Source organism: Variovorax sp. S12S4 (assembly GCF_023195515.1).
GTDB lineage: Bacteria > Pseudomonadota > Gammaproteobacteria > Burkholderiales > Burkholderiaceae_C > Variovorax.
The window spans coordinates 1,267,944-1,378,914 of sequence record NZ_JALPKR020000002.1; the positions used below are offsets into that span (position 1 = coordinate 1,267,944).

The window sequence follows — 110,971 nt, forward strand, 5'->3', positions numbered from 1 at the left end:
AAACTGGCTTACACGCCCGCGGCTGCCGCCGCGCCCGAGACGATCTCGGAGAGTTCCTTGGTGATGCCGGCCTGACGGGTCTTGTTGTAGACCAGCTTGAGCTCGCTGATCACATTGCCGGCGTTGTCGGTTGCAGCCTTCATCGCAACCATGCGGGCCGAGTGCTCGGACGCCATGTTCTCGGCCACGGCCTGGTAGACCAGCGACTCCACATAGCGCACCAGCAGCTCATCGATCACGCTTTCAGGATCGGGCTCGTAGATGTAGTCCCACGAGTGCTGGCCCTCTCCGACCTGCAGCGATTCGGCCGCGAGCGGAAGCAGGGGCTCGACGATCGGCTCTTGCTTGATGGTGTTGATGAACTTCGTGTAGCACAGGTACACCGCGGACAGCTTGCCTTCGGCATAGGCGTCGAGCAGCGTCTTGACCGGGCCGATGAGCTTGTCCAGGTGAGGCGTGTCGCCCAGATGGGTGACGTGCGCGACCACGCGGGCGCCGATGCGGTTCAGAAAGCCCAGGCCCTTGCTGCCGATGGCCACCGACTCGATGGCCGTGCCGGCCGCCTGCGCTTCGCGCAGCTTGGTGGTCACGGCGCGCAGCAGGTTGGTGTTCAAGCCGCCGCACAGACCCTTGTCGCTCGTCACGATGATGAAGCCGATGGCCTTGGCCTCGTTCGTCTTCATGAACGCGTGAACGTATTCGGGGTTTGCACGGCCCAGGTTGGCCGCGATGTTGCGAATCTTCTCGCTGTAGGGGCGCGCGGCGCGCATGCGCTCCTGCGCCTTGCGCATCTTGGAGACCGAGACCATTTCCATGGCCTTGGTGATCTTCTTGGTGTTTTCCACCGATTTGATCTTGCCGCGGATTTCCTTACCAGCTGCCATGGGGGCTCCTTGTCAGGTCGATCAGGCGAACGACTTCTTGAACGCGGTGATCGCGCTCGTCAGCTCGGCCTCGGCGTCCTTGTCGAGCGCCTTGGCTTGCTCGATCTTGTCGAGCAGGGGGCCGTGGCTGGTCTTCAGGAACTGGTGCAGGCCGTGCTCGAAGGACAGAACCTTCTTGATGTCCAGGTCGTCCATGAAACCCTTGTTCACGGCAAACAGCGTGGCACCCATCAGCGAGATCGGCAGCGGGCTGTACTGGGCCTGCTTCAGCAGTTCGGTCACGCGGGCACCGCGGTCGAGCTGCTTGCGGGTGGCTTCGTCCAGGTCGGAGGCGAACTGCGCGAACGCGGCCAGCTCGCGGTACTGCGCGAGGTCGGTACGGATACCGCCCGACAGGCCCTTGATGATCTTGGTCTGGGCCGCCGAACCCACGCGCGACACCGAGATACCGGCGTTGATGGCGGGGCGGATACCTGCGTTGAACAGGTTGGTTTCCAGGAAGATCTGGCCGTCGGTGATCGAGATCACGTTGGTCGGCACGAAAGCGGACACGTCGCCGGCTTGCGTTTCGATGATCGGCAGCGCGGTGAGCGAGCCGGTCTTGCCCTTGACTTCACCCTTGGTGAAGGCTTCCACGTAGTCGGCGTTGACGCGCGCGGCGCGCTCGAGCAGACGGCTGTGGAGATAGAACACGTCGCCGGGGTAGGCTTCGCGGCCTGGCGGGCGGCGCAGCAGCAGCGACACCTGGCGGTATGCAACGGCTTGCTTGGAGAGGTCGTCATAGACGATCAGCGCGTCCTGACCGCGATCGCGGAAGTACTCGCCCATGGTGCAGCCCGAGTAGGCCGACACGTATTGCATGGCTGCCGATTCGGAGGCCGATGCGGCCACCACGATCGTGTAGTCCATGGCGCCGACTTGCTCGAGCGCGCGCACCACGTTCTTGATCGACGAAGCCTTCTGGCCGATCGCGACGTAGATGCAGGTCACGCCCTGGCCCTTCTGGGCAATGATGGCGTCGATGGCCACGGCCGTCTTGCCGGTCTGGCGGTCGCCGATGATCAGCTCGCGCTGGCCGCGGCCGATCGGCACCATCGAGTCGATGGACTTCAGGCCGGTTTGCAGGGGCTGGTCGACCGACTTGCGGGCGATCACGCCCGGAGCGACCTTTTCGATCACGTCGGTCATCTTGGCGTTGATCGGACCCTTGCCGTCGATCGGCTGGCCCAGTGCGTTCACCACGCGGCCGATGAGCTCGGGGCCGACCGGCACTTCCAGGATGCGGCCGGTGCACTTGACCGTGTCGCCTTCGGAGATGTGTTCGTATTCGCCCAAGATCACGGCGCCGACCGAGTCGCGCTCGAGGTTCAGCGCCAGGCCGAACGACGGCGTGCCGTCAGCGCTCGGCGGGAATTCGAGCATTTCGCCTTGCATCGCGTCGGACAGGCCGTGCACGCGCACGATGCCGTCGGTCACCGACACCACGGTGCCTTCATTGCGGATGTTGGCACTGACGCCGAGACCCTCGATGCGGCTCTTGATCAGTTCGGAAATTTCTGCGGGATTGAGTTGCATGACTCTTTCCTTCTTTCTGTAAATGGGGCCAACTGGCTGCCGGCCGCCGTCAGGCGGTCAGCGCCGCTTTCATTTGTTCGAGGCGCGCCCTGACCGAGGTGTCGAGCACTTCGTCGCCAACCACGGCACGGATGCCGCCGATGAGCGAGGGGTCGAGTTCGACCCGCGTCGTGAGCTTGCGCGCAAAGCGCCGCTCCAGCGCCGCGCCAACCTCTTGCAGCGCCGCGTCGTCGATCGGAAAAGCGCTGTAGATCACGGCATCGGCAGCCCCGCTGCGCGCATTGCACAAGGCACGGAACTGGATTGCCACTTCGGGCAATGCAGCCAACCGGCCGTTGTCGATGACGGCGCGCAGAAAGTTCTTGCCCGCATCGGGCAAGGGCTGCTTCGAAAGCCCGGCGATCAGCTCGAACACCTGCTCGGGCGGCACCTTCGGGTTGGCCGCGAACTCCAGGAGCTGCGGGTTGCCGGCGACGGACGCCAGCTGGTCGAGCCAGCCTGCCGTGCCTTCGAGGTCGCCGGAGCACGCCTTGAACAGCGCCTCGGCGTAGGGACGGGCAATGGTCGCGAGTTCGGCCATGTCGTCCTCAGAGTTCGGTCTTCAGGCGGCTGAGCAAGTCGGCATGAACGCCGGCGTTGACTTCCTTGCGGAGAATCTGCTCGGCACCCTTGACGGCCAGTGCGGCCACCTGCTCGCGCAGCGCCTCACGCGCACGCACGGACTGCTGGTTGGCCTCTTCGCGCGCGGCGGCCACGATCTTGTTGGCCTCCTCGGTTGCGCGGCTCTTGGCCTCTTCGATGATCTGCTGGGCACGGCGCTCGGCATCGGCCAGGCGATTGGTGGTCTCGTTACGAGACGCCACCAGTTCCTGCTCGACACGCTGGTTGGCGGAGGCCAGTTCGGCCTTGGCCTTCTCGGCGGCCGCCAGGCCCGCAGCGATCTTTTGTGCTCGTTCGTCCAAGGCCTTCGCGATCGGCGGCCACACGAATTTCATCGTGAACAGCACAAGCAGCAGGAAGACGATGGCCTGAACGAACAGGGTCGCGTTGATACTCACGGCAACACCTTTCTGGAGTGGCGTTGAACGGAAATTACTTCGGCAGAGCGGCGATGAACGGGTTGGCGAAAGCGAACAGCAGGGCAATTGCCACGCCGATCAGGAACGCAGCGTCGATCAGACCGGCCAAGATGAACATCTTGGTTTGCAGTTCGTTCATGAGTTCAGGTTGACGAGCCGACGACTCGAGGAACTTGCCGCCCATCAGTGCAATACCGATGGAAGCACCGATCGCGCCGAGACCGACGATCAAACCACAAGCCAGAGCGACGAGACCGAGAACGTTTTCCATGATGACTCCTTAATACAGATTGAAAGCAAACGAAAAGAAAAAAGCAAACTCAATGCGCTTCATGAGCCTGGCCGAGATAGATCAGGGTCAGCATCATGAAAATGAATGCCTGAAGCGTGATCACCAGGATGTGGAAGATCGCCCAGACGGTACCGGCAATGACGTGCCCGATGGGCAGCATCACTCCCGAGAACGAAGCCGCCATCGCACCACCCATGAGCGCGATCAGCATGAAAACGAGCTCACCCGCATACATGTTGCCGAACAACCGCATGCCGTGCGAGACGGTCTTGGCCAGGTATTCGATGACTTGCATCAGCAGGTTGATCGGCCAGAGCACCGGGTGCGCACCGAAAGGCGCAGTGATGAGCTCGTGACCCCAGCCGCCCAGGCCCTTGATCTTGATGCTGTAGAACAGGCACAGCAGCAGCACCGAGGTCGACAGGCCCAGCGTGGTGGACAGGTCGGCCGTGGGAACGACGCGCATGTAGGCGTGGTGCGGATCGTGTCCGGCTGCCTCGAAGACCTTGGCCCACAGCGAGGGCAGCAGGTCGACCGGCAGCATGTCCATGGCGTTCAAGAGGAAGATCCAGACGAACACGGTGAGCGCCAGAGGCGCAATGAACTTGCGGCTTTTTGCGTTGTGGATGTTCGACTTGGCCTGGTTGTCGACCATTTCAACGAGCATTTCGACCGCAGCCTGGAACCGGCCGGGTACGCCCGGCGTGGCCTTGCGAGCAGCCAGCCACAGCACGAAGCAGCCCAGCGCACCGACGATCAGCGCATAGAGCACCGAGTCGAGGTTGATGACATTGAAGTCGACGATGGCCTTCTGGACCACGGGATTGAGGCTCCAGTCAACTTGCCAGTGCTGGAGGTGGTGAACGATGTATTCACTCGCGGTCGGGGCGTGTCCTTCGGCGGCCATCTTTCAGCGTCTCTTTTTAAACAGTCAAATCCGGTTCAACAATCCGGGCCGCACCAGCAGGGCCACCCAGTACATTTTCATGGCGACCACCACGCCGGCCAACAAGGCCAGCCAACTGATGCCCTCGATCAGCCACGGTGCCGCCGCCAGCAAGGCAACGGTCAACGCGATCTTGATCAACTCCCACACAAAAAACCGCAGCATGACAGCAGATTGCGACACGGCACCCCGTGCCCGCCGCACACCCCGCACGAACAACGCCGCCGGGATCGCTACCGCCATGGCTCCGTAAAACGCCGACACCGCGGCACCCGGCCGCTGAGTCCACATCCATGCCACTCCGGCCACAAGAATTCCCATGGCCACCTGGGCCCCAATCACCCACCAGGGCGACATTTCGGGATTTTTCTCGCGAAGCCGCTGGGCCTCTTCGGCGGTCAGCGGCTTGAAGTCGGAGACTTCAGCATCGATCTCGGAGACAGGAGCGCTGGTTGTCATTGGAATGCCGCTCGCGTTGTCAGCCGTGAATTTAACAAAGCCATTGATTATAAGTAGAAACCCAGCCTGCCCGGCCACCTGAACTGTCACGTTTGCAAAACGAGGCCTCGTTGGCTGACTGGAACCCGACCTGGCGCACACAACCATAATTCCCGCATGCACCCTCTTACTGCCGCTCTCCCCACCACGCTCTGCTACCTCGACGGCGAGTTCACCGCCCTTCGGGATGCGAAGATCAGCGTTCTCGACCGTGGCTTCATTTTCGGCGACGGCATCTATGAAGTCGTCCCTGTCTACGGCGGCCAGCCTTTCTGCTTCGAAGAACACATGGCGCGGCTCGATCGGTCGCTGGCCGAGCTTCAGATTGCCAATCCGCTCACGCTCGCCCAATGGCGCGACATCGTGATGCGACTGGCCGAACCCGGCGGCGATGCGCCCCAGGCCGTGTACTTTCAGATTACCCGCGGTGTGGCGCCGCGCGATCATGCCATGACCAAGGGCGTGCGCCCGACGGTGTTCGTGATGGTGAATCCGCTGCCGCCGGTGTCCGACGCCGTGCGCGCCAAGGGCGTGGCCTGCGTGACCGCGGCCGACTTTCGCTGGGAGAAGGCGCACATCAAGAGCACCAGCCTGCTGGGCGCGGTGCTGGCGCGGCAGATCAGCGTGGAAGCCGGTGCGGCCGAAACCGTCATGTTCAGGGGCGAATGGCTGAGCGAAGCCTCTTCCAGCAACGTGTGGATCGTCAAGGATGGCCAACTCATCGGTCCGCCCAAGGACAACCTGGTGCTGACCGGCATCCGCTACGGCCTGCTGGAGCGCCTGTGCGCCGAGCGCGGCATTCCATTTGCCCTGCGCCGCGTTTCGCGCGACGAAGTGTTCGGCGCCGATGAGTTGCTGCTCTCGTCGGCCAGCAAGGAAGTGCTGCCGGTGGTGACGCTCGACGGCCAGGCCATTGGGAATGGCCGCCCCGGCCCCATCTACCAAGCCTTGTACGCGGCTTACCAAGAGGCCAAGCAGCGCAACGCAGAGAAGCCACAGAAACAAGGAGTGACCCCCGCATGACCGACAGCACCACCGACACGAGCACTCCGATTCCCGATCCGCGCAAGGAGTCGCTGATCGAGTACCCCTCGCAGTTCCCCATCAAGGTCATGGGCGTCAAGGCCGACGGCTTCGTGCATGCCATCACGCAGATCGCCGAACGCTTCGATCCGACCTTCGACGCCACCACGGTCGAGCTGCGCGACAGCAAGGCGGGCAACTACCTGGGCGTGACGATCACCGTGACCGCCACCAGCCGCGAGCAGCTCGACGACCTGTATCGCGCGCTGTCGACGCATCCGTCGGTCAAGGTCGTCCTCTGACACCAAGGCGCTGATGACGGTCGCAGAACACGCACCCGCCACCGCCATTGCCGCGCAATGGCTGGGTCGCGTCGGCTATGCCGAGACCTTCGAGGCAATGAAGCGGTTCACGCTCGAACGCGAGGCTGAAACGCCCGATGCGCTATGGATGTGCGAGCACGCGCCCGTGTTCACGCAAGGCATCGCAGGCAAGCAGGACCACATCCTGAACCCAGGCGACATTCCGGTGGTGCAGACCGACAGGGGCGGGCAGGTCACCTTCCACGGCCCGGGCCAGGTGGTGGGCTACCCGCTCATCGACCTGCGCCGCGCGGGCTACTTCGTGAAGGAATACGTCTACCGCATCGAGGAATCGGTGCTGCGCACGCTGGCGCATTTCGGCGTGACCGGACACCGCGTGGCGGGCGCGCCGGGCATCTACGTGCGGCTGGACGACCCGTTCTCCCATGCCGCGCTGACCGGCCCGCTGCCCGCGGCCGACCCGTTTCGGGGCCTGGGCAAGATCGCGGCGCTGGGCATCAAGGTGAGCCGCCACGCCACCTACCACGGCGTGGCGCTCAACGTTGAAATGGACCTCGAACCCTTCTCGCGAATCAACCCTTGCGGCTACGCAGGGTTGCAAACGGTCGATCTTTCTACAATCGGGGTCCAAACCACATGGGAAGACGCTGCCCGGGTCCTGAGCCAGAAGCTCACCACCTATCTGGCGCCCTAGCAATCCAATGAGCACCACCGAAGTCGTCCGCGACGCGCAAAGCGCCGAAAACTACAACCCGCTGGCCAAGCAGAAGGCCGCGGCCAAGCTCTCGCGCATCCCCGTCAAGGTGGTGCATCAGGGCGAAGTGCTCAAGAAGCCCGAGTGGATTCGCGTGAAGGCCGGCAGCCCCACCACCCGGTTCTACGAAATCAAGCAGATCCTGCGCGAAAGCAACCTGCACACGGTCTGCGAAGAAGCCTCGTGCCCGAACATCGGCGAATGCTTCGGCAACGGCACGGCCACCTTCATGATCATGGGCGACAAGTGCACGCGCCGCTGCCCGTTCTGCGACGTGGGCCACGGCCGCCCAGATCCGCTCGACAAGGACGAGCCGCTCAACCTTGCCAAGACCATCGCCAAGCTGCGCCTGAAGTACGTGGTGATCACCAGCGTCGACCGCGACGACCTGCGCGACGGCGGCAGCCAGCATTTCGTCGATTGCATCAAGAACATCCGCGAGCTCTCGCCGATGACGCAGATCGAGATCCTGGTGCCCGACTTCCGCGGCCGCGACGACCGCGCGCTCGAGATCCTGAAGGCCGCGCCGCCGGACGTGATGAACCACAACCTCGAGACCGCGCCGCGCCTTTATAAAGAAGCGCGCCCCGGCAGCGACTACCAGTTCAGCCTGAACCTTCTCAAGAAGTTCAAGGCGCTGCACCCTAACGTGCCGACCAAGAGCGGCATCATGGTGGGCCTGGGCGAAACCGACGAAGAGATCCTGCAGGTGATGCGCGACATGCGCGCCCACGGCATCGACATGCTGACCATCGGCCAGTACCTGTCGCCGTCGGGCTCGCACCTGCCGGTGCGCCGCTACGTGCACCCGGACACCTTCAAGATGTTCGAGGAAGAGGCCTACAAGATGGGCTTCAGCCATGCGGCGGTTGGCGCGATGGTGCGCTCCAGCTACCACGCGGACCAGCAGGCCCACGCCGCCGGGGTTTAACAATTGATGCGGCCGCGGCGGCAAGCAGTCCGTCGCGTGCAGCTCACCCGGTCCGGCGCTTCTTCGCTATCCTGCCGTCTGGCCAAGACGAAGGATCGATTTTGCAAACGCACCCCGCCATCCAAGCCGCGATGGAACGCGATTTCGGCGCCATTGCCGACCTGGTTCGCCTCCATGCGCAACACACGCCCGACCGCCCCGCCCTTGCGGACGCCCATCGCACACTGAACTACGGCGCGCTCGATGCACTGATGGACCGCATCGCGGCCAGCCTGCAGCAGGGCGGCTTGAAGCCCGGCGACGCCATCGCGGTCTGCGCGGCTTCGTCGGTGAACTACGCGGCGGTCTTTCTCGGGGCGTTGCGTGCGGGTGTGGCGGTCGCGCCGCTCGCGCCCGGCTCCACGCCGGCCAGCCTGGCCCGAATGATCGAAGACGCGGACGCGCGCATTCTTTTCACCGACGCCGCGGCGGCCGAGGTTGTCGGCCCGGCCAAGGATGGCGGCATTCCGCGCGTGGCGCTCGACGGCTCCGCCGCCGGCCAAAGCCTGGAGAGCTGGCTGGCACCCATGGGCGCACGGCCCACCGGCGTCGAGACGCAGCCTTCCTGGCCCTTCAACATCATCTATTCCTCGGGCACCACCGGCGAGCCCAAGGGCATCGTGCAGGGCCACGGCATGCGCTGGGCCCATGTGCAGCGCGGTGCCAAGTACGAGTACGGCGCCGACACGGTCACGCTGCTGTCGACTCCGCTGTATTCGAACACCACGCTGGTGGTGTTCTTTCCCACCATCGCCTTTGGTGGCTGCGTGGTGCTGATGCCGAAGTTCGACGCGCTCGGCTATCTGCAGCTGGCCGAGCAGCGCCGCGTGACGCACACCATGCTGGTGCCGGTGCAATATCAGCGGCTGATGGCGCATCCGCGCTTCGACGCGCACGATCTCTCGTCGTTCCGCTTCAAGTTCAGCACCAGCGCGCCCTTCAACGCCGCGCTCAAGGCCGACGTGCTCGAGCGCTGGCCGGGCGGGCTGATCGAGTTCTACGGCATGACCGAGGGCGGCGGCACCTGCATCCTGGAAGCGCACCTCAACCCCGACAAGCTTCACACCGTGGGCCGCCCGGCCGAGGGAAGCGACGTCCGGCTGATCGACGAAGACGGCCATGAAATCCCGCGCGGCAACACCGAGCTGGCCGGCGAGGTGGTGGGGCATTCGGCCGGCATGATGACCGGCTACCACCGCCAGCCCGCCAAGACACGCGAAGCCGAATGGTTCGACGACACCGGCAAGCGCTTCATCCGCACGGGCGACGTGGGCCGCTTCGATGCCGATGGCTTCCTGACGCTGTTCGATCGCAAGAAGGACATGATCATCAGCGGCGGTTTCAACATCTACCCGAGCGATCTCGAAACCGTGGTGCGCGGCCATGCGGCGGTGGCCGACGTGGCCGTGGTGGGCGTGCCTTCCGAGCAGTGGGGCGAGACGCCGGTGGCCTTCGTGGTGCGCCGCGAGGGTAACGACACCACTGAGGCCGCGCTGCTGCAATGGACCAACGACCAGCTCGGCAAGACGCAGCGCCTGGCGCGCCTGCATTTCATCGACGAGCTTCCGCGCAGCGCGATCGGCAAGGTGCTCAAGCGCGAGTTGCGTGACCTCGTCGGCCGCTGAAGCCAAGGCAACGCCGCCGGGCGAACAGGGCGGCGGCAACGGCCTGCTGTGGGTGCTGGTCGCCGTGGCGGTGGCGTTCGCCTTCCTGCGCCCGCGCGCGCCGATGGACTGGCTGCGGCTGGTCGACTGGGAGACCGTGGGCGCGCTTGCGGGGCTGCTGGCCATTACGCAGGGGGTGGAAAAAAGCGGCATGCTGCAGGCCACCGCGCAGCGCCTGCTCGCGCGCACGCACAACCAGCGCAGCCTTGCGCTGCTGCTGACCGCGAGCGCGGCCTTTCTCTCGGCGCTGGTGACCAACGACGTGAGCCTGTTCCTGCTGGTGCCGCTCACGCGGGTGCTCGCCAACCAGGCGCACCTGCCGCTCGCGCGGCTCGTGGTGCTGGAGGCGCTGGCGGTGAATGCGGGCTCGGCGCTCACGCCCATCGGCAATCCGCAGAACCTTTATCTCTGGCACCGTTCGGGCGAGAGCTTCTTCGCCTTCATGGCCATGATGGGGCCGACGGTGGCGGTGATGCTGTTCTGGCTCTTCGTGGCCGTGTGGCTGCTGGTGCCGCGCACGCCCATAGCGCTCAAGCCCGAGGCCGAGGCCACGCCGGTGCAGCCGCGCCTGCTGGCATTGGCGGGCGTGCTGTTCGTCGGCTTCGTCGTCGCGCTCGACCGGCACTGGCTGCTGGCGGGCCTGGGCATGGTGTTCGGCGTGTTCCTGCTCGCGTATCCGCGCGTGCTGCGCGGCATCGACTGGGCGCTGCTTGCGATCATCGCGCTGATGTTCGTGGACCTGCGCCAGCTGGCCGAGCTGCCCGCCGTGGTGGCCCTGCTGAATCATTGGCCGATTACCGAAGGATGGCGCGCCTACCTTGCCGCCATTGCCGCGTCGCAGCTCATCAGCAACGTGCCGGCCGCCATCCTGCTCGACGGCCATGTGCGCGATCTGCCGGCACTCGCCGCCGGGGTGAGCGTGGGCGGCTTCGGGTGCGTGCTGGGTTCGCTGGCGAACCTGATCGCGCTGCGGCTCGCCCGTGTGCCGCACGGCCTGCGCGAGTTTCACCGCATCAGCATTCCGTTCCTGCTGGTGTGCGCGGCTTCGGCGCTGCTGCTGCGGCTGGGGTGACAGCCGCCACGGTGCGGAAGACAATTCGACGGCCCATGCAAACGCCAACAGTACGCCCCCACGCAGAACCGGGCAGCCTTTCGCTGCGCGACTACGGAGACTCGCGCGGCAGCCACGCGCATGACCATTTCCAGGTGCTGATCGGCCTGGCGGGCGTGCTCGAACTCGAAGTGGAAGGCCGCGGAGCCCGCGTCGGCGCCGGCGAGTCGCACGTGGTGGTGCCCGGTGACCGGCACGACTTTGAATCCCGCGGCGGCAGCCAGTGCCTCATTCTCGATACCCACCAGCCACAGTGGGCGCGCTGCGCAGGGCGCCCACCGGTGGATGCGTCGCGGCTGCATGCCTTGGCAAAGTACCTCGCGCAATGCGCGCAGCATCCGTACGCGTCCGCCTTGGCCCTGCAGCACGGCCCTGCGCTGCTGCTGGAAGCTTGGGGAGCGGCAGCGCCGGCCCACGGTCGCGGCCGCGCCATCGACTGGACCGCGCTCGCGGCCTGGGCCCGTGCTCGCTGGCATGAGCCGCTGGGCGTCGCCGATCTCGCACGCGTGGCGTGCCTGAGTCCGAGCCAGTTCGCGCAGCGCTGCCGCGACGAGCAAGGCATGAGCGCGATGCACTGGCTGCGCGCGATGCGGCTCGCGCATGCGCGCGAGCTGCGGCTGGCCGGCGTGGGCGTGGCCGAAACGGCGCGCCGCACGGGCTACCGTTCGCCCTCCGCGCTCACCGCGGCATTGCGCAGGCTTGGCAGCTTCTAAGCCGCACCGAAGATCGTCGCCGCGCGACGATGCACCGGCGCTGCGCGACGACCGGGCCGCTTAAGCTCGGAGCGATGTCTCCCACGCTCCTCGCCCTGATCGCCATCGCGCTATGGGCCACGCTCGCTTCGCTGGGCACGGCGCTTTCGCACCTGCCGCCCTTCCTGCTCACAGGCCTTGCTCTGATCATCGGCAGCATTCCGAGCTGGCCGCTGGTGCTGCGCGACCGCAACGCCTGGCGCGTGCCGCCGCGCACGCTGGCGCTGGGCATCTATGGCCTGTTCGGCTTTCACTTCCTGCTGTTCATCGCGTTGCGGCATGCCCCGCCGGTCGAAGCCAATCTGGTGAACTACCTGTGGCCGCTCTTCATGGTGGTGCTCGCGCCGGTGCTGCTGCCAGGCATGTCGCTGCGGCCGCTGCATGTGGTGGCCGCCTTGCTGGGCTTCGCGGGCGCCGCCATTGCGATTCTCGGCGCCCGCGAAGGCGCCGCTTCCACCTCGGGCGCCGCGGGGCAGTACTGGGGCTTTCCGCCGGCGCTGGGCTCGGCTTTCATCTGGGCCAGCTATTCGCTGTGGACCAAGCGCGTGGCGGCCTTCCCCACCTCGGCCATCGGCCTGTTCGGCCTGGTCTCGGGCGTGCTGTCGCTGGCTTGCCATGCGCTGCTCGAAGCCTCGATCGTGCTCTCCGCCAAGGACTGGCTGCTGGTCGCGCTGTGCGGCCTGGGCCCGCTCGGTGCGGCCTTCTTCGTCTGGGACATGGCGCTCAAGCGCGGGGATGCGCGGCAGATCGGCATCCTGAGCTACATCACGCCGCTGGGCTCCACCGCGCTGCTGCTGGCGGTGACGGGACGCCCGCTCACCTGGAGCATCGCGCTGGCCGCGGCGCTGATCATCTCGGCCGCGGTGATGGGCACACGCGCGCGTGAATACGTCCGCGTCCGACGGATTGGCGCCGTTTTTATGGCTAGAGTGGAAGCTCCGGAAAAAAGGAGCCCACCCATGGACAACAAGAACAACAACGAAAATTTCGAGATCACCCCCAAGCTGGTGTTCGACCTGAACCTGGCGCTGTACCTCGACCTGGTGGCCGCGCTCCAAGGCGCGGGCGCCATCACCTACCGGCAGATGGCGGCCCGGGTGCTCAACATCAGCATGGACGCCCGCGCAGACGGCGAGACCGGTCTCTCGACGGTGCTCGAAGGCATTGCCAAGGGCTTTGCCGGGCACGGCGATGGCCTGTCGATCGAAACACTGAAGGCCGCCCGGGGCCTGCGCGAAGACGAGGCGATGGGCGACATTCCGATGCGGCCCAGCGAGCCCTGAGTCCTGCTCAGTCTTCCGCCACCTGCAGCACCAGCTTGCCGAAGTTCTCCCCGGCAAACAGCTTGTTGAGCGACTCGGGGAAGGTGTCGAGCCCCTTCACGATGTCTTCCTTGCTCTTCATGCGGCCGTCCTTCAGGTAGCCGGCGAGTTCCGCCACGGCAATGTGGAACCGGTCGGCATAGTCGAACACCACAATGCCTTCCATGCGCGCGCGGTTCACCAGCAGGCTCAGGTAGTTCCTGGGGCCGGCGCCCGGCATGCTGTTGGCATTGTTGTACTGGCTGATGGCGCCGCAGATGATCACGCGGGCCTTGCGCGCGAGCCGCGCCAGCACCGCGTCGAGGATTTCTCCGCCCACGTTGTCGAAATAGATGTCGACGCCCTTCGGGCAATGCGTCTTGAGGCCTTCGCGCACCGCACCCGCGCCGGCCTTGTAGTCGATGCAGGCGTCGAAGCCCAGCTCTTTCACCACCCAGTCGCACTTGGCGGCACCGCCGGCAATGCCGACCACGCGGCAACCCTTGATCTTGGCCAACTGGCCCACCGTCTGCCCCACGGCGCCGGCCGCGCCGGAGACCACCACGGTTTCGCCCGGCTTGGGCTGGCCCACGTCCATCAGGCCGAAGTAGCCGGTCATCCCCGGCATGCCGAGCACGTTGAGCCATTGGGTGATGGTGCCGACATTCAGGTCGATCTTCACAAGGCCGTTGCGCTTGATCTGGTCCTGCGGAATCAGGATGTATTCCTGCACGCCGAGCGTGCCGTAGACCGCATCGCCCACCGCGAATTGCGGGTTCTTCGAGGCGACCACGCGGCCGACGCCCCCGGCGCGCATCACTTCGTCGATGGCCACGGGTGCGATGTAGCTCTTGGCGTCGTTGAGCCAGCCGCGCATGGCCGGGTCGAGGGACAGCGACAGCGTCTTGACCAGCACGCCGCCTTCGGCCGGCTCACCGACGGGTTCGGTCGTGAACTTCCAGTTCTCGCGCGTGGCCGCGCCTTCGGGGCGCTTGGCAAGACGAACCTGATGGTTGGTAAGTGGGCTGCTCATGGTGTCTCCTGGATTGACGGGGGCGCTGGCACGGAGGCGCATCGTAGCTCCGCACTTCGCGCCACTTGGTAGCGCAGGCGACACCAGAAGTGCCGTTGGCGAACTAGAGCCGGACGACGATCTGCAGACCCGGATGCGCGTTGCGCACGGTCAATGTGCCGCCATGCGCCTCGGCAATCAGCCGGCACAGGTACATGCCCAGCCCCACGCCGCCGGTGGCCCGCGCCCGCGCGCCGTCGGTGCGGTAGAAGGGCTCGGTGAGCCGCTCGACCTGCGCTTCGTCGACGCCGGGGCCGTAGTCCCGCACCTCGAGCTCAACACCCTGCACCTTGCCGTCCACCACGGCCCGCAGCGACACGCACGGCGGCCGCGGCGCACCGGAGCTGTAGCGCAAGGCGTTGTCCAGCAGGTTGCGCACCAGCAGGCGTATGCGCATGCGGTCGATGCCATGCGGCGGCAGGCCTTCCGCCAGGTCGAGATGCACGTTCTGCGCGCCGGCCATTTCGGCCACGATTTCGCGCACCAGCACGGCCAGGTCGACCGGCTCGCGCTGCAGCGCCACATGCGGACTTGCGAGGCGCTCGCTTTCGAGCAGGTCGCTGATCAGGTCGCGCATCTCGTTCAGGTCGCGAAGAAGCGCCTCGCGCTCGGCCGCTCCTTCGGGCGTGGCCGGCAGCAGCTCGGCATTGAGCCGGGCGCGCGTGAGCGGCGATCGCAGTTCATGGCTGAGCGCGAGCAACAGGCCGCGCTTGGCGTCGAGCATGGCCTGGATGTCGTCGGCCATGGTGTTGATGCGCTCCGCAAGGTCGCCAAGGTCGTCGTTCCGGCGCACGGGAATGGGCTGCGTGAACTCGCCGCGGCCAAAGCGCTGCGCGCCCTCGCGGATATCGATCAGCGGCCGCAGCAGGCGGCTCACATAGGCATAGCCCAACACCACAAGCAGCAGCAGCGCGCCGAGCGTGGCCCAGGCCACGGCACGCGGCGCGAGCTTCCAGAGCTTGGGCGCCCAGCCGAAGATCACGCGGTGGCCGTCGGCCGTGGGACGGATGAACCACTTGTCGTTCCACGGCTCCTCGTCGCGGTCATGCATCCAGCCGCCGCGGCCGTTGCTGCCGCCGGGGTTGGAGTCCCAGTTGACCGTGGGCCCCACGATGCGGATGGTGATGGGCAGCCGGGCCACCAGCGCCTCCGCGCGCGCAATGTCGGGCGGCGTGCCGATCTCGGCGACGAGCCGGTCGGCATAGTCCACCAGCATCGGCTTGGCGGCCTCGGCCCATCCGGTGGAGAAGGATCTCTTCATGCCCCCCATGAACACCACGGCCATGACCAGCGCCAGCAGCACGAACATCATCACGAGACGGATGCGCAGCGAGCGGCGCCAGCGGCGCTTGCCCTGCACCTTCTCGTGCCACTGCTCGTGCCATTGCCTGCGCAGCTCGGCGCGGCGGCAAGTCATTTCGCGCCAGGCGTTGCGCAAGCCTCCCTTGCGAGCCCTCATGCGGGCTCGCTGCGCGCCACGGCTAGCGCATAGCCGGCGTTGCGAAGCGTCTTGATGCAGTCCAGCGGCTCGAGCTTCTTGCGCAGGCGGCTCACCACGATGTCGACCGCGCGCGTGTACAGCTCGGCTTCGTGGCCGCGAAGCCGGTTCAGGATGTCGTCGCGGCTGAACACCTTGCCGGGCTCGGCCGCGAGCAGCGCGAGCAGTTCGAATTCGGTGCCGGTCAGCTCGACGCGCTCGCCATGGCGCAGCACCTGGCGCCGGTCGAGGTCGATCGACAGGCCGTCGAACACGCGGTGCTGCGTGCCGTTGCCGTTAGGCGCAGCAGGCGTCGTGCTGCGCTGGCGCCGCAGGATGGTCTGCACGCGCGCCACCAGTTCGCGCGGCTCGAAGGGCTTGGGCACGTAGTCGTCGGCGCCGAGCTCCAGGCCGACCACCCGGTCCATCACCTCGCCGCGCGCGGTGAGCATCACGATGGGAATGTCGTTTTCCTTGCGGATCTCGCGGCACAGTGCAAAGCCGTCCATCTCGGGGAGCATCACATCGAGGATCGCCGCGTCGTAGTGGCCGGCTCGCAGCATGGCCAAGCCTTCGCTCGGCCGGGCGGCACTTTCGAGCGTGCAGCCGAAGCGTGCGAAGTAGGTGGTCAGCGGCGCGGCGAGGTGTTCGTCGTCGTCGATCAGCAGGATGCGCGGCATGGCGGGATTGTGCCTCCTGGCGAACAATTGGCTGACGATCAGGCCGGCGGGCATCGCACCGCCGCTGTCGTCGTTTCTGTTTTCATTGCCAACGGTGGTGCGCGCCATCGTGCGTGCCTCACCACGGGTCGGCCCGCCCGATGCGGCCCAGGTGCGTGGCGCCAAAGTCGGAGCCGTACTTGAGCCCGTAGCCGAGCGCCCGGTCCAGGCCGATGTGCGTGCACCAGATCAGGCCGCCGGCCACGGCCCAGGGCATTGCGGCCAGCACGCCGAGCACCAGCAATGCCACCGCGCCGGCGTACGAATGGGCCGCGTTGTAGAGCGCCGCGCCCACGCGCGGGCCCGCAAGGTAGCCGAGCACCGCGAGGTCGGGCGCGAGCAGCAACAGTGCGAACATGCCCCAGCCCACGCCGAACTGCGCATAGGCCGCCACCGCCGCGGCCAGCACGACCGCGCCTTCGAGCCGCAGCAGGGTGCGCACACCGCCCGAGACCGCTTGTTCGCGAGACACCGTGGAACCGGCTTCGCCGGTCCACAGAGGCCGCCCCTGGAAAGGGGCTGGCGAGGCGACACGAAGTGCGCGAAGCCCGGGGATGAATCGAGTTCAGCCACGATGGCCCCAGCGGCGGCCGCCGCGATCCATGAAGTCGCGCACCTTCTGCTGCTGCGCGGCGTTCAGGCTGTCGAAGAAATCAGCGGCGGCGGCAATGATTTCCGGGCTGCCGTTGCGCACGGCCGTGGTCTTCTCGTCGACGAGCCGCGCGGCACCGGCCTGGTCGAGCTTGTTGCCCGCAAACAGCGCCTTGAACTGCGAACGCGGATCGCCCGCGCCGCCTGCCCCGCGCATGGCTTGGCGCTGCGCCTGCAGCTTCTCCGCCAGCACGGTGAGCTTCTGCTTTTGCGTAGCGTCGAGTTCCAGCTTGCTGCCGACACGCTCGACCATCTTGGTGCGGAACTCGGTGCTGTCGCCGCTGCCCCAGCCGTGCCGATGGCCGCCGCAGCCGGCAATGCTGCCGGCCACAACTGCAAGGCCGGCAAAACCGAAGAGAGTGCGTTTGATCCAGTGTTTCATGATGTTCCTTGCGGGCCCCAGGGGATGCCCTGCGGGCGGGGTCTTAAAGCTTGTTGCTGTTGCCGGCGGCTGCGGCACGGGCGTCGACCGGGTTCTGCAGCGTGGAGATGACCTTGCTGTTCACGCGCGAGCCCGAGGTCACGTTCTGGTCGGGCGCGGCGGCGGTGCGCATGGCTTCGAAGACAACGCCGGCGCGGTCCCTCGACGTGGCCATGGTCTCGGCGCCGCGCGAGCCGCGCACCACGTTCTGGTCGGGTGCCGAAGCCGTGCGCATGGCTTCGGCGTTGACTTCGGCGCGGCTCTTGGCCGAGGCGAGCGGCTGGACGCCTTCGTAGGTTTCAGCCTTGGCGCCGGCGGCGGCGAGCAAAGCGAAGGAGCCGACGGTCACGATTTGGGTGAGGGAGAGAGCTTTCATGTTCAGGCCTTTCTGTTGTGGAAGAGGAGACCTGATGGTGCTTGCCGCGGCGCGACAAGTCCTTTCACTGCCGTTTCGGCGTGTTTCGTTTTATTTCTCTTCAGGCCCCTGCCTTTGAGCGAATTGAAGCCGGAAGAACTAGTTTCCAGCGAGAACCGACGCCGGATCGTCCGACTCGAGCACGCTCTTGGCCCACGCTTCGAGCTTGCCGGTGTCGGCACGCAGCACTTCCTGCTTGACGGCGAGGATGCGCGAGGGATGCATCGAGAAGCTGCGCAAGCCAAGGCCGAGCAGCAGCCGCGTGAAGGCCACGTCGCCGGCCATTTCGCCGCACACGGCCACGCCCTTGCCCTGGCGGCGGCATTCGGCAATGGTGTCGGCCACGAGCTTCAGCACCGCGGGGTGTGCAGGATCGTAGAGATGGGCCACGGCCTCGTCGGCGCGGTCGATGGCCAGCGTGTACTGGATCAGGTCGTTGGTGCCGATCGACAGGAAGTCGAAGTACTTGAGAAAGGTCTTGAGCGTGAGCGCGGCGGCAGGAATCTCGATCATCGCGCCGAGCTTGACCTTGCCGTACACGGCGCCGCGGCTGTCGAGCTCGGTGCGCGCGAACTCGATCAGCGACAGCGTCTGGCGGATCTCGCTGGCATGGGCGAGCATGGGAATCAGCAGGTGGATTTCGCCGTGCGCCGCCGCACGAAGAATGGCGCGCAACTGCGTGAGGAACATCGCCGGATCGGCCAGGCTCCACCGAATGGCGCGCAAGCCCAGCGCAGGGTTCAGGTGCTCCTGCTTGATGCCCGCCTTGCCGTCGAGCGGCTTGTCGGCGCCCACGTCGATGGTGCGAATGGTGACCGGCATACCCTGCATGCCTTCCACTGCGCGCTTATAGGCTTGGTATTGCTCTTCTTCGTCGGGCAGCCGGGTCTGGCGCTGCGACTCGCGGCCCATGAACAGGAACTCGCTGCGAAACAGTCCGACGCCGACCGCGCCAGCCTTCATGGCGCCGGCCGTGTCCTCGGGCATCTCGATGTTGGCGAGCAGCTCGACGCGCTGGCCGTCGAGGGTGACCGCGGGCTTGTGACGCAGGCGCGCGAGCCGGCCGCGCTCGAGGTCGCCCTGGCGCTGCTTGAAGCCGTACTCCGCAAGAATGATGGGCGAAGGGTCGACGATCACCACGCCCGCATCGCCGTCGATGATCACCCAGTCGTCCTGGCGCACCAGCTGGCTTGCGGTGCGCGCGCCCACCACGGCCGGAATGTCCATGCTGCGCGCGACGATGGCGGTGTGCGAGGTGCGCCCGCCCACGTCGGTCACGAAGCCTGCGAACACGCTCTTCTTGAACTGGAGCATGTCGGCCGGTGACAGGTCGTGCGCAATCAGCACCAGCGGCGCGTCGATGCCGTCGGCCGCGGTGGGATCGTCGTCGTCCTCGGCGGCGGGGCGCTTGCGGCGCGGCGGGCTTGGCGCGAGCACCGCGGCCGTGCCCTTCATGCGGTGCAGCAGCCGCTCGACCACCTGCTCGAGGTCGGCCTTGCGCTCGCGCAGGTACTCGTCCTCCATCTCGTCGAACTGGCGCGCGATGATTTCGAGCTGCGTGGTCAGCGCCCACTCGGCGTTGTAGAGGCGATCGGTAATCCAGTGCTTCACGCCACCGGTGAGCGCCTCGTCCTGCAGCAGCATCTGGTGCACTTCGAGTAGCGCCGCAAGCTCGTGCGGCGCGTCGTTGGGGCCCATCTGCGCGACGCTGGTCTGCAGCTTGGCGAGCTCGTCGGCCACGGCGTTGCGCGCCGTGCGGACACGATCGATCTCGGTCTCGATCTCTTCGGGCTTGATGAAGTAGTGGGCCACGTCGATGCGGCTCGACACCACCAGCACCGCGCGGCCGATGGCAATGCCACGGGCGACGGGAAGGCCGTGGACTGCGAAGGTCATGGGAGCTGGCCGAAGGTTACCGGCCGCCGCCGGGCCGCCTCAAGGCGGCCGAGCCCCTCAGGGGCAGCGGCGACGCGCAGTGTGGAGCGTGGGGGCCACATCGGCCGCCGCCGGGCCGCCCCAAGGCGGCCGAGCCCCCTCGGGGGGCAGCGACGACACGCAGTGCGGAGCGTGGGGGCCACATTCATTCGCCTTCGCCGAACTTGTCGTTCATCAGCTGGACGATGGCGTCCATCGCCTCCTCTTCCTGCTGGCCGTTGGTCTCGAGCTCGACGGTCGAGCCCAGCCCGGCGGCGAGCATCATGACGCCCATGATGCTCTTGGCATTGATGCGGCGGTCGCCGCGCGAGAGCCACACCTCGCAGGGAAAGCTGCCTGCGAGTTTGGTGAGCTTGGCGGATGCGCGTGCATGCAAGCCCAGCTTATTGCTGATGGTCACGGATTTCTTGATCACTGTGCTTTCTCTTCGCCTGGTTCTGGGGTGCGGCCACGGCCACCTGCATGACGCCGGCGGTGCCGCCCGCGATGGCGCGCTGCACCAGCGTTTCGAGCGGCTCGTGGCGATAGGTTACCGCCCGCAGCAGCATCGGCAGGTTGACGCCCGCCACCAGCCGCGAGCGGACACCGTCCACCAGCTTCTGGGCCACGTTGCAAGGGGTTGCGCCGAATACGTCGGCCAGCACCAGCACCTGCGAGCGAGGCGCGCTGAGCTGCTGTTCGAGCGTGATGCGGGCCGCGGCCAGCGTTTCTTCGGGCGACACGTTGGGCAGCACGTCGAGCGCAACCACGGCCTGCTCGCAATCAGGGAACACATGCAGCGCGCACCGCCGCAGCGCCTGCGCGAACGGTGAGTGGGCAATGATGAGAATGCTGTTCATGCGGGTCCGGGAACTACGCGCCGATTATGCGGGGGCGCCCAAAGGAAGTAGGTATACGACATAACGCAGCAGGCCAGGAAAACGGCCAAGGCCGCGCGGAAGGAGCCGACGATGTCGAGCCCGGCGCGGGCAAACAGGTCGATCAGCAAGCCGATGCCCCACTGCACGACGAATACACCTGCGAAAACCACCAGGTTGTAGGCCGACAGCGCACGCCCCGCGAGGGCGGGAGGCAAGGCAAGGGCCACGGCGGGCTGGGCCAGCGTGACCACCGTGGAAATGCACAGGAAGCAGATCCAGGCGACGGTGCCCGCGGCGGGGCCAGCTATCAAAACAAGAGCAAGTGCGAGCATCGCGAGCGGCATGCCCCAAGTCAAAAGCCGGGTCGCCGGAATGCCGCGATGCACGAGCCTTGGATTGGTCACGCCCCAGAGCCAGTAGGTGGCGAGTAGCGCGATGCTGATCCAGAACAGGGCGCCGGCCGCCTCTTGCGGCGTGTAGCCGGCCACGCGGGTGAGCCAGGGCACCACCCACAGCGTCTGCATGGCGACGAACCCGCCGTAGTTGAAGAAACCGACTGGCGCGAGCTTGCGGAAAAACGGGTCGTGCCACACGGCGGCGTATCCGCCTTGCGCCGATTCACTGCCTTTGGCCCCCTCTTCGCGGGCATCGGCGGCGCTCTCGCCCTGCCAGGCAGGCGCAGCCCAGGCAATCAGCGCCATCGACGCCACGATGCCCGCCGCCAGCAGCCAGAACAGCGGCCGCCATCCCAGCAGCGGCATCAGCCATTGCACCGGAAGCGTGGCGCCGACGAGGCCGAAGGAGCCCACCATCAGCATCCACGAGTTGCTGCGCAGCTGCATTGGCGGGGTCAGCCAGCGGCGGTAGCCGGTGAGCGGCGCCATCAGGCAGGCGCTCACGCCGACACCGGTCAGCACGCGTGCGGCGAGCAGCAGCGGGAAATTGGTCGCCGCGGAAAACAGCAGGCAGCCGATGACCGCGACGGCCAGGAAGCAGACGATCACGCGCTTCGGGCCGTGCCGGTCGAGCCAGGTGCCCATGGGAAGCTGCGTGAAGGCAAAACCCAGGAAGTAGCCGCCGGCCAGCAGGCCGAGATCGCGCGATTCGAGTTCGAACTCGGCGGTGAGCGTCGGCGAAAGCGTGGCGGTGATGGCACGCACCAGCGTCGAAAAGAAGTAGGCGACGGCAAAGGCCAGGAAAACGGTGGCAATCCGCCGCCGTCCGGCGAGCAGGCCGCCGTTCAGAGAGCTCGCTGCGTTCACGGAAGACGCAGGCCGTCGAAGAAGGTGGCCGCCGCGTCGGGCGCGGTGGGCCGCCCGAGCACCGTGGCCTGGTAGAGCGAAACACGGCCGTCCTTTTGCGATTGGGCAAACCAGAGAACCTGGACCCGTGCGGCGCCCTGTTGCGGGGGCTGGGCGTCGAGCCTTACCGGTGCGGGCGACGCGGTGGCGCGTTTCAGCGTTGCCGGCGCTTCCGTCACCTGCGCATTGCCCAACTGGCTCCGGGTGGCCGCGCGCCATGCAGTGAGCCAGGTCTCGGCCTGCTCGGGACTGCCGGCGGATGCATGGGCAATGGCAAAGGTTGCGCCGCCCGCTTCACAGCCCGCCATGTCGACCTGCACGGACTCGGCGCCAAGGGGCAAGGCGCGATGGGCGCGATCTGGCTTGCAGGGCAGCAGCGCGACCAGGCCGGCGTCGGCAATCGGCGTCTCGCGCCAGTTGAAGGTCGGGCTGCAGGCAGCAAGCGCAACGGCGGCGGTGGCTGCGAACAGCGCAGGCCAGGGGCGGGGAACGGGCGACGGCATCGGAAAGCGATTATCGAGCCGCTCGAGGCAGGCTCCAGCGCGATCGGCCCGGCGGAACTAAAATCGCGCCGCCCTCCTCTTTCAGTTGCCATGAAAAAATACATCGCCGCCGCAGCAGTCGTCCTTGCACTGGCCGCCGGCGTGGGCGTGTACTTCGGCTCCGGCGCCACGGCGGCACCGGCATCGACCTTCGTGCTGCTCGACGGCAGCAAGAAGAGCACCGACGACCTGAAGGGCAAGGTCACCCTGGTCAACTTCTGGGCCACGAGCTGCGTGACCTGCGTGGCAGAAATGCCGAAGGTCATCGCGACCTACGACAAGTACAAGTCAAAGGGTTATGACACACTGGCCGTGGCCATGAGCTACGACCCGCCGAGCTACGTCGTCAACTTTGCCGAAACGCGCAAGCTGCCGTTCAAGGTGGCCATCGACAACACCGGCAGCGTGGCGCAGGCCTGGGGCGACGTGAAGCTCACGCCCACCACCTACCTGGTCAACAAGAAGGGTGAAATCGTGAAGCGCTACGTGGGCGAGCCCGATTTCGCCGAGCTCCACAAGCTGATCGAGAAATTGCTCGCGGAGGCTTGAAGCTCACTGGTTGCGGAAGCTGTCGTGGCAGGCCTTGCAGCTGCCGGCGGTGGTGCCGAACTGGGCCTTGAGCGCGTCGATATTGCCGGCCTTGGCGGCGACCGCCAGTTTGCCGGTTTCGGCAACCATCTTGTCCTGGTGTTCCTTGAACTTGGCGGTTTCCTTCCAGACCTCGGGCTTGCTCTTGCCGCCCTCGGTGCCGGCGCCAAATGCGGCCCAAGGCAGCTTGGCCATTTCGGCCACGATGTCGGCATTGGCCGCTGCGGCCGCCGCGTCGAACGGAACACGCCCATTGGCCATGGCGCCGATGCGGCTGAAATGCTGGCCCATCACGAACAACGCGCTCTGGCGGTACTTGATGGCGTCCTCAGGCTTGGCGAACTGGGCCGAGGCCGGCAGGGAAATCGCGGCGCAGACAGCGGCCAGCGCAAACGAAGCAAGTCGAATCATCGGGGGTCCTTGTAGTTGGTTCGGCACCGCCGACAGCGGCGCCGCGCCGAGTGTAGGGGCAGGCCTTGCGGCCTGCATAGCAACAACCCGATGCATGCGGCGGCCCAGACTTTGCTAATCTGCGCCTTCCGCAGTTTTTGCGCACTTTTCCTCTTCGATGACCGACTCCTCCGTGGCCGCCATGCGTGCCGCAGCGCCCGACACCCCTGTGCGGGCGCGCATCTGGGATCTGCCGACGCGTGTTTTTCACTGGGTGTTGAGCGTTGCAGTCATCGGCCTGATCGCTACCGGGCTGGGCGGCGTCATGGAGTGGCACTTCCGCCTTGGCTACGCGGTGCTTGCCCTGCTGCTGTTTCGCTTGCTGTGGGGCTTCGTGGGCGGACGCTGGTCGCGTTTTGCCTCGTTTTTCTACGGGCCCGGCTCCGTCGTCGCCTATCTGCGCGGGCGGGCTGATCCGGACCACGTGATCGGCCACACGCCGCTTGGCGCCCTGTCGGTATTTGCCGTTCTCGCAGTGCTGGCCCTTCAGGTTGCCACCGGGCTGGTGGCGGACGATGAGATTTCCGCGGCGGGCCCGCTCACGCGCTTTGTGTCAGGCGAGGTGGTAAGCCTTGCAACCGGCTGGCACAAGGGGCAGGGGAAAACGATCGTGATCGCGCTGGTCAGCCTCCATGTGCTGGCGGTGCTGTTCTATGTGCTGGTCAAGCGGCATCGACTGGTGCGGCCCATGGTTTCGGGCGACAAGCTGATCAGGCCGGCCGGCAGCCAGGTCGCGCCCAGCCGGGACGACGCCGCCTCCCGCGGACTCGCGCTGGTTCTGTTCGCGGTGTGCGCGGGCGTGGCGTATTGGGTTGCGTCGCTGCGCGTATGAGCTTTTCGGTTTCACGCCCTCTGCCGCTGGCCGACACGCCGGCCGTCGTGCTCCTCGCGCCCGACGAAGCCCATGAGCTCGATGCGGCACGCGCGATCTTTCGCGACTACGCGGCGTCGCTGGGCATCGACCTGTGCTTCCAGAATTTCGAAGAAGAAGTTGCCACGCTTCCGGGCGACTACGCGGAGCCGCGCGGTGCCCTGCTGCTGGCCCTGGTCGACGCGGCCCACATCAAGGAAGCGGCGGGACAACAGGCGCCCACCCTGATGCGTCCCAACGGAACGCTGGCGCACGTGGCCGGCTGCTGTGCCCTGCGCCCGCTCGACAATGCCGACTACGCAAATGCCGCCGAAATGAAGCGCCTGTTCGTGCGACCCGGCTTTCGGGGACTGGGTGTCGGCCGCCAGTTGGCCGAAGCCATCCTCGATGCGGCACGCGGCGCGGGTTATGCCTGCGTGCTGCTCGACACTTTGGACGACATGGAATCGGCCCGGGCGCTCTATGAAGATCTGGGCTTCGAGGAAGTGCCGCCCTACTATCACAACCCGATTGCGGGCGCGCACTACCTCAAGGTCGATCTCTAGCTACTCAGCCGCGAGCTTGCGCCAGCAGCGTCTCGGCGTTGCTGACCTCGAACTTGCCCGGTGCTTCGACATTGAGCGTGGCCACTTTGCCGTCTTTCACAAGCATCGAATAACGGTTGCTGCGCAGGCCCATGCCGCGGGCGGTCAGGTCGAGCGTGAGGCCGATCGCCTTGGCGAAATCGGCGCTGCCGTCGGCCAGCATGCGCACCTTGGTGCCGGTCTTCTGGTCGCGCGCCCAGGCGCCCATCACGAATGCGTCGTTCACGCTCACGCACCAGATCTCGTCCACGCCGGCGGCCTTGAAGTCGTCGAAGTGCTGCACATAGCCCGGCACGTGCTTGGCCGAGCAGGTGGGCGTGAAGGCGCCCGGCAGCGCGAACAGCGCAATGGTCTTGCCAGCCGTGGCCTTGCTCACGTCCACCGGGTTCGGGCCGATGCTGCAGCCTTCGCCCTCGACCTCGGAATATTCCTGCAGGGTTGCCGAAGGAAGGGTGTCGCCGACTTTGATCATCTAGATGCTCCTGAAAAAGAAAAACGGCCCACATTGTGGGCCGTTTCGAGTTGGGTTGCCTTTTGCGAGGCTTCCCGATGCAGTTCAACCAGCGATCAGACCAGCACGGCCTTTTCGACCAGACGGGTCACGACCCAGTTCTTGGTCTTCGAGATCGGACGGCTTTCCGTGATCTCGATGGTGTCGCCCAGCTTGTACTCGCCCTTTTCGTCATGGGCGTGGTACTTGCTCGTCTTGGCCACGATCTTGCCGTAGAGCTCGTGCTTCACACGGCGCTCGACCAGCACGGTCACGGTCTTGGCACGCTTGTCGCTGACCACCTTGCCGATCAAGGTGCGCTTGAGGGATTTTTTAGCTTCCGTCATGTTCACTCCTTACTTGGCGGCTTGGGTTTCTTGCTGCTTCTGAGCAAGAATGGTCTTGGCGCGCGCGATGTCGCGGCGCGTCACGCGCAGCGTCGAGGTGTTCGACAGCTGTTGCGTGGCTTTCTGCATGCGCAGACCGAAATGGGCCTTCTGCAGGTCCTTGATTTCAGCTTGCAGGCCTGCGACGTCCTTCGTGCGCAGCGTTGCAGCCTTGGTCACCTTGGCCGGAGCCGCGGTTTCTTTTTTCTTACGTGTTGCCATGGATGTTCTCCTCTCAGGCGCCGAGCTGGCGAGCGACGAACGTCGTACGCAGCGGAAGCTTGGCGGCGGCCAGGCGGAACGCTTCGCGGGCGAGTTCTTCGGGCACGCCGACGATCTCGAACACGATCTTGCCAGGCTGGATTTCAGCGACGTAGTACTCGGGGTTGCCCTTACCGTTACCCATCCGCACTTCGGCGGGCTTGGTAGAGATCGGCTTGTCCGGGAACACGCGGATCCAGATACGGCCACCGCGCTTCACGTGACGCGAAATCGCGCGACGAGCGGCTTCGATCTGGCGCGCCGTGAGGCGGCCGCGGTCGGTGCATTTGAGACCGAAGTCACCGAACGCAACCGAGTTACCCGTGGTTGCGATGCCGGTGTTGCGGCCCTTTGTTCCTTGCGGAACTTTCTGCGTGCAGGTTGCAGCATTTTTAATACTCCGTAGTTCTAAGACCGATCACTCGGTCTTGGCACCGTCAGCTGCTGCAGCTGGCGCGGCTTTGCGGACGCGCTTAACGGCGGGTTTCGAGTCTGCACCCGGAGCAGCGGGAGCTGCGCCAGTAGCTTCTGCGGGCTTGTCGCTGCCGTCGGCCGGTGCGGTGTTGCCACCGATCGGGCCACGGGCACCGGCGCGAGGGCCGGGACCACGACGATCGCCACCCGGACGGTCGCCACCAGGGCGGCCATCGCGGCGCGGACCACGCGGGCGACGCTCTTCGTCGGGACGCGGCGTTTCGACGGCCGGCAGGTCGTTACGACCCAGCGTGTCGCCCTTGTAGACCCAGACCTTGACGCCGATGACGCCGTAGGTGGTCTTGGCTTCCGAGGTGCCGTAGTCGATGTCGGCGCGCAGCGTGTGGAGGGGCACGCGACCTTCGCGATACCACTCGGTACGAGCGATTTCGATACCGTTCAGGCGGCCAGCCGACATGATCTTGATGCCTTGGGCACCCAGACGCATGGCGTTTTGCATGGCGCGCTTCATGGCGCGGCGGAACATGATCCGCTTTTCGAGCTGCTGCGTGATGCTGTCGGCGATCAGCTGGGCATCGATTTCGGGCTTGCGCACTTCTTCGATGTTCACTGCCACCGGCACGCCGAGCTGCTTGCCCAGTTCGCGCTTGAGGTTCTCGATGTCTTCGCCCTTCTTGCCGATCACGACGCCCGGACGAGCCGAGTAGATCGTGATGCGTGCGTTCTTGGCGGGACGCTCGATCATGACGCGCGACACCGAAGCGTTCTTCAGCTTCTTCTTCAGGTATTCGCGGACCTTGATGTCTTCGGCCAGCATGCCCGCGAAATCGCGGTCGCTTGCGTACCAGCGGCTGGACCAGTTACGGGTAACCGCAAGGCGGAAGCCGGTCGGATGGATTTTCTGTCCCATATTTCTTCCAGGCGTTCTTAGTTGCCAACCGTCACGTACACATGGCACGTGGGCTTGCTGATGCGGTTACCGCGACCCTTGGCTCGCGCGGTGAAGCGCTTGAGCGTTGCGCCCTGTTCGACGTAGATGGTCTTGACCTTCAGTTCGTCGATATCGGCGCCATCGTTGTGCTCGGCGTTGGCAATTGCCGACTCGAGCACCTTCTTGATGATCACAGCGGCTTTTTTCTGCGTGAATTGCAGAACGTTGAGCGCTTGATCAACCTTCTTGCCGCGGATCAGGTCAGCGACCAGACGGCCCTTGTCGACCGAGAGGCGGACACCGCGGAGGACTGCACGTGTTTCAGACATGGTCGTTCCTTACTTCTTCTGGACTTTCTTGTCCGCGGGGTGCCCCTTGAACGTGCGCGTGAGCGCAAATTCGCCGAGCTTGTGGCCGACCATTTGATCGGTAATGTAGACAGGCACGTGCTGCTTGCCGTTGTGCACGGCAATGGTCAGGCCGATGAACTCGGGCAGAACCATCGAGCGGCGCGACCAGGTCTTGATCGGCTTCTTGTCCTTCGTCGTCACTGCCTTGTCGGCCTTGGCCACGAGGTGATGGTCAACAAACGGACCCTTTTTGAGAGAGCGAGTCATTTGCTATCCCTTACTTCTTGCGGCGCGACACGATGAAGACCTGCGTGCGCTTGTTGTTACGGGTACGGTAGCCCTTGGTCAGGTTGCCCCATGGGTCGACAGGATGGCGGCCTTCGCCGGTCTTGCCTTCGCCACCACCGTGCGGGTGGTCGACCGGGTTCATCACCACGCCGCGAACGGTCGGACGAATACCCATGTGACGCTTCACACCGGCCTTGCCGAGTTGGCGCAGGCTGTGCTCTTCGTTTGCGACTTCACCGATGGTGGCGCGGCATTCGATGTGGATGCGGCGCACCTCACCCGAACGCATGCGGACCTGGGCGTAGACGCCTTCGCGAGCCAGCAGCGTGGCCGACGTACCGGCCGAGCGCGCGATCTGCGCACCCTTGCCGGGTTGCAGTTCGATGCAGTGGATCGTCGAGCCGACCGGAATGTTGCGGATCGGCAGCGTGTTGCCTGCGCGGATCGGGGCTTCCGAACCGCTCAGCAGCGTTGCACCGGCTTCAAGACCGCGCGGGGCGATGATGTAGCGGCGCTCGCCGTCGGCGTAGCAGACCAGGGCAATGTGGGCGGTGCGGTTCGGGTCGTACTCGATGCGTTCGACCTTGGCCGGAATGCCGTCCTTGTTGCGCACGAAGTCGACAACGCGGTAGTGGTGCTTGGCACCGCCGCCACGATGACGGATCGTGATGTGGCCGTTGTTGTTGCGGCCGGCCTTCTGGAACTGGGGCTCCAGCAGAGGCGCATGAGGAGCACCCTTGAACAGGTGGTCCCGCGAAATCTTCACCGCGCCGCGTTGGCCCGGCGAAGTGGGTTTCATCTTGATGACGGCCATGATTAAGCGCCTTCCCCGACGAGGTTGAGCTCTTGACCGGGCTTCAGGGTCACATAGGCCTTGCGAACGTTGTCGCGGCGGCCGATGGACTTGCCAAAGCGCTTGGTCTTGCCCTTGGTGTTGAGCACCGACACGCCCTGGACTTCGACCTTGAACATCAGTTCGACAGCGGCCTTGATCTCGGGCTTGGTGGCGTCTTGCAGCACCTTGAAAGTGACAGCGTTCGATTTCTCGCCGACCATCGTGGCCTTTTCGGACACGATCGGGGCGACCAGCACCGCCATCAGGCGGCCTTCTTCGAACGTACGTTCAGCGGCGGTAGGGTTCACGCGGCTCATGCGAACATCTCCTTGAGCTTGTCGACGGCACCCTTGGTGACCAGCACCTTCTTGTAGTGAACGAGCGACACCGGATCGGCGTAGCGGGGTTCGACCACGAGAACGTTCACCAGATTGCGCGAGGCAAGGTACAGGTTTTCGTCGACTTCTTCGGCGATCACGAGCACGGACTCGAGATTCATTGCCTTGAAACGGGCTGCCAGCGGCTTTGTCTTGGGCGAATCCACGGTCAGCGAATCCACCACGGCCAGACGGCCTTCGCGAGCGAGCTGCGAGAAGATGGCGGCCATGCCGGCGCGGTACATCTTCTTGTTGATCTTCTGCGAGAAGTTTTCGTCAGGCATGTTCGGGAAAATCCGGCCACCCCCGCGCCACAGCGGCGAGGACGTCATACCGGCACGGGCGCGGCCCGTTCCCTTTTGCTTGAAAGGCTTCTTGGTCGAGTGCTTGACCTGCTCGCGGTCCTTCTGGGCGCGCGTGCCTTGGCGGGCGTTGGCCTGGAATGCAACGACGATCTGGTGAACCAGGTCTTCGTTGTAGTCACGGCCGAACACGGTCTCGGGGGCATCGTACTTCGACGCGGCCTGGCCTTGTTCGTTCAGGAGTTCGAGTTGCATTACTTCGCTCCTTCAGCCGCTTGCGGCTTGGCCTTGATGGCGGGACGCACGGTGACGAAGCCACCCTTTGCGCCCGGGATCGCGCCCTTGATGAGCAGCAGTTGACGCGCTTCGTCGATGCGGAACACATCGAGGTTCTGCGTCGTCTTGGTGACGTCGCCGAGGTGGCCCGTCATGCGCTTGCCGGGGAACACGCGACCGGGGTCTTGTGCCATGCCGATCGAGCCGGGAACGTTGTGCGAACGGCTGTTACCGTGCGACGCGCGTTGCGAGCTCATGTTGTGGCGCTTGATGGTACCGGCGTAGCCCTTACCGATCGAGGTGCCTTGCACGTCGACCTTCTGGCCCACGGAGAACACGCTGCTCGCGGCGATGACGCCACCAGCCTTGTGCTGACCCGCGGTATCGGCGGTCACGCGGAATTCGCGGATGATTTCACCAGCTTCGACACCCGCCTTCGCGAGGTGGCCGGCTTGGGGCTTGGTCACGCGCGAAGCCTTGCGCGAACCGAACGTCACTTGCAGCGCGACGTAGCCGTCGGTCTCTTGCGACTTGATCTGGGTCACACGGTTGTTGGACACATCCACCACCGTGACAGGAACTGCGTCCCCGTCATCGGTGAAGAGACGCATCATCCCCACCTTGCGGCCCAGCAACCCGAGGGAGTTGCTCAGACTCATTTGTTTTCTCCAAAAATGGATCCTCTTCCGCCGCTGTCACTTCAATTGGCAACAGCGTTTAGCCGATCGCCCGAAGGCTTCCCGGCTTGCGGAAGAAGGTTGATAAATCTCCGCACTCACGGCATCCATACGGACGCAACAAGGGCAGAGCCAGCGATTATAGCCCGCGATGCGGGCGCTGTGCAAGCAGCGTTGCACGGCGGTCCAATGGGGCTTTTTGCCCCGGTTCAGGCCGCTTTTTGCTTATTTGACAGGCATCGTGATGATGCTGTCGCCGTCCGACGTGGATTTCATTTCACCGGTGGACTTGAGAGCTGGCGCCACCGTGCCGGTCTGGACGGGGATCGAGACGGCGCTCGACGCGCCGTCCTGCGTGATGAACACATTGAGGTAGGCCAGGCCCTCGGCCTCGCTCACCACGGCGATCGTGGCCGTGGACCGCTTGCCCGCAGGCAACGCGAGCGTGCTGCTCCCCGAAGAGTGAGACCGCGGTCGGCAACCAGGCGGACCGCGGCGCCGTCGGCCGCAGTCACACCGTCGAAGTTAAGAACGACGGGGGTAGCGCGGCCCAGTTGCGGCGTGGCCTCCAGGCGGTATTGGAGCTTGACGCCGGAACTGCCGGGCTTCTGTGGCGCCGAGGTCATGGGGGCATGGCGATGCGCCCCTGGGTGCTTGGCATTGCGCGCCGCACGCTCGCCGTCTGCCGCGGCAGGCGTCGACAACGCCGCCAGAGCGAGGCATGCCGCTGCCATCACGGGGATCGAACGAGAGTTCATAGCGGCCTTTCTTACTGCTGAATGGAAACGTCAAAGCACGGATCGCCAGTGCCGAGGTTCGTCACGGCCAAAACGTGCTCGCCGGCCGTGAGGCCGGCCGTATTGCCGGTTCGGGCGACCAGTCCGCCCCTGAAGATGTCGAAATCCGGGATGGATCCGGGCGGACCGTTCACGAGGATCTGATAGCTGCCGCTGGCAGGCGCCGTAAAACGGACATAGGAGTAGTTGCCCAGCTTGTTGTTGTCCTCCGTACCGGCATCATCGGAAACGCACGCCTGGGTTACGCCGCCGCCCACGACGGCACTCCGGTACATCGGAATCGTGACCGGAATTCCGCCGTTGTTCGTTTCGGCGGTACCGAATGGGTCGCTGGGCGCTGCGCTGATGCCCTGCCCGGTGAGCAGGGCAGCCAGTGCTGCAGCGCTGCCCGGAGCAACTGTATTGAAGGCGGCGGCGAACGGATGAATCGAGGTGACCGCAACGCTGCCCCTGAACTGAACGCTGGTCAACGCGTCATGTATGGGCTTGAAGCCGACCTGCTGGTTGAGATTCCAGAAAATCGACTGGATTGATGGCTCGCGGTACCAGCCCGGCGTGGTCGCGGCGCCTGCACCCAGATCGATGTTGGTCCTGAACTGTGTCGACGACTGCTGCGCTCCGCCGGAGTCGACGTAGTTTCGCCGCTCGAGCGCGATGCCCGACCACGCATTGCCCCACCCTTCGGAGAAGGCCAGCCTGCGATCGAGCTGCTGACTCTGCGAATGGGAGCCGCCCATCGAATCATCGCGGCTGAACGCCGATTGGTAGTAGTGGCCCCATTCATGCGCGATCACCGAATGGTCGTATTCATCGGTGTCGACATCTTCTTTACCCAGCACATAGATTTCACGGCCGCTGGTTCTGCTGATGAAGGAGGTGGTACCTATGCGCCCTGTTGCGGGATCAAGAACGCCAATCGAGGGCGCATTGTTGGCGCTCCAGAACACGCGCAATGCCGGAAAAGCCGCCGCAGGCGCGACCGACACCACCTTCTGCATCGAGGTGTAGACGGTGTCCAGGATGGCAAAAGGCGCCGCCACCCGGTCTTCGGTGTAGCTCGAACCGCCCCAGCCCGAGGGCGCATGAAGGTCGCGCACCAGCGCCACGCTGCCCGATGAAAATGTCGGGCTCTGCATGGAATACAGCGCATTGGACCGGGTGTTGTCCCGTACCGTCACGTCCCAGCTCGGGCCCGGGCCGCTGCGTGACAACTGCGCCTTGACGCGCACCGCAACCGCCGTGTTCGCGGGAACAGACACGGAATAGTTACCGTTGTCGTCGGTGGTTGCCGTGGCCAGTTGCGCGGAAGTATCCCCGTTGAGCACTTCCACCACGGCGCCGCGCACGGGCCTCGGTGCGGAGCTGGCATAAACCAGGGTGCCGTTCGGGTTCGGCACGGATTCATAAGTGGCCTTGCCGCTCAGCGTGACCGAGCCCGCCGACGGGGGACTGATAGGCAAGAACGGAATCCCGCCGCCCCCTCCACCGCCTCCGCCACCACCGCAGCCGACCAGCAACGCTGCCGCTGCGATACATGCCATCACACCCGACGCCAAAGAGTTGCCGTGTCTCATGCTGTACTGCCTTCGTCTCAGATCGGCCGACGTGTCGGCCGAGGAAGGCCGCCGCCTTGGCGAGGATGCCACATCTGCGCGACAAAAAACAAAGCCCGACTGCATTTCTGCAGCCGGGCTTTGTCACAAGATGCGGCACGGGGCCGCATTGCTTATTGCAGCTTGATTTCGACGTCCACGCCGGCCGGCAGGTCGAGCTTCATCAGCGCGTCCACGGTCTTGTCGGTGGGGTCGACGATGTCCATCAGGCGCTGGTGCGTGCGGATCTCGAGCTGGTCGCGCGACGTCTTGTTGACGTGCGGCGAACGCAGGATGTCGAAACGCTTCATGCGGGTCGGCAGGGGCACGGGACCCTTGACGATCGCGCCGGTGCGCTTGGCGGTATCGACGATTTCGGCTGCCGACTGGTCGATCAGCTTGTAATCGAATGCCTTCAGGCGGATGCGGATTTTTTGCTTGGTAGCCATGGTGATTCCTTTGCGTCCGGCTTAGATGTCGAGGATCTTTGCCACGACGCCCGAACCCACGGTGCGGCCGCCTTCACGGATGGCGAAGCGCAGGCCTTCTTCCATCGCGATCGGGTTGATCAGCTTCACGGTGATGCTGACGTTGTCGCCAGGCATGACCATTTCCTTGTCCGCGGGCAGCTCGATCGCGCCGGTCACGTCCGTCGTGCGGAAGTAGAACTGCGGACGGTAGTTGTTGAAGAACGGCGTGTGACGGCCACCTTCGTCCTTGGACAGCACATACACCTCGGCGGTGAAGTGCACGTGCGGCTTGATGGAGCCGGGCTTGCACAGCACTTGGCCGCGTTCGACTTCTTCACGCTTGGTGCCGCGCAGCAGCACGCCGACGTTGTCGCCAGCCTGGCCTTGGTCGAGCAGCTTGCGGAACATTTCCACGCCGGTGCAGGTGGTCTTGACGGTCGGGCGGATGCCGACGATCTCGATTTCCTCGCCGACCTTGATGACGCCGCGCTCGACGGCGCCGGTCACGACGGTGCCGCGGCCGGAGATCGAGAACACGTCTTCGACGGGCATCAGGAAGGTGCCGTCCACGGCGCGCTCGGGCGTCGGGATGTAGGTGTCGAGGGCTTCGGCCAGCTTCATGATGGCTTCTTCACCGAGCTTGCCCTTGTCGCCTTCCAGGGCGAGCTTGGCCGAGCCGTGGATGATGGGGGTGTCGTCGCCAGGGAACTCGTACTTGTCCAGGAGCTCGCGCACTTCCATTTCGACCAGCTCGAGCAGTTCGGCGTCGTCGACCATGTCGCACTTGTTCAGGAACACGATGATGTAGCCCACACCCACCTGGCGCGCCAGCAGGATGTGCTCGCGGGTCTGGGGCATGGGGCCGTCGGCGGCCGAGCACACGAGAATGGCGCCGTCCATCTGGGCGGCACCGGTGATCATGTTCTTGACGTAGTCGGCGTGGCCGGGGCAGTCGACGTGTGCGTAGTGGCGGTTGGCCGTTTCGTACTCGACGTGGGCGGTGTTGATGGTGATGCCGCGGGCCTTTTCTTCGGGCGCCGCGTCGATCTGGTCGTAGGCCTTGGCTTCGCCGCCGAACTTGGCCGACAGCACCGTCGCAATGGCCGCCGTCAGTGTGGTCTTGCCGTGGTCAACGTGACCGATCGTGCCCACGTTCACGTGCGGCTTGGTGCGGGTGAATTTACCTTTTGCCATTTTTCAATCCTTGAAAGAGCATTCCCGTGTATTGGTTTTATGTCTGCATCCGATTGCTGGTTCGCCCCGCACGGGAACAGGGCGGCACCGGATCGCAGACAAGTTGGGCGGCGCCGTGCGCCACCCGACGTTCTTGAAAACTTACTTAGCGCGAGCAGCCACGATGGCTTCGGCAACGTTGCGCGGAGCTTCAGCGTAGTGCTTGAACTCCATCGTGTACGTGGCGCGGCCTTGCGACATCGAGCGCAGCGTGGTCGAGTAGCCGAACATTTCCGACAGCGGCACTTCGGCCTTGATGGCCTTGCCGCCACCAACCATGTCGTCCATGCCCTGCACCATGCCGCGGCGTGAGGACAGGTCGCCCATCACGTTGCCGGCGTAGTCTTCGGGCGTTTCGACTTCCACGGCCATCATCGGCTCGAGGATGACCGGGTTGGCCTTGCGGGCGCCTTCCTTGAAACCGAAGATCGCGGCCATCTTGAACGCCATTTCGTTCGAGTCCACGTCGTGGTACGAACCGAAGTGCAGCGTGACCTTGACGTCCACGACGGGGTAGCCCGCCAGCACGCCTTGCGTCAGCGCTTCCACAACGCCCTTTTCCACCGCGGGAATGTATTCGCGAGGAACCACACCGCCCTTGATGGCGTCGACGAATTCGAAGCCCTTGCCGGCTTCCTGCGGCTCGAGCTTGAGCACGACGTGGCCGTACTGGCCCTTGCCGCCCGACTGGCGAACGAACTTGCCTTCGGCTTCTTCGACGGTCTTGCGGATGGTTTCGCGGTAGGCCACTTGCGGCTTGCCCACGTTGGCTTCCACGCCGAACTCGCGCTTCATGCGGTCCACGATGATTTCGAGGTGGAGCTCGCCCATGCCGGCAATGATGGTCTGGCCCGATTCTTCGTCGGTCTTGACGCGGAACGACGGGTCTTCCTGAGCGAGACGCTGCAGCGCGATGCCCATCTTTTCCTGGTCGGCCTTGGTCTTGGGCTCGACGGCCTGCGAGATCACCGACTCAGGGAACACCATGCGCTCGAGCGTCACGATGGCTGCCGGGTCGCACAGGGTTTCGCCCGTGGTGACTTCCTTCAGGCCCACGCATGCGGCGATGTCGCCGGCGCGGATTTCGTTGACTTCTTCGCGGTTGTTCGCGTGCATCTGCACGATACGGCCAATACGCTCTTTCTTGCCGCGCACCGGGTTGTAGACGCTGTCGCCCTTGGTCAGCACGCCCGAATAGACGCGCACGAAGGTCAACTGGCCCACGAACGGGTCGGTCATCAGCTTGAATGCGAGCGCCGAGAACTTCTCGTTGTCGTCAGCCTTGCGGGTCACGGGCGCTTCGTCTTCGTCCAGGCCTGCAACCGGCGGGATGTCCAGCGGCGACGGCATGTATTCGACGACGGCGTCGAGCATGGCCTGCACGCCCTTGTTCTTGAAGGCAGAGCCGCACAGCATCGGCTGGATTTCGCCGGCGATGGTGCGCTGGCGCAGGGCCTTCTTGATTTCTTCCTCGGTCAGCTCGTTGCCTTCGAGGTACTTGTTCATCAGCTCTTCGCTGGCTTCAGCAGCGGCTTCGACGAGCTTTTCGCGGTATTCGTTGCAGACGTCGATCAGGTTCGCGGGGATTTCACCGTAGGTGAAGGTCACGCCCTTGTCTTCGTCCCAGATGATGGCCTTCATCTTCACGAGGTCGACGATGCCCTGGAAGTGCTCTTCGGCACCGATCGGGATCTGGATCACGACGGGGTTGGCCTTCAGGCGGTCGACCATCATCTGGCGCACGCGCAGGAAGTCGGCACCGGTGCGGTCCATCTTGTTGACGAACGCGAGGCGCGGAACCTTGTACTTGTTGGCTTGGCGCCAGACGGTTTCCGACTGGGGCTGCACGCCGCCAACGGCGTCATACACCATCACGGCACCGTCCAGCACGCGCATCGAGCGCTCGACTTCAATGGTGAAGTCCACGTGGCCGGGGGTATCGATGATGTTGATGCGGTGTTCGTCGAACTTGCCGGCCATGCCCTTCCAGAAGCAGGTGGTGGCAGCCGAGGTGATCGTGATGCCACGCTCTTGCTCTTGCTCCATCCAGTCCATCGTGGCGGCGCCATCGTGCACTTCACCGATCTTGTGGTTCACACCGGTGTAGAACAGGATGCGCTCGGTCGTCGTGGTCTTGCCGGCGTCGATGTGCGCGGAGATGCCGATGTTGCGGTAGCGCTCGATGGGGGTCTTGCGGGACATGATTTACTTTCGGGTTAAATGCGTTGAGCGCTGGGCCTTGAGCACGGGCGACGTCGCCCGACACTCAATACCCAACGCCCAAGCGAAGTTTGATTTTTAGAAGCGGAAGTGGCTGAAAGCGCGGTTGGCTTCTGCCATGCGGTGCACTTCGTCGCGCTTCTTCATGGCGCCGCCACGGCCTTCCGTGGCTTCCATCAGCTCGTTGGCCAAACGCAGGGCCATCGACTTTTCGCCGCGCTTGCGAGCAGCTTCCTTGATCCAGCGCATCGAGAGCGCCAGACGGCGCACCGGACGCACTTCGACCGGCACCTGGTAGTTGGCACCGCCCACGCGGCGCGACTTGACTTCGACCATCGGCTTCACGTTGTTGATGGCAACGGTGAAAGCTTCGAGCGGGTCCTTGTCGGGGTTCTTCTTTTCGATGAAGTCGAGCGCGCCATAAATGATGCGCTCGGCGATCGCCTTCTTGCCGCCTTCCATGATCACGTTCATGAATTTCGACAGCTCGACATTGCCGTACTTGGGATCCGGCAGGATTTCACGTTTGGGGACTTCGCGACGACGTGGCATGTTACTAACCTCTTTGCTTCAGTTGGCACCGTTTCCGGCACCGCGAGAGCCATTCCGGACTCTCACTTACTCGACCCGACAGTGGGTCACTTCGTTCGATGTGCCCGCCAAGGCAACCGAACACCGTTTGTTTGTTTCTTACGACAGGAAGGCTTAAGCCTTCTTGGGACGCTTCGCGCCGTACTTGGAGCGCGACTGCTTGCGGTCTTTCACGCCTTGCAAGTCGAGCGAACCGCGCACGATGTGGTAGCGAACACCGGGCAAGTCCTTGACACGACCGCCGCGAACCAGCACGACGCTGTGTTCCTGCAGGTTGTGGCCTTCGCCGCCGATGTAGGAAATGACTTCGAAGCCATTGGTCAGACGGACCTTGGCAACTTTACGAAGCGCCGAGTTGGGCTTCTTTGGCGTCGTGGTGTAGACGCGGGTGCAGACACCGCGGCGTTGCGGCGAGTTCTGCATGGCAGGGCTCTTCGAATTGATCTTTTCGACCGTTCGACCCTGACGCACCAGTTGATTGATGGTTGGCATGAATGAATTAGTCCCAAAACAACCCGGCTTTTGGCTATGAAGCCGCCCTTGCCTTGACGTGACGCAAGGCAAGGAAGCCGGGAATAACGAAAACGTGAAACCCTTCGGAAAATTCCGAAAAGCCCACGAGTATAGCAGTCGCCTCCGTTACGGGCAAATGAAGCACGCGGAGGCGCGCGAAATCACTTGATCCAGAGCCGCACGGCGTCCCAGGCGCGGCCGAAGACGCCCGCCTGCTCGACACCTTCCAGCGCCACCAGAGGAACGTCGGCCAGGGGCTGGTCGTCCAGGGTCACCTTGAGCGACCCCACGGGCTGGAACTTGGTGAACGGCGCCACCAGCGGTTCGGGGCGCGCCACCTGGGTCTTGATCTTGCTGGCGGTACCGGCCGGTACCGCTACCACGATGGCTTCGGGGCGGCCGAGCTTGAGGGTGTTGGCCTTGCCCTTCCAGACCGCCGGCGTGGCGGCCGGCTGGCCGGCGTCGAACAGGCGAACGGCGTCGTACGCCGTGTAGCCCCAGTTCAGCAGTTTCTGCGACTCGTTGGCGCGCACGGTCTCGCCCGAGGTGCCCAGCACGATCGACAGCAGGCGGCGGCCGCCGGTCAGGTTGGGGAAATCGCGCTTGGCGGTGGCAATCATGCAGTAGCCGGCCGCGTCCGTATGGCCGGTCTTGAGGCCGTCCACCGTCGGGTCGCGAAACAGCAACAGGTTGCGGTTGGTGTCGTTGGTGGAGGGCGTGCCCGGATAACGGTACTTCTTGATGGCGTAGTACTTGGCTTCTTCAGGGAAGTCGCGCACCAGGCGCGTTGCCAGGATGCTCAGGTCGCGGGCCGTGGTGGTGTGGCCGGGCGCGGTCAGGCCTTCAGGGTTCTTGTAGGTCGTGTTCTTCATGCCCAGCGCCTTGGCTTGCGCGTTCATGAGCTCGACGAAGTGCTCCACGGTGCCGCCCACGCCTTCGGCCAGCGCCACGGTGGCATCGTTGCCCGACTGCACGATCAGCCCCTTGATCAGGTCTTCGACCGGCACCTGCATCTTGGGATCGATGAACATGCGCGAGCCGGGCATCTTCCAGGCACGCTGGCTGACCGGAAAAGTCTGGTTCAGCGTGATCTTCTTGGCGCGCAGCGCGTCGAACACGATGTACGCCGACATCAGCTTGGTGAGTGAGGCGGGCTCGACGGGGCTGTCGATGTCTTTCTGCGCCAGGATCTGGTTGGCTGTGACGTCGAGCAGCAAGTAGCTGCGCGCGGCAATTTCGGGCGGTGCCGGCACCTGGGCGGCGGCAATCGTGCAAACCGATGCGGCGGCGGCGAGCACCAGCGCGCGAAATGCGTCAAGAAAACGATTCATGGGAAAAATTGGAGAAAACGAAACAAGCCCGCAGGGCTTCATGCGGCGCCCGCGCGCAGATGGCGGACGACCAAGCTTTTGAGCAGCGGCAATTGTCCGTGAAAGAAATGGCCGCCCCCGGGGACAACCGTGACAGGAAGTGACTGCGGCCGTGCCCAGTCCATGACAGCCGCGAGCGGCACCGTGTCATCGGCCTCGCCGTGAACCACCAATGTGCGCTCGTGCGCCTCGGCCGGCAGCGTCGCGACCGAGAACCGGGAAGCTGCCGTTCCCACCAGAACGAGTTGCCGCACGTCGCGCGAAGCCCAGAGCTTTTCGGCCGCGCAGCTTGCAACGAAAGCGCCGAACGAAAACCCGGCAATCGCCAACGGCCCCTCGGCGGCCAACTGGCTCACCACATCGAGCATGTCCTCGCACTCGCCGCGCCCCTCGTCGTGTGCGCCTTCGCTCGCGCCCACGCCTCGGAAGTTGAAGCGCACCGCCGTCCAGCCGCAGGCGACGAAAGCACGCGCCAGCGTCTGCACCACCTTGTTGTCCATGGTGCCGCCGAACAGCGGATGGGGATGGGCGATGACCGCAATGCCGCGCGGAGCGTCGGCCGGCAGATCGCGCTGGACCTCGATGACGCCGGCGGCGCCTTGGAGACGGATCTTTTCGGTCTGGGAGTTCATGGTGCAAGGTTCAGGACTGCGCGGCTGCGGCGCGCTGGGCGCACGGTACGAGCGCGGAATTTCCGAAAAAGTTCAGCGGCCCACATCGGGAGGCAGCAAGAGCCGCTCGACGACTTCGCCATTCTTCAGATGCGACTCGACGATTTCGTCGATGTCATCGGCATCGACAAAGGTGTACCAGACCGCTTCCGGGTACACCACCGCCACCGGCCCGCCGGCGCAACGGTCAAGGCAACCCGCCTTGTTGACCCGCACCTTGCCCGGCCCGGCCAGCCCCGCTTCCTTGACCTTGGCCTTGCAGCGGTCGAAGCCCTGCTGGGCGTTGTGCAGGGCGCAGCTGTCTTCCCCGTTCTTGCGCTCATTCAGGCAAAAGAAGATGTGGCGGCCGTAGTAGCCGCGCGGCGCGGCGGATGTGGGACTGGGCATCGGTAGATTTTAGTGACGCCCGCCGGCGGCTTCAGGTTGCCGCCTTGCTTCGCCGCGACAGCGCGGCCACCACATAGGCAAGCACCGCAAAAGGCCAGAGCCAACCCAGCCACTGCGCCAGGCCGTGAAAGCGGATGAAGCGCCCCTGCTCCCAGGTGGCCAGCGTCTGCGCGAAATACGCGCTCTCGGGCGCCTGGTTCAGCAAGCTCAACTGAATGACGAGCCCCACCAGCAGCAAGGCCGCGCACAGCCGGCGCGGCGCGCCCAGCAACAGCACGCCTGCAACAAGAGCCGTTGCAATGCCCACCTGCACTGGCAGGCCCAGCCAGGCCCAGGCGTGCTCGGGCCCATAGCTCAGCGCCGCCGAAAGCGCCGAAGCGCCAATGCCCGCCAGCAGCGTGAGCGGCAGCAGCACGGCGCGCCGTGCGACGGTACGCGTTACCAGGAAAGCCAGCAGGCATGGCACCAGTGCGCCGAGCATCACGCACAGCAGTTCGGCCGCTGGCACCAGCGGCTCGAGTTCGAATTGGCGCAGCGGCATCCAGTCGATGAAAGGCGTGTCGAGCAGCCACTCGGAGATTGCGACCTCCAGCCGCTCGAACACCTGCCCCAACCCGAACGTCACCGCCGCCGGAAACAGCAGCGCAAACGGCCACAGTGCCAGCAGTACCAGTGCGCCGCGCGCATCGTCGACGAACCACTGCGAGCGCGTACGGCTCCAGTGCGCCACAGCACCCAGGCGCTCGAGCCCCGCGGCCAGCATGGCGCCCAGAAGAGCGCCGGAGGTGTTCAGGCCCAGATCCACATTGGAAGGAATGCGCGCCGGAAGATAGCTTTGCAGCGTCTCCATGGCAAAGGCCAGCGCCGCGCCGGCCGCGGTGGCGCGCAGCATGGCGCGCCAGCCGCTGGCGTCCTGCCGCGTACGCAGCACGGCCAGCGCACACAGGAAGCCGAACGGGACGTAGCCGGCGACATTGACCGCGAAATCGAAACCCGTCCAGTACTTGGGCCACGACGCCGAAAGGTACGCCCAGGGCGCGATGCCCTGGTCGCGCCAGTCGGCAAACGGATACAGGCTGGCATAGACGATCAGCGCCGCATAGGCGAGCGCAAGAGGCAGCGCGGCGGACTTGTGCTGCTTCTCCACCGTGGACACCGGGCTCAGAACGGCTTGACGACCACCAGCACCACGATGCCGAGCAGCAGCAGGACGGGCAGTTCATTGAACCAGCGATACCAGCGGTCATTGCGCCGGTTGCCGCCCGCGATGAAACGCCGCAGCAGCACCGCGCAGCCATGGTGATAGCCGATGGCTACCAGCACCAGCGCCAGCTTGGCATGCATCCAGCCATTGCCGGGGCCTCGCCCGATGCCATAGCCCAGCCAAAGCCACAAACCGAAGCCCAGCGCCGGCACGGCCAGGAAAGTGGTGAAGCGCAACAGCTTGCGCGCCATCAGCAGCAGGCGCTCACGCTCTGCGACGGACTCTGGCGGCACCATCGCCAGGTTGACGAAGATCCGCGGGAGGTAGAACAGCCCCGCGAACCAGCTGGCAATAAAGACGATGTGAAGAGATTTGACCCAGAGCATGGAGGCAGTTTAGTGGCCGACCGCGCCATGCACCGCCCTTTGCCTGCCGAGCCGATGCCAACGACAGGCAAAAAAAAGCCCGACGTCTTCACGCCGGGCTGGGAAGCCCTTTTGCTGTCACACATCAAGGCACCCGCTCAGGGAGGAAAAGCGGGGAGCGGCAAGCCGCCCGCTTCAGAATTTAACAAAGACGAAACAAGGTTTCAAGCGACTCAGCCACTTTCTTTGACATTTTTATAGAAAAAAAGAGAACCTTTGAGTTACCAATTTGTCGTGTTATCGGACAACTGCCAACGCCGCCCCCTGCCGCCGTTTGACGGTTCAGGCACAATTTTCGGCTTATGACGCGCCCCTCCCCCTCCTTTGCCATGTACCCGGCCGGCCGGCCCCGCCGCTTGCGCCGCGATACTTTCACCCGCAACCTGGTCAGGGAGCACGCGCTGACGGCGCACGACCTCATCTATCCCGTGTTCGTGCAGGAAGGTGAAAAAAAGCGCGACGCCGTGTCTTCGATGCCGGGCGTGGAGCGCCTGAGCCTCGATCTGCTGTTGCCCGTGGCGGAGCAGTGCGTGGCAGCCGGCATTCCGGTGATGGCGCTTTTTCCGGTGATCGATGCGGGCCTCAAGACGCCCGGCGGCGACGAGGCGTTCAACCCCGACGGGCTCATTCCGCGTGTGGTCGCCGCTCTCAAGGCGCGCTTTCCGGAGCTTGGCGTGATGACCGACGTGGCGCTCGACCCCTACACCAGCCACGGGCAGGACGGCCTGCTCGACGACACCGGCTACATCATCAATGACGCCACTGTTGAAGTTTTGACGAAGCAGGCGCTCACACAGTCACAGGCGGGCGTCGACATCGTGGCGCCCAGCGACATGATGGACGGGCGCATCGGCGCCATCCGTACCGCCCTGGAGGCCCGCGGCGACGTTCACACCCGCATCATGGCCTACAGCGCCAAGTACGCCAGCGCCTTCTACGGCCCGTTTCGCGATGCCGTGGGCTCGGCCGCCACGCTCGGCAAGAGCAACAAGAAGGTCTACCAGATGGACCCGGGCAACAGCGACGAGGCGCTGCGCGAAGTGGCGCTCGACATTGCCGAAGGCGCCGACATGGTGATGGTCAAGCCCGGCATGCCGTACCTGGACATCGTGCGCCGCGTGAAAGACGAGTTTCATGTGCCCACCTTCGCCTACCAGGTGAGCGGCGAATACGCGATGCTCAAGGCCGCCGCACAGAACGGCTGGCTCGACCACGACGCGGTCGTGCTCGAAAGCCTGCTCGCCTTCAAGCGCGCGGGCGCCGATGGCGTGCTCACCTACTTTGCACTTGACGCCGCGCGCTTGCTACAAAAACAATAGCTCCCGCACCCTTGCGCCCGCAGCGCGGGCCGATCGGTATTTCCCAAAAGAGAGCAATAGGGCGGGCCCATGCGCATCTTCGAAATCAACCGCTCCCAAGTGAGCGAGCATCCGGCGCTGGCACCGCTCACGGTGCCGGGCGCCTGCGCTGCACAGGGCTATCTCTGGATTTCTCTCACGCGGGACGAGTTTCGCGCGTCGCTGGCGGAAGTCCAGCAGATCCTGCAGTCGCTCTGCCTCACCCAACTGGTCGACCTGCACGTGGCCGACTTGCTCAACGACCAGTTGCCTTCGCATTACGACTACACCTCGAAGTACGACGTGCTGGTGTTTCGGCGCCTTTCGGCCGGCCCGGGCCAGGCGGCGCTGGGCAACGGCAAGGGCACCTCGGGCGGCGAGCCGCCCCTTCCCACGCCGTCGCGCCGCGGCCCGCCGGTGCTGCGCCGGGTCGACACCCGGCCGGTGGGGTTTGCGCTCTTCGACCGCGTGCTGCTGTCGGTGCACCCGGAGGACGGCGCGGTGCGCGACGCTTTTGCCGCCCGCCTGCTGGCCGCGGGGTCGCCGGACGACAAAGGCGCCCCGGCGCTCGACGTGCGCGCCACTTCGGCCCGCGTACCCACTGGCACCGCCGACCTGATGCTGCGCGTCATCAACCAGATCGTCGACGGCTACCTGGACATGCGCCGCGAGCTCACGCGCCAGCTCGACCATTGGCAAACCGAGCTGATCGATCCGCGCAGCCGCTTCACCAACTGGGGCGCGCTGATGGAAGCGCGACAGTCGCTGCACCACCTGGACGAAATCTGCGAGGACCAGCGCGCCGCCATACAGGACTGGATCGATTCGCTGGAGACGCTGCCGTCGCCGAAGAACGAGGCGGAGCAGCGCGAGCGGGAACTGATCATGGTGCGCAGCCGCGACGTGCTCGAGCACATCGAACGCGTGGTGCATCACGTCCACCGCCTGGAGCAGAACGCCGAAACCGCGGTGCAGATGCATTTCAGCGTTCAGGGGCACCGCGCCAACGACATCATGCGGGTGCTCACCGCGCTGACCGCCATTTTCCTGCCGCTCAATCTCATCGCCGGCATCTTCGGCATGAACTTCGAATTCATTCCGCTGGTGCACAAGGCGGACGGGTTCTGGATTGCGATGGGCGCGATGCTGGTCATCGCGCTGGTGCTGGTCGTGGTGTTCTGGCGCAAGCGCTACCTTGCGCGCACGCGTTGAGCGCCGCGCGCGATACCCGTTCTCCAAAGCAAAAGGCCACGCAGTTGCGTGGCCTTTTTGATTGCTGGCCGCAAGGGCCGCAAATTCGCCTGGCTTACTTGGCGACGGCGCCCGAGCCTTGCTGGGCTTGAACGCGTGCGTCCATGGGGTGGGGCATCGTCGAGATGACCTTGCTGTTGACGCGCGAGCCGCCGGTCACGTTCTGGTCGGGAGCGTAGGCGGTGCGAATCGCTTCGGCTTCGACGAGTGCGCGGTCCTTCGACACGGCAACGGTTTCCGGGCCGCGCGAGCCGCGGGTCACGTTCTGGTTCGGAGCCGCTGCGGTGCGCACGGCTTCGGCGTTCACTTCGTCACGGCTCTTGGTCGAGACGGCGGTGTTCACGCCTTCGTACGATTCGGCTTGGGCGCCAGTGGCGGCCAGCACGGCGATGGCTGCGGCGGCGAGGATGTGCGAGGTCTTCATTTTCAGTTCCTTGTGTTCGTTGGATGGTTCGTCCACCAGGCTCGCTGGTTGCTCACCTGTGCGGCGAGTTTCCAACTGAATTGCTGCCGCAAAACACGTGGAACAGAGACACCGTGTTTCCTCTATTGAAACAATGACAACCGGAAGGCATGCACTCGATTCAGCAGGTTCGCTGGAAAATCAACGCATGCCGTTCCCGGAACGGAAACAATAGGCCTTTGACATGGACAGTCTCGATCTGATCAGAACCTTCCGGGAGGTTGCTTCGCACGGCAGCTTTTCGCATGCGGCCAAGAAGCTCGACATGTCGAAAGCCACCGTCAGCAAGTATGTGGCCGAACTCGAAACACGTTTCGGCGTGCGTCTTCTCAACCGGTCCACGCGTTCCGTAAGCCTCACCGATGCCGGGCAACTGCTGCTGGAGCGCAGCACCCCGGTGCTCGAAATGGTGGAGCTCACACAGGCCGAACTGCAGGAGCGCGCCACGCAGCCCGGCGGCCGGTTGCGCATTTCGGCGCCGCACGGCATGGGCAACGGCGAATTTCCAGGCCTCCTGGCCGACTTCATGCGCTACTACCCGGATGTGAGCATCAGCCTGCAGCTGACCAACCGCGCGGTCGATCTCGCCGAGGAAGGCATCGACGTCGACATTCGCAGCGGCCCCGTCACCGACGACAACCTGATCGTGCGCAAGCTGATGCTCATGGAAATGGTCGTCTGCGCCTCGCCCGTGTATTGGAAGAAGCACGGCAAGCCCGAACACCCGAGCGAGTTGGCCGGGCACGACGCGCTCACGCACTCACGGCTGGGCGCCCAGCCGGTCTGGCGCTTCGAAGACGGCGGCCAGCCGCTCGACGTGCCGGTGAAAAGCCGCATGGACTGCACCGAGGGCGCGCCGCTGATCCGGGTTGCGATGCGCGGCTTCGGTGTGATCTACCTGCCGTCGATCCTCGTGCAGTCGCACATCGACGAAGGCGAACTGGTGCCCGTGCTGCAGGGCTATGCGCGGCAGGACATGTGGCTCTCGGCCGCTTACTTGCAGCGGCGCCACAACAGCGCGGCCTTGCGCGCCCTGCTCGACTTTCTCCAGACCCGCGTCGGCAAGGGGCCCGGCTCGCAAAAGAAAAAATAAGAAAGCCCGGCATGGGCCGGGCTTCGCTTGGGCCCCGGAGCGGGCTCGGGCTCGCTCAGCCGACGTGCTTGGCAAAGAACTCCAGCGTGCGCGCACGCGCCAGCTTGGCGGCCTCGGCGTTGTACGAGCCGCGCTGGTCGCAGTTGAACCCGTGGCCCGACTCATACACATGCACTTCCACCTCGGGGTGCGCCTTCTTGAAGGCCTCGATGGTGTCCAGCGGAATCCAGTGGTCCTGGTTGCCGAAATGCGCCAGCACCGGCACCTTGGGCTGGCGCGCGGTTTCTTCCGGCGTGGTCATGCCGCCGCCGTAGTACGGGGCTGCGGCGGCAAGCCCGGGGAGCAGGCTGGCGGCGCGCCAGACCAGCAGGCCGCCCCAGCAAAAACCGACGATGCCCACCTTGCCGGCCTTCGCGGCGTAGGCCACGGCGGCCTCGATGTCTTGCAGCACGCCCGGCGCGGGCAGCGCCTCGACCGCGGTCTTCAGTTCGAAGCCGGCCTTCATGTCCTCGTCGCTGTAGCCGAGCTCCACACCGGGCTTCACACGATGGAAGGTCGAGGGCGACACCGCAAGGTAGCCGTCCGCCGCGTAGCCGTCGGCCACCGAGCGAATGTGCGAGTTGACGCCGAAGATCTCCGGCACCACGACCACTGCGCCGCGCGGCTTGCCGGCGGGTTCGGCCACGTAGGCGGGGAAGGTGAAGCCGTCCTTGGCTTTCAGATCGATGAATTGACCCATGATGTCTTGCTCCTTGATGGCAACTGAAAAAAGAAGGCCGGGTTACGCGCGCAGCGCCCGCTCGACGAAGTCGAGGCGGTCCTGCCCCCAGAAGATTTCACCGTCGATCACGTAGCTTGGCGCGCCGAACACCTGGATGTCGATGGCCTCCTGCGTATAGGCTTCGTAGCGCTCCTGCACCGCCTGGCTCTGCGACTGCTCCGCGCGCCTGGGCGACAGCCCGCATTCGACGACCAGCGAATCGAGCACCTTCGGGTCGCCGATGTTGCGCTCCTGCACCCACACGGCCGCGAACACCGCGGCACACATGCGCATGGCGGCCTCGGTGCCGTCGTGCATGTCGACGGCGATGATGACCCGGGCCGCGTCGTCGCTGGCCACCGGGAAGAACTTCGGCTTGGTGTTCAGCGGCAGGCCGAGGTGGCGCGAACAGCGTGCGAGGTCGACCAGCCGGTACGCCTGGCGCTGCGGCGCGCGCTTGCCCAGCGGCAGCCCGCCCGACACCGGGAACACGCTGCCCAGGTCGATCGGCCGCACGCGCACCGTGGCGCCCGCGGCCGCGGCGATCGCGGCAAACCGGGAATGCCCCAGATAGGTCCACGGGCTCTGTGGCGCAAAGTAGTAGTCGATCGTCTTGTGCATTCAATAACCTCCGTGCTTCGCACTGAGGTGCGAGCTTGCTTGGGGCGGCCGGCGCCGCGCTCACGCTCATGCGCTGAGCCTCGATGATGTAATCCAGGCCAACGGTTTTAACTGACACGCAGTTTCTCTGCAGGAGGTGGGTTTTGGACCAGGTGCTCTTGATCACGGGCGGCAGCCGCGGCATCGGCGCCGCGACGGCCCTGCTGGCGGCGCAGCGCGGCTACGCGGTGGCAGTCAACTACGCCAGCAACTCGCTCGCCGCCGACGAAGTGGTGCGCACCATTCGTGCGGGCGGCGGCACCGCCATGGCCGTGCAGGCCGACGTGGGCGACGAGGCCCAGGTGCTGGCCATGTTCGAAAAGGTCGATGCCAGGCTCGGCCGCCTCACGGCGCTGGTCAACAACGCCGGCGTGGTCGACGTGCAGGCGCGCGTCGAGCAAATGAGCGTGGCGCGCCTGGAGCGCATGTTCCGCATCAACGTGATCGGCAGCTTCATCTGCGCGCGCGAAGCCGTCCGGCGCATGAGCACCCGGCAGGGCGGTTCGGGCGGCGCCATTGTCAACATCTCCAGCGGCGCCGCGCGGCTGGGTTCACCCGACCAATACGTCGACTACGCGGCCAGCAAGGGCGCGATCGATACCTTCACCATCGGCCTGGCCAAGGAGGTCGCCGCCGAGGGCATTCGCGTGAACGCGGTGCGCCCGGGCCTGATCGATACCGAAATCCACGCCTCGGGCGGCATGCCCGACCGCGCCTTCGAACTCGCACCCACCGTGCCGATGCGGCGCACCGGCAGCGCCGAAGAAATTGCCGGCGCCATCCTGTGGCTGCTGTCCGCCGAGGCCAGCTACACCACCATGGCCCTGCTCGACGTCACGGGAGGAAGGTAGGCATGAGCCGCAGGGCCGCTCCCAAGGCGAATACCGCAGCGCGCAGCGCGGAGGCTTTCCGATGAGCACCTCGATGGACCTGATCAAGCCGCTGGTCACGCTGGTGGCCATCGTCAACCCGCTGGCCATCGTGCCCTTCTTCATCCACTACACACAGGGGTATTCGGATGCGCAGCGGCGGCACACGGTGCGCATGTCGGCCTTCAGCGCCTTCGTGGTCATTGCGGTCAGCGCGCTGATCGGGCTGCAGCTGCTGGCGTTCTTCGGCATTTCGATTGCCAGCTTCCAGGTGGGCGGCGGCCTGCTGCTGCTCATGAGCTCGCTGTCGATGCTCAATGCCAAGCCGGCGGAGAGCAAGACCAACGTCGAAGAGCTGCGCGCCACCGAGGTAAAGGCCTCCATGGGCGCGTCCATCGCGGTGGTGCCGCTCACCATTCCGCTGCTCACCGGGCCGGCCACCATATCCACGGTGGTGATCTACGCCGACAAGACGCAGCACCTGTGGGAGCTCGGCTTGCTGGTCGGCTACGGTGTGGTGGTGGCACTGGCCACCGCGCTGGCGTTTTCGCTTGCACAGCCGATCGCCCGTGTGCTGGGCAAGACCGGCATCAACATCATGACCCGGCTCATGGGCCTGATCCTCGCCGCGCTCGCGGTGGAGGTGATGGCCGACGGCCTCGGCAAGCTGTTTCCCATTCTTCAGCGCGTGGGCTGACCGATTCAGCCCAGCATCTTCTCGATGACCCGCCAATGCGCGGGATCGACCGGCGTGATCGACAGCCGGTTGCCCTTGCGCAGCACGACCAGCTCGCCCAGCTCGGGCTTGGCGCGCAGCTCGGGCAGCGCCAGCAGCCGGGTCTTGCGCACGGCCTGCACGTCGACCAGCAGCCAGCGCGGGTCTTCCTTCTTCGAGGCCGCGTCGTAGTACGGAGACTTCGGGTCGAACTGTGTCGGGTCGGGCTTGATGCCCGAGGCCACGCGCGCAATGCCCGCGATGCCGGGCTCCGGGCAGCTCGAGTGATAGAACAGCACGCCGTCGCCGACCTTCATGCCGTCGCGCATGAAGTTGCGTGCCTGATAGTTGCGCACGCCGGTCCACGCCACCGTGGCGTTGGGCGCGGCGAGCGCGTCGTCGATCGAGACCTCGTCGGGCTCGGATTTCATCAACCAGTAATTGGGCATGGTGCCCGTTATGGTGTCACATAGTCAGACACGACGACCCATTTCCCGTCCTTGATCTGGGACAACCGCGATTGGTCGTTGCCCAGGCGCTTGGTGGCGGTGTAGGTGCTCTTCGCGCTGCCGAACATGTCGGGCTCGAAGGTCATGCTGTCCATGGCCTTGATGAAGCTGTCGGTCGAAAGGCCGGGGCCGGCCTTTTGCGCCGCCTTGATGAACGAATCGATGATCACGTAGCCATACACCGAGAACACCGTCGGGTCTTCGTTGAACTTGGTCTTGTACTTGTTGGCCCAGAAGCGCAGCGGCTGCGACTGCTCGTCGGTGTACGGGTTCTGCACCGTCATGGTGGCGTAGATGCCGTCCATCGCCTTGCCGCCCAGCTTGTGAATCAGGTCGGTATACGCCGCGCTCGAACCCAGGAAGGTCGGGTTGAAGCCGGTCTTGCGCGCCTCGCCCACGGTGCCGATGGTCTCGCGGATGATGGTGCCGAGCACCACCAGGTCGCAGTTGGCGGCCTTCATCTTGGCAACCTGCGAGCTGAAGTCGGTGGCGCCGCGCTTGAACGAGGTTTTCTCCGCCAGTTCCATTCCCGCCGTTTTCAGGCCCGCCTCGGCGCCGCGCTGCACCTCGAGCCCGAACTCGTCGTCCTGGTAGATGGTGCAGACCTTCTTGGCGCCCTTCTCCTTGATCATCTTCGGCAAGGCGAGGCGGATCTGGTCGTAGTAGGTGGCAGCGAACGAATACTTGAGCCGGTGCAGCGGGTCGTACATTTCGCGCGCCGCGGTAATGGGCATGAAGTTGACGATGTTCTTCTCGAACTGCACCGGCATGGCCGCCATGTTCTGCGCTGTGCCGATGTGGCCGGCCATGATGAAGATCTTTTCCTGGTTGACCAGCTTCTGCGCCGCGAGCACGGCCTTCTTCGGGTCGTAGCCCGAATCTTCGACAAAGAGCTTGAGCTTGCGGCCATTGATGTTGCCCTGCTCGTTGAGTTCGTCCACGCGCAGCTGCATGCCGTTGCGCGCCTGCTTGCCGAAGCCCGCGAGCGGCCCCGACAAGTCCTGGATCGTGCCGATCCGGATCTCGTCCTTGCTCACGCCCTGTTGCTGCGCGGACGCGAACGTCGCGATCAGGCCCAGCACGGCCAGAGTCGTCACTGTCTTGAGCTTCATGGGGTTGTCTCCTCGGGTTGACAAAAAACGAATCAGCGATACATCGCCTCGATGCGCTCGGCGTACTTGGCCTGCACCAGTTTCCGCTTGAGCTTCATCGTCGGCGTGAGCTCTTCGTCCTCGGCACTCAACTGCGTTTCGAGCAGGAAGAACTTCTTGATCTGCTCGACCCGCGCAAACTTCGCGTTGACGCGATCGATCTCGCCCTGGATCAGGTCCAGCACCTCTTGCGCACGCGTCAGGCTTTCGTAGTTGCTGAACGGCACATCGTGGTCCTGCGCAAACTTCTCGACGTTCTCCTGATCGATCATGACGATCACCGTCAGGTAGGGCTTCTTGTCGCCGATCACCACTGCGTCGGTGATGTAGGGGCTGAACTTGAGCTCGTTCTCCAGCTCGCTCGGCGTGATGTTCTTTCCACCTGCCGTGATGATGATGTCCTTCATGCGGTCGGTGATGCGGAAATACCCTCCCGCGTCGACTGTTCCCACGTCGCCGGTGTGCAGCCAGCCGTCGGCGTCGATGGTTTCGGCGGTTTTCTCCGGCAGGTTGAGGTACCCCATGAAGACATTGGGGCCGCGCACCAGGATTTCGCCGGTTTGCGGATCGAGGCGAACCTCGTTGTAGCTGGTGGCCGGCCCGATCGAGCCCGGCATGATCCGCGACGGCGGCACGCCCGTGGAGGCGCCGCACGATTCCGTCATGCCCCATACCTCCAGCATGGGCACGCCCAGCGCGAGGTACCAGCGCACGAGATCGGGCGAAATCGGCGCCGCACCGGTCACGAGGAACCGCGCGCGGTGAATCCCGATGAGCTTGCGCACGTTGTTGAGCGCCAGCCAGCGCGCCACGCGGAACTTGAGGCGCAGCCCCGCGCCCACCGGCTGGCCCTGCAGCACGCGCTCGGCTATCTGCTGGCCCACGCCAATACTCCAGCCGTAGGCGGCCTGCTGCAGCCGGCTCGCTTCCTTCAGCGCGATCATCACGCCCGAATAGAACTTTTCCCACACGCGCGGCACGGCGGTGAACACGGTGGGCGAGATCTCGCGCACGTTCTCGGGCACCGTCTCCGGGTTCTCGACGAAGTTGAGAATCGAGCCGGTGTACATCGCGAAGTATTCGCCGCCCATGCGCTCGGCGATGTGGCACAGCGGCAGAAAGCACATGCGCTCGTCACCCTCGCCCTGCGCCAGCAGGGAGTTGTAGCCGCGCATGGTGTACACCAGCCCGTGGTGGCTGTGCATGGCGCCCTTGGGTTTGCCGGTGGTGCCCGAGGTGTAGACGAGGATGGCCAGGTCTTCGGGCCGGCAGGCGGCAATGCGCTGCTCCAGCGCCTGCGGATGGGCCTGCAGGTATTCACGGCCGAGCAGGCGCAAAGCGTCAAGGCTGATGACGCCCGGGTCGTCGAGGTCGCGCAGGCCCTCCATGTCGAACACGACAATCTTGCGCAGCATCGGCAACCGCGCACGCACTTCGAGCGCCTTGTCCAGCTGCTCGTCGTCTTCCACGAAGAGCACCGTGGTGCGGGAGTCTTCGCAAAGATAGTGCACCTGCGAAGCCGCGTCGGTGGGGTAGATGCCGTTGGACACACCGCCGCAGCTGAGCACGGCAACATCGCACAGCACCCATTCGATGACGGTGTTGGCGAGGATCGAAGCGCACTCCCCTTGGCCAAAGCCGAGCGCCAGCAGCCCACCCGCAATCTCGCGCACCGCATCGGCGGTTTGCCGCCAGGTCCAGGCGCGCCAGATGCCGAATTCCTTCTGCCGCATCCACACCTTGTCGGCACGCAGTTCCACGGCCTTCCAGAACACGGCGGGAATGGTCTCGCCGGGCACCACGATGCCGGGCTTCGGCTGCAGGTGAGCCAGGTCCCAGAGGCCGGCTGGAGCGCGCAAGGCAAGGGTGCTCATCTCGCTCATCTCCAGGTCTTTTTCTTTTTCCAGCGCCGCTCGCCGCGCACGCCGTCGTCCTTGACACCGAGGTAAAACTCCTTGATGTCCTCTTTCTCGCGCAGGCGCTCGCAGGTGTCTTCCATGACGATGCGGCCGTTCTCAAGCACGTAGCCATGGTCGGAGGCGTTGAGCGCCATGTTGGCGTTCTGTTCGACCAGCAAGATGGTGGTGCCGCGTTCGCGATTGATGCGTACGACGATCTCGAAGATCTCTTTCGTCAGCTTGGGGCTGAGGCCAAGGCTGGGTTCATCGAGCAGGATGAGGTGCGGCGCGGCCATGATGGCGCGCGAGATGGCGAGCATCTGCTGCTGGCCGCCGGAGAGCAGGCCGGCGTCCTGCGTGGCACGTTCTCGCAGGATGGGAAAGTAGGTGTAGACACTCTCCATGTCCCGCGCCACGCCGTCGCGGTCCTTGCGGGTGTAGGCCCCCATCAGCAGGTTGTCCTTCACCGAAAGAAGCGGAAACACTTCGCGGCCTTCGGGCACGTGGCTCAGGCCCTGCTGCACGATGTGGGCTGGGTCCTTGGCGGTGATGTCCTTGCCCTGGAATTCGATGCTGCCTTTTCTGGGATCGATGATTCCTGAGATCGTTTTCAGGATGGTCGTTTTTCCTGCGCCATTCGATCCCAGGACAGTCACGATCTCGCCTTGCCTGACTTTCAGGCTCACGCCACGGATGGCCTTGATGGGGCCGTAGGCGCTTTCGACGTTTAGCAGCTGGAGTACGACGTCGGTCATTGCGTCGCCTCGTTTGCTTCGGATGGGGGGCGGCGTTGGGGCCCCTGCCCCGGTCGGGCCGACGTCACCGGCCCTTCGGGCTGCCCTGCGCTGCTCACGACAGGCGGGGTCTCGCAGAACTCGCTTCGCTCAAACAGCTGCGAGCCCTGATCCGCCTGTCGCTCCGCTGCTCGGCGGCGCCTCAACGGCCCGCCCGCGGCAGGGGCCCCAACGCCGTGGGCACGCTCAGGGTGGTTCCTCCACTCCCAAGCCCGGTGTGCGGTGCGGGGCGGGCGGCCCCTCTGTGCCGCCGAGGAGCGCAGCGTTTCGCGGACAAGGGCTCGCAGCTGTTTGAGCGAAGCGAGTTCTGCGAGACCCCGCGAAACGCGAGCACCGCAGGGGAGCCGCGAAGCGGCCGGCATAGTGGGGGCGCTCGCGCCGTACCGCATACCGGGCGTCTCCAACGAAGCAGCGAACAAGGCGTTCATACCGCCACCCTCCTCAAGCTGCTCACATCATCCACAGTCCCAAGATAGGCTTCGACAACGCGCGAATCAGCCTGCACCTCGCGCGGCGTGCCCGTAGCCAGCACCTCGCCCATGTTCATGGCAAGCACACGGTCCGAGACCTTCGACACCAAAGACATGTCGTGCTCCACCATCAGCACCGAAACACCCAGCTCATGCTGAATGTCCTGAATCCAGAACGCCATGTCGGCTGTCTCTTCCACGTTGAGCCCTGAAGACGGCTCATCGAGCAACAGCAGCTTCGGCTCGGTGCACAGTGCGCGCGCCAGCTCCACCACCTTGCGCACGCCGTAAGGCAAACCGGCGACCATCGAATCGCGGTGATGCTGCAAGTCCAGCAGGTCGATCACCTGCTCGGCCTTTTCGCGCGCCGCAATTTCGGCACGTCGCGTGGCGGGCGTAAAGAAAACCTCGCTCCAGAACCCCGTCTGCCGGTGCGTGTGACGGCCGATCAGCAGGTTGTGCAAGACAGTCGCATGCTCGAAGAGTTCGATGTTCTGGAACGTGCGCGCAATGCCCAGCCCCGCAATCGCGTGCGGTGCCTGCTGCGTCAACGCGAGCGGGCCCGAGGCCTCGCCATTCCATCTGATCTCGCCCATGGTCGGCGTGTAGATGCGGCTGATCAGGTTGAACACCGTCGTCTTGCCCGCGCCGTTCGGGCCGATCAAGGTGAACACCTCGCCTCGCCGCACGTCGAAGCTCACCTTGTTGACCGCGAGCACGCCGCCGAAGCGCACGCTCAGGTCCTTGGCGGAGAGAAGGATGTCGCCGCTCATCTCAACCGGTCCGATTTGGTGAACGACTTCTGCCGCTTGAACAAGCCCCGGCGGTAGAACGGAAAGAGCTGCAGCCAGGTGCGGATCTTCAGCCACCGGCCATACAGGCCCAACGGCTCGAACAGCACAAACGCGATCAGCACCACGCCGTACACCAGCCCCTGCAGTCCCGGCGCCTGGCCGACCACGGCCGGCAGCCAGTCCTTGCCCATCGAGATCAGCTGCGGCATCGCAATCAGGAAGATCGCGCCCAGGAACGCACCATGCACCGAGCCCAGGCCACCGATCACCACCATCAGCAGCAAGTCGATCGACTGCAGGATGTTGAACTGGTCCGGCGAGATGAAGCTCAGCTTGTGCGCATACAGCGCACCGCCCAGTCCCGCGAGCGCGGCCGAAATCGCGAACGACATCGTCTTGTAGCGCGCCAGGTGAATGCCCATGCTCTGCGCCGAGATTTCCGAATCGCGAATGGCAACGAAGGCGCGCCCGGTCGGCGAGCGCAGCAGGTTCAGGATGCCCAGCGTGCTGAGCACCGCCACCACCAGGCACAGAAAGTAGAAGCCGTTGCCCGACCCGAGCGACCAGCCGAAGAGCTGCGGCGACTTCACATGCAGACCCGCGTTGCCGCCGGTCACGCTCTCCCAGCGCGCGAACACTTCCTCGACGATGAAGCCGAACGACAGCGTCGCGATGCCAAGGTAGATGCCCTTCACCCGCAACGCCGGCAAGGCCACCACCACGCCAACCCCCGCCGAGAGCGCTGCGGCCGCGAGCAGCGCAATGGGGAACGGCACGCCCATGTTGGTCAGCACGCCTTGCGTGTACGCACCCGCCCCGAGGAACGCCGCATGCCCGATGGAGAACTGCCCTGTGAAGCCGGCGAGCAGCATCAGGCCCAATCCGACGATGCCGTAGATCAGCACGAAAGTCAGCTGCGCGAGCCAGTACTCGTCGATGGCCCACGGCGCAACGACAAGGAAAGCGACGAGCAGGCCGTACCAGAACACATGGCCGCCGTGCCGCGCAAGGCGGATGTCCTGGTCGTAGCTGGACTTGAAGATGAAGCGCATATCGGGCTACACCTTCTTGCGCAGCTTCTCGCCGTACAGGCCGTTGGGCTTGATCATGAGCATCAGCAGCACGACGATGTACGGTGCCGTGTCCTTGAACCCATCGGGCAGGTAGAACCCGGCGAACGATTCGACGATGCCGATCACCAGCCCACCGACGATGGCGCCCGGCAGGCTGCCGAATCCGCCCACCACCGCGGCCGGAAAAGCCTTGAGCCCGATGAAGCCCATGTTCGCGTGCACGAAGGTAATGGGCGCGAGCAGCATGCCCGCAATGGCCGCCACCGCCGCCGCCAGGCCCCACACCAATCCGTTGAGCCGCTTCACCGGAATGCCCATGTAGTAGGCCGCTAGCTGGTTCTGCGAAGAGGCCTGCATCGCAATGCCCAGCTTGCTGTAGCGGAACATCGCAAACAGCAGCCCGCAGAGGATGGCGGTGGCAATGATGATGGCGAGCTGCTCCATGTTGACCACCAACTCGCCCACTTTCCAGATCTGGTCCTTGTACGGAACGGCGAGCGTGTGGGTGTCGGTGCCGATACCCGGCACCATGGTGATGAGCCCGCGCGCCACGTACGCAATGCCGATGGTCAGCATCACGATGGAGAACTGCGGCTGCCCGAGGATGGGACGAATCACCACCAGCTCCAGCAGCACGCCGAAAGCTGCCATGGCCACCAGCGCCAGCACCGCCGCAAGCCAGAACGGCATGCCGAACAGCGACATGCCGGCAAACGCACCGAAGGCTCCGAGCATCATCAGGTCGCCCTGCGCAAAGCTCACGGTTTCGGTCGCCTTGTAGATGAGCACGAAGCCCAGCGCGATCAACCCATAGATGCAGCCTTGCGCAATGCCCGACAGCAGGAGCTGGAGTATTTGCATGCGGCCTCTTTTTGCGCGCTACTGCCTGTATCCGCCGGCCGCATCGTGCAGCGCCAGGCGGCGCGAGCCGGCCACGATGTCGCTGGGCTTGAGCCCGTAGACCTGGCGGATCGAATGGCTGAAGTGCGTCGAATCGGGGTAGCCAGTGTCCAGCGCAATGTCGGTCAATGTGCTGGTCTGGCGCACGTAGCGCAGCAGGCTCCGCGCGCGCTTCCAGGCCCGGAAGGCGCGAAACGCCGTGCCGGTCTCCTGCTTGAACAAGTGCAGAAAGCGCGAGAAAGACAGGTGCACCGAAGCCGCGCAGTCTTCGGCCGAAGTGGGCGCGGCCGGGTCGGCGTTGATGGCATCGATGACCTTGCGGATGCGCGGATCGAGTGCGCGCGGCGCCAGGTCTTCGCCGAAGAAGAGGCGATCGAACTCCAGCCCTTCGAAGCTCTGGCGCCCCGAGAGCGCAAGCAGATGGGTGTGCGCATCGCGCATGCGCTGCACGAACACGGGCGCATCGACCGGGCCGCAGTGCTGCAGGTAACCGGGCAGGCGAGAGGGATCGACCGACTCCGATTCGATCAGCAGATTGAAGATGAGCGGGTGTGCGCTTTCCACGCGGTGCGGCACCTGCGGGGGCACCACGAACAGCGCGCCCGTTTGCCATGCGCCGCCGCCGATGCGCAGGCGGTTGGGCGGTGCGCCGGCGGGCGACACATACACGCCGTACCCGCCCATGGTGCGTTCGGCTGCGGCCCCGAGCAGCCCTGCATAGAACACGCGCTGGTGCGTGAGCCACATCAGGCGCTCTCCGCGCTGCCCGGCGCCGCTGCCTGGCAACGTCGTGTTCGATCGCTGCATGCTGTCTGTCTCCTGCATCGGGCCGCGGCCGGCCAATGGCCAGCGCTGCGTTGGCAGGATCGTAGCGGCGAGGGCCTGCTGCGCGGCATGCATTTGCGCGGGGACTTTCCCTAGGCTCATGCGAACGCCCGGCGCGTTCCGGCGTTCGGCAATGCTTCGGGTTGCGCGGCAGTGCGCTGGGCGCTTTCGAACTGGGCGCGGGCCTGGGGGTGCGGCATGGTGTCTCCGGTGGGCCGGGCGGTGTTCGCCCGGTCTCCTGTGCACGATGCCTTCGAGCCTCCGGCCCGGCTTGCGAAAACTGGCTGTGCTTGCCTGCTTGCGCGGGCCGCTCAGGCCTTGCGCGGCTTCACGCGCGAGGCGGCTTCCTTGGCGTTGACGCGCGCGGTGTCCACATCGCCCGCATGCGCGAGGGCCACGCCCATGCGGCGCTTGGCAAAGCTCTCTGGCTTGCCGAACAGCCGGATGTCGCTGCCGGGCACCTGCAGCGCCTCGGCCACGCCGTCGAACGCAATGCCGGTGGCGTCGACACCGCCGTAGATCACCGCGCTCGCGCCCGGGCTCTTGAGCGAGGTGTCCACCGGCAAGCCGAGGATCGCGCGCGCATGCAGCTCGAACTCGTTCTGCCACTGGGTGGCCATGGTCACCATGCCGGTGTCGTGCGGACGCGGGCTCACTTCGCTGAACCAGACCTCTTCGCCCTTCACGAACAGCTCGACGCCGAAGAGGCCCTGGCCGCCGAGGTCAGCCGTGACGGCCTGCGCAATCTGCTGCGCCTTCTGCAGCGCGGCAGGTGCCATGGGATGCGGCTGCCAGCTTTCGACATAGTCGCCGCTCACCTGCACATGGCCGATGGGTTCGCAGAACTGCGTCTGCACCGCGCCGGCCGCGTCCTTGGCGCGAACGGTGAGCAGCGTGATCTCGTAGTCGAAGTCGATGAAGCCTTCGACGATCACTCGCCCGTGGCTCACGCGGCCGCCGGCCATGGCGTAGTCCCAGGCCTTCTGCACGTCGGCCGGGCCGTCGATCTTGCTCTGGCCCTTGCCGGAGCTGCTCATCACGGGCTTGACGATGCAGGGGTACCCAATGCCGGCGTCGATGGCCGCCTGCAGCTCGGCCAGCGAATCGCAGAACTTGTAGGGGCTGGTGGGCACGCCCAGCGTTTCGGCGGCCAGGCGGCGAATGCCTTCGCGGTCCATCGTGAGGCGCGCGGCGCGAGCGGTGGGAATCACGCGCACCACGCCCGCGTCTTCGAGCTGCTGCAGCATCGGCGTGGCAATGGCCTCGATCTCGGGCACCACGAGGGTGGGCTTCTCGGCCTCGATCAGCGCCTTGAGCTGCTCCGGGTCGCTCATGGTGATGGTGCGCGCATGGTGCGCCACCTGCTGGCCGGGCGCGTTCTCGTAGCGGTCGACCGCGATGGTTTCGACGCCGAGGCGCTGCAGGGCGATCAGCACCTCCTTGCCGAGCTCGCCGGAGCCGAGCAGCATCACGCGGGTGGCGGAAGGGGAAAGAGGGGTGCCGAGGGTGGTCATGGTCGGGGTCGAAAAAGAGAAGAGAAAAAACGATGGCCGCACTGTAAGCCACCCGGTGGCGGCCGTGTCACTCGCGGCAACAGCAGCCTGGCGGGGCTGCTTCACAATCGATCTCCTGCAACGTGGCCGCCTTCGCGCCACGCGCCCCTTATCCCGTTTTTCTTTATTCAAGGAGTTTTCTCATGACGATCCAGACCGTCGGCATCATCGGCGCCGGAACGATGGGCAATGGCATTGCGCAAGCTTGTGCGGTGGCCGGTGTCAATGTGGTGATGGTCGACATTGCCCAGGCGGCGGTCGACAAGGGCCTGGCCACTGTCTCGGGCAGCCTCGACCGCCTGATCAAGAAAGAAAAGCTCACGGCCGAGCAGAAGACCGCGGCGCTCGCGCTGATCAAGGGCTCGACCAACTACGACGACCTGAAGAGCGCGCAGCTCGTGATCGAAGCCGCCACCGAGAACCATGCGCTCAAGCTCAAGATCCTGAAGCAGGTCGACGAGCTGCTGGCACCCGAGGTGATCATCGCGTCGAACACCTCGTCGATCTCCATCACCCAGCTCGCGGCCGCCACCTCGCGCGCCGATCGCTTCATCGGCATGCACTTTTTCAACCCTGTGCCGATGATGGCGCTGGTGGAGCTGATCCGCGGCTATCTGACGAGCGACGCCACGCACGACGCCGTGAAGGCGCTGGCCGAGAAGCTGGGCAAGTCGCCCATCACGGTGAAGAACGCGCCGGGCTTCGTGGTCAACCGCATCCTGGTGCCGATGATCAACGAGGCGTTCTTCGTGCTGTCCGAAGGCATTGCCACCGCCGAAGACATCGACGCCGGCATGAAGCTGGGCTGCAACCAGCCGATCGGCCCGCTGGCGCTGGCCGACATGATCGGCCTGGATGTGTGCCTGGCTGTGATGGAGGTCTACCTCGAGCAGTTCGGCGATTCCAAGTACCGACCCTGCCCGCTGCTGAAGGAGATGGTCGCGGCCGGCCAGCTCGGGCGCAAGACCGGGCGCGGCGTCTACACCTACTAAGCGCGGCAACAACAAAAACAAGGAGACAAACGCCATGACCGCCACGCCCATCACCCCAACCGCCCCGCCCGCCGAAGGCTGCATCGACACGCAAGTCATCGACCACGTGCTGCTGATCGGCATCAACCGCCCCGCCAAGCGCAACGGCTGGACGCCGCCGATGTTCAAGCAGCTGGCCGAGGCCTACACCCGGCTGGACGACGACCCCGACCTGCGCGTGGGCGTGCTGCATGCCTTTGGCGACCACTTCACCGCGGGCCTGGACCTGCCTGCGGTCACCGAGTACATGAAGCGTGGCGAAAAGGCGATTCCGGCCGGGTTGGTGGAGCCGCACGACTTCGGCCTGCCCGGCTACCGCCGCCGCACCAAGCCGATGGTGGTGGCGGTGAAGGGCATCTGCTTCACGGTCGGCATCGAGCTGATGCTGGGCGCCGACATCGTGGTGGCGGCCGACAACTGCCGCTTCTCGCAGATGGAAGTTCAGCGCGGCATCATGGCCACGGGCGGCGCCACGCTGCGCATGGCCGAGCGCGCGGGCGTGGGCAATGCCATGCTGCATCTGCTGACGGCCGACGAGTTCGACAGCGCCGAGGCCTATCGCCTCAACTTCGTGCAGAAGGTGGTGCCCGCCGGGCAGGAGCTCGACACGGCGCTGGCCATTGCGCAGCGCATCGCTGCGCAAGCGCCGCTGGCCGTGGTGGCCACCCGGCTGAATGTGATCAAGGCTGTCGAGCAAGGGCCGCTCGCGGCCGTGTCGGAATTCATCGAAACGCAGAAGCGCCTGTCGAACAGCGAAGATGCGGCTGAAGGCGTGCGTTCGTTCGTCGAGCGCCGGCCGGCGCGCTTCAGCGGCCGCTGACGAGCAAGTTGAAGATGAATCCCACCGGAGCCACGAAGCCCATGTCCTTTTTCCAACGCACGGCGCTCGTCGCCGCCTTCACACTGATTGCCGTGAACACCTCTTCGAACGCCCAGACGCCCGCGCCCGCCGCGCCTCCCGATCCGGCGGCCACCTCGGTCGAGGCCATGGGGTGGATGAAGGGCTTTCCGCCACCGCCCGACAAGCTGATTACCTTCGACAACCCGGTGGGCGGTGTGTTTCCGCGTACGCGCTGGAGCTTTTCGCATGTGCGCGAAACCGTGCCGACAGCCAATGTGTGGCGCGGCAGCGGTGCGCCCAGCCCGCTGCCGGCGGCGCCGCGCACCGACATCGAAGCCGTCACGTTCAAGCCCCTGGGGAGTACCGGCGAGACCGTGACCTTCGCGCAGATGATTCCGCGCACCTACACCGACGGCATCCTGGTGATGCACCGTGGCCGCGTGGTCTACGAGAAGTACTTCGGCGCGCTCACGCCCGAGCGGCCGCACATCGCGATGTCTGTCACCAAGTCCTTCGTCGGCACGCTGGCGGCCATCCTGGCGGACGAGGGCAAGCTCGACCCTGCGGCACCGGTCACCAAATACCTGCCTGAACTGAAGGACACGGCGTACGGCGACGCCACGGTGCGCCAGGTGATGGACATGACCATCGGCGTGCGCTATTCCGAAAACTACGCCGACCCGAAAGCCGAGGTCTGGGACTATGCGCGCGCCGGCGGCATGCTGACCCAAGGCCCGAACTACACGGGCCCGAAGTCGTTCTACGAATTCCTCGCCACGCTGCAGAAGGAAGGCGCGCACGACGCTGCGTTTGCCTACAAGACAGTCAACGCCGAAGTGCTCGCCTGGATCCTGCGCCGCGTGAGCAACCAGCCGCTCGCCGACCTGCTGAGCGAAAAGATCTGGCGCCGCATCGGTGCCGAGCAGGACGCCTACTTCATGGTCGACCGCATCGGCACCGAGTCGGGCGGCGGCGGGCTCAACACCGTGCTGCGCGACCTGGCGCGCTTCGGCGAGACCATGCGCAACGGCGGCCGTGCGACCAACGGGCAGCAGGCCATTCCGAAAGCCGTGGTCGAAGACATCCAGCGCGGCGGCGATGCGGCCAGGTTCGCCAAGGCCGGCTATGCGCTGCTGCCGGGCTGGTCGTACCGCAACATGTGGTGGGTCACGAACAACCCGCACGGCGCCTACATGGCGCGCGGCATCCACGGACAGAGCATCTACGTCGACCCGAAGGCCGAGATGGTGATCGTGCGCTACGCCGCGCATCCGGTGGCGGCCAATGCGGGGAACGATCCGCTCACGCTGCCCGCGTTCCACGCGGTCGCCGAAGCGCTGATGCGCCCCTGAGCTTTTTGGAAAAAGGCTTAGCCGCCGTCCCGCTCGCGAGCAATGACGAGCAGGCCGTCCATGATCAGGCTTTCGACGAGTTCGAAGTCACCGTTCATGACGGGTGCCATCTTCCACCCCGCGCCGCCGGTCATGTAGCAGGCCGGCTCGGCGCCGCAGTGCGAGCGCACGTGCTGCACCATGCGCTCCACTGCGCCCGCAATGGCATAGGTGCCGCCGCTGGTGAGCGCGTCGCTGGTGTTGGTGGGAAATTCGCGCACCTCGCCGGTGGGCACGTGCAGCCCGGCCGTGCCCGACTCCAGCGCGCGCAGCATGATGCCGTGACCCGGCAGAATCAACCCGCCGAGGAACTTGCCGCCGGCATCGATGGCCTCCACCGTGACGGCCGTGCCGATCATCACCACCACCATCGGCCTTGCGGGCCCCGTGCCCAGCATGCGGTGGCGCGCGCCGATCATCGCCACCCAGCGGTCGGCGCCAAGCCGCGTCGGATGGTCGTAGCCGTTGACGATGCCGGCCTCGGCCGCACTCGCCACGACCCAGCGCGGCGCGCACTCGAAGCGCTCGACGATCTGCTCCTCGGCGCGGCGGCGCACTGCATCGCCGGCCACCACGCAGCCCAGCATGGCGCTTGGCGCGGGCAGGTTGGCCCATGGACCTTCGGCAAGGCGCTCGATGTGGTCGAGAAACTCGGCACCGTGCGCCTGCAGCGCGGCTCCCGGATGCGCGGCATCGTAGAGAGCCCATTTGAGGCGGGTGTTGCCGATGTCGATCGCGAGGAAGGGGGAAGCCATGGGCGGGATTATTGCGACTTTATGTCGCTTACCGCCGCTTGCACTTGCGGCAAGGGACTACGCGCCATGGTCACTTGCCGCCGTTACAGTCGCGATTCCCAATAACCACGGCAGAAGGAGTACCCCATGGGTTTGCTGAGTTTCATCAAGGAAGCAGGAGAAAAGCTGTTCGGCGGTTCATCGGCCCAGGCTGCCGAGCCGGACGCGAACACCAAGGCCGCGGCTGCCATCAAGACCTATATCGAGACGCAAAATCTCGGTCTCACGGGCCTGGAAGTGACCTACACGGCCGCAACGGGCGTGGTCACGCTGGCCGGCCAGGCACCTTCGCAGGAAGCGAGCGAAAAAGCCGGGCTTGCCGCGGGTAACGTCGCCAATGTGACGAGCGTCGACAACAACCTGGTTGCACCGGCCGCAGCGCCCGCGCAGTACCACGACGTGGTGAAGGGCGACACGCTCTCGGCCATCTCGAAGAAGTACTACGGCGACGCCAACAAGTACAACGCGATTTTCGAAGCCAACAAGCCGATGCTGAGCCATCCGGACAAGATCTATCCGGGGCAGAAGCTGCGCATTCCGGCGCTTTGACCTGATTCAGCTCGCCAATGGAAAGGCCCACTGGGAACGGTGGGCCTTTTGTTTTTGTGCTGTTGTTCTTGGCGCTGCTGTTCAGGGCGCGTGCACAGGCCACCGGGTACTCCCCTCCGCGAATGTCCCCGGGCTTCGCCCTCCTCCTTTATTTCGCTGCGCGGAGCACCCGATGCCCTGTGCACCTGGGCGCGCTGCTGGTGTACCGCTGGTCAACCACCGCTCTGTATCGCACCCGCTGGCGGGGTGCCTTGCGCAGCGAAATAAAGGAGGAGGCCGCAGGCCGGGGACATTCGCGGAGAAAGGTACCCCGTCGGCGGGTGCGCCGCCCTGAACTGAACCCTCAAACAAAAACCCCGAACCCTAGTTCTGCTTCCAGGGCAACCCGCGCTTGCGCCAGCCGCCAAGCACCCCTCGGTGCCCGTTGTCGTCCGGATTGCCTTCAAAGCCCTCGAGGATGTTGTACGCCTCCAGGCCCAGTTCGGTTGCGCGCCTGGCGGCCGCGATGGAGCGCACACCGCTGCGGCACAGCAGCACCAGCTTCTTGTTGCCGTCCTCGCCCGCGGCCCGGATGCCGCCGTCGAAGGCCGGGTTGAGCGTCATGCCCGGCCACTGCTTCCAGGCGAGCGGCACGGCGCCGGGTACGTAGCCGACCCACTCGCGCTCGGCATCGCTGCGCACGTCGACCAATACGGCCTCGCCGCTTGCCATCCACTCTGCGGCCTGCTCGGGCGTCACGTCGCCGGCATAGCCCTTTTCCCCAACGGGTTCAGTCATGTCTTTGAGTCCTTTTGATGGACGGGGCTCTCTACACAGGCAACAGCGCCTTTGCGCCGCCCCCGGAGCCCCGCCGGATGATGGAATTTTTCACCAGTTCGTGAAAACCCTGTTTGTCGCATATTCCCGCGCGCCAAAGATGCGGTCGGGCCTGCCGAACATAGCGCCAAGAAGGTGGGCAGGGTTTCTTCGGTCAGAACTTGTATGGAGAGAGACAACATGACAGAGAGCAAATCACCCCGCCGCCGCAGCCTTCTCAAGGGCGCGGCCGTGGCTGCGGGCGCCATGTCGGCGCCCATGGTCAGCATGGCGCAGACCACGTCGCTGCGCTTCCAGAGCACGTGGCCGGCCAAGGACATCTTCCATGAATACGCGCAAGACTTTGCCAAGAAGGTCAATGACATGGCGGGCAGCCGCCTGAAGATCGAAGTGCTGCCGGCCGGCTCCGTGGTGCCGGCGTTCCAACTGCTCGACGCGGTTGCCAAGGGCACGCTCGACGGCGGCCATGGCGTGGTGGCCTACTGGTACGGCAAGAACTCGGCGCTCGCGCTCTGGGGGTCGGGCCCCGGCTACGGCATGGACGCCAACATGGTGCTGGCCTGGCACAACTACGGCGGTGGCAAGGCGCTGATCGAGGAAATCTACAAGAGCCTGAACCTCGACGTGGTTTCGTACCTCTACGGCCCCATGCCCACGCAGCCGCTGGGCTGGTTCAAGAAGCCGGTGGCCCGCGTGGAAGACATGAAGGGCCTGAAGTTCCGCACCGTGGGCCTGGCGGTCGACGTGTTCACCGACATGGGCACGGCCGTGAACCCGCTGCCGGGCGGAGAGATCGTGCCGGCGCTGGACCGCGGCCTCATCGATGCGGCCGAGTTCAACAATGCCTCGAGCGACCGCGTGCTGGGCTTCCCGGACGTGGCGAAGAACTGCATGCTGCAGAGCTTCCACCAGTCGGGCGAGCAGTTCGAGATCCTGTTCAACAAGGGCAAGCTCGCGGCACTGCCGGCGGAACTCAAGTCGATCATCGACTACGCGGTGCAGGCGTCGAGCGCCGACATGAGCTGGAAGGCCATCCAGCGCAATTCGCAGGACTACATCGAGCTCAAGAAAGCCGGCATCAAGTTCTACAAGACGCCCGACGCGATCTTGCGCGCGCAGCTTGCGTCGTGGGACAAGACCATTGCCAAGAAGGCCGCCGAGAACCCGATGTTCAAGAAGGTGCTCGACTCGCAGATGGCCTTTGCCGAACGCGCCGGCCAGTGGCAGAACGACTACACGGTCGATTTCAAGATGGCCTACAACCACTACTTCGGCGCGAAGGCCAAGAAGTCCTGACGCTGATCCGGTGATGCGAGGGCACCCGGCGCGGTGCCCTCTTTTCATGCCCGCCCATGCTGCGCCGGCCGCAGCGAGGAGTTCTTTTCGATGCAATCTTTCCTGTTGGCCGTCGATCGTTTCTCGACATGGATCGGCAAGACCTTCGCATGGTGCGCGCTGCTGCTCACGCTGCTCATCAGCTGGGAGGTGTTTTCGCGCTACGTGCTGAACCACCCGCATGCATGGGTGCTCGACGCGCAGATCATGCTGTACGGCGCCATGTTCATGACGGCCGGCGCGTACACGCTCTCCAAGAACGGCCACGTGCGCGGCGACGTGCTCTACGGCTTCTTTCGGCCCCGCACGCAGGCGCTGGTCGACCTGGTGCTGTACATCATCTTCTTCCTGCCCGGCATCGTCGCGCTGACCTGGGCGGGCTGGGTCTATGCAGGTGAATCGCTCGCCATCCGCGAGCAGACCTTCTCGGCCGAGCCGCTGCCGCTGTATCCCTTCAAGTACATCATTCCTCTCGCCGGGTTCACGCTGCTGTTGCAGGGCCTGGTCGAGATCATCCGCTGCGTGCAGTGCATCCGCGACGGCGCGTGGCCTTCGCGCGAGCAGGACGTGGAAGAGGTCGACGTCGAGAAGCTCAAGGAGATGGTCAACGTCAAGGACGAAGACATTGCCGCGCTCGACCGCGTGGTGGTTGCCAAGGAGGCCGCACGATGATCCGCCGCGAACTCTGGTTCGGCCTCTCGTTCATGGCGCTGATCGTGACCGGCGCGGCCGCGGTGCTCGTGAGCGCCGACACCATCACCAACGGCCACCTGGGCCTCCTGATGCTCTCGCTGGTGGTGGTGGCCATCATGCTGGGCTTTCCCACGGCGTTCACGCTGATGGGCATGGGCATGCTCTTCACCTGGCTGGCGTACGACCGCGACTGGCACCGCACGCTCGACCTGATGGTGCAGGCCGCCTACAAGACCATGGCCAACGACGTGCTCATTGCGGTGCCGCTGTTCGTCTTCATGGGCTACCTGGTGGAGCGCGCGAACCTCATCGAGTCGCTGTTCAAGAGCCTGCACCTGGCGCTTGCACGGCTGCCGGGTGCATTGGCGGTGGCCACGCTGGTCACCTGCACCATCTTTGCCACCGCCACCGGCATCGTGGGCGCGGTGGTCACGCTGATGGGCCTGCTGGCCCTGCCGGCCATGCTGCGCGCGGGCTACAGCGTGCCGCTGGCCGCGGGTGCCATCACCGCCGGCGGGTGCCTGGGCATCCTGATTCCGCCTTCGGTGCTGCTGATCGTCTATGGCGCCACGGCGGGCGTCTCGGTGGTGCAGCTGTATGCGGGCGCATTCTTTCCGGGGCTGATGCTCGCTTCGCTCTACGTGGTGTACGTGATCATCATCGCGCGGCTCAAGCCGCAATGGGCGCCGCCGCTGTCGCAGGCGGAGCGCGCGGTGCCGCTCACCCCGCTCTCGCAACGGCTGGCGGACAGCCCCGCTGCGCATGCGGTGGTCGGCCTGTTGAAAGGCCGGCGCAATGCGGACGTGCCGTTCTCGCACGTGCTGCGGCAGCTGGGTATCGTTGCCATGCCCGGCGTGATCTTTCTGCTGCTCGCCGGCTTCAGCTACAAGGCCGTGACCACCGTCGAGGCGCAGGCGCGCTACGAGATCGAGGAGATCGGCGCCACGCGCAGCGGCACCGCCGAGGGCTCGGGCGCTGGCGGATTGCAGGAGCCACCTTCCACCGGCGGGCTCCAGGAGCCGCCGGCCGCGGGCGGCTTACAAGAGCCGCCTTCCGGCGACACGCCTTCTGCTCCTTCCGCTTCAGGACCGCTCGCAGAACCGCCTGGCGCATCCAGCCCGCCGGCCGAAGCAGCCGCGGCGCAGCCGCCCGCCGCAGGCACAGCCGCCGTTGCCCCGGCGGCAGAGGGCGCATCGGTGCGCCCCGCGCCCACTTGGTGGTGGGTCACCTTTGCCATCTTCGGCGCGTTGGTCACGCTGTTCTACCTGTTCCTGAGCTTTGCGCGGCTCGAGATCTTCAAGATGCTGCTGGCCTCGTTTTTCCCGCTGGTGCTGCTGATCCTGTCGGTGCTCGGCTCGATCGTGCTGGGCTTGGCAACGCCCACCGAGGCGGCGGCCATGGGTGCGCTCGGCGGCATGCTGCTGGCGGCGGCCTACCGGCGGCTCAACCTGTCGGTGCTGAAGGAATCGGTGTTTCTCACGGCCAAGACCTCGGCCATGGTGTGCTGGCTCTTCGTGGGCTCGGCCATCTTCTCGGCGGCGTTCGCGCTGCTCGGCGGGCAGGCGTTGGTGGAAGAGTGGGTGCTGGGCATGAACCTCACGAAGGTGCAGTTCCTGGTGCTGAGCCAGGTGATCATCTTCCTGCTGGGCTGGCCCTTGAAGTGGACCGAGATCATCGTGATCTTCATGCCCATCTTCATTCCGCTGCTCGACAACTTCGGCGTTGACCCGCTGTTCTTCGGCCTGCTGGTTGCAATGAACCTGCAGACGGCGTTCCTGAGCCCACCGGTGGCGATGGCGGCGTTCTACCTGAAGGGCGTGAGCCCGCCGCACGTGACGCTGAACCAGATCTTCCTGGGCATGCTGCCCTTCATGGGCATCCAGGTGCTGGCCATCGTGCTGCTGTACATCTGGCCGCAGATCGGGCTCTGGCTGCCGCAGCTGCTCTACAAATAAGCGGCAGGGCGGCGCGCGAACTTCAGCGGCGCCGCTCTACATAGGGGCGCGCCTGCAGCAGCACAATGCGGTCGCCCACGGTGGCCCATTCGATGTCCTGGTCGACGCCGCCGAACGCGCGCTTCACCGCGGCGCCTACGCCTGCGAGGCGCACCACCAGCTCGTCCGTCAGCACGGTGCGGCCGGCTTCCACCGGCACTTCCTTCACGCCGCCGTCCTTGTCGAGCTGCAGGGCCGTTTCTTCGGCCGAGCGGCTCAGCACCTGGATGGCCTTGGACCAGCTCGAATACATGACCTGCTCCGCCACACGCTTGCCTTCGACCACGCGGATGCCGATGCCGCGCTTGGCCGAGATGTAGGTGACGTGCGGATGCCCGGCGTCGAAGGGGTCGCGCGTGATCATCACGCCGGCGTTGGTCGAATCGATGGCGGCCTGCACGAACACCCCCATCAGCACCGACTCGGCGCCAAAGCCCGCGGCACTGCGCGCCTCCCAGGCCTCGGGGTTGAACACCGAAGCCCACACCTTTTTCACCGCGAGCTCGAGCGCATCGCCGGTCTTGACGTTGGGCACCGTGCTGTAGAGCCCCGCGCCGCTGAAGCCGGGCAGGTCTTCCGAATTGGACGAACTGCGCACGAACACGCCGCCGCCGCCAAGCTGCGACTGCCAAGCGGCACGCCACGCCGCCGCGGTGGCCGCATCGACCGGCCACTGCACGATCTCATCGCGCAACTGCGCCAGCGCCTTCTGCCGGACCTGCGGGTCGCTTGCAAACCCGGGTTGCTGCTGCATGCGCGCGATGCGGCCGGCCAGGTCGTTGGCGCGCATGAAGCGGTCGTAGTGCGCAAAGGGAATGCAAAAGCCGTCGGGCACCGTGGTCTGAGGAATGCGCGCGGCCAGCACGGCCCCGAGGTTGGCCGCCTTGGAGCCGCACTGCGCGCTGTTGCGCGCACGCAGCGACGCGAGCGGCAGCAGGCGGGTTTCGCGCAGGTCGGGCCTGGCGGCTTTCGCACCGCCCGGCACCACGCCGATGGCCGCGGTGCGCACGTTGCGCGGCGGCAGCGCCGCAATCTCCTCGGGCGTGAGGCGGCGCAGCTGGTAGCCCGAGGCCGCGACCTTGAGCGCCACCCATTGGCCCGCATGCTCGCGCAACACAGCTGCGGCATCGCGCACATAGGCGTTGGGAATGCCCCAGCCCTTGGCCAGCAGGTTGACGTGCGACAGCGCAGTAGAGGGCCGCTCGGTCAGCACGCCGGCCACGGGCGGCAGGCTGATCGGCACCTGGCGCAACACGGCAATGTCGTCGGGCAGCAGCGCATTCAGCACGTTCGCGCCCGAAGCCTCGTCCACGATGCGCACCCGGCCGGTGGCCGTGCCGAGGTTCATCGGCATGTAGGGCTGCTCGCGGATCAGCGCTTCCTGGCTCACGAAGTCGACGCCCGTTTCCTTCGCAACCCGCTCGTGCAGCGTGGAGTTGGTCTTGAACTTCACGGGTGCGAAAAAGCTGGCCTTCACCTGCGCATCGGCCTGCCGCAGCAGCGCCGGCGTGAGCTGGTCGCCCTCCCAGAATTCGTAGGTGAAGGTGCCGATGTTCTGCTGCCAGCTCAGCGTGCCGAACAGGAAGCGGCGGTCCGGCGCAAGGTAGTTGCGGTCGATTTCGCGCTTGCCGGCGCGCGGCGAAAGCCCCGTATCGCGCACGAAGCGCACGTGCAGCTGAAAGCGCGGCGTGTCGATGTAGTAGGTGCGCACCGGTTTGGCCTGGCGATCGACGGCGAAGAGCACGTGGGCCAGTTGCATCGGCGTGCCGGCGTCGTAAACGCGCGCCAGGGCGTCGAAGTCGCCCCGGCTGCGAAGCATGGACAGCGACGCGGGCGCTGCGGGGCGGGTGGCCGCGGCCCCAGGAGCCGCGTTGCTGCTGTTCTGCTGCTGGTAATAAGAGGGCTTGCGCGCCAGCTGGGCCTCGGCACGTGGCGCCGCGAGGAAGATCGCCGCACCGAAGCCGAGCGCCATCATTCCCCACGATTTGCTATGGTTCCGGTAGCGCACTTTGCCCCGTGCACCTGGGCTGTTGTCGTTTTTCATGCAGAGTCCCTCATTACAAGCAGTTGCCGAATGTGCGTGCGCTTCACCAAGCAGGGGGCATGCGCTGACAGCGGCAGCGGATTCTCGCGCGTTACATGTGCATCGCTTTCATCCGGTCCCGCGAACCAGAGACAAACCATGAACCGCACCGCCTTTTCCCCTCTTCACCGGCCGCTGCATCGATGGCTGCTCGGCCTCGCGCTGCTGTGCCTTGGCGCGGCGGCCGGCGCGCAGCAAGACCCGCCGGGCCGCGTGGCGCGCCTGAACCTGCAGCAAGGCACGGTGAGCTTTGCGCCGGCCGGCGAAGACAGCTGGTACGACGCGCAACCCAACCGCCCCATCACCAGCGGCGACCGGCTCTGGACCGACCGCAATGCGCGCGCCGAGGTTCACATCGGCTCGGCGGCGCTGCGGATGGACGGGCAGACGCATGTTGAATTTTCCGAGCTCGACGACGACACCGTGCGCATCACCGCGAACCAGGGCAACCTGCAATTGCGCGTGCGAGATGACCTTTCGGGCCAACGCGTCGAGGTGGACACAGGCAACCTCGCCGTGGTGATCGACGCCCCCGGCGAATACCGCATTGCCGCCGACCCGTCCGCCGGCACCACCTGGGTTGCGGTGGCCTCCGGCCGAGCGACGCTCCATGGTGAAAACGGCCAGTCGCAAACCCTGGGCGCGCGGCAGCAACTCACCGTGTCCGGCCGCGACCTTGCCGCGGTGAACAGCTTTCCGCCGCAGAACGGCAGCTTCGACGCGTGGGTGGCCGAGCGCAACCGCATCGAGGACCAGTCCGTCTCCGCGCGCTACGTGTCGCGCGAGGTGGTCGGCTACCAGCAGCTCGACAACTACGGCGACTGGCAGAACGACCCCTCCTACGGCGCCGTCTGGTTCCCGCGCAACGTGGACGCCGACTGGGCGCCCTACCGCGACGGCCAGTGGGTGAACGTGGCCCCCTGGGGCCTGACCTGGGTCGATGCCGCGCCCTGGGGCTTTGCGCCATTCCACTATGGCCGCTGGGCCCGCGTGGGTCCGCGCTGGGCCTGGGTGCCGGGGCAGGCCACCGCACGGCCCGTGTATTCGCCCGCACTGGTCGGCTTTGTGGGCGGCGGCAGCGGCGGCGTGAATGCCACCTTGCAGATCGGCGACGGCCGCAGCGGCGTGGGCTGGTTCCCGCTCGCGCCCGGTGAACAATGGCGGCCCGCCTACAGCGCGAGCCCCCGCTACATCGATCGCGTCAACCGCATGGCCGCCTACCGAAACCGCCAGGCCGAGATGCGCAACGACTTCTATGCCAACCAGCGGATGCCGGGCGCGGTGACCGTGGTGCCGGCCGACCGCTTCGGCCGTGGCCCTTTCGGCCGGCGCGACCTGGTGCGCTTGCCCGATGACCGCTTTGCGCGCGTGCCGGTTGCGCCCGCTCCGGGCATTCCGATGCACGGCTTTGGCGGCGGCTATGGCCGGCCCGCCGCGATGCAGCCGCCGCCGCAGCTGCGGGCTCGCCAGCAGCAGGAGTTCCAGTACGAGCAGGCGCGGCAAGTCCAGCAGATGCAGCAGGCGCAGAACATCCAGGCCATGCAGCAGCGCGCCGCGCAACAGCAGGCGGCACAGCAACAACAGCAGCAGCAAATGGAATGGCAGCGGCAGCAAGGCCAGCGCCAGCAGCAGGAGTGGCAGCAGCGCGCCAACCAGAACCAATGGCAGCAACAGCAGCATCAACAACAGCTCCAACTCCAGCAGCAGCAACAGGCGCAGCGGCAACAGCAGGAACTGCAGCAGCGCGCCGCCCAGGCCCAAGCGCAGCAGATGCAGCTGCAACAACAGCAGCAACGCGCCGCGCAGCAGGCGCTGGCCCAGCAGCAGATGATTCGCCAGCAGCAGGAGACGCAACAGCGCGCCGCGCAAATGCAGCAGCAAGCGCTCGCCCAGCAGCAGGCTCAGCAGAACGCCATGCGGCAGGCCCAGGAAGCGCAGGTGCGCGCAATGCAGCAGCAACGCGGCTTTGCGCCGCCGCCCCAGCAAGCCCAGCCCCAGCCTCCACCCGGCCAGCGGGGCGGTGACGACCGGCGCAGGCTGATGACCTCGCCGGACTCGCAGCAGCGCTGAACGCCGAGCGCGCGGGGGTAGCGCATCGCCCCGCGCAAGACCCGCGAATACCGGTGCTTCCCGCCGGCGGCTAAAGTCGCCGGCAAGGAGCACCCTTCACATGCGCACATTCGACTTCGACCTTTTCGTCATCGGCGGCGGCAGCGGCGGCGTACGGGCAGCGCGCATGGCGGCGCAGCACGGCGCGCGCGTGGGCCTGGCCGAAGCGGCGGACCTTGGCGGCACCTGCGTCAACGTGGGCTGCATTCCCAAAAAACTCTACAGCTACGCGGCCGGCTACGCCGAATCGTTCGAGGAAGCGGCGGGCTACGGGTGGAAGCTGCCCGAGGCACCGCAGTTCGACTGGGGCCAGCTCAAGGCCCAGCGCGCCAAGGAGATCGAGCGTCTCAACGGCGTGTATGCCTCGCTGCTGAAAAACTCGGGCGTCAGGCTGATCACGGGCTGGGCGCAGCTGGTCGACGGCCACACGGTGGAAGTCGACGGCCAGCGCCACACCGCGCGCCACCTGCTCGTTGCCACCGGCGGCACGCCCTTCGTGCCCGAGATTCCGGGGCGCGAGCACATCGCCACCTCGGACGCGATGTTCAACCTCGACCCGTTTCCCAAGCGCCTGCTGGTGGTGGGCGGCGGCTACATCGCCTGCGAGTTCGCATCCATCTTCAACGGCCTGGGCGCCAAGGTGACGCAGCTGCATCGCCGCGCGCACCTGCTCACCGGCTTCGATGACGACGTGCGGCAGTTCGTCGCACACGAAATGGGCAAGGCCGGCATCGACGTGCGGCTCAACGTCGAGGCAGCGTCGATTGCGCGCGGCCCGGGCGGGCTGGTCGTCACCCTGGCGCGCGGCCAGCAGGTCGAGGCCGACGCGGTGCTCTTTGCCACCGGCCGGGTGCCCAACACCCAAGGGCTCGGCCTGGAGGCGGCGGGCGTTGCGCTCGACAAGCGCGGCGCGATCGCGGTCGATGCGAACTACCGCAGCTCGGTACCGTCGATCTACGCGGTGGGCGACGTTTCCACCCGCGTGCACCTCACGCCGGTCGCGCTGGCCGAAGCCATGGTGGTGGTCGATGCCTTGTTCGGCCAGGGCAAGCGCAAGCTCGAGTACGAATACATTCCCACCGCGGTTTTCACGCACCCGAACATCGGCACCTGCGGCTACACCGAGATCGATGCGCGCGCCAGGTTCGGCGAGGTGACGGTGTTCTCGAGCGAGTTCAAGTCGCTGCGCCACACGCTCTCCGGCCGCAGCGAGCGCACCTTCATGAAGCTGGTGGTGCACAAGGCGACCGACCGCGTGGTCGGCCTGCACATGGTGGGCGCCGACGCGGGCGAAATTGTGCAAGGCTTCGCGGTGGCCATGCGCGCGGGCGCCACCAAGGCGCTGTTCGACAGCACCGTGGGCATCCACCCCACGGCGGCCGAAGAGTTCGTGACCATGCGCGAACCGATGCCGGGCTAGACGCCTGCCTTCTGCTGCTGCTTGCCTTCGAGCAGCTTCACCAGCACCAGTAGTACGCGGTTCGCCGGCGTGGGCACGCCGAGCGCCTTGCCGCGCCGCACCACAAGGCCGTTGAGATGGTCGATTTCGCTCGGCTTGCCGCGCGCAAGGTCCTGTGCGGTCGATGAATATTGCGAGGGCATCGACTGCACGATGCCGCGCACGGCGGCGCCGGTATCGCCGGGTATGACGATGCCTTCGGCCTTGGCAACGGCAAGGCATTCATCGACCACATCGCGAATGACATCGTCCACGCCCTGGCCTTTTGCGAGTTCGCCGTACGGCAGTTGGGTGATGGCCGAGAGCGCGTTGTACGCGCAGTTCAACACCAGCTTGGCCCAGAGCGCGCCGCGCACGTTGCCGGAAATCTGCGTCGGTACGCCGGCGGCTGCAAGATGCTGCGCCACCTGCTCGCTGGCGCGCGAAGGCGCAATCACCAGCTCGCCGCGGCCATGGTGCTTCACATGGCCCGGCCCCGCCATCTCGGTGGCCACGTAGACCACCGCGGCGGCCACCTCGTGGCGCGGCAGCACCGAGCGCACGCGCTCGTCGTTGTCGACACCGTTCTGCAGCGTGAGCACCAGCGCATCGGCCGCAAGATGCGGCTCGATCTGGGCCGCGGCCAGCTCGGTGTCGGTGGACTTCACGCAGAACAGCACCAGGCCGGCGCCCTGCACCGCGCTGGCTTCGGTGCTCGCGTCGAGCCTCACATGCTCCTCGAAAGCCTTGGTTTCCAGCCGCAGCCCATTGGCGCGAACGGCCTCCACGTGCGATGGCCGACCGATCAGCACCACCTCGTGGCCTGCGCGCGCCAGCATGGCGCCGTAGTAGCAGCCGACCGCGCCGGCGCCCATCACTGCGACCTTCATTACTTCACCTTTCGGGATGTCTGTGGAGATCGGCCGAGAGTAATCGCTTCGTTTGCCCTTTGTCGCCAGGGCCCTGCGCGCACGGACATTGCACAATGCCGTCATGCCCCACATGCCCACTTTCGTTGCTCCCGCCCGCTTCAACGACGCCACTGCGGCGCTGGACCAGGTCAAGTCCATCTACCAGGGCGGCCTTGCGCACCTGAGGGAATCGATGCTGCGCTTCGTCGCCGGCGAGGCATTGCCCGGACGCGTACGCGCCTGCTACCCCTTTGTGCGGGTGCACACCCACACCGTGTCGCGCCACACGCCGCCGGCTAATGCCGGCCTGAGCTACGGCTTTGTCGCGGGGCCCGGCCGTTACGAGACCACGCTGACGCGGCCCGATCTCTTTTCGCGCTATTACCTCGACCAGTTCCGGCTGCTGCTCGAAAACCACCAGGTCGAGATCGAAGTCGGCACCAGCACACAGCCGATTCCGATCCATTTCTCTTTTGCCGAGAACGACCATATCGAAGGCACGATGAGCGACGAGCGGCGCGCCCTGATGCGCGACGTGTTCGACCTGCCCGACCTGGGCGTGATGGACGACGGCATTGCCAACGGCACCTACGAAGCGCAGGCCGGCGAGGCGCAGCCGCTGTCGCTCTTCACTGCCGCGCGAGTGGACTATTCGCTGCACCGCCTGCGGCACTACACAGGCACGGCGCCCGAGTGGTTCCAGAATTTCGTGCTGTTCACCAACTACCAGTTCTACATCGACGAGTTCGTGCGGCTGGGCCACGAAGCCATGGCCGACGAGAAGAGCGAGTACATCGCCTTCATCGAGCCCGGCAATGTGATCACTCGCCGCCGCGGCCTGCCTGCGGGTGCGAGCACCAACTTTGGCACGCTGCTCGACGGCACCCAAGGCACCGCGCCGCCGCGGCTGCCGCAAATGCCGGCCTACCACTTGGTGCGCGAGGACTGCAGCGGCATCAGCATGGTGAACATCGGCGTCGGCCCGGCCAATGCCAAGACCATTACCGACCACATCGCCGTGCTGCGCCCTCATGCCTGGATGATGCTGGGCCACTGCGCGGGCCTGCGCAATGCGCAGCAGCTCGGCGACTACGTGCTGGCCCACGCCTACGTGCGCGAAGACCACGTGCTCGACGAAGAGTTGCCGCTGTGGGTGCCGATTCCGGCCCTCTCTGAAATCCAGCTCGCGCTGGAAAAAGCCGTGGCCGACGTCACGCGCTACACCGGGCCCGACCTGAAGAAGATCATGCGCACCGGCACGGTGGCGAGCACCGACAACCGCAACTGGGAGCTGCTGCCGGGCAACCAGCCGCAGCGCCGCTTCAGCCAGAGCCGCGCGGTGGCGCTGGACATGGAAAGCGCCACCATTGCCGCCAACGGCTTCCGTTTTCGGGTGCCCTACGGCACGCTGTTGTGCGTGAGCGACAAACCGCTGCACGGCGAGATCAAGCTGCCGGGCATGGCCAACCACTTCTACCGTGAGCGGGTGGAGCAGCACCTTCGCATCGGTATGCGGGCCATCGACATCCTTCGGGAACAGGGGTCGACCCGGCTGCACAGCCGCAAGCTCCGAAGCTTCGCCGAGGTCGCTTTTCAGTAATATTTAACACTCATTAGGGTTTTTACCTACTTCGACAGGTAGGTGACAGACTCATTTCGCGGACATCATTGGTTACTTCTGCCAACAAATGGAAACGAAATGCCTAGTTCGTCGCCCGCGAGCCTTTCTCGCCGCAACTTCAATGCATGGATGGCGAGCGCAGCCGCGGTTGCGGGCGCCGGCCACGCCGCGCTGTGGTCCCGCCCGGCGCGTGCCGCCGAGCCGCAGCTCATTTCCAAGCTGCGCATCGTCATTCCGGCCAACGAAGGCGGCGGCTGGGACCAGACCGGCCGCGCACTTGGTGCTGCGCTGGTCGCCTCTGGCGCTGCGGGCGAAGTGATTTATGAAAACATCGGCGGCAAGGGCGGCACCATCGGGCTGGCCAAGTACGTCGAGAAATACGATGCCGACCCCGACACCCTGCTGATGAGCGGCATGGTCATGGTCGGCGCAGTCGCGCTGCAGAAGCCGCCCGTCACCATGGCACAGGTCGCGCCCGTGGCGCGCCTCACCAGCGACTACGAAGTGGTGGCGGTCAAGGCCGATTCGCCCATCAAGACGCCCAAGGACCTGATCGCACAACTGCGCGCCGATGCGGCCAAGACCATCATCGCCGGCGGTTCGGCCGGCGGCGTGGACCACATGTACGCCGGCATGCTGGCGCGCGTGGCCGGCAACACCGCGGGCCTGGTCTACCAGCCGTACCCGGGCGGCGCGCAAGTGGTCGAGGCGCTCATCACCGGCAAGGCGGTGGCGGGCATCTCGGGCTTCAGCGAATTCAGCGAGGGCCTCTCGAGCGGCAAGCTGCGCGCGATTGGCGTGTCGTCGAAGCGGCCGTTCCTCGGCATTCCATCGGTGCGCGAGCAGGGCGTGGACGCCGACCTGGCCAACTGGCGCGGCGTGCTCACCGGCAAGAAGGTGCCGCCGGACCGCAAGGCCGTGCTGCTCGAAGCCGTGCACCGCGCCACCACCGCCGACATCTGGAACAAGACCATCAAGCGCAACAACTGGGATTCGTTCTGGATGGCCGGCAAGGACTTCGAGAGCTTCCTCGAACTGGACCTGGCCATGGCCGGGCCGATGATCTATTTGCTCAAGCTGAAGGCCTGAGCAGGCGCTTCGGGCAAAGAGTTCAGGCAAAGAGCTCCGGCAGTTCGCGCAGCGCCTTGGGCGTGAGCGCCAGCTCACGGCCGTCGAGTGCCTGGCGCACCCAGCCGCGGCGCAGCGACAACTGGAGCCATGCCGCGCCGAGCGCACCGCCCAGGTGCGGGCGGCGCTCGCTCCAGTCGAGGCAGGCGCAGGCAAAGCGCCGCCGCGATCGGCGCACGGCATCGATCTCGACACCCAGGCTCTCCAGCGCCACCGCGCCTTCGGGCGTGAGTTCGTACGAACCGCTCTGCAGCCCGCTGAGCCAGCCCTGCGCATGCAATCGGTCGTGCAGCGCCACGCCGGCGGTGCCGGCCATGTGGTCGTAGCAGGTGCGCGCGGTGCGCAGCCGGCTCGGCGTGCTCGGCTCGAACGCAGCCGTGCGCGGCGTGCCCGCGACGACCATGAGGCTTTCGAGTGCCGCGGCCACGTTGTCGTCGGCCAGGCGAAAGTAGCGGTGCTTGCCTTGCACCAGCAGTTCGACCAGCCGCTCTTCCTTCAGCCGCGCCAAGTGCGCGCTGGCCGTGGATGCGGCCACTTCGGCGACCGCAGCCAGCTCGGTCGCGGTGCGCGCATGGCCGTCCATCAGGCAGCTCAGCATGCGCGCGCGCCCGGTTCTGCAATGGCGCCGGCCAACCGGGCGAGTTGGACATCCGCGTTTTCGGACACGGCCGGGTGCGGCGCTGAAGTAGTGCTCATCCCTTCATCGTAAGGCGCCTGTGCAACCGACACTTCGCTCGCGGGCGAAGTGTGCCGGCGGCTGCAGTTGCACACTGCGCGGCATGAATTCGAGCTTTTCTCTCCCAGCCATGCCCGCCGACCCGGTCGCAGCCGTCACGTACGCCGATCCCTATCCCTTCTATGAAACCCTGCGTGCCGGACCATCGCTCGCGTGGAACGAAAGCCTGCGCCTGTGGGTTGCGAGCCGCGCCGAAGTCATCGAAGCGCTGCTGCTCGCACCGGGCGCCTTGCGGGTGCGCCCGGTTGCAGAACCGGTGCCGCGCGTGATTGCCGGCAGCCCGGCGGGCGAGGTGTTCGGCCACCTGGTGCGGATGAACGACGGTCCGGCGCATGCCGCGCACAAGCCGGCATTGCAGCGCGCGCTGGCCGGGCTGGATCTGAACGCCGCGCATGCCGCCGCGCTGCAGGTCGCACGGCAAGTGCCCGAGGAGCAATCGCTGTCGGACACCTTGTTTGCCATGCCCATCCAGGCGGTCGCCCACCTGCTCGGCTTTGCGCCCGAGGCATTGCCGCAGGTCGAGCTGTGGATGCGTGACTTTGTCGCGTGCCTCTCGCCGCTGTCGACCGAGCCGCAACTGCGGCGCGCCAGCAGCGCAGCCGACGCTCTGATGACCCGCTTCGAGGCCTTGGCCGCGGGCACGCCGCCGCGGCACGGCACGCTGCTTGCGGCCGTGCTTGCGGACAGCGCGGTAGGTGCTCCGCTCTCGCGCGCCCTGCTCGCCAACCTGGTCGGGCTGCTGTCGCAGACCTGCGACGCGACGGCGGGCCTCTTGGGCAACAGCCTCGTCGCCCTGCTGGGAGAGCCCGCGTTGCGCGCTATCGCACGCACACGCGACGGCCTGCATGCCATCGTCGAGGAGACGGCGCGGCACGACCCTTCTGTGCAAAACACACGGCGTTTCGTGGCGCAGCCCGTCACCATCTCGGGCGTGCCGCTGGAGGCGGGGGACGCGGTGCTGCTGGTGCTGGCGTCGGCCAACCGGGATCCGGCTTTCAATGCGGAGCCCGACCGCTTCATGCCGGTTCGCGCGCAGCGGCGCATGCTGGGCTTCGGACATGGGGTACACGCCTGCCCTGGCCAGGCGCTGGCGTGCACGCTGGCGGCCGCCGGCCTCGAGGCGCTCCTTGCGCGAAGCCTCGACCTCGACGCACTGCGCGAGCGGGGCTGGCACTACAGGCCTTCGGCCAACGCACGCATTCCGTTCTTCGTCTGAAGCGAGAAGCCCTTTTCGAGCCGCCGGGGACGGATGGCGTCAGCCCACCCAGTGGCCCATGCGGGCCAGGTGCGGCGACACTTCCGCGCCGCCCCACCGCAGCGGCAGCGCACCCGGACGCCGCAACACCTGCTCCACACGCAGGCGCAGCAGACGCTCGGCGCCTTCGAAAGCAGCGACCTCAGGGCCATCCCATACGATCTCGGCAGTGGCTGTCAGGTGCAGCAGGTCGCCGCTTTCGAAATCGATGAACAGCAGCCCCGCTCGCGGGTGGACCGACAGGTTGCCCAGCGTATTGAAGAAGCGGTTGCCGGTGAAGTCGGGCACGGTGAGCACGCCGTCCTCGCCGACTCGCACGAAGCCCGGCAGCCCGCCGCGATGCGACACGTCGACACCCTGCGCCGCCGGGTCGGCCTCGTCGCCGTCTGCCGCATGCTGCGGAAACGCGGAGGCGATGAAGAAGGTGTCGGCACGTGCGATGAGTGCGCGCGCCGCATCGTCGAGGCCATCGAGCCGCTGCGCCGGCGCGGCCGCCTGGCCCGCTGCGAACAACGGCTCGCGCGCCTGGATGTACTTGGGGCAATTACCGAAGCTCTGCTGCACCTCCACCATGAAGCCGGCGGCATCGATCGCCTCGACATTGCCGTTCATGCGATTGCGCCGGCGCGTGTGCGGCTGAATCCCGAGCAGGCCCAGCGATGCGCCTTGCACCAGCTGCGCGGCCAGCGGATCGTCCGCCATCGGCAATGCGTCGATGCGCAAGTGCGTCGGGTCCGGCGAATGCGCGAAGCCGGGCGGAGCCGCCAGCACGCTGGCCCAGGGCTGCAGCTGTGCATCCATGCTGCCGACGACGAGGAACGGCAGTTGCGCGAAGAAGTCGCGATGCTGATCGGGCATGAAGTCGCGAATCACGCGCGAGCCGGCCGCGGCCATGACCTCGCGCGAACCCGCCAGCGTTTGCAGCGCGCGCTCGCCGGCGTGGAACGGCGCGGCGATCATGCGGCCGCCGCAAGCCCGATGGGCGTACGCACCATGGGCACGAAACCTGGCAGCGCCTCGATGCGTTCGAGCCAGCCGCGCAGCTGCGGATACGGTTCGAGCGACACGCTGCCCTCGGGCGCGTGCGCCACGTAGGCATAGTTCGAGAGGTCCGCCAGCGTGACCGACGGGCCTGCGAGAAAAGCCTCGCGCTGCAGGTGCGTTTCCATGACCGACAGCAGCACGTGCGAGCGCGACACCGTTTCGGTCGGATCCGCGGGCAGGCCGAACAGCGCCATGACCCGGGGCCGCCGCCGGCCCATACGCCAGCGGACCCGCGGCCACCGAGAACCAGCGCTGCACGCGCGCAGCGCCGACCGGATCCCGCGGCATCCAGCGCGCCGGATCGGCGGCATAGCGCTCGTTCAGGTACACCAGGATCGCGTTCGAATCGGCCAGTGTGATCTCGCCGTCCTCGATCACGGGAACCTGGCCGAACGGATTGCGCGCAAGGAATTCCGGCGTGCGCGTGGCCTTTTGCGAAGGTCGAGATCAATGACTTCGACAGGGAGCCCGAGCATCGAGAGAAACAGCCGCACACGGTGCACGTGGCCCGAGATCGGCGTGCCATAGAGCTTGATGGGCTGTGCGGGAAGACGGGCGGCGGCTGTGCTTGCGTTCATGGAGTTTCCTTCGATGGCTGTTGGATGCCTGCATTCTTTTCTAATCCAATAAATGAATGAATAGCCTTTGAAGGATTTCACTGCTGCGTTTTTCGGTTTAATAATCGCGCCATGGACCGCTTCAAAGCCATGCAGACCTTCGTGGAGATTGCCGAGCAGGGCAGCCTCACCCGTGCCGCCGATTCGCTGGGCAGCTCGCTGCCCGCGGTGGTGCGCTCACTGGCCGCGCTCGAGGCGCACCTGGGCGTGCGGCTCTTTCACCGCACCACGCGCCGCCTGTCGCTCACCGAAGAGGGCCGCCACTACCTGGCCAGTGCGCGCGATGTGCTGCTTGCAGCCGATGCGGCCGACCTTGCGCTCAAGGCCGAGGCTCACGAGCCCGCCGGCCAGCTCACCATTACCGCCCCCGTGCTCTTCGGCCACATGTACGTGGCGCCCGCCATCACACGCTTCATGAAGCGCTACGACAAGGTGCACTGCAGCGTGCTGCTGTACGACCGCACGGTGAACCTGCTGGAAGAGAACATCGACATCGGCATCCGCATCAGCCCGCTGGAGGATTCGTCGCTTGTGGCCCAGACGCTCGGCACCATCCGGCGCGTGGTGGCTGCTAGCCCCGACTTTCTCGCGCAGCACGGCACGCCGCGGCATCCGCGCGACCTGGCCGGCGCTCCGTGCGTGCGCGGCCGCATCGGCGCGTCGCCGCAATGGCAGTTCCACGAACGCGGCAAGACACTGAACGTGACGCTGAGCAACCGCCTCGAGTTCAATCACCTCGCGCCCGCTGTGGAGGCCTGCGCCGCGGGCATGGGCTTTGGCTCTTTCTTTTCTTACCAGGTGCTGCCGTACGTGGCGCAAGGGCGGCTGGCGCTGGTGCTCGAAGACTACGAACCGCCGCCGCGGCCGGTGAGCGTGATTTACCCGAGCGCGCGCCTGCTGCCGGCCCGCACGCGGGCTTTCATCGACTGGATGAAGACCGAGTTCAGCGGGTTACGGATGTAGAGCGCGGCGCCGGTTGCTCCGAACTCGGCGGGCCTGACCATCGGATGAAGCGATGGCGGCAGGTTTCGCGGAGCTGGGCCAGAATGGCCGACGTGCAATCCTCCTCTTCCACACCCCTCTTCCGCGCCAGCCATCTCCTCAAGCGCTATGGCAGCACCACGGTCGTCGACGACCTGTCATTCGAGATCGCGCCCGGCGAGTGCCTTGGCGTGATCGGCCCGAACGGCGCGGGCAAGACCACCACCATCCGCATGTGCCTGGGCCTGACCACGCCCGACGGCGGCGAGATCTCGGCGCTCGGTTTGCAGATGCCGCGCGACGCGCTGGCCATCAAGGCGCAGCTCGGCGTGGTCTCGCAGTTCGACACGCTCGACCCTGATTTCAGCTGCGCCGAGAACCTGGTGGTGTACGGCCGCTACTTCGGTTTCAGCAAGGCGCAGGTGCGCGAGCGCGTGCCGCAGCTGCTGGAGTTTGCGGCGCTTTCGCACAAGGCCGACGCAAAGCCCGGCGAACTGTCGGGCGGCATGCGGCGGCGCCTTTCGCTGGCGCGCGCGCTGGTGAACGACCCGAGGCTGCTGCTGCTCGACGAGCCCACCACCGGGCTCGACCCGCAGGCCCGCCACCTGATGTGGGAACGGCTGCAGGTGCTGCTGCAGCAGGGCAAGTCGATCCTGCTGACCACGCACTTCATGGACGAGGCCGAGCGCTTGTGCTCCCGACTGCTGGTGCTCGACCATGGCCGCAAGATTGCCGAAGGACGCCCGCGCGACCTGATTGCCGAGCACCTGGAGCCCGACGTGGTCGAGGTGTACGGCAACGGCGCGCTCTCGCTCGCCGAGTCGCCCGAACTCAAGGCGCTGGCAGCGCGTGTGGAGGTGAGCGGCGAGACCGTGTTCTTCTACACGCAAGACGCGCGGCGCCTGCTCGATGCGCTGACACACCACGGCCGGCTGCGCACCTTTCATCGGCCAGCGAACCTCGAAGACCTTTTTCTCAAGCTCACCGGCCGGCAGATTCGCGAGGAGGGCTAGCCAATGAACAACACGACGACAACATCGACGACCGCAGCAAGCGGCGCCACGCCGCCGACGCGCTCCGTATGGCGCGCGCCCGAACTCTCGCTGCGCTGGTGGCCTGTGTTTTTGCGCAACCTGCTCGTGTGGCGCAAGCTCGCGATACCGAGCCTCATCGGCAACATTGCCGAGCCCTTGATCTGGCTCGTGGCTTTCGGCTACGGCATGGGAGCGCTGGTGGGGCAAGTGGCGGTGGACGGCGTGAAGGTGCCGTACATCCTGTTCCTGGCCAGCGGCTCGATCTGCATGAGCGCAATGAACGCCGCGAGCTTCGAGGCGCTGTACTCGGCCTTTTCGCGCATGCATGTGCAGAAGACCTGGGACGGCATCATGAATGCGCCTGTCGGGTTAGACGACATCGTGCTGGCCGAGATGCTGTGGGCGGCGTTCAAGTCGATCTTTACGGTAACCGCGATCCTATTCGTGATGCTTGGGCTGGGGATCAGCCACAGCCCTAAGTTGATCGTCGCTTGGATGGTGCTGGCGGGCGCGGGGATTACCTTCTCGTCCATTGCGCTGATCTTCAATGCGCTGGCGAAGGGGTACGACTTTTTTACTTATTACTTCACGCTGTTCATGACGCCGATGATGTTCTTGAGCGGGGTGTTCTTTCCTTTGGAGCAGTTGCCTTCTGCTGTGAGGGCTGTGGCGGCTTGGCTGCCGTTGACGAATGCGGTGGCTTTGGTGCGGCCTCTTTTTATGGATCAGTGGCCTGTTGGGTGGTGGCGGCATGCATTGGTGTTGACTGTTTATGCGGTTGCTGCGTTTTGGGTGGCGTTGGGGCTTACTCGGAAGAGGTTCAGGGCGTAGTTTTTTTCCCGGGGCCGGGTATCGCCCCGCGGGCGACCTTCGCTTCGCTCGGTCCCAACAGCCAACAGCCGAAACCAACAGCTAATACAAACATCCAATTCATCCCAACCACGGCGGCGCGCCGCGCCGCCGTGGCTTGGTCGGCCGAGCGAAGCAAAGGCCCGTTCGGTTTCCAAGCCCCTCTGTATGCGCCGAGGAGCGGAGGGTTTCGCGGATCAGGGCCGCAGCTGTTTGAGCGAAGCGAGTTCTGCGGACCCCGCGAAACACGAGCACCGCAGGTTGCCCCGTAGCGAAGCGCAGGGGTCGCAGACAGTGGGGTCGCCTTTTCTTTGCTTACTTTCTTTTGGCGAAGCAAAGAAAGTGAGTCCGCCGCCGGGCGGAATCCCGGCCTCGGAAAGCAAACCCCAAAACGAGCCCCAAAACGAACTCAAAACAATTACATTGCACGCAATTCAATTGCTCGCTACAATTCAACCCATGCGCTCCACCACAGCCCCCGCCGACGAAATGCTGAAGCTGGACAACCAGCTCTGCTTCGCCGTCTATTCCGCCTCGTTGGCCATGACCCGGCTCTACAAGCCGGTGCTGGAAAAGCTGCAGCTCACCTATCCCCAATACCTCGTGATGCTCGCCCTCTGGGAGCAGGACGGCCCCACGGTCTCCGAGCTCGGCGAACGCCTTTCGCTCGATTCCGGCACGCTCACGCCGCTGCTCAAGCGGCTCGAAGCCAACGGCCATGTGGCCCGGGTGCGTGATGTGGCCGACGAACGCCGCGTGCACATCACCCTGACTGCCGCCGGCCGCAAGCTCAAGACCCGCGCAGCCCATGTGCCCGAATGCCTGATGGCTGCCGCCCAATGTTCGGTGCCCGAACTGATTTCGCTCACCCAGCAGATCCAGACCCTGCGCGACCGCATCAAGAAAGCAGCCTGACACGCACGCTCCGAGTTTTTTCCGCTTCATCCAAAGAAGCTCTTTTCACCGTTCCCTCCATCCCTCATCCACAAAGGAATCACCATGACCACCAAGCTCGACAAGGTTCTCTACACCGCTGAAGCCCACACCGTCGGCGGCCGCGACGGCGCAGGCAAGTCCAGCGACGGCGCCATCGACGTCAAGCTGAGCTCGCCCGGTTCGGGCAAGCCCGGCACCAACCCCGAGCAGCTGTTCGCGGTCGGTTACGCCGCCTGCTTCATCGGCGCCATGAAGGCCGTCGGCCCGAAGATCGGCGTGAAGGTGCCTGAAGACGTGGCCATCGACTCGAAGGTTTCCCTCGGCCCGACGAACGGCGGCGCGGCCTACGGCATTTCGGTGCAGCTCGCGATCACGCTGCCCGGCCTGGACGCAGAACAAAAGCAGAAGCTGGTCGACACGGCTCACCAGGTCTGCCCGTACTCGAACGCCACCCGCGGCAACATCGACGTCGAACTGACGATCGCCTGATCCCGCACTGAGTGCAAAAGGAGCGTCCCGGCCACAAGCGGGGGCGCTTTTTTCATGGCCGTCGTTGTCTCACGGGTGACCCGGAAAATGCAAACGCGATAGCGCCTTTCATCAAGCTTGGCTAATGTGGCCGCACGCCCTTCAACGCACCGTGGAGATCGACCCCATGAGCACCACCAGCCTCCTGATCCGCAAGGACGAACTCGCCGCCACGCGGCTGCACACCGCCACCGACCAGCCTTTGGCCGACGGCCAGGTGCGCGTTCGCATCGACAGCTTTGCGCTCACGTCGAACAACATCACCTACGCCGCTTTCGGCGATGCGATGAGCTACTGGCAGTTCTTTCCCTCGGGAGAAGAAGGCTGGGGCAGCATTCCGGTATGGGGCTTCGCGAGCGTGGTGCAGTCGCTGCACCCGGGCGTGGCGGTGGGCGAACGGCTCTACGGCTATTGGCCCATGGCGTCGAGCGCGGTGCTCAGCCCCGAGCGTCTGTCGCCCGAGCGCTTTGCCGACGGCGCCGCGCATCGCGCGGCATTGCCCGCGGTCTACAACCAGTATTTCCGCTGCAACGCAGACTCGCTCTACACCGCCGACACGGAAGACGTCCAGGCGCTGCTGCGCCCGCTGTTCATCACCTCGTGGCTGATCGACGACTTCATGGCCGACAACGACTTCTTCGGCGCCGGCACCATGCTGCTGTCGAGCGCATCGAGCAAGACAGCCTACGGCACCGCCTTTCAGTTGCACCAGCGCGAAGGCATCGAGGTGATCGGCCTCACATCCCACGCCAACGTGGCTTTTTGCGAAAGCCTGGGCTGCTACGACCGCGTGGTGACGTACGACGCGCTCGACAGCATTGCGGCCGACACGCCCTGCGTGTACGTCGACTTTGCCGGCAACGGCGGCCTACGCAACGCCATTCACACGCGTTTTGCCAATCTCAAATACAGCTGCTCGATTGGCGGCACGCACGTGGAGCAGCTCTCGTCCAAGGGCGCCGGCAAGGACCTGCCGGGCCCGCGCGCCACCTTGTTCTTTGCGCCTGCACAAATCAAGAAGCGCACCGCCGAGTGGGGTGCGGACGAATTCGGCCGGCGCATGGTGTCCGCCTGGCGCAGCTTTCTGTCCACGGTGAGCGACGCAAAGAACCCGTGGCTGCGCGCCGAGCACCACCACGGCGGCGAGGCCGTGCAGGCGGCCTATGCGCAGGTGCTGGCCGGCAAGGGCGACCCGCGCACCGGCCATATCCTTTCGCTTTACAAACAACCCGGCGGGCTTTAACGGCGCCGGCGCGGGGGTAGCGACAATCGCTGCATGACCCCTTCCCCGCAGCGCCCGCCAACACCCATCCCTACGAGAGCCTCACGCCCGACGTGGTGCTCGACGCGCTCGCGACGCTCGGCCTGCACGGCGACGGCCGGCTCACCGGCCTCAACTCCTATGAAAACCGCGTCTACCAGGTGTACCTGGAAGACCCGAATCCGTATCCGGCCGTCGTCGTCAAGTTTTACCGGCCCGAACGCTGGAGCGAGGCCGAGATTCTGGAAGAGCACGCCTTCTCGCTCGAACTGGCCCAGGGCGAGGTGCCCGCGGTGCCGCCGCTGGCCTTCGACGGCACCACGCTGCACCACCACGGCGGCTTCGCCTTCAGCGTGAGCCCATACCGTGGCGGCCGTGCGCCCGAGCTCGACGACTTCGAGGTGCTCGAATGGGTCGGCCGCTTCCTGGCGCGCATCCACACCGTCGGCAGCGCCAAGCCCTTCGAGGCCCGCCCCGCGCTCGACCTGCAGACCTTCGGCATTGCCTCGCGAGACTGGCTGCTGGCCAACAACAAGGTGCCGCTCGACGTGCAGCGCGAATGGGAAGCGGCCTGCAACGAGGCGCTGGACATGATCGGCGCGACCGCGCTCTCGGTGAATGCGCCGGCCTCGGACTTCCAGCCGCGCAAGCTGCGCCTGCACGGCGACGTGCATCCCGGCAACATCTTGTGGACACCCACCGACCGGCCCGGTGGCGGCCCGCACTTCGTCGACCTGGACGACGCGCGCACCGGCTTCGCCGTGCAAGACCTGTGGATGCTGCTTTCGGGCGACCGCGCGCAGCGCACCTCGCAGTTGTCGGGCCTGCTCGATGGCTACGAACAGTTCCGCGAATTCGACCGCCGCGAACTCGCACTGATCGAACCGCTGCGCACGCTGCGGCTCATTCACTACAGCGCCTGGCTCGCGCGCCGCTGGGAAGACCCGATCTTTCCGATCAACTTTCCGTGGTTCGGCTCCAGCGACTACTGGAAGGGCCAGATTCTGGTGCTGCAGGAGCAGTGCGAGCAGATGGCCGAAGAACCGCTGTACGCCTGAGCCGTCCTCCGGCTTGCAGCCGCGAAGGTTGCGGGCTCATGGCAGAACCGGCCGCGCGCCTGCGCCGCCTTCGGCGCATTGAAGGCATGCAGAAAGGCGCTCTGCAATTCGCCCGGCAGATCGGAGCGGTGGCACATTGCATAGCCAAGGCTCGGCGGTTCGTCCGACAGCGGCACGAAGCGGATGTCGGGCCGCGCGATGCAGGCGAGCGACTCCACCACCAGGCCGATGCCGGCACCGGCCGCCACCAGCCCCACGAGCGAGATCGACGAGGTGGCGCACTGGTTGACCCGCGCCGTGATGCCGGCACGCGAGAAATAGCTGGCGATGCGGTCGAACACCACGGGGCCGACTTCGCGCCGCACGCCGACCAGCGTCTCGTGCCGCAGGTCGGCCGCCTCGATGCGCTCGGCGCCTGCCAGCCGATGCGTGGCAGGCACCACGGCGACGAAACGGTCACGCGCCACTTCGCGCACCACCAGGTCGTCGCGCGAAGAGGGCGGATGCACCACGGCAAGGTCGAGCCTGCGGTGCGCCACGGCCTCCTCGAGCTCGTCGGACAGGCCCTCGGTGAGCGCCAGCACCACGCCCGGGTACGCGGCCGAGAAGACGCGCATCGCATCGGGAAAGAAGGACAGGGCCGCAATGGGGGTGACGCCGATCTCCAGCCGGTCGAAAGCGCCGCGTCCGATGGCGCGCGCGGCCTCGTCGGTTTCGGCGGCACGCGACAGCAGGCGCTTGGCGTGCGGCAACAGGCGGGCGCCCTGCTCGGTGAGGCGAACGCCGCGGGCCTGGCGATCGAAGAGCGCGAAGCCGAGCTCTTCTTCAAGCCGCTGGATGCGCACGCTGAGCGCAGGCTGCGAAACGGCGAGCAGCGAGGCGGCGCGACGGATGTTGCCGATCTCCGCGAGCGTGACGAAGCACCGCCATTGCTTGAGTTCCAAGAAAGCGATCTCCGTTCAGTCAGGCGGCAACCAAGATCGACTTCGCGCCGGCGCCGCGGCACCACACGAGTCGAGGGACATTCAAGGAGCGACGGGATTGCCCGGCGTGCCCAGCCCGCCAGCCGGCTCGGCAGCGGAGGCCAAAGCGGGCTGGCGATAGGAGACGCGCACGGCCGCAGGCTGCGGCATTGCCGCAGGTGTGGCCGCCACGGCCGGCCTGGTCACCCCGCCTTTGGTGATGGTGACCGGCGCGTTGGATGCCGCCACGGGCGCGGCGGGCGCAGGAGCCGCTGCGGCGGTGGCCGTGGCGAGCGCAGGCGCGGGCTTCACGGCATTGGGATCGTGCAGCACCACGCTCTTGCTCACGCCCACGCCGGTGCCGATCGGCCCCACGCCGACGCCCACACCCACGCCGGCCGAACCGGCCACCACGCCCGAGTTGTTGACCGCCACGCCCGCGCCGAGCGGGCCCCAGCCGGTGTTGAGCCCGACCGAGAAATTGCCGTCCTTGGTGGCACCCAGGCCGAGCGAGAGCCCGGGCACCAGCGGAATGCCGATGCGGTAGTGCGAACAGCCGCTCATCGAAACCAGCAGCACCGCCGCCGCAACGGCGGCCCCTGCCCGAACGATGCGCGGCCGGGCGTTCACACCAGCAGCGCGTTCACGCGCCTCACGTAGGCCGCGGGATCGGCCGGCAGGCCGCCTTCGGCCAGAAGGGCCTGGTCGAACAGAATGTTTGCCAGATCGTCGAAGTGCTCGGAGCCGTCGAGCTTCTTCACCAGCGCGTGCTCGGCGTTGACTTCGAGCACGGGCTTCAGGTCGGGCGCGGGCTGGCCGGCCTGCTTGAGCATGCGCGCAAGCTGCGTGCTCATGCCGCCATCCTGCACCACCAGGCAGGCGGGCGAATCGACCAAGCGCGTGGTCACGCGCACGTCGCCGGCCTTGTCCTTGAGCGCTTCCTTGAGCTTCTCGAGCATCGGCTTGAAGGTTTCGGCGGCTTCCTCGGCGGCCTTCTTCTCCGCCTCGTCCTGCAGCTTGCCGAGATCGACCGCGCCCTTGGCCACGCTCTGCAGCGGCGTGCCGTCGAACTCGGTCAGGTAGTTGAGCGCCCACTCGTCCACGCGGTCGGTCATGAGCAGCACCTCGATGCCCTTCTTCTTGAAGACCTCGAGCTGCGGACTGTTCTTGGCGGCGGCGAGCGTGTCGGCCGTGATGTAGTAGATCGCGTCCTGGCCTTCCTTCATGCGGGCCTTGTAGTCGGCAAAGCTCACGCTCACCGTGTCGCTCGTGGTCGAGGCAAAGCGCAGCAGCTTGGCAATGCGGTCGCGGTTGCCGAAGTCTTCGCCCAGGCCTTCTTTCAGCACGGCACCAAACTCGGCATAGAACTTGGCGTACTTGCCCGATTCGTCCGCCGCGGCAGCAGCGGTTTCGGCGGCCGTGGGCGCGTTCTTGTCGACCACGTCGGTCACCGCTTCGGTCGGCTCGGGCGCGGGCACCGATTCGCCGGACCCCACGTCGATCTTGCCCTCGCCGCTTTCCGGCCCGGTCTTCTGCTTCTTGGCCAGGTCTTCGAGCATGCCGAGCACGCGCTTGGTGCTGCCCTCGCGAATGGCCTTCACGTCGCGGCTTTCCTGCAGCAGTTCGCGGCTCACGTTGAGCGGCAGGTCGGACGAGTCGATCACGCCCTTCACGAAGCGCAGGTAGCTCGGCAGCAGCGCCTCGGCGTCGTCCATGATGAAGACGCGCTTCACGTACAGCTTGACGCCCGCGCTCTTTTCGCGGTTCCACAGGTCGAACGGCGCCTTCGCGGGGATGTAGAGCAGCTGCGTGTACTCGGTGCTGCCCTCCACGCGGTTGTGGCTCCAGGCGAGGGGCGCCTCGTAGTCGTGGCTGATGGTCTTGTAGAACTCTTCGTACTGCTCGGGCGTGATGTCCTTCTTGTTGCGGCTCCACAGGGCGTTGGCCTTGTTGACCGTTTCCCATTCGCCGGTCTTGACCATGTCGCCGGGCTGATCGTTCTCGCCTTCCTTCCACTCCTCTTTTTCCATGAGGATGGGCAGCGAGATATGGTCGGAATACTTGCCGACGATCTGCTTGAGCTTCCAGGCATTGAGGTATTCGTCGGCGTCGTCGCGCAGGTGCAGCGTGATGCTGGTGCCGCGCTCGGCACGCGTGATGTCGGCCACTTCGAAGTCGCCCGCGCCGCCGCTCACCCAGCGCACGCCCTGCTCCGGCGGCAGGCCGGCGCGGCGCGATTCGACCGTGATCTTGTCGGCCACGATGAAGCCCGAATAGAAGCCCACGCCGAACTGGCCGATGAGCTGTGCGTCGGCCTTCTGGTCGCCGCTGAGCTTGCTCATGAAGTCCTTGGTACCACTTTTTGCGATGGTGCCGAGGTTGTCGATGGCTTCCTGGCGCGACAGGCCGATGCCCTTGTCGGTGATGGTGATGGTGCGCGCGGCCTTGTCGAACGAAAGGCGCACGTCCAGATTGGGCTGGTCTTCGTACAGCTCGGGGTGGTCGATGGCCTCGAAGCGCAGCTTGTCGCAGGCGTCCGATGCGTTCGAGATCAGCTCGCGCAGGAAGATTTCCTTGTTGGAGTACAGCGCATGCGTGACGAGATGCAGCAGTTGCGCGACTTCAGCCTGGAACGGTAGTTTCGTATTGGAAGAATCAGCCATGGGAAAGAAGAAATATCGAAACCAAAAAATTCTAAGCCGGACAGCCTTGACCGCACGCCCGACCCGCCAACTCTGCGAGTTGGGGCTGGCGCCCCAAAAAACAATAGGCCGCATTTCTTGCGGCCGCGTGAAGCCCCCGCGCAGGCTTTACCTGAGTTGGGATTCCACTTCGCGGGTCCAGCGGTCGATGAGCCGCTTTCGCTCGGCGGCCTTGCCGTATTTCTCGAAGTCGTACTTGATGAGCTTCACGTCGCTCATCGACGGAATGCGCGCGTCGGGCTTGAAGGTCTTGTTGGCCGGCGACTGCAGGCTGCCGACCTGCCCGCCGATCGCCTGTCCGACCGGGCTCATGAGCCAGTCGTAGTAGCGCTTGGCATTCTCCTTGTTGCGGGCGCCCTTGACCAGCGCGATGCCGCCTACCTCGTAGCCCGTGCCTTCGCAGGGCGCGGCGGTTTTTACCGGAAATTTGTCGTACCGCCAGCGCTCGAAGCCGAAGATGAAGCTCACGCCGACCGCCACCTCGCCCTTGGCCACGTTGGGCGCCTGCGCCTGGCCGCTGCGGGTGTAGCTGGTCACGTTGCGGTGCAACTTCTTCAGGTAGTCGAAGGCCGCGTCCTCGCCCATCTGCTGCACCAGGCCCGCGATGATGGTGTAGGCCGTGCCGCTGGAGGCCGGGTGCGAAATTTCGATCTCGCCCCTGTATTCGGGCTTGACCAGGTCGGACCAGCACTTGGGCTCGCTCAGCTTCTTTTTCTTGAGCAGGTCGGTGTTGAAGCCGAAGCCGATGGCGCTGGTATAGAAGCCGCCCACCATGTTCTGCGACATGGCGTATTGGCGCACCGCCCAGTCGTGCAGGTCGTTGATGTAGGCCGGGCGGTAGGCTTCGAGCAGGCCTTGTTCGGCGGCCTGCAGGAATGGGTCGCCCGTGCCGCCCCACCAGATGTCGGTCTTGGGGTTGGCCGCTTCGGCGCGCAGCTGGGCGCCGATTTCTCCGGTGCCCTTGTGCGCCTGCTGCACCTTGATGCCGGTCTCGCGCGTGAAGGCCGCGGCGGCCGCCTCGCACCAGCCCGCGTCGGTGCTGCAGAGGGCGTTCACCGTGCCCTGCGCCGCCGCGCCCGTCGTAAACAAGGCCAGGTACCCCGCGCATGCGGCTAGGGCCGCGACGTTCCTGATGGCAAAAGGGCGCATGCGTTCTCCGGCAAATGAAATGGAATGGCAACAAAGCCGCAGGATAGCGGGCAAAGCCGCTCAGCGGGCCGCCAGCAGCGGCGGCAGATGCTCCGCGAGCCAGTCGATCACCACCCGCGTCTTGTGCGGCAGGTAGCGGCTTTTGTGGCGGATGACGTTGAGCTCGAAGCCGAAAGGCTGCGGCTCCTCGAACACCCGCACCAGCGTTCCCGCGGCCAGCGCCTCGGCGGCCAGCCAGGCCGGCAGCCGCGACAGGCCCATGCCGCCAATGGCGGCTTCGAGCAGCACCTCGGCACTGTCGCAGCGCAACCGCGAAGGCAGCACCACCTCGACAAGCCGGCCTTCGGCATCGTGAAAGCGCCAGGGCCAGATATGCCCGTCGCGGGCATAGAACACCGCCTCGTGCGACGACGGAGCGGTCAGCTCGGTCACGCTTGCCGGGCGTTCGTGCGCCGCCAGATAGGCGGGCGCGGCGCACAGCACCATCCACTGCATGCCGACCGGCCGGGCCACCAGGTCGGCGGTGTCGGGCAGCCCGCCGCTGCGAATGGCAAGGTCGAGGCCCTCCTCGACCAGGTCCACGCGCCGGTCGTTGAATGAAAGCTCCAGCGAAAGCCCCGGATGCCGGCGCGCGAGCGCAAGCAGCAGCGGCCCGACCTTCAGGCGGCCGAGCATCGCGGGCATGCTGAGGCGCACCAGCCCTGTCGCGGTGCAGCGCGCGGCATCGGCCATGGCCTCGGCGGCGTCGAGCTCGGCCAGCGCGCGGCGGCAGCGCTCGTAGTAGCCGTGGCCTTCTTCGGTGAGGCTCTGGCTGCGCGTGGTGCGCAAAAAGAGCCGCGTGCCCAGCCGCGCCTCGAGCCGCGCGATGCTCTTGGCCACCGCCGAGCGCGTGACGTGCAGCCGCTGCGCCGCAAGCGCAAAACTGCCGGCCTCGACGGCCGCGACAAATTCTTCTATGCCCTGGAGACGTTGACTCATTGGAGATTTTCAGGCGCCATCGAGTTGAAAATTATCCACCACTGGATAGATCGACTCACCAATAGCATGAACAACTCTTTGTTTGACGTGGAGTCTTTTCATGCAGGAACCTCAAGCGCTTCGCCGCTGGCAACTCTCTTCTTTTGGCAACAAGCACCTCGAACAGGTCGAGCGGCCGCTCCCACGCCGGGGCCGGGCCAGATCCTCGTGCGGGTGGGCGCGGTGTCGCTCAACTACCGCGACCTTCTGATGGTGCGCGACGGCATGGGCATGAATTTCGACATGCCTTTCACGCCCGCCTCCGACATGGCCGGCACCGTAGTGGCCGCGGGCGCGGACGTGCGCCGGTTTGCCGTTGGCGATCGCGTGGTCAACACCTTCTGGGGCGGATGGATCGACGGCCAGTGGACGGCCGATGCGGTATTGGCCGGCGGGCCCGGACCGGGCATGCTCGCTTCGCACGTTCTCCTCGACGCTGCCTGGGCCGTGGCCGCGCCGGCCACACTGGACTTTGCCGAAGCGAGCACGCTCCCCTGCGCCGGCCTCACCGCCTGGTTCGCCCTGGCCGAAACGGGGGCGCTGCGGCCCGGCCAGACCGTGCTGATCCATGGCACGGGCGGCGTGGCGCTGTTCGGTTTGCAGATTGCGCGGCTGCATGGCGCGCGCACCATCGTGATCTCGGGCAGCGAAGACAAGCGCGCGCAGACCCTTGCACTCGGCGCCACCCACGTGCTGATGCGCGACAGCGACTGGCCCGCCGAAGTGCGTCGCCTCACGCAAGGCCGCGGCGCCGACCATGTGCTCGAGCTCTCGGGCGGGCCGAACCTCGATCGTTCGCTGCAGGCCGCTGCGCAAGGCGGGCGCGTATCGATCATCGGCATGCTCGGCGGCGAAACGCTGAGCGCTTCGTTCTATGCCATGGTGCTCGGCCGCGTCACGGTGCAAGGCATTGGCGTGGGCCATCGCCGTGCGCTCGAAGACCTGGTGCGCGCCGTCGACGTGAACGCGCTCAAGCCCGTGATTGCGGCGCGCTACGCGTTCGATGCATTGCCCGATGCGCTCGACCACCTCGCACGCGGCGCCTTCGGAAAGATCGTGGTCACGCTCTGAGACGCCTCGTTAGCCTGTTGCGGAACGCGTGTCAGAAACAAAAGATCGCCGATTTGTGAACAGGTTCCGATAGATGCAACAACATGCGTGACGCTCGTTGTTTCCATTCCTAGAATCCGCCCGCGCCATGGCCCAGGCCACGCATTTTTCTAACAACTTCAGGATGGAACAACATGGAACATAGCACCTACAAAAAGTGGTCGGCCGAGTTCATTGGTACTTTTTGGCTCACGTTCGGCGGCTGCGGTAGCGCTGTTCTGGCCGCGGCCTTTCCGGGCCTTGGCATCGGCTTTCTGGGCGTTTCGCTGGCGTTCGGCCTCACGGTGGTGACCGGCGCCTATGCGCTCGGCCCCATCTCGGGCGGCCACTTCAACCCCGCCGTCTCGATCGGCCTCGCGGCCGCGGGCCGCTTCAAGGCTTCGCAGCTCGCGGGCTACATCGTTGCGCAAGTGCTGGGCGCCATTGCAGCGGCCGGCGTGCTCTACCTGATTGCCACGGGCAAGCCCGGCGCAGACATAGGCGGCTTTGCCACCAACGGCTTCGGCGAGCACTCGCCCGGCAAATACGGCATGACTGCCGCGCTGGTGTGCGAAGTGGTGCTGACCGCGGTGTTCCTGATCGTGATCCTCGGCTCCACCGCCAAGCGCGCAGCCGGTGGCTTCGCGGGCCTGGCCATCGGCCTGTGCCTCACGCTGATTCACCTGATCTCCATTCCGGTGACCAACACCTCGGTCAACCCGGCGCGCAGCACCGGCCCGGCGCTGTTCGGCCCCTCGTATGCAGTGTCGGAGTTGTGGCTGTTCTGGCTCGCACCCATCGTGGGCGCGATCATCGGCGCGGTGATCTACCGCGCGCTGCTCAGCAACAACGACGACTGATCTTCGGTCAGCTGCCGCTGGCCGACTGCACCAGCGGCAGCGAGGTCGACTGGCCGATCGATTCGGTCCCGCTCGCGTGCGATGCCGCGTACGCGCCGGCCTCCACATCGGACACCGGGATCGTCGAGTTCATGGCCGGCGCGCTGGTCGACTGGCCGATGGACTCGGTGCCGCCGGGCCGCGCGGCAGCCATTGCACCCGCAAGCACGTCGGGGTTCTCGGGCGAATTCATCTGCAGCGGGTGGTAGTCCGAGCCGTCGGTCGTCTCGGCCGACGCATGAACGGCACCCAGCGCCGCAAACGCGGCAAAGGAACCAAGGGCAAGAAGCTTGAAGGAAGTGCGCATGGTGTGTGCTCCTGAATGGCGGTTGTCCCCGGCCGCGTGCCATCGCGCGAACTGCGCGTGGCAAGGCCTGAACGCACTCTAGGCAGCCGGACTGAGCTGGCCCTGAGCAATGAATTAGCTGGCAATGAGCGGCGCCGTCGGCGGCGGAAGATGCACCCGCGCCATCAGTCCCGAGCCACCCCCTTCCGCTTCGGCGCGGTTGCACAGCTCGATGCGCAAGCCGTGCCGCTCGGCCGCCGTGCGCGCAATGGCGAGCCCCAGCCCGCTGCCGCCCGCAGGTGAGCCCGGCACGCGAAAGAAGCGGTCGAACACGCGGCCGATCGATGCTTCGGGAATGCCCGGCCCGTTGTCCAGCACGTCGACCACGGCATGGCCGCCTACTTCGTGCAGCCGCACATCGACCACGCCGCCTTCGGGCGCATAGCGCAGTGCGTTGTCGAGCAGGTTGTCGAACACGCTGCGCAACTCGGCGGCCGGTGCGTGCACCACGGGCGCAATCGATCCCTCGAAGCCGATGTCCACGCGCCGCGCGTCGGCCAGCACCATCAGCTGGCTTACGCTTTCGCGCAGCAGGGCTTCGATGTCGACCGGCTCGCCCGGCATGGGGCGGCCCGGTGCGTCTTGCCGCGAGAGGCTCAGCAGCTGTTCGATCAGGTGCTGCGCGCGCGTGACGCCGGCTTCGAGCTGGTTGAAGCGCTCGGTGGCTTCGCCCGCAGGCACATGCGCGCGCAGGTTCTCGATCTGCAGGCCGATGGCGGCCATGGGCGTGCGCAGTTCGTGGGCTGCGTCCTGCACGAAGCGGCGCTGCGTGGCAAAGGCATTGCGCACGCGCGACAGCAGGTGGTTGAAGGCCTGTACCAGCGGCGCGATCTCGTCCGGCACGCGCGCCAGCGAAAGATCGGTGAGGCTGCGCTCGTCCTGCGAGGCCACGTCGCGCGCCACCGCCCGCAGCGACCGCGAGGCCGCCGACACAATGAGCCACAGGATCAGCAAGGCGAGCGGCAGCAGCAGCGCGATGGGCAGGCCTTCGAGCAGCGCGCGGCGCAGTGCCCGGCGCCGCCGGTAGTCCTCGTTCTGCAGCACCTGCACGCGCGGCTGGTCGGCGCGCGGTCCGGGGTCGGCGGTGAACACGCGCCAGCGCGAATGCGTGTGCGCGCCGGTGCTCACATCGCTGAAGCCCGGTCGCGGCTGCAAGGGCACCGCAGCCAGCGGCGGCCACGAACTCGCAAGCAGCGTGCGGCCATCGGCGCTCCATATCTGCACCACGAAGGCGCCGCGTGCAAAGGCGGCTTCGCCGTCGAGCGGGCGAGGCGCGCGGGGCGGATCGGTGCCCGCATGGGAATCGGCAACGAGCCGCATCTGCTCGTCGAGCGCGTTGTGAACCAGGTCGCCATACGCGACGAAGGTGAACCACGCCGTGAGCGCCGCCGCCGCCACGTGCAGCGTAATGAGCCAGAACAGCAACTGCGAGCGCAGCGAGCGCGGACGCCACCAGCGGCCCGGCATTGCGCTCATCGGAGTACCTCCGTGCTTCGCACTCCGGCGCGAGCTTGCTTGGGGCGGCCCGGCGCAGCGCTCATGCGACGACGCGCCATCCCAACCCGCGCACGTTGCGGATCGATTCGGCGCCGAGCTTGCGGCGCATGCCGTGGATCAGCACGTCGATGGCGTTGCTGGTCACTTCCTCGCCCCAGCCGTAGATACGGTTCTCGAGCTGCTCGCGCGAGAGGATGGCGCCGGGCCGCTCCAGCAGTGCGTGCAACAGTGCAAATTCGCGCGCCGTGAGCGCCTCGCGCGTGCCGTGGATCACCACCTCGCGCGTGGTCAGGTCCAGCTGCATCGCGTTGCCGCCGATCAGCGAATGCGCGGCGCCGTCGCGCCGGCGCACCACCGCCCGCATGCGCGCGAGCAGCTCGCGGAATTCGAAGGGCTTGCGCAGGTAGTCGTCCGCGCCAAGGTCGAGGCTGTGGATGCGGTCGTCGAGCCCGTCGCGCGCGGTGAGCACCAGCACCGGCGTGGCGTCGCCGCGTTCGCGTGCGCGCCGCAGCACCTCGGTGCCGTCCTGCCGGGGCAGCCCCAGGTCGAGCAGCACGCAGGTGTAGCCGCCATCGCCGAGCGCGCTTTGCGCCAGTTCGCCGTCGCGCACCCAGTCGGCCGACCAGCCCGCGCCCTCGAGCGCCTGCTTCAGGCTGCGCCCGATCATCTCGTCGTCTTCCACCAGCAGCACACGCATCGTGTCGACTCCTTGGGCGGCAAGGCAGCAGCGTGTCGGGATGAGCGGCAGTGCCTTGCGCCGTGGCGCAGCGTAGGGGCGGAGTCTTAGGCGAGTCTTAGGGCCTGTCAACGCTGCACTGGCAAAGGCTCACAGCACGCGCACGTCGTGCCGCTCGCCCTCGCCGTCCGCTGCAAAGGCCAGCAGGCGCATGGCCTCTTCCTGCGCGCCGAGCCGGTCGGCCTTCGACCAGCGCGTGAAGGGCTCCAGCACCGCGGTGGCCGTGTTTTTCGCACGCTCGATTTTCCAGATGCCTGCAACGAAGCCGTCGAGCAGCACCGTGCCGCGAACGATGCCGTTGACGGTGAACACCCGGGCACGGTACTCCTCGCTCATCACGCGGCTGCGGTCGGCATGCGAGAGCAGCAGGTTGTCCCATTCGGCGACCAGGCGCGGCGGCGCGGGCGTGTCGGGGTCAGGCCGCGGCGCGCGGGGCAAGTCGAACAATTCCTGTCCCTCATCGCCGGTGAACACGCGCAACTGTGGCCCCAAGCGCTCGGCCACGGCCTTCCAGCCCGTGAGGCCCGACCATGCACCCGCATCGGCGAGCGTGGCGGGGCCGAAGGCCGCCAGGTAGCGCAGCAGCAGGTCGTCCTGCGTGGCGGGCGCCACGTCGGCGGCGGATTCGCCGAGCCACTCTGCGATGGACTGCAGTTGTGCGCTCTGGTGCGAGTTCCAGTTGCCCGCGGGAGGCAGGTGCACCAGCGGTACGTTGTTGCGGATGAGTGCTGCGAGCGAAGCGGGCTCACGGTCTTTCCATTGCAGCGCGAGCGCCTGCCCGAGTTCGGCACTGGCAAGCGGGCCTTCGCGCAGCAACGCCAACCCGGCCTTCACCACGGCCGCGTGGTCGATGCCTTCGAGCGCCCGCGCGTGGCTGCTGCCCCGCAATCCGCGCTGATGCACCGGCTCGAGCAGCGGCCGCCAGGCCAGCGCGTCGGATGCGGCCATCAGGTGCAGGGTCGCGCGCATCGTCGACATGCGCACGATGCGCCGCTTCTTCAGCGCCTCGGTCAGCTGTTCGCGCCGAAAGCCCTCGAGCCGGCTCCACAGGCCGATGTAAGGCGGGTTCGGCGCCTGCGCCTGCAGCCCCGCCAGCTTTTCGATGGCCTGCGTGACCGTCGCCTTGCGCCGCTCCAGCAGCATCTGCCGCGCCAGGGTGGCCCGGTTCAGCGCGCGCTGGCTCAGCACCACGGCCATGGGCAAGAACTCAGAACTTCTCGTGCGGGCCGAGGTAGCGCCACTGCCCCACGGGCAGGTTGCCGAGCATCACCTTGCCGATGCGCACGCGCTTCAGGCCCACCACCTTCAGGCCGACCAGCTCGCACATGCGGCGGATCTGGCGTTTCTTGCCCTCGGTGAGCACAAAGCGCAGCTGCTCGGGGTTCTGCCATTCGACGCGCGCCGGCTTGAGCGGCTGGCCGTCCAGGCTCAGGCCGTGGCGCAGCTTGGCGAGCATGGCGGGCGGAAAAACCGCCTGCACGTTGGTCGTGACGGGATCGTCGTCGTCCATGCGCACCAACTGCCCGGTGGGCGCGGGCTGGCCCAGGCCGTGGTAGGCCACGCGCACCAGGTATTCCTTCTCCATCACCGAGTCTTCGCCGATGAGCTGGCGCGCGATGCGTCCGTCCTGGGTCATGACCAGGAGGCCGATCGAGTCGATGTCGAGCCGGCCGCAAGGCGCAAGGCCGCGCAACTGCTGGGGGCTGAAGAAGAAGCGCGCGTTGTCTTCGGCCCAGCGGTTCTGCGGCGTGAAGAGCGTCACTGCCGGCTCGTGCCCGTCCTCGGCCTGGCCGCTCACGTAGCCGATGGGCTTGTTGATCAGGATGGTGACCTGGTTCGCCTGCTGGCCCTTGGCGGCCTTGTCCACCTCGATGCGGTCGGACGGCGTGACCTTCACGCCCATTTCGGCCGGCTTGCCGTTCACCTTCACCCAGCCGTTGGCAATCCACTCGTCGGCCTCGCGGCGCGAGCAGAGACCGAGCTCGGCCATGCGTTTGTTGAGGCGTACAGGTGCGGCGGGAGCGTCAGTCATGCCCGCATTTTCGCCCATGGTCGGTGTCGGCGGTATGTGTCGCATTGCATGGGGATAATGCGCGCCAATGGCCCGCCGACGGCCCCGGACCCGAATGACAAAAATCCTGATCCTCAGTGTGAGCGCCGGCAACGGCCATGTGCGCGCAGCGCAAGCCCTCGAAGCCGCCATGCAATCGGCCCCGCCGCACACGGCGGTCCACATCGATGCCATGGCCCATGTGGCCGGCGGTTTTCGGAAGGTGTACACCGACTGGTACATCCAGCTCGTAAACCGCGCACCGGAGCTTTGGTCTTACCTGCACCAGCGCGCCGACGCCACGCCGCACCACGCGCCTTCGCAGCGGCTGCGCCGCGGCATCGAGCGGCTGAGCACCGGCGCCCTGGTGCGCGAGATCCGCCGCGAAAAGCCCGACGCCGTGATCTGCACCCACTTTCTGCCGGCCGAGCTGCTGATGCGCGAGCGCAACCGCGGACGCATCGACTTTCCGGTGTGGCTGCAGATCACCGACTACGACCTGCACAACATGTGGCTGGTGCCGGGCATGGCGGGCTACCTGGCCGCGACGGAAGAAGTGGCCTTCAGGCTCCGGGCGCGCGGCATTCCGGCCGAACGCATCCATGTGACGGGCATTCCGGTGATGCCGGCTTTCTCCGAGCCCGATGCACCGGCCCTCGCGCGCGATGCCTGCGCCGCGGCGCTCGGCCTCGACCCCGCGCGGCCCGTGTTGCTGATGGCCTCGGGTGGCGCGGGCGTCGGCGACCTGCCGAGCATGGTCGAACGCGTGCTTTCGCTCGGCGGCGACAGCGGCTTCCAGGTCATTGCCGTGGCGGGCCGCAACGCCGAGGCGCACACCAGGCTGCAGGCGGTGGCCGTGCGCCACCCCGGCCGCGTGGTGCCGATCGGCTTCACGAACGAAATGCACAAGCTCATGGCCGCAGCCAACCTGGTGGTGACCAAGCCGGGCGGTCTCACGGTGTCGGAGTGCCTCGCGCTCGGCAAGCCGATGCTGCTGATATCGCCGATTCCGGGCCAGGAAGAGCACAACGCCGGCTTTCTCATGGAAGAAGGCGCGGCCTGGCTCGCCTACGACGCGATCGGCCTCGACTACAAGGTGGCGCGCCTGATGGCCGACCCCGCCAAGCTGGCCGACATGGCCCGCCGCAGCCGCGCGCTCGGCAAGCCGCGCGCGGCGGCCACGGTGCTGCAGCGCGTCTTGGGTGAAGCAGCATGAACGGCGCCACGGAGAAAACGGGCGTGGCCCGCACCATCGGCTACCTGGCCTGGGTGGTCGTGATGGCTTTCTTCTTTGCGAATGCCGAGATCCAGATCGAAGGCGGCGCGGGCTGGGCGACGTCGCTGCCCACCTGGCGCATCGAGAACAACATCTGGCTCGACATTTTCTGGGGCGGCCGTGCGATGACCGGCTATCACGCCTGGGTGTTCACCTTCATGGCGCTGGTGTTCTTTGCGCCCTTGGCCTTCAACGGCCGCTGGACCTGGCGCGACGTGGGCTTGGCCGTTGCGGGCCTGATCGTCTTCTGGGTCTGCGAAGACTTCCTGTGGTTCATCATCAACCCGGCCTTCGGCTGGGCACGCTTCAATCCGGTCGATGCGTTCTGGCACAAGCACTGGGTCTGGGGCGCGCCGGTCGACTACTGGGGCGGCCTGGCGGTGGCCCTGCTGATCCTGGTAACCCGGCACTGGCGGCGCGCGAAATGAGCATAAGGCGCGCGAAACGCAAAGACCGCGACGACAACGCCGCGGCGCAAGCCGTGCCGCGGCCCGGGCACTGGGCCGATCCGCTCGACACGCTCCAGGTCGAAAACCTGCACCGCATCACGCCCACGCTTTACCGCAGCGCGCAGCCGCGCATCGCCAACGTGGCGGCGCTGAAGGCCCTGGGCATTCGCACCATCGTGAGCCTGCGCTCCTTCAACGACGACCGGAAGGTGTTCGCGGGCAGCGGCATCCGGCTGGTGCGCGTGCCGATCAACACCTGGTCCATCGACGACACCAAGGTGCTGCGCGCGCTGGTCGCCATTCGAGAGGCCGAAAAGCAGGGCCCGGTGCTGATCCACTGCATGCACGGCGCCGACCGCACCGGCGTGGTGGCGGCGGTCTATCGCATGGCGGTGCAAGGCTGGGACAAGGAGAGCGCGCGGCTCGAGATGCTGCGCGGCGGCTACGGGTATCACACGCTGTGGCGCAACATTCCGCGCTACATCGACCGGCTCGATCCGGAGAAGATGCGCCATGCGCTGGACCACGCCCCGGTGATTCCCGTGGTGTCCTGAAGGCGCCTGCAGACTTCGCGGGCCGCTCCTATACTGGCCGCCCCGTGGCCTTGGAGCCACCTTCGAACAGACCCTTCTTCGGGGTCGCAAGGGGTTCTTCATGGCACTGCAACTGCGCTCGCTCATCCGCGCGAACGGCGAACTCGAACTCTCGCTGCACGACGATCCGGTGCCCGAACCGCAGGCGCACGAAGTGGTGATCCGCGTCGAGGCGTCGCCCATGAACCCGTCGGACCTGGGGCTGCTGTTCGGCGCGGCCGACATGAGCACCGCCAAGGTCTCCGGCACGCCCGAACGTCCGGTCGTCACGGCCACCGTGCCCGAGCGCGGCATGCCCATGATGGCCGGGCGGCTGGACCAGTCGATGTCGGTCGGCAACGAAGGCGCCGGCGTGGTGGTGAAAGCCGGTTCGTCGGCTGCGGCGCAGGCGCTGCTCGGCAAGACGGTGGCCGCCATCGGCGGCGCCATGTATTCGCAATACCGCGCCGTGGCGGCCGCCCAGTGCCTCGAGCTTCCCGCGGGCACCGCGCCGGCCGAAGGCGCATCGTGCTTCGTGAACCCGCTCACCTCGCTCGGCATGGTCGAGACGATGCGGCGCGAGGGCCACAAGGCGCTGGTGCACACGGCCGCCGCATCCAACCTGGGGCAGATGCTCAACAAGATCTGCCAGAAGGACGGCATCGACCTGGTCAATATCGTGCGCAAGCCCGAACAGGAGGCGCTGCTGCGCGGCATCGGCGCCAAGTACGTGTGCAACGCAAGCTCGCCCACCTTTCTTGAAGACCTGACGCAGGCCCTGGTCGAAACAGGCGCCACGCTGGCCTTCGACGCCACCGGCGGCGGCAAGCTCGCAGGGCAGATCCTCGGTTGCATGGAGGCGGCGCTGAACCGCACCGCAAAGGAATACAGCCGCTATGGTTCGACCACGCACAAGCAGGTCTACATCTACGGCGGCCTCGACCGCTCGCCGACGGAGTTTGTGCGCAACTTCGGCATGGCGTGGGGCATGGGCGGGTGGCTGCTGTTTCCGTTCTTGCAGAAGCTTGGGGACGAGGGGGTGCAGCGTTTGAAGGCGCGGGTGGTCGCGGAGTTGAAGACGACGTTCGCGAGCCGGTACACGCGGGAGGTTTCTTTGTTCGAGGCGCTTCAGCTGGATGCCATTGGGGTGTACGGCAAGCAGGCGACGGGGGAGAAGTTCTTGCTGAACCCGAACAAGGGTGTCGCTGCCTGATTTCTTCTTGCGGTCAGCGGTGACGTGGATGCCGCGGCCCTCACCCTAACCCTCTCCCAAGGGGAGAGGGAACAACGCGCAGCCTCGACGCGTGCATTCGGTCTTGTCCCCTCTCCCTCTGGGAGAGGGCTAGGTGAGGGCACTGTGCCTTCGACAAAGCGCGGCGCCCCTCGGCTAAACCACCAACCGATACCCCACCGCAGTCTCCGTCAACAAATGCCGAGGCTGCGCCGGATCGGCCTCGAGTTTCTGCCGCAGATGCCCCATGTAGATGCGCAGGTAATGGCTCTGGTCCGTATGCGACGGGCCCCACACTTCGCGCAGCAACTGGCGTTGCGTGAGCACGCGGCCGGCGTTCGCGACGAGCACGGAGAGCAGCCGGTACTCGGTCGGCGTCAGGTGCACCTCGGCGCCGGCGCGGCGCACGATGCGCGCGGCGCGGTCCAGCTCGACCTCCCCGAAACGGAACAGTGCTTCCGCCGTATCGTCGCCGTTGGCTGCGCGCGGGCGGCGCAGATTGGCGCGCACGCGCGCCAGAAGCTCACCGGTGCCGAAGGGCTTGGTCAGGTAATCGTCGGCGCCGGCATCGAGCGCGGCGATCTTGTCGGCCTCGTCGCTGCGCGCGGAAAGCACGATGATCGGCACCGCAGACCAGCCACGCACATCGCGAATCAACGACACGCCGTCGCCATCAGGCAGGCCGAGGTCCAGCACCAGCAGGTCAGGTTGCCGCGTGCCGGCTGCCGCGAGGCCATCGCGCAGCGTACCGGCCTCGTGCACCACCCAGCCCTCGGCCTCGAGCGCGCCGCGCACAAAGCGGCGGATCTGCGGCTCGTCTTCGATCACGATGGCGGTGGGGGATGGCATGGCTTCAGAGTTGGGCTTCGGCCGGTTCGGGCGGCTCGCGGCGTGGCAGGCTAACGGTGAATTCTGCACCGCCGCCCAGCGCATTGGCCGCCGTGATCTCACCGCCGTGCGCACTCACCACCGCGCGGCAGATCGCCAGGCCCAGCCCGACACCCGGCGTGGCCGATTCGGCCTCTCCGCGCGTGAACTTGTCGAACAGTTTCTGCTCACGGCCCAGCAACGTCGCGGGCAGGCCGGGGCCGTGGTCGCGCACCGTGAGCACCAGCGTTCCGGGCTCGGCGCGCGCCCACCACGATGGGCGGGGCGCCGTATTTGGTGGCGTTCTCCAGCAGGTTGACGAGCACGCGCTCGATCAGCACCGCATCGAATTCGACCAGCGGCAGGTCGGCAGCGAGCGCGGTCTGCACGACGGTATCGCCCAGCGACGTGCGCGCCGCGCGGATCGACGAGCCCACGACTTCCTCGACCGATTGCCAGTCGCGCCGCAGGTTCACCGCACCGCCCGCAATGCCGCTTTCGAGCCGCGCCATGTCCAGCAGGTTGTTGACCAGCGCATGCAACTCGTGCGCCTGCGCGACGATGGCGCGCGCCGCGTTGCCGTGTTCTTCGGGCGGCAGCGTCTGCAGAGATTCGGCCAGCGCGATCAACGCGGTGAGCGGCGTGCGCACGTCGTGCGAGATCGCGCCGAGCAGGGCATTGCGCAAACGCTCCGACTCCATCTCGACCACGGCCTGCTGCGCCACTTCGACGTAGTGCACGCGCTCCAGCGCAATCGCGATCTGCCGCGCCAGCGTTTCGAGCTGCTGCGCCTGTTCCGGAATCAGCAGCCAGCGCGGCTGGGCGGGCGACAGCGCCAGCACGCCGCGCACGCGCATCGGCGCCTGCAGCGGCACGTAGTGCCACGGCTGTGCCGCCAGCGTGGCGGTCGCAAGGCCCGCGGGCTGGCCGTGGCGAAAGGCCCAGTCGGCCACCTGCGCATCGAAGTCCTCGGGCGGCTCCTTCGGCAGCACAAGCTGGTCGGCCGAGTCCGTCACCAGCACCAGCGCATGGCCGCCGAAGTGGCCCTGCACGGCGGCGGCACCGAGCGTGACGACCTGCGTGCTCTCCAGCGCTGCCGAGAGCTCGCGCGTGAGTTCGAACAGCGAGCGCGCACGCCGTTCGCGGCTGGTCGATACGCCCGCCGCAAATCGCAGGCCGGCCGTGAGCTGCCCCACCAGCAACCCGACGCCCAGCATGATCGCGAAGGTCAACACGTATTGCACATCGCTTACCGCAAACGAGAGCTGCGGCGGCACGAAGAAATAATCGAAGGCCGCGACGTTGAGCAGCGCCGCCAGCGCCGAAGGCCCGCGTCCGAAGCGCATGGCCACACCGACCACGCCCAGCAGGAACAGCATCACGATGTTCGCGAGTTCGAGGACGCCGGCCAGCGGCGTACAGGCCAGCGTGAGCGCCACGCTGGTGGCCGTGGCCCAGGCATAGCCGGGCCAGTGGATGGGCGCTTTTTCGTGATCTCCTTCGTCGGCACGCGGCGTGTTGAGCGGCGTGCGTGCGAGGCGGCGCGCGCTGTCGACGCGGCCGACCTCCAGGATGTCGAGAGCGGGTGCATGCTGCGCCAGTGCGCGCGGCAGCGGCACTGGCGCGGCGGGCCACCAGCGGCGCCATCCGCTCGCGGGCTTCGAACGCCCCATCACCAGCGTGGCGCAGTTGAGCCTGCGGGCCTGCTCGGAGAGTTGCTCGGCCACATCGGAGCCCGTGAGCACCGCGGTGGCCGCGCCCAGTTCCTCGGCCAGCTTGAGCACCGCAAGGATGCGGTCGCGCTCTTCAGCGGCCAGGCGCTGCAGCCGCGGCGTCTCGACGTAGGCCGCGTGCCAGCGCACGTTGAGCTGGCCCGCAAGCCGCGCCGCGGTGCGCACCGTCTGCGCCGCGCCTTCGTCCGGACCGACGCACGCGAGGATCGCGCCCGAGGTGTTCCAGGCCTGCAGCGCGCCGCCATTTCCATCTTTTCCATTGCGGCCGGCCGCGCCGGACTGCTCGACCCGCCAGCCGCGCACATCGTCTTCCACGTGCTCCGCCGTGCGGCGCAGCGCAATCTCGCGCAGCGCGATCAGGTTGCCCTTGCGAAAGAAATTCTGCGCGGCGCGCTCCGCCTGCTGCGGCAGGTACACCTTGCCGGCCGCGAGCCGCGCCGTGAGTTCGTCGGGCGTGACATCGACCAGCACCACCTCGTCGGCCTCGTCGAGCACGGTGTCGGGCACGGTCTCATGCACGCGCACGCCGGTGATCGCGCCGACGGTGCCGTTGAGGCTCTCCAGGTGCTGCACGTTGAGGGCCGACCACACCTCGATGCCCGCGGCCAGCAGTTCCTGCACGTCTTGCCAGCGCTTGGCGTGGCGCGATCCCGGCGCATTGGTGTGGGCCAGCTCGTCGACCAGCAGCACGGCGGGCTTGCGCGCCAGCGCCGCGTCGAGATCGAACTCGGCCAATGTGCGGCCGCGGTAGTCCAGCTCGCGCAGGGGCAGGGTGTCGAGCCCCGCGAGCAGCGCGGCGGTTTCGCTGCGGCCATGGGTTTCGACCACGCCGATGAGCACGTCGCGGCCCGCGGCGCGCTCGCGCTGGGCGGCGCTCAGCATGGCCCAGGTCTTTCCCACGCCCGCGCTGGCGCCGAAATAGATGCGCAGCTTGCCCCGTTGCGCGCGCGCCTCGTCGTTGCGCAGTTGCGCAAGCAGGGCGTCGGGGTCGGGGCGGGTGTCGAGCATGGATAGCGTGGAATGGCTGCGCAGGTTAGCGCATCGGGCCGCGCTTGCGGCGCCTGGCCTCATGCCGCCGCGCCGTGCGCGAGAGCACCCACCAGGCAAAGCCCAGCGGAATGAAGAGCGCCGCGAGCGCCAGCACCACGTGGAAGAGGTCAGTGACCATCGCGCAGCCCGCAGCGGGCCAGGTGCTCGCGCCAGCTCACGAGCCGGCCGATCTCGCCCGAGGGCACGCACTCGATCAGGCGGTGCAGCACCTCGGCGTAGCTCGCGATGGGCAGGCGGATCATCAGACGCACGCACGGCGCATCGCTCTCTTGCGAGCAGAGGGCGTGCAGCAACGGCTCGCAGCGCACCACGCCCGCATCGGGGCAACCCGAGACGCTGCGGCGCACGCGCAGCGCGTCGGCGCAGCAGATGGTGACGTCGAGGACGTAGAACGAGCCCGTGGCGGTCACGGGCGCATGCATTCGCAACGTGCCGGGGTGTTCACGGTAAGCGGCATAGGCCATGGTTTTTCTCCTCAGCGCACCGAAGCATCGAGCGCGAGATTCAGTGCGAGAACGTTGACGCGTGATTCACCGAGCACGCCCCAAAGTGCGCTTTGCGTGTTCTTTTCGATCAGCGCATTGATCTGTTCGACCGGCACCCCGCGCACGCGCGCGACGCGGGCCGCCTGGTAGCGCGCTGCGGCGGGGCTGATGTCCTGATCGAGCCCGCTGGCCGAAGCCGTGACCAAATCGACCGGCACCGGCGCGGTGTTGCCCGGGTCCGCGGCGCGAAGCGCTTCGACACGGGCCTTGACCGCATCGGCCAGCGCCGGATTGAGCGGGCCGAGGTTCGAGCCGCCCGAAGCGCTCGCGTTGTAAGGCTGCGGCGCGGTGGCCGAGGGCCGGCCCCAGAAGTGCTTCGGATCGCTGAAGTTCTGGCCGATGAGGCTGGAGCCCACTGCGGTTCCGCCCTGCACGACCAGGCTGCCCGCCGCCTGCGAGGGAAACAGCGCCTTGGCGGCGCCGGTTACGGCCAGCGGGTAGACCAGGCCGGTAAGGGCGCCCAGCAGCGCGAAGAGCACGAGCGCGGGACGAACGATGTTGTTCATGATGAAGAACTCCTCAGACGAGATGGACGGCGACGAGCAGCCAGTCGATCAACTTGATGCCGATGAAAGGGACGAGCAGGCCGCCGAGGCCGTAGATGGCCAGGTTGCGGCGCAACAGCGCAGCAGCGCCCACCGGCCGGTAGCGCACGCCCTTGAGCGCCAGTGGAATCAGGAACACGATGACCAGCGCATTGAAGATCACCGCCGACAGGATCGCCGACGAAGGGCTCGCAAGCCGCATCACGTTGAGCGCACCCAGCTGCGGATAGGTCGAGACAAAAATCGCGGGAATGATGGCGAAGTACTTCGCCACGTCGTTCGCAATCGAGAAGGTGGTGAGCGAGCCGCGCGTCATGAGCAGCGCCTTGCCGGTCTCCACCACCTCGAGCAGCTTGGTCGGGTTCGAGTCCAGGTCGACCATGTTGCCGGCCTCCTTTGCGGCCTGCGTGCCGCTGCCCATGGCCACCGCCACATCGGCCTGCGCCAGCGCAGGGGCGTCGTTGGTGCCGTCGCCGGTCATCGCGACCAGGCGGCCTTCGGACTGGTATTTGCGGATCAGCGCCAGCTTGTCCTCCGGCGTGGCTTCGGCCAGGAAGTCGTCCACGCCCGCCTCGGCCGCAATGGCCGCGGCGGTGAGCTTGTTGTCGCCGGTGATCATCACCGTCTTGATGCCCATGCGGCGCAGCTCGGCGAAGCGATCCTTGATGCCGGTCTTCACGATGTCCTTGAGCTCGACCACGCCGAGGATGCGGTTACCCTCGGCCACGGCCAGCGGCGTGCTGCCGCGGCGCGCAGTCTCCTCGGACGCGCGCAGCACCTCGGCCGGCACGCTGCCGCCCATCGATTCGACGTGCCGGCGAATCGCATCGACCGCGCCCTTGCGCAGCAGCACGACTTCAGTATCCAGGCTGTTGGGCGCCGCCGGCAGGTCGGCGCCGCTCATGCGGGTCTGCGCGGTGAACTGCACGAAGCGTGCACCTTCCACCGCCGTGACTTCGAGTCCGTCGCGACGCGCCAATTCGACGATGCTGCGGCCTTCGGGCGTTTCGTCGGCCAGCGAGGCGACCATCGCGGCGCGGGCCAGGCGAGCCTTGGTCACGCCGGGCGCGGGCAGGAAAGCGCTGGCCTGGCGGTTGCCATGCGTGATGGTGCCGGTCTTGTCGAGCAGCAGCACGTCGACGTCGCCGGCCGCTTCCACGGCGCGGCCCGAGGTGGCAATCACGTTGGCCTGCATCATGCGGCTCATGCCCGCCACGCCCACGGCCGAGAGCAGGCCGCCGATGGTGGTGGGAATCAGGCACACCAGCAGCGCCACCAGTGCGGTGAGCGACACCACGGTGCCCGCGCCCGCCGCCTCCACGCTGAACACCGAGAATGGCAGCAGGGTGACGGTGACCATCAGGAACACGAGCGTGAGCGCCACCAGCAAGATGGTGAGCGCGATCTCGTTGGGCGTCTTGTGGCGCTTGGCCGCCTCGACCATGCCGATCATGCGGTCGAGGAACGACTCGCCCGGGTTCACCGAAATGCGCACCACCAGCCAGTCGGACAGCACGCGCGTGCCGCCGGTCACGGCAGAAAAGTCGCCGCCCGATTCGCGCACCACGGGTGCCGATTCGCCGGTGATGGCGCTCTCGTCGACCGAGGCCACGCCTTCGATGACTTCGCCGTCGAGCGGGATCACATCGCCGGTTTCGACCAGCACCACGTCGCCCTTGCGCAGGTTGGGCGCCTGCTCCGGCAGGAACGTCGCGCCGTGATGCGGCTCCTGCAGCTTCTTGGCCCAGGTGTCCTTGCGAAGACCGCGCAGCGATGCCGCCTGCGCCTTGCTGCGGCCCTCGGCCAGTGCTTCGGCAAAGTTGGCAAACAGCACGGTGAACCACAGCCACACGGTAATGGCCAGCACAAACGCGGGCTTCATGCCGGTGTCGCCCGGAAAGCTCAGCGAATGCACCCAGAGCAGCGTCGTGAGAATGCTGCCGATGTACACGATGAACATCACCGGGTT

Annotated in this window: 113 protein-coding genes and 6 pseudogenes (1 of these 119 running past the window's edge); 42 read left to right on the top strand and 77 right to left on the bottom strand. The window is 66.1% G+C overall.

Annotation, left to right across the window (positions count from 1 at the left end):
* Positions 1 to 8 precede the first annotated feature (8 nt).
* From atpG to M0765_RS06520, 7 genes are read right to left on the bottom strand one after another with little or no spacing between them, the layout of a single operon-like run.
* A complete protein-coding gene (gene atpG, locus M0765_RS06490; protein ID WP_258502655.1) occupies positions 9 to 884 on the bottom strand; it encodes a F0F1 ATP synthase subunit gamma in 876 nt (291 codons plus the stop codon).
* Between the two features lie 21 nt (positions 885 to 905).
* Complete coding sequence (atpA, locus tag M0765_RS06495; protein WP_126749117.1) at positions 906 to 2,459, bottom strand: F0F1 ATP synthase subunit alpha; 1,554 nt, start codon at positions 2,457 to 2,459, stop codon at positions 906 to 908.
* A gap of 49 nt (positions 2,460 to 2,508) precedes the next feature.
* The gene (locus tag M0765_RS06500) at positions 2,509 to 3,039 is read right to left on the bottom strand and encodes a F0F1 ATP synthase subunit delta (protein WP_126749118.1); all 531 of its coding nucleotides are present in this window, start codon (positions 3,037 to 3,039) and stop codon (positions 2,509 to 2,511) included.
* Positions 3,040 to 3,046: 7 nt separating this feature from the next.
* A complete protein-coding gene (locus M0765_RS06505) occupies positions 3,047 to 3,517 on the bottom strand; it encodes a F0F1 ATP synthase subunit B (RefSeq protein WP_157616184.1) in 471 nt (156 codons plus the stop codon).
* 34 nt (positions 3,518 to 3,551) lie between these two features.
* A complete protein-coding gene (gene atpE / locus M0765_RS06510) occupies positions 3,552 to 3,809 on the bottom strand; it encodes a F0F1 ATP synthase subunit C (protein ID WP_124958928.1) in 258 nt (85 codons plus the stop codon).
* Between the two features lie 49 nt (positions 3,810 to 3,858).
* Entirely contained in the window at positions 3,859 to 4,737 is an 879-nt protein-coding gene (atpB, locus tag M0765_RS06515; protein WP_126749120.1) for a F0F1 ATP synthase subunit A, read from the bottom strand.
* Positions 4,738 to 4,761: 24 nt separating this feature from the next.
* A complete protein-coding gene (locus M0765_RS06520; protein WP_258502660.1) occupies positions 4,762 to 5,235 on the bottom strand; it encodes an ATP synthase subunit I in 474 nt (157 codons plus the stop codon).
* 156 nt (positions 5,236 to 5,391) lie between these two features.
* Here M0765_RS06520 and M0765_RS06525 point away from each other — a divergent pair, with 156 nt between their 5' ends.
* From M0765_RS06525 to M0765_RS06560, 8 genes and pseudogenes are all read left to right on the top strand, one after another.
* Positions 5,392 to 6,297: a D-amino acid aminotransferase gene (locus M0765_RS06525; RefSeq protein ID WP_258502665.1), complete on the top strand. Its 906-nt coding sequence runs from the start codon at positions 5,392 to 5,394 to the stop codon at positions 6,295 to 6,297.
* The gene (locus M0765_RS06530) at positions 6,294 to 6,599 is read left to right on the top strand and encodes a YbeD family protein (RefSeq protein ID WP_258502666.1); all 306 of its coding nucleotides are present in this window, start codon (positions 6,294 to 6,296) and stop codon (positions 6,597 to 6,599) included. Before M0765_RS06525 ends, M0765_RS06530 begins: the two co-directional genes overlap by 4 nt.
* A 13-nt stretch (positions 6,600 to 6,612) precedes the next feature.
* Positions 6,613 to 7,314 carry a lipoyl(octanoyl) transferase LipB gene (gene lipB, locus M0765_RS06535; protein WP_258502668.1) on the top strand — a complete coding sequence of 234 codons (702 nt, stop codon included), beginning with the start codon at positions 6,613 to 6,615 and terminating at the stop codon, positions 7,312 to 7,314.
* Positions 7,315 to 7,321: 7 nt separating this feature from the next.
* Entirely contained in the window at positions 7,322 to 8,305 is a 984-nt protein-coding gene (gene lipA, locus M0765_RS06540) for a lipoyl synthase (RefSeq protein ID WP_258502670.1), read from the top strand.
* 131 nt (positions 8,306 to 8,436) lie between these two features.
* On the top strand, positions 8,437 to 9,969 hold the full coding sequence (locus tag M0765_RS06545) for a class I adenylate-forming enzyme family protein (protein ID WP_258502671.1): 1,533 nt from the start codon (positions 8,437 to 8,439) through the stop codon (positions 9,967 to 9,969).
* A complete protein-coding gene (locus M0765_RS06550) occupies positions 9,950 to 11,080 on the top strand; it encodes an SLC13 family permease (RefSeq protein ID WP_258502672.1) in 1,131 nt (376 codons plus the stop codon). Before M0765_RS06545 ends, M0765_RS06550 begins: the two co-directional genes overlap by 20 nt.
* Before the next feature lie 35 nt (positions 11,081 to 11,115).
* Positions 11,116 to 11,832, top strand: a complete 717-nt coding sequence (locus M0765_RS06555) for an AraC family transcriptional regulator (protein WP_258502674.1) — start codon at positions 11,116 to 11,118, stop codon at positions 11,830 to 11,832.
* Positions 11,833 to 11,906: 74 nt separating this feature from the next.
* Positions 11,907 to 12,755, top strand: a pseudogene (locus M0765_RS06560) (DMT family transporter); the annotation flags it as partial.
* A 406-nt stretch (positions 12,756 to 13,161) separates the two neighbouring features.
* On the opposite strand, the gene M0765_RS06565 reads toward M0765_RS06560, so the two are convergent.
* From M0765_RS06565 to M0765_RS06615, 11 genes are all read right to left on the bottom strand, one after another.
* Complete coding sequence (locus M0765_RS06565) at positions 13,162 to 14,205, bottom strand: NADP-dependent oxidoreductase (RefSeq protein WP_258502676.1); 1,044 nt, start codon at positions 14,203 to 14,205, stop codon at positions 13,162 to 13,164.
* A 103-nt stretch (positions 14,206 to 14,308) separates the two neighbouring features.
* A complete protein-coding gene (locus tag M0765_RS06570; protein WP_258502678.1) occupies positions 14,309 to 15,703 on the bottom strand; it encodes a HAMP domain-containing sensor histidine kinase in 1,395 nt (464 codons plus the stop codon).
* A complete protein-coding gene (locus M0765_RS06575; RefSeq protein ID WP_258508149.1) occupies positions 15,700 to 16,401 on the bottom strand; it encodes a response regulator transcription factor in 702 nt (233 codons plus the stop codon). Before M0765_RS06575 ends, M0765_RS06570 begins: the two co-directional genes overlap by 4 nt.
* A gap of 118 nt (positions 16,402 to 16,519) precedes the next feature.
* The gene (locus M0765_RS06580; protein WP_258502680.1) at positions 16,520 to 16,912 is read right to left on the bottom strand and encodes a DUF4260 domain-containing protein; all 393 of its coding nucleotides are present in this window, start codon (positions 16,910 to 16,912) and stop codon (positions 16,520 to 16,522) included.
* A 93-nt stretch (positions 16,913 to 17,005) separates the two neighbouring features.
* Positions 17,006 to 17,473: a Spy/CpxP family protein refolding chaperone gene (locus M0765_RS06585; RefSeq protein ID WP_258502682.1), complete on the bottom strand. Its 468-nt coding sequence runs from the start codon at positions 17,471 to 17,473 to the stop codon at positions 17,006 to 17,008.
* A gap of 43 nt (positions 17,474 to 17,516) precedes the next feature.
* Entirely contained in the window at positions 17,517 to 17,888 is a 372-nt protein-coding gene (locus M0765_RS06590; RefSeq protein WP_258502683.1) for a DUF4148 domain-containing protein, read from the bottom strand.
* 138 nt (positions 17,889 to 18,026) lie between these two features.
* Entirely contained in the window at positions 18,027 to 19,823 is a 1,797-nt protein-coding gene (ptsP, locus tag M0765_RS06595; protein ID WP_258502685.1) for a phosphoenolpyruvate--protein phosphotransferase, read from the bottom strand.
* 184 nt (positions 19,824 to 20,007) lie between these two features.
* On the bottom strand, positions 20,008 to 20,277 hold the full coding sequence (locus M0765_RS06600; protein ID WP_258502687.1) for an HPr family phosphocarrier protein: 270 nt from the start codon (positions 20,275 to 20,277) through the stop codon (positions 20,008 to 20,010).
* Entirely contained in the window at positions 20,246 to 20,701 is a 456-nt protein-coding gene (locus M0765_RS06605) for a PTS sugar transporter subunit IIA (protein ID WP_258502688.1), read from the bottom strand. The genes M0765_RS06600 and M0765_RS06605 overlap by 32 nt, the downstream gene beginning before the upstream one ends.
* Positions 20,698 to 21,966: an MFS transporter gene (locus tag M0765_RS06610; RefSeq protein ID WP_258508150.1), complete on the bottom strand. Its 1,269-nt coding sequence runs from the start codon at positions 21,964 to 21,966 to the stop codon at positions 20,698 to 20,700. Before M0765_RS06610 ends, M0765_RS06605 begins: the two co-directional genes overlap by 4 nt.
* A 14-nt stretch (positions 21,967 to 21,980) precedes the next feature.
* Positions 21,981 to 22,526, bottom strand: coding sequence for a hypothetical protein (locus M0765_RS06615; RefSeq protein ID WP_258502689.1), 546 nt, complete (start codon positions 22,524 to 22,526; stop codon positions 21,981 to 21,983).
* A 90-nt stretch (positions 22,527 to 22,616) separates the two neighbouring features.
* Between M0765_RS06615 and M0765_RS06620 the strand changes: the two genes are divergently transcribed.
* Positions 22,617 to 23,114, top strand: coding sequence for a TlpA disulfide reductase family protein (locus tag M0765_RS06620; RefSeq protein ID WP_157616203.1), 498 nt, complete (start codon positions 22,617 to 22,619; stop codon positions 23,112 to 23,114).
* Between the two features lie 3 nt (positions 23,115 to 23,117).
* Here the strand turns inward: M0765_RS06620 and M0765_RS06625 are convergent, their stop codons facing one another.
* Positions 23,118 to 23,564, bottom strand: coding sequence for a c-type cytochrome (locus M0765_RS06625; protein ID WP_258502692.1), 447 nt, complete (start codon positions 23,562 to 23,564; stop codon positions 23,118 to 23,120).
* Between the two features lie 157 nt (positions 23,565 to 23,721).
* On the opposite strand from M0765_RS06625, the gene M0765_RS06630 reads away from it, so the two are divergent.
* The gene (locus M0765_RS06630; protein WP_258502693.1) at positions 23,722 to 24,435 is read left to right on the top strand and encodes a cytochrome b/b6 domain-containing protein; all 714 of its coding nucleotides are present in this window, start codon (positions 23,722 to 23,724) and stop codon (positions 24,433 to 24,435) included.
* The gene (locus M0765_RS06635) at positions 24,432 to 25,019 is read left to right on the top strand and encodes a GNAT family N-acetyltransferase (protein WP_258502695.1); all 588 of its coding nucleotides are present in this window, start codon (positions 24,432 to 24,434) and stop codon (positions 25,017 to 25,019) included. The genes M0765_RS06630 and M0765_RS06635 overlap by 4 nt, the downstream gene beginning before the upstream one ends.
* Before the next feature lie 4 nt (positions 25,020 to 25,023).
* On the opposite strand, the gene M0765_RS06640 is transcribed toward M0765_RS06635, so the two are convergent.
* The 23 genes and pseudogenes from M0765_RS06640 to M0765_RS06750 form a co-directional block, all read right to left on the bottom strand.
* Complete coding sequence (locus tag M0765_RS06640) at positions 25,024 to 25,530, bottom strand: peroxiredoxin (RefSeq protein WP_258502697.1); 507 nt, start codon at positions 25,528 to 25,530, stop codon at positions 25,024 to 25,026.
* Between the two features lie 95 nt (positions 25,531 to 25,625).
* Positions 25,626 to 25,895 carry a 30S ribosomal protein S17 gene (gene rpsQ / locus M0765_RS06645; RefSeq protein ID WP_015867662.1) on the bottom strand — a complete coding sequence of 90 codons (270 nt, stop codon included), beginning with the start codon at positions 25,893 to 25,895 and terminating at the stop codon, positions 25,626 to 25,628.
* Between the two features lie 9 nt (positions 25,896 to 25,904).
* Positions 25,905 to 26,114 (bottom strand): 50S ribosomal protein L29, encoded by a 210-nt coding sequence (rpmC, locus tag M0765_RS06650; protein WP_026284221.1) that lies wholly within the window; start codon positions 26,112 to 26,114, stop codon positions 25,905 to 25,907.
* A 55-nt stretch (positions 26,115 to 26,169) separates the two neighbouring features.
* Positions 26,170 to 26,585 (bottom strand): annotated as a pseudogene (rplP, locus tag M0765_RS06655) (50S ribosomal protein L16).
* A gap of 28 nt (positions 26,586 to 26,613) precedes the next feature.
* The gene (gene rpsC, locus M0765_RS06660) at positions 26,614 to 27,540 is read right to left on the bottom strand and encodes a 30S ribosomal protein S3 (protein ID WP_093017295.1); all 927 of its coding nucleotides are present in this window, start codon (positions 27,538 to 27,540) and stop codon (positions 26,614 to 26,616) included.
* A 17-nt stretch (positions 27,541 to 27,557) separates the two neighbouring features.
* Positions 27,558 to 27,890: a 50S ribosomal protein L22 gene (gene rplV, locus M0765_RS06665; RefSeq protein WP_007838134.1), complete on the bottom strand. Its 333-nt coding sequence runs from the start codon at positions 27,888 to 27,890 to the stop codon at positions 27,558 to 27,560.
* A gap of 9 nt (positions 27,891 to 27,899) precedes the next feature.
* The gene (gene rpsS, locus M0765_RS06670; protein ID WP_007838132.1) at positions 27,900 to 28,178 is read right to left on the bottom strand and encodes a 30S ribosomal protein S19; all 279 of its coding nucleotides are present in this window, start codon (positions 28,176 to 28,178) and stop codon (positions 27,900 to 27,902) included.
* Between the two features lie 10 nt (positions 28,179 to 28,188).
* Complete coding sequence (gene rplB / locus M0765_RS06675) at positions 28,189 to 29,013, bottom strand: 50S ribosomal protein L2 (RefSeq protein WP_015867666.1); 825 nt, start codon at positions 29,011 to 29,013, stop codon at positions 28,189 to 28,191.
* Positions 29,014 to 29,015: 2 nt separating this feature from the next.
* Positions 29,016 to 29,351, bottom strand: a complete 336-nt coding sequence (gene rplW / locus M0765_RS06680; RefSeq protein ID WP_007838129.1) for a 50S ribosomal protein L23 — start codon at positions 29,349 to 29,351, stop codon at positions 29,016 to 29,018.
* Positions 29,348 to 29,968, bottom strand: a complete 621-nt coding sequence (gene rplD, locus M0765_RS06685; RefSeq protein ID WP_028259871.1) for a 50S ribosomal protein L4 — start codon at positions 29,966 to 29,968, stop codon at positions 29,348 to 29,350. The genes rplW and rplD overlap by 4 nt, the downstream gene beginning before the upstream one ends.
* Positions 29,968 to 30,648, bottom strand: a complete 681-nt coding sequence (rplC, locus tag M0765_RS06690; RefSeq protein WP_157616207.1) for a 50S ribosomal protein L3 — start codon at positions 30,646 to 30,648, stop codon at positions 29,968 to 29,970. Before rplC ends, rplD begins: the two co-directional genes overlap by 1 nt.
* 243 nt (positions 30,649 to 30,891) lie before the next feature.
* The gene (locus M0765_RS06695) at positions 30,892 to 31,104 is read right to left on the bottom strand and encodes a hypothetical protein (RefSeq protein ID WP_258502705.1); all 213 of its coding nucleotides are present in this window, start codon (positions 31,102 to 31,104) and stop codon (positions 30,892 to 30,894) included.
* A 331-nt stretch (positions 31,105 to 31,435) separates the two neighbouring features.
* The gene (locus M0765_RS06700; RefSeq protein WP_258502706.1) at positions 31,436 to 33,037 is read right to left on the bottom strand and encodes a hypothetical protein; all 1,602 of its coding nucleotides are present in this window, start codon (positions 33,035 to 33,037) and stop codon (positions 31,436 to 31,438) included.
* Positions 33,038 to 33,189: 152 nt separating this feature from the next.
* A complete protein-coding gene (gene rpsJ, locus M0765_RS06705; RefSeq protein WP_007838118.1) occupies positions 33,190 to 33,504 on the bottom strand; it encodes a 30S ribosomal protein S10 in 315 nt (104 codons plus the stop codon).
* Between the two features lie 21 nt (positions 33,505 to 33,525).
* Positions 33,526 to 34,719 (bottom strand): elongation factor Tu, encoded by a 1,194-nt coding sequence (gene tuf / locus M0765_RS06710; RefSeq protein ID WP_187112602.1) that lies wholly within the window; start codon positions 34,717 to 34,719, stop codon positions 33,526 to 33,528.
* Positions 34,720 to 34,860: 141 nt separating this feature from the next.
* Positions 34,861 to 36,960 (bottom strand): elongation factor G, encoded by a 2,100-nt coding sequence (fusA, locus tag M0765_RS06715; protein WP_258502710.1) that lies wholly within the window; start codon positions 36,958 to 36,960, stop codon positions 34,861 to 34,863.
* A gap of 96 nt (positions 36,961 to 37,056) precedes the next feature.
* Positions 37,057 to 37,530, bottom strand: coding sequence for a 30S ribosomal protein S7 (rpsG, locus tag M0765_RS06720; protein WP_013543947.1), 474 nt, complete (start codon positions 37,528 to 37,530; stop codon positions 37,057 to 37,059).
* A 153-nt stretch (positions 37,531 to 37,683) separates the two neighbouring features.
* Complete coding sequence (gene rpsL / locus M0765_RS06725) at positions 37,684 to 38,061, bottom strand: 30S ribosomal protein S12 (protein WP_013543948.1); 378 nt, start codon at positions 38,059 to 38,061, stop codon at positions 37,684 to 37,686.
* Between the two features lie 182 nt (positions 38,062 to 38,243).
* Entirely contained in the window at positions 38,244 to 39,413 is a 1,170-nt protein-coding gene (locus M0765_RS06730) for a D-alanyl-D-alanine carboxypeptidase family protein (protein ID WP_258502714.1), read from the bottom strand.
* 38 nt (positions 39,414 to 39,451) lie between these two features.
* Positions 39,452 to 40,084, bottom strand: a complete 633-nt coding sequence (locus M0765_RS06735) for an alpha/beta hydrolase (protein WP_258502716.1) — start codon at positions 40,082 to 40,084, stop codon at positions 39,452 to 39,454.
* Positions 40,085 to 40,156: 72 nt separating this feature from the next.
* A complete protein-coding gene (locus M0765_RS06740) occupies positions 40,157 to 40,510 on the bottom strand; it encodes a (2Fe-2S) ferredoxin domain-containing protein (RefSeq protein WP_258502717.1) in 354 nt (117 codons plus the stop codon).
* Between the two features lie 31 nt (positions 40,511 to 40,541).
* Positions 40,542 to 41,657, bottom strand: a complete 1,116-nt coding sequence (locus M0765_RS06745) for a VanZ family protein (protein ID WP_258508153.1) — start codon at positions 41,655 to 41,657, stop codon at positions 40,542 to 40,544.
* A 14-nt stretch (positions 41,658 to 41,671) separates the two neighbouring features.
* Positions 41,672 to 42,100 (bottom strand): CopD family protein, encoded by a 429-nt coding sequence (locus M0765_RS06750; RefSeq protein ID WP_126749857.1) that lies wholly within the window; start codon positions 42,098 to 42,100, stop codon positions 41,672 to 41,674.
* A gap of 12 nt (positions 42,101 to 42,112) precedes the next feature.
* Between M0765_RS06750 and M0765_RS06755 the strand changes: the two genes are divergently transcribed.
* The 3 genes from M0765_RS06755 to M0765_RS06765 all read left to right on the top strand — a co-directional run bounded on the left by M0765_RS06755 (position 42,113) and on the right by M0765_RS06765 (position 44,688).
* Positions 42,113 to 42,340, top strand: a complete 228-nt coding sequence (locus M0765_RS06755; protein WP_258502720.1) for a hypothetical protein — start codon at positions 42,113 to 42,115, stop codon at positions 42,338 to 42,340.
* A gap of 128 nt (positions 42,341 to 42,468) precedes the next feature.
* Positions 42,469 to 43,458 (top strand): porphobilinogen synthase, encoded by a 990-nt coding sequence (gene hemB, locus M0765_RS06760; RefSeq protein WP_443304278.1) that lies wholly within the window; start codon positions 42,469 to 42,471, stop codon positions 43,456 to 43,458.
* 69 nt (positions 43,459 to 43,527) lie between these two features.
* A complete protein-coding gene (locus M0765_RS06765) occupies positions 43,528 to 44,688 on the top strand; it encodes a magnesium transporter CorA family protein (protein ID WP_258502722.1) in 1,161 nt (386 codons plus the stop codon).
* A 94-nt stretch (positions 44,689 to 44,782) separates the two neighbouring features.
* Here the strand turns inward: M0765_RS06765 and M0765_RS06770 are convergent, their stop codons facing one another.
* Positions 44,783 to 45,151: a DUF4148 domain-containing protein gene (locus M0765_RS06770; protein ID WP_258502723.1), complete on the bottom strand. Its 369-nt coding sequence runs from the start codon at positions 45,149 to 45,151 to the stop codon at positions 44,783 to 44,785.
* 223 nt (positions 45,152 to 45,374) lie between these two features.
* Between M0765_RS06770 and M0765_RS06775 the strand changes: the two genes are divergently transcribed.
* A complete protein-coding gene (locus M0765_RS06775; protein ID WP_258502724.1) occupies positions 45,375 to 46,283 on the top strand; it encodes a LysR family transcriptional regulator in 909 nt (302 codons plus the stop codon).
* Between the two features lie 55 nt (positions 46,284 to 46,338).
* Here M0765_RS06775 and M0765_RS06780 read toward each other — a convergent pair whose 3' ends face one another.
* Together M0765_RS06780 and M0765_RS06785 are read right to left on the bottom strand one after the other, a co-directional pair.
* On the bottom strand, positions 46,339 to 47,022 hold the full coding sequence (locus M0765_RS06780; protein WP_258502725.1) for a dienelactone hydrolase family protein: 684 nt from the start codon (positions 47,020 to 47,022) through the stop codon (positions 46,339 to 46,341).
* Between the two features lie 42 nt (positions 47,023 to 47,064).
* Positions 47,065 to 47,664: a 2-hydroxychromene-2-carboxylate isomerase gene (locus M0765_RS06785; protein WP_258502726.1), complete on the bottom strand. Its 600-nt coding sequence runs from the start codon at positions 47,662 to 47,664 to the stop codon at positions 47,065 to 47,067.
* Between the two features lie 143 nt (positions 47,665 to 47,807).
* Here M0765_RS06785 and M0765_RS06790 point away from each other — a divergent pair, with 143 nt between their 5' ends.
* Positions 47,808 to 48,554 (top strand): SDR family oxidoreductase, encoded by a 747-nt coding sequence (locus M0765_RS06790; RefSeq protein WP_258502727.1) that lies wholly within the window; start codon positions 47,808 to 47,810, stop codon positions 48,552 to 48,554.
* A 61-nt stretch (positions 48,555 to 48,615) separates the two neighbouring features.
* On the top strand, positions 48,616 to 49,269 hold the full coding sequence (locus M0765_RS06795; protein WP_015867683.1) for a MarC family protein: 654 nt from the start codon (positions 48,616 to 48,618) through the stop codon (positions 49,267 to 49,269).
* A 5-nt stretch (positions 49,270 to 49,274) separates the two neighbouring features.
* Here the strand turns inward: M0765_RS06795 and M0765_RS06800 are convergent, their stop codons facing one another.
* The 9 genes from M0765_RS06800 to purT all read right to left on the bottom strand — a co-directional run bounded on the left by M0765_RS06800 (position 49,275) and on the right by purT (position 59,215).
* The gene (locus tag M0765_RS06800; RefSeq protein WP_258502728.1) at positions 49,275 to 49,736 is read right to left on the bottom strand and encodes an EVE domain-containing protein; all 462 of its coding nucleotides are present in this window, start codon (positions 49,734 to 49,736) and stop codon (positions 49,275 to 49,277) included.
* 8 nt (positions 49,737 to 49,744) lie between these two features.
* Positions 49,745 to 50,908: an ABC transporter substrate-binding protein gene (locus M0765_RS06805; protein ID WP_258502729.1), complete on the bottom strand. Its 1,164-nt coding sequence runs from the start codon at positions 50,906 to 50,908 to the stop codon at positions 49,745 to 49,747.
* Between the two features lie 32 nt (positions 50,909 to 50,940).
* Positions 50,941 to 52,821, bottom strand: a complete 1,881-nt coding sequence (locus M0765_RS06810; protein ID WP_258502730.1) for an AMP-dependent synthetase/ligase — start codon at positions 52,819 to 52,821, stop codon at positions 50,941 to 50,943.
* 5 nt (positions 52,822 to 52,826) lie between these two features.
* Positions 52,827 to 53,600, bottom strand: a complete 774-nt coding sequence (locus M0765_RS06815) for an ABC transporter ATP-binding protein (RefSeq protein ID WP_258502731.1) — start codon at positions 53,598 to 53,600, stop codon at positions 52,827 to 52,829.
* 463 nt (positions 53,601 to 54,063) lie between these two features.
* The gene (locus M0765_RS06820) at positions 54,064 to 54,882 is read right to left on the bottom strand and encodes an ABC transporter ATP-binding protein (RefSeq protein WP_258502732.1); all 819 of its coding nucleotides are present in this window, start codon (positions 54,880 to 54,882) and stop codon (positions 54,064 to 54,066) included.
* Positions 54,879 to 55,955, bottom strand: a complete 1,077-nt coding sequence (locus M0765_RS06825) for a branched-chain amino acid ABC transporter permease (RefSeq protein ID WP_258502733.1) — start codon at positions 55,953 to 55,955, stop codon at positions 54,879 to 54,881. The genes M0765_RS06820 and M0765_RS06825 overlap by 4 nt, the downstream gene beginning before the upstream one ends.
* Before the next feature lie 6 nt (positions 55,956 to 55,961).
* Positions 55,962 to 56,837 (bottom strand): branched-chain amino acid ABC transporter permease, encoded by an 876-nt coding sequence (locus M0765_RS06830; protein ID WP_258502734.1) that lies wholly within the window; start codon positions 56,835 to 56,837, stop codon positions 55,962 to 55,964.
* Between the two features lie 18 nt (positions 56,838 to 56,855).
* Positions 56,856 to 57,683, bottom strand: coding sequence for a helix-turn-helix domain-containing protein (locus tag M0765_RS06835; protein WP_258502735.1), 828 nt, complete (start codon positions 57,681 to 57,683; stop codon positions 56,856 to 56,858).
* A gap of 329 nt (positions 57,684 to 58,012) precedes the next feature.
* Entirely contained in the window at positions 58,013 to 59,215 is a 1,203-nt protein-coding gene (gene purT, locus M0765_RS06840; protein WP_258502736.1) for a formate-dependent phosphoribosylglycinamide formyltransferase, read from the bottom strand.
* 182 nt (positions 59,216 to 59,397) lie between these two features.
* Here purT and M0765_RS06845 point away from each other — a divergent pair, with 182 nt between their 5' ends.
* Genes M0765_RS06845 through M0765_RS06855 form a run of 3 tightly spaced genes read left to right on the top strand, consistent with a single transcriptional unit; the run spans position 59,398 to position 62,478 of the window.
* Positions 59,398 to 60,246, top strand: a complete 849-nt coding sequence (locus M0765_RS06845) for a 3-hydroxybutyryl-CoA dehydrogenase (protein ID WP_126749873.1) — start codon at positions 59,398 to 59,400, stop codon at positions 60,244 to 60,246.
* A gap of 34 nt (positions 60,247 to 60,280) precedes the next feature.
* Positions 60,281 to 61,105, top strand: a complete 825-nt coding sequence (locus M0765_RS06850; RefSeq protein ID WP_258502738.1) for a crotonase/enoyl-CoA hydratase family protein — start codon at positions 60,281 to 60,283, stop codon at positions 61,103 to 61,105.
* A gap of 41 nt (positions 61,106 to 61,146) precedes the next feature.
* Complete coding sequence (locus M0765_RS06855) at positions 61,147 to 62,478, top strand: serine hydrolase domain-containing protein (RefSeq protein ID WP_258502739.1); 1,332 nt, start codon at positions 61,147 to 61,149, stop codon at positions 62,476 to 62,478.
* A gap of 17 nt (positions 62,479 to 62,495) precedes the next feature.
* Here the strand turns inward: M0765_RS06855 and M0765_RS06860 are convergent, their stop codons facing one another.
* Entirely contained in the window at positions 62,496 to 63,272 is a 777-nt protein-coding gene (locus M0765_RS06860; protein ID WP_258502741.1) for a type III pantothenate kinase, read from the bottom strand.
* 126 nt (positions 63,273 to 63,398) lie between these two features.
* Here M0765_RS06860 and lysM point away from each other — a divergent pair, with 126 nt between their 5' ends.
* Positions 63,399 to 63,860 carry a peptidoglycan-binding protein LysM gene (lysM, locus tag M0765_RS06865; protein WP_126749877.1) on the top strand — a complete coding sequence of 154 codons (462 nt, stop codon included), beginning with the start codon at positions 63,399 to 63,401 and terminating at the stop codon, positions 63,858 to 63,860.
* A 363-nt stretch (positions 63,861 to 64,223) separates the two neighbouring features.
* Here the strand turns inward: lysM and M0765_RS06870 are convergent, their stop codons facing one another.
* Positions 64,224 to 64,637 (bottom strand): rhodanese-like domain-containing protein, encoded by a 414-nt coding sequence (locus M0765_RS06870; RefSeq protein WP_258502744.1) that lies wholly within the window; start codon positions 64,635 to 64,637, stop codon positions 64,224 to 64,226.
* 219 nt (positions 64,638 to 64,856) lie between these two features.
* Here M0765_RS06870 and M0765_RS06875 point away from each other — a divergent pair, with 219 nt between their 5' ends.
* The 3 genes from M0765_RS06875 to M0765_RS06885 all read left to right on the top strand — a co-directional run bounded on the left by M0765_RS06875 (position 64,857) and on the right by M0765_RS06885 (position 68,659).
* Positions 64,857 to 65,972 carry a TRAP transporter substrate-binding protein gene (locus M0765_RS06875; protein WP_258502745.1) on the top strand — a complete coding sequence of 372 codons (1,116 nt, stop codon included), beginning with the start codon at positions 64,857 to 64,859 and terminating at the stop codon, positions 65,970 to 65,972.
* A gap of 90 nt (positions 65,973 to 66,062) precedes the next feature.
* Complete coding sequence (locus M0765_RS06880; protein ID WP_258502746.1) at positions 66,063 to 66,683, top strand: TRAP transporter small permease subunit; 621 nt, start codon at positions 66,063 to 66,065, stop codon at positions 66,681 to 66,683.
* The gene (locus tag M0765_RS06885) at positions 66,680 to 68,659 is read left to right on the top strand and encodes a TRAP transporter large permease (RefSeq protein WP_258502748.1); all 1,980 of its coding nucleotides are present in this window, start codon (positions 66,680 to 66,682) and stop codon (positions 68,657 to 68,659) included. The genes M0765_RS06880 and M0765_RS06885 overlap by 4 nt, the downstream gene beginning before the upstream one ends.
* A gap of 22 nt (positions 68,660 to 68,681) precedes the next feature.
* Here the strand turns inward: M0765_RS06885 and M0765_RS06890 are convergent, their stop codons facing one another.
* Positions 68,682 to 70,742 carry a PEP/pyruvate-binding domain-containing protein gene (locus tag M0765_RS06890; RefSeq protein WP_258502749.1) on the bottom strand — a complete coding sequence of 687 codons (2,061 nt, stop codon included), beginning with the start codon at positions 70,740 to 70,742 and terminating at the stop codon, positions 68,682 to 68,684.
* 138 nt (positions 70,743 to 70,880) lie between these two features.
* Between M0765_RS06890 and M0765_RS06895 the strand changes: the two genes are divergently transcribed.
* Together M0765_RS06895 and gorA are read left to right on the top strand one after the other, a co-directional pair.
* Entirely contained in the window at positions 70,881 to 72,851 is a 1,971-nt protein-coding gene (locus M0765_RS06895; RefSeq protein ID WP_258502750.1) for a DUF6600 domain-containing protein, read from the top strand.
* A 100-nt stretch (positions 72,852 to 72,951) separates the two neighbouring features.
* Positions 72,952 to 74,310 carry a glutathione-disulfide reductase gene (gene gorA / locus M0765_RS06900; RefSeq protein WP_258502751.1) on the top strand — a complete coding sequence of 453 codons (1,359 nt, stop codon included), beginning with the start codon at positions 72,952 to 72,954 and terminating at the stop codon, positions 74,308 to 74,310.
* Here gorA and M0765_RS06905 read toward each other — a convergent pair.
* Complete coding sequence (locus tag M0765_RS06905) at positions 74,307 to 75,218, bottom strand: ketopantoate reductase family protein (protein WP_258502752.1); 912 nt, start codon at positions 75,216 to 75,218, stop codon at positions 74,307 to 74,309. The genes gorA and M0765_RS06905 overlap by 4 nt on opposite strands.
* Before the next feature lie 103 nt (positions 75,219 to 75,321).
* Here M0765_RS06905 and M0765_RS06910 point away from each other — a divergent pair, with 103 nt between their 5' ends.
* Both M0765_RS06910 and M0765_RS06915 read left to right on the top strand, forming a co-directional pair.
* Complete coding sequence (locus tag M0765_RS06910) at positions 75,322 to 76,839, top strand: AMP nucleosidase (RefSeq protein ID WP_258502753.1); 1,518 nt, start codon at positions 75,322 to 75,324, stop codon at positions 76,837 to 76,839.
* 99 nt (positions 76,840 to 76,938) lie between these two features.
* A complete protein-coding gene (locus M0765_RS06915) occupies positions 76,939 to 77,949 on the top strand; it encodes a Bug family tripartite tricarboxylate transporter substrate binding protein (protein ID WP_258502755.1) in 1,011 nt (336 codons plus the stop codon).
* 22 nt (positions 77,950 to 77,971) lie between these two features.
* Here the strand turns inward: M0765_RS06915 and M0765_RS06920 are convergent.
* Positions 77,972 to 78,684 (bottom strand): annotated as a pseudogene (locus M0765_RS06920) (ArsR/SmtB family transcription factor).
* Positions 78,685 to 78,794: 110 nt separating this feature from the next.
* Here M0765_RS06920 and M0765_RS06925 point away from each other — a divergent pair.
* A complete protein-coding gene (locus M0765_RS06925) occupies positions 78,795 to 79,940 on the top strand; it encodes a cytochrome P450 (protein WP_258502756.1) in 1,146 nt (381 codons plus the stop codon).
* A gap of 39 nt (positions 79,941 to 79,979) precedes the next feature.
* Here M0765_RS06925 and M0765_RS06930 read toward each other — a convergent pair whose 3' ends face one another.
* Positions 79,980 to 80,939, bottom strand: coding sequence for a pyridoxamine 5'-phosphate oxidase family protein (locus M0765_RS06930; protein ID WP_258502757.1), 960 nt, complete (start codon positions 80,937 to 80,939; stop codon positions 79,980 to 79,982).
* A pseudogene (locus tag M0765_RS06935) lies at positions 80,936 to 81,601 on the bottom strand (glutathione S-transferase family protein). Before M0765_RS06935 ends, M0765_RS06930 begins: the two are co-directional and overlap by 4 nt.
* A gap of 111 nt (positions 81,602 to 81,712) precedes the next feature.
* Between M0765_RS06935 and M0765_RS06940 the strand changes: the two are divergent.
* The 7 genes from M0765_RS06940 to M0765_RS06970 all read left to right on the top strand — a co-directional run bounded on the left by M0765_RS06940 (position 81,713) and on the right by M0765_RS06970 (position 88,287).
* Positions 81,713 to 82,603, top strand: coding sequence for a LysR family transcriptional regulator (locus M0765_RS06940; protein ID WP_258502758.1), 891 nt, complete (start codon positions 81,713 to 81,715; stop codon positions 82,601 to 82,603).
* 83 nt (positions 82,604 to 82,686) lie between these two features.
* Positions 82,687 to 83,634 carry an ATP-binding cassette domain-containing protein gene (locus M0765_RS06945; RefSeq protein ID WP_258502759.1) on the top strand — a complete coding sequence of 316 codons (948 nt, stop codon included), beginning with the start codon at positions 82,687 to 82,689 and terminating at the stop codon, positions 83,632 to 83,634.
* 3 nt (positions 83,635 to 83,637) lie between these two features.
* Positions 83,638 to 84,486: an ABC transporter permease gene (locus M0765_RS06950; protein WP_258502760.1), complete on the top strand. Its 849-nt coding sequence runs from the start codon at positions 83,638 to 83,640 to the stop codon at positions 84,484 to 84,486.
* Positions 84,487 to 84,963: 477 nt separating this feature from the next.
* A complete protein-coding gene (locus M0765_RS06955) occupies positions 84,964 to 85,419 on the top strand; it encodes a MarR family winged helix-turn-helix transcriptional regulator (protein WP_258502761.1) in 456 nt (151 codons plus the stop codon).
* Between the two features lie 84 nt (positions 85,420 to 85,503).
* Positions 85,504 to 85,929 carry an organic hydroperoxide resistance protein gene (locus M0765_RS06960; protein ID WP_126750043.1) on the top strand — a complete coding sequence of 142 codons (426 nt, stop codon included), beginning with the start codon at positions 85,504 to 85,506 and terminating at the stop codon, positions 85,927 to 85,929.
* Positions 85,930 to 86,095: 166 nt separating this feature from the next.
* Complete coding sequence (locus tag M0765_RS06965; protein ID WP_258502763.1) at positions 86,096 to 87,211, top strand: DUF2855 family protein; 1,116 nt, start codon at positions 86,096 to 86,098, stop codon at positions 87,209 to 87,211.
* A gap of 29 nt (positions 87,212 to 87,240) precedes the next feature.
* Entirely contained in the window at positions 87,241 to 88,287 is a 1,047-nt protein-coding gene (locus tag M0765_RS06970; protein WP_258508160.1) for a serine/threonine protein kinase, read from the top strand.
* Here M0765_RS06970 and M0765_RS06975 read toward each other — a convergent pair.
* From M0765_RS06975 to M0765_RS06995, 5 genes are all read right to left on the bottom strand, one after another.
* Positions 88,215 to 89,231 (bottom strand): LysR family transcriptional regulator, encoded by a 1,017-nt coding sequence (locus tag M0765_RS06975; protein WP_258502765.1) that lies wholly within the window; start codon positions 89,229 to 89,231, stop codon positions 88,215 to 88,217. The two genes, M0765_RS06970 and M0765_RS06975, sit on opposite strands and share 73 nt — an antisense overlap.
* An 81-nt stretch (positions 89,232 to 89,312) precedes the next feature.
* Complete coding sequence (locus M0765_RS06980; RefSeq protein WP_258502766.1) at positions 89,313 to 89,879, bottom strand: hypothetical protein; 567 nt, start codon at positions 89,877 to 89,879, stop codon at positions 89,313 to 89,315.
* Complete coding sequence (gene htpG, locus M0765_RS06985; protein ID WP_258502768.1) at positions 89,876 to 91,912, bottom strand: molecular chaperone HtpG; 2,037 nt, start codon at positions 91,910 to 91,912, stop codon at positions 89,876 to 89,878. Before htpG ends, M0765_RS06980 begins: the two co-directional genes overlap by 4 nt.
* 147 nt (positions 91,913 to 92,059) lie before the next feature.
* Complete coding sequence (locus M0765_RS06990; protein ID WP_258502769.1) at positions 92,060 to 93,100, bottom strand: ABC transporter substrate-binding protein; 1,041 nt, start codon at positions 93,098 to 93,100, stop codon at positions 92,060 to 92,062.
* Between the two features lie 60 nt (positions 93,101 to 93,160).
* Positions 93,161 to 94,078: a LysR family transcriptional regulator gene (locus M0765_RS06995; protein WP_258502770.1), complete on the bottom strand. Its 918-nt coding sequence runs from the start codon at positions 94,076 to 94,078 to the stop codon at positions 93,161 to 93,163.
* 100 nt (positions 94,079 to 94,178) lie between these two features.
* Here M0765_RS06995 and M0765_RS07000 point away from each other — a divergent pair.
* Positions 94,179 to 95,188 (top strand): annotated as a pseudogene (locus M0765_RS07000) (zinc-dependent alcohol dehydrogenase family protein).
* A gap of 173 nt (positions 95,189 to 95,361) precedes the next feature.
* A complete protein-coding gene (gene aqpZ, locus M0765_RS07005; RefSeq protein ID WP_126750036.1) occupies positions 95,362 to 96,066 on the top strand; it encodes an aquaporin Z in 705 nt (234 codons plus the stop codon).
* Between the two features lie 7 nt (positions 96,067 to 96,073).
* Here the strand turns inward: aqpZ and M0765_RS07010 are convergent, their stop codons facing one another.
* The 5 genes from M0765_RS07010 to M0765_RS07030 form a co-directional block, all read right to left on the bottom strand.
* Complete coding sequence (locus M0765_RS07010) at positions 96,074 to 96,412, bottom strand: hypothetical protein (RefSeq protein ID WP_126750035.1); 339 nt, start codon at positions 96,410 to 96,412, stop codon at positions 96,074 to 96,076.
* Between the two features lie 114 nt (positions 96,413 to 96,526).
* Complete coding sequence (locus M0765_RS07015) at positions 96,527 to 97,927, bottom strand: sensor histidine kinase (protein ID WP_258502772.1); 1,401 nt, start codon at positions 97,925 to 97,927, stop codon at positions 96,527 to 96,529.
* A 61-nt stretch (positions 97,928 to 97,988) separates the two neighbouring features.
* Positions 97,989 to 98,645 (bottom strand): response regulator, encoded by a 657-nt coding sequence (locus M0765_RS07020; RefSeq protein WP_126750033.1) that lies wholly within the window; start codon positions 98,643 to 98,645, stop codon positions 97,989 to 97,991.
* Between the two features lie 129 nt (positions 98,646 to 98,774).
* Entirely contained in the window at positions 98,775 to 99,881 is a 1,107-nt protein-coding gene (locus tag M0765_RS07025) for a winged helix DNA-binding domain-containing protein (protein ID WP_258502773.1), read from the bottom strand.
* A 10-nt stretch (positions 99,882 to 99,891) separates the two neighbouring features.
* Entirely contained in the window at positions 99,892 to 100,716 is an 825-nt protein-coding gene (locus M0765_RS07030; RefSeq protein ID WP_258502774.1) for a pseudouridine synthase, read from the bottom strand.
* A 94-nt stretch (positions 100,717 to 100,810) separates the two neighbouring features.
* On the opposite strand from M0765_RS07030, the gene M0765_RS07035 reads away from it, so the two are divergent.
* The 4 genes from M0765_RS07035 to M0765_RS07050 all read left to right on the top strand — a co-directional run bounded on the left by M0765_RS07035 (position 100,811) and on the right by M0765_RS07050 (position 104,244).
* Entirely contained in the window at positions 100,811 to 101,950 is a 1,140-nt protein-coding gene (locus M0765_RS07035; RefSeq protein ID WP_258502776.1) for an MGDG synthase family glycosyltransferase, read from the top strand.
* The gene (locus M0765_RS07040; protein WP_258502778.1) at positions 101,947 to 102,438 is read left to right on the top strand and encodes a hypothetical protein; all 492 of its coding nucleotides are present in this window, start codon (positions 101,947 to 101,949) and stop codon (positions 102,436 to 102,438) included. The genes M0765_RS07035 and M0765_RS07040 overlap by 4 nt, the downstream gene beginning before the upstream one ends.
* On the top strand, positions 102,435 to 103,013 hold the full coding sequence (locus tag M0765_RS07045; protein ID WP_258502779.1) for a dual specificity protein phosphatase family protein: 579 nt from the start codon (positions 102,435 to 102,437) through the stop codon (positions 103,011 to 103,013). Before M0765_RS07040 ends, M0765_RS07045 begins: the two co-directional genes overlap by 4 nt.
* Positions 103,014 to 103,113: 100 nt before the next feature.
* Complete coding sequence (locus M0765_RS07050; RefSeq protein ID WP_258502781.1) at positions 103,114 to 104,244, top strand: zinc-binding dehydrogenase; 1,131 nt, start codon at positions 103,114 to 103,116, stop codon at positions 104,242 to 104,244.
* 174 nt (positions 104,245 to 104,418) lie between these two features.
* On the opposite strand, the gene kdpE is transcribed toward M0765_RS07050, so the two are convergent.
* From kdpE to kdpB, 6 genes and pseudogenes are all read right to left on the bottom strand, one after another.
* Positions 104,419 to 105,111 (bottom strand): two-component system response regulator KdpE, encoded by a 693-nt coding sequence (gene kdpE, locus M0765_RS07055; protein WP_258502783.1) that lies wholly within the window; start codon positions 105,109 to 105,111, stop codon positions 104,419 to 104,421.
* Between the two features lie 4 nt (positions 105,112 to 105,115).
* Positions 105,116 to 107,870 (bottom strand): annotated as a pseudogene (locus M0765_RS07060) (DUF4118 domain-containing protein).
* A 25-nt stretch (positions 107,871 to 107,895) separates the two neighbouring features.
* On the bottom strand, positions 107,896 to 108,030 hold the full coding sequence (locus M0765_RS07065; RefSeq protein WP_258502784.1) for a hypothetical protein: 135 nt from the start codon (positions 108,028 to 108,030) through the stop codon (positions 107,896 to 107,898).
* Positions 108,020 to 108,376 (bottom strand): hypothetical protein, encoded by a 357-nt coding sequence (locus M0765_RS07070; RefSeq protein WP_258502786.1) that lies wholly within the window; start codon positions 108,374 to 108,376, stop codon positions 108,020 to 108,022. Before M0765_RS07070 ends, M0765_RS07065 begins: the two co-directional genes overlap by 11 nt.
* 11 nt (positions 108,377 to 108,387) lie before the next feature.
* Positions 108,388 to 108,963: a potassium-transporting ATPase subunit KdpC gene (kdpC, locus tag M0765_RS07075; RefSeq protein ID WP_258502788.1), complete on the bottom strand. Its 576-nt coding sequence runs from the start codon at positions 108,961 to 108,963 to the stop codon at positions 108,388 to 108,390.
* 13 nt (positions 108,964 to 108,976) lie between these two features.
* Positions 108,977 to 110,971: the 3' portion of a potassium-transporting ATPase subunit KdpB gene (gene kdpB / locus M0765_RS07080; RefSeq protein WP_258502790.1), read on the bottom strand. The gene runs 105 nt beyond the window's last position; 1,995 of the gene's 2,100 nt are visible here — the last part of the coding sequence; its start codon lies beyond the right edge, outside the window; the stop codon is at positions 108,977 to 108,979.

Coding starts and splice junctions, on each gene's coding strand:
- M0765_RS06875 (WP_258502745.1), top strand. CDS start 64,857: ATGACAGAGAGCAAATCACCCCGCCGCCGCAGCCTTCTCAAGGGCGCG.
- M0765_RS06730 (WP_258502714.1), bottom strand. CDS start 39,413: ATGAATCGTTTTCTTGACGCATTTCGCGCGCTGGTGCTCGCCGCCGCC.
- M0765_RS06780 (WP_258502725.1), bottom strand. CDS start 47,022: ATGGGTCAATTCATCGATCTGAAAGCCAAGGACGGCTTCACCTTCCCC.
- hemB (WP_443304278.1), top strand. CDS start 42,469: ATGTACCCGGCCGGCCGGCCCCGCCGCTTGCGCCGCGATACTTTCACC.
- M0765_RS07010 (WP_126750035.1), bottom strand. CDS start 96,412: ATGCGCACTTCCTTCAAGCTTCTTGCCCTTGGTTCCTTTGCCGCGTTT.
- M0765_RS07030 (WP_258502774.1), bottom strand. CDS start 100,716: ATGACTGACGCTCCCGCCGCACCTGTACGCCTCAACAAACGCATGGCC.
- rplD (WP_028259871.1), bottom strand. CDS start 29,968: ATGCAACTCGAACTCCTGAACGAACAAGGCCAGGCCGCGTCGAAGTAC.
- M0765_RS06820 (WP_258502732.1), bottom strand. CDS start 54,882: ATGAGCGGCGACATCCTTCTCTCCGCCAAGGACCTGAGCGTGCGCTTC.
- purT (WP_258502736.1), bottom strand. CDS start 59,215: ATGACCACCCTCGGCACCCCTCTTTCCCCTTCCGCCACCCGCGTGATG.
- M0765_RS06635 (WP_258502695.1), top strand. CDS start 24,432: ATGAGCTTTTCGGTTTCACGCCCTCTGCCGCTGGCCGACACGCCGGCC.
- M0765_RS06520 (WP_258502660.1), bottom strand. CDS start 5,235: ATGACAACCAGCGCTCCTGTCTCCGAGATCGATGCTGAAGTCTCCGAC.
- M0765_RS06555 (WP_258502674.1), top strand. CDS start 11,116: ATGCAAACGCCAACAGTACGCCCCCACGCAGAACCGGGCAGCCTTTCG.
- M0765_RS07035 (WP_258502776.1), top strand. CDS start 100,811: ATGACAAAAATCCTGATCCTCAGTGTGAGCGCCGGCAACGGCCATGTG.
- M0765_RS06740 (WP_258502717.1), bottom strand. CDS start 40,510: ATGCCCAGTCCCACATCCGCCGCGCCGCGCGGCTACTACGGCCGCCAC.
- M0765_RS06825 (WP_258502733.1), bottom strand. CDS start 55,955: ATGCGCTTCATCTTCAAGTCCAGCTACGACCAGGACATCCGCCTTGCG.
- M0765_RS06625 (WP_258502692.1), bottom strand. CDS start 23,564: ATGATTCGACTTGCTTCGTTTGCGCTGGCCGCTGTCTGCGCCGCGATT.
- M0765_RS06950 (WP_258502760.1), top strand. CDS start 83,638: ATGAACAACACGACGACAACATCGACGACCGCAGCAAGCGGCGCCACG.
- M0765_RS06990 (WP_258502769.1), bottom strand. CDS start 93,100: ATGCGCCCTTTTGCCATCAGGAACGTCGCGGCCCTAGCCGCATGCGCG.
- M0765_RS06965 (WP_258502763.1), top strand. CDS start 86,096: ATGAGCACCACCAGCCTCCTGATCCGCAAGGACGAACTCGCCGCCACG.
- M0765_RS06955 (WP_258502761.1), top strand. CDS start 84,964: ATGCGCTCCACCACAGCCCCCGCCGACGAAATGCTGAAGCTGGACAAC.
- M0765_RS06995 (WP_258502770.1), bottom strand. CDS start 94,078: ATGAGTCAACGTCTCCAGGGCATAGAAGAATTTGTCGCGGCCGTCGAG.
- M0765_RS07015 (WP_258502772.1), bottom strand. CDS start 97,927: ATGAGCGCAATGCCGGGCCGCTGGTGGCGTCCGCGCTCGCTGCGCTCG.
- M0765_RS06855 (WP_258502739.1), top strand. CDS start 61,147: ATGTCCTTTTTCCAACGCACGGCGCTCGTCGCCGCCTTCACACTGATT.
- M0765_RS06570 (WP_258502678.1), bottom strand. CDS start 15,703: ATGAGGGCTCGCAAGGGAGGCTTGCGCAACGCCTGGCGCGAAATGACT.
- M0765_RS06565 (WP_258502676.1), bottom strand. CDS start 14,205: ATGAGCAGCCCACTTACCAACCATCAGGTTCGTCTTGCCAAGCGCCCC.
- M0765_RS06640 (WP_258502697.1), bottom strand. CDS start 25,530: ATGATCAAAGTCGGCGACACCCTTCCTTCGGCAACCCTGCAGGAATAT.
- M0765_RS06750 (WP_126749857.1), bottom strand. CDS start 42,100: ATGCTCTGGGTCAAATCTCTTCACATCGTCTTTATTGCCAGCTGGTTC.
- rplC (WP_157616207.1), bottom strand. CDS start 30,648: ATGAGTCTGAGCAACTCCCTCGGGTTGCTGGGCCGCAAGGTGGGGATG.
- M0765_RS06785 (WP_258502726.1), bottom strand. CDS start 47,664: ATGCACAAGACGATCGACTACTACTTTGCGCCACAGAGCCCGTGGACC.
- M0765_RS06735 (WP_258502716.1), bottom strand. CDS start 40,084: ATGAACTCCCAGACCGAAAAGATCCGTCTCCAAGGCGCCGCCGGCGTC.
- M0765_RS07070 (WP_258502786.1), bottom strand. CDS start 108,376: ATGGCCTATGCCGCTTACCGTGAACACCCCGGCACGTTGCGAATGCAT.
- M0765_RS06960 (WP_126750043.1), top strand. CDS start 85,504: ATGACCACCAAGCTCGACAAGGTTCTCTACACCGCTGAAGCCCACACC.
- M0765_RS06845 (WP_126749873.1), top strand. CDS start 59,398: ATGACGATCCAGACCGTCGGCATCATCGGCGCCGGAACGATGGGCAAT.
- M0765_RS06885 (WP_258502748.1), top strand. CDS start 66,680: ATGATCCGCCGCGAACTCTGGTTCGGCCTCTCGTTCATGGCGCTGATC.
- M0765_RS06945 (WP_258502759.1), top strand. CDS start 82,687: ATGGCCGACGTGCAATCCTCCTCTTCCACACCCCTCTTCCGCGCCAGC.
- M0765_RS07025 (WP_258502773.1), bottom strand. CDS start 99,881: ATGGCCGTGGTGCTGAGCCAGCGCGCGCTGAACCGGGCCACCCTGGCG.
- M0765_RS07050 (WP_258502781.1), top strand. CDS start 103,114: ATGGCACTGCAACTGCGCTCGCTCATCCGCGCGAACGGCGAACTCGAA.
- M0765_RS06500 (WP_126749118.1), bottom strand. CDS start 3,039: ATGGCCGAACTCGCGACCATTGCCCGTCCCTACGCCGAGGCGCTGTTC.
- M0765_RS06590 (WP_258502683.1), bottom strand. CDS start 17,888: ATGAAAGCTCTCTCCCTCACCCAAATCGTGACCGTCGGCTCCTTCGCT.
- ptsP (WP_258502685.1), bottom strand. CDS start 19,823: ATGACCTTCGCAGTCCACGGCCTTCCCGTCGCCCGTGGCATTGCCATC.
- M0765_RS06605 (WP_258502688.1), bottom strand. CDS start 20,701: ATGAACAGCATTCTCATCATTGCCCACTCACCGTTCGCGCAGGCGCTG.
- M0765_RS06615 (WP_258502689.1), bottom strand. CDS start 22,526: ATGCCGTCGCCCGTTCCCCGCCCCTGGCCTGCGCTGTTCGCAGCCACC.
- rpsC (WP_093017295.1), bottom strand. CDS start 27,540: ATGGGACAGAAAATCCATCCGACCGGCTTCCGCCTTGCGGTTACCCGT.
- M0765_RS06930 (WP_258502757.1), bottom strand. CDS start 80,939: ATGATCGCCGCGCCGTTCCACGCCGGCGAGCGCGCGCTGCAAACGCTG.
- M0765_RS06890 (WP_258502749.1), bottom strand. CDS start 70,742: ATGAAAAACGACAACAGCCCAGGTGCACGGGGCAAAGTGCGCTACCGG.
- M0765_RS06700 (WP_258502706.1), bottom strand. CDS start 33,037: ATGAGACACGGCAACTCTTTGGCGTCGGGTGTGATGGCATGTATCGCA.
- aqpZ (WP_126750036.1), top strand. CDS start 95,362: ATGGAACATAGCACCTACAAAAAGTGGTCGGCCGAGTTCATTGGTACT.
- M0765_RS06870 (WP_258502744.1), bottom strand. CDS start 64,637: ATGACTGAACCCGTTGGGGAAAAGGGCTATGCCGGCGACGTGACGCCC.
- M0765_RS06765 (WP_258502722.1), top strand. CDS start 43,528: ATGCGCATCTTCGAAATCAACCGCTCCCAAGTGAGCGAGCATCCGGCG.
- rpsG (WP_013543947.1), bottom strand. CDS start 37,530: ATGCCACGTCGTCGCGAAGTCCCCAAACGTGAAATCCTGCCGGATCCC.
- tuf (WP_187112602.1), bottom strand. CDS start 34,719: ATGGCAAAAGGTAAATTCACCCGCACCAAGCCGCACGTGAACGTGGGC.
- M0765_RS06630 (WP_258502693.1), top strand. CDS start 23,722: ATGACCGACTCCTCCGTGGCCGCCATGCGTGCCGCAGCGCCCGACACC.
- M0765_RS07045 (WP_258502779.1), top strand. CDS start 102,435: ATGAGCATAAGGCGCGCGAAACGCAAAGACCGCGACGACAACGCCGCG.
- atpB (WP_126749120.1), bottom strand. CDS start 4,737: ATGGCCGCCGAAGGACACGCCCCGACCGCGAGTGAATACATCGTTCAC.
- M0765_RS06525 (WP_258502665.1), top strand. CDS start 5,392: ATGCACCCTCTTACTGCCGCTCTCCCCACCACGCTCTGCTACCTCGAC.
- M0765_RS06775 (WP_258502724.1), top strand. CDS start 45,375: ATGGACAGTCTCGATCTGATCAGAACCTTCCGGGAGGTTGCTTCGCAC.
- M0765_RS06830 (WP_258502734.1), bottom strand. CDS start 56,837: ATGCAAATACTCCAGCTCCTGCTGTCGGGCATTGCGCAAGGCTGCATC.
- rpsS (WP_007838132.1), bottom strand. CDS start 28,178: ATGACTCGCTCTCTCAAAAAGGGTCCGTTTGTTGACCATCACCTCGTG.
- M0765_RS06795 (WP_015867683.1), top strand. CDS start 48,616: ATGAGCACCTCGATGGACCTGATCAAGCCGCTGGTCACGCTGGTGGCC.
- M0765_RS06805 (WP_258502729.1), bottom strand. CDS start 50,908: ATGAAGCTCAAGACAGTGACGACTCTGGCCGTGCTGGGCCTGATCGCG.
- atpE (WP_124958928.1), bottom strand. CDS start 3,809: ATGGAAAACGTTCTCGGTCTCGTCGCTCTGGCTTGTGGTTTGATCGTC.
- M0765_RS07065 (WP_258502784.1), bottom strand. CDS start 108,030: ATGGTCACTGACCTCTTCCACGTGGTGCTGGCGCTCGCGGCGCTCTTC.
- rpsQ (WP_015867662.1), bottom strand. CDS start 25,895: ATGACGGAAGCTAAAAAATCCCTCAAGCGCACCTTGATCGGCAAGGTG.
- M0765_RS06940 (WP_258502758.1), top strand. CDS start 81,713: ATGGACCGCTTCAAAGCCATGCAGACCTTCGTGGAGATTGCCGAGCAG.
- rplB (WP_015867666.1), bottom strand. CDS start 29,013: ATGGCCGTCATCAAGATGAAACCCACTTCGCCGGGCCAACGCGGCGCG.
- M0765_RS06620 (WP_157616203.1), top strand. CDS start 22,617: ATGAAAAAATACATCGCCGCCGCAGCAGTCGTCCTTGCACTGGCCGCC.
- M0765_RS06850 (WP_258502738.1), top strand. CDS start 60,281: ATGACCGCCACGCCCATCACCCCAACCGCCCCGCCCGCCGAAGGCTGC.
- htpG (WP_258502768.1), bottom strand. CDS start 91,912: ATGGCTGATTCTTCCAATACGAAACTACCGTTCCAGGCTGAAGTCGCG.
- M0765_RS06910 (WP_258502753.1), top strand. CDS start 75,322: ATGCCCCACATGCCCACTTTCGTTGCTCCCGCCCGCTTCAACGACGCC.
- rpsL (WP_013543948.1), bottom strand. CDS start 38,061: ATGCCAACCATCAATCAACTGGTGCGTCAGGGTCGAACGGTCGAAAAG.
- M0765_RS06815 (WP_258502731.1), bottom strand. CDS start 53,600: ATGACCGACGTCGTACTCCAGCTGCTAAACGTCGAAAGCGCCTACGGC.
- rplV (WP_007838134.1), bottom strand. CDS start 27,890: ATGTCTGAAACACGTGCAGTCCTCCGCGGTGTCCGCCTCTCGGTCGAC.
- M0765_RS06770 (WP_258502723.1), bottom strand. CDS start 45,151: ATGAAGACCTCGCACATCCTCGCCGCCGCAGCCATCGCCGTGCTGGCC.
- M0765_RS06915 (WP_258502755.1), top strand. CDS start 76,939: ATGCCTAGTTCGTCGCCCGCGAGCCTTTCTCGCCGCAACTTCAATGCA.
- rplW (WP_007838129.1), bottom strand. CDS start 29,351: ATGAGCCGCGTGAACCCTACCGCCGCTGAACGTACGTTCGAAGAAGGC.
- M0765_RS06810 (WP_258502730.1), bottom strand. CDS start 52,821: ATGAGCACCCTTGCCTTGCGCGCTCCAGCCGGCCTCTGGGACCTGGCT.
- lipB (WP_258502668.1), top strand. CDS start 6,613: ATGACGGTCGCAGAACACGCACCCGCCACCGCCATTGCCGCGCAATGG.
- M0765_RS07040 (WP_258502778.1), top strand. CDS start 101,947: ATGAACGGCGCCACGGAGAAAACGGGCGTGGCCCGCACCATCGGCTAC.
- M0765_RS06860 (WP_258502741.1), bottom strand. CDS start 63,272: ATGGCTTCCCCCTTCCTCGCGATCGACATCGGCAACACCCGCCTCAAA.
- gorA (WP_258502751.1), top strand. CDS start 72,952: ATGCGCACATTCGACTTCGACCTTTTCGTCATCGGCGGCGGCAGCGGC.
- lipA (WP_258502670.1), top strand. CDS start 7,322: ATGAGCACCACCGAAGTCGTCCGCGACGCGCAAAGCGCCGAAAACTAC.
- M0765_RS06835 (WP_258502735.1), bottom strand. CDS start 57,683: ATGCAGCGATCGAACACGACGTTGCCAGGCAGCGGCGCCGGGCAGCGC.
- M0765_RS06585 (WP_258502682.1), bottom strand. CDS start 17,473: ATGAAACACTGGATCAAACGCACTCTCTTCGGTTTTGCCGGCCTTGCA.
- M0765_RS06800 (WP_258502728.1), bottom strand. CDS start 49,736: ATGCCCAATTACTGGTTGATGAAATCCGAGCCCGACGAGGTCTCGATC.
- kdpC (WP_258502788.1), bottom strand. CDS start 108,963: ATGAACAACATCGTTCGTCCCGCGCTCGTGCTCTTCGCGCTGCTGGGC.
- M0765_RS07020 (WP_126750033.1), bottom strand. CDS start 98,645: ATGCGTGTGCTGCTGGTGGAAGACGACGAGATGATCGGGCGCAGCCTG.
- atpA (WP_126749117.1), bottom strand. CDS start 2,459: ATGCAACTCAATCCCGCAGAAATTTCCGAACTGATCAAGAGCCGCATC.
- M0765_RS06925 (WP_258502756.1), top strand. CDS start 78,795: ATGCCCGCCGACCCGGTCGCAGCCGTCACGTACGCCGATCCCTATCCC.
- lysM (WP_126749877.1), top strand. CDS start 63,399: ATGGGTTTGCTGAGTTTCATCAAGGAAGCAGGAGAAAAGCTGTTCGGC.
- kdpE (WP_258502783.1), bottom strand. CDS start 105,111: ATGCCATCCCCCACCGCCATCGTGATCGAAGACGAGCCGCAGATCCGC.
- M0765_RS06530 (WP_258502666.1), top strand. CDS start 6,294: ATGACCGACAGCACCACCGACACGAGCACTCCGATTCCCGATCCGCGC.
- M0765_RS06545 (WP_258502671.1), top strand. CDS start 8,437: ATGGAACGCGATTTCGGCGCCATTGCCGACCTGGTTCGCCTCCATGCG.
- rpsJ (WP_007838118.1), bottom strand. CDS start 33,504: ATGGCTACCAAGCAAAAAATCCGCATCCGCCTGAAGGCATTCGATTAC.
- fusA (WP_258502710.1), bottom strand. CDS start 36,960: ATGTCCCGCAAGACCCCCATCGAGCGCTACCGCAACATCGGCATCTCC.
- M0765_RS06895 (WP_258502750.1), top strand. CDS start 70,881: ATGAACCGCACCGCCTTTTCCCCTCTTCACCGGCCGCTGCATCGATGG.
- M0765_RS06575 (WP_258508149.1), bottom strand. CDS start 16,401: ATGCCGCGCATCCTGCTGATCGACGACGACGAACACCTCGCCGCGCCG.
- M0765_RS06880 (WP_258502746.1), top strand. CDS start 66,063: ATGCAATCTTTCCTGTTGGCCGTCGATCGTTTCTCGACATGGATCGGC.
- atpG (WP_258502655.1), bottom strand. CDS start 884: ATGGCAGCTGGTAAGGAAATCCGCGGCAAGATCAAATCGGTGGAAAAC.
- M0765_RS06905 (WP_258502752.1), bottom strand. CDS start 75,218: ATGAAGGTCGCAGTGATGGGCGCCGGCGCGGTCGGCTGCTACTACGGC.